The organism is Peribacillus sedimenti (genome assembly GCF_046237635.1).
GTDB classification, from domain to species: domain Bacteria; phylum Bacillota; class Bacilli; order Bacillales; family DSM-1321; genus Peribacillus; species Peribacillus sedimenti.
On record NZ_CP143547.1, the window covers coordinates 2,040,858 to 2,156,200 of the forward strand.

Genomic DNA, 115,343 nt, shown 5'->3' on the forward strand with positions numbered 1-115,343 from the left:
GCAGGACCACCAGGATACACAGACCGAAGATGATTATACAATCAGGCAGAAGCGCAGCAGCGTTGAAAGGCAGCTTCACAATGGAGAACTAGAAGACCAGCTGGTTACGATCGAAGTAGAGGAACAGCAGCCTTCGATGTTTGATATGCTGCAAGGCTCAGGCATGGAGCAAATGGGGATGAACATGCAAGATGCCCTGGGAAGCCTGATGCCTAAAAGAAAGAAAAAGCGAAAGCTTAAAGTCAGTGAAGCCAGGAAAGCTCTTGCAAACGAAGAAGCAAGCAAGCTGATTGATATGGATGAAGTAACCCAGGAAGCGGTTTACAGGGCAGAGCAGTCAGGCATTATATTTATCGATGAAATCGATAAGATTGCGAGCAAGTCGAACAGCGGTGCCTCTGCTGATGTATCTAGAGAAGGTGTCCAGCGGGATATCCTCCCTATTGTTGAGGGTTCAACAGTCGTAACGAAATATGGATCGGTAAAAACTGATCATGTCTTGTTTATAGCAGCGGGTGCCTTCCACATCGCTAAACCTTCCGACTTGATTCCTGAGCTTCAGGGACGTTTTCCGATCCGGGTGGAGCTGAAAAAGCTGACGGTTGACGATTTTGTAAGCATCCTGCATGAGCCGGATAATGCTTTGCTTAAACAATATATAGCATTATTGGAAACAGAAGGTATAGAAATTGAATTTTCTGACGATGCTATTCGTAAGATTGCCGAAGTAGCATTTGAGGTAAACCAGAATACGGATAATATAGGGGCAAGGCGCCTTCACACCATCATGGAAAGGCTATTAGAAGATTTATCGTTTGAAGCTCCCGAAATATCAATGGGTAAAATTTCTATTACTCCTCAATATGTGGAAGAAAAGCTGGGAACGATCTCAAGAAATAAAGATTTAAGTCAGTTTATTCTCTAATGGGCAGTTGAGTGTGACTTTCCATCGTTATTAAGTTTTACATCATTAAAATAATAAAATATGTAACTTTTTTGAATCAAGGATTGCATTAGGAGGACATCTTTAATGAATTTATTAGGAAAAACCAGAAGAATTAACAGCATGCTTCAAAATGCTGCAGGCAAACCTGTTAACTTTAAAGAAATGGCTGAAAGCCTAAGTGAAGTGATTGAAGCGAATGTATTTGTAGTATCTAGAAGAGGAAAGCTTCTGGGATTTGCGATCAACCAGCAAATTGAAAATGAGCGAATGATCAAAATGCTTGAAGACAGACAGTTTCCGGAAGAATACACAAAGAACTTATTCAACGTTTCAGAAACATCGTCAAATTTGGATATTGAGAGCGAATATACCGCGTTCCCAGTGGAAAATAAGGAACTGTTTGCAAGCGGCCTGACTACTGTAGTTCCCATCATTGGGGCTGGAGAACGCCTGGGAACATTGATTCTTGCCCGTCTTGAGGAAAAGTTCCACGATGACGACTTAATTCTTGCTGAATATGGCGCTACCGTTGTAGGCATGGAAATCCTTCGTGAAAAATCAGAAGAAATCGAAGAACAAGCAAGAAGCAAAGCAGTAGTACAAATGGCGATCAGCTCCCTTTCTTACAGCGAGCTTGAAGCTATAGAGCATATCTTTGAAGAATTGAAAGGAAATGAAGGGCTTCTAGTTGCTTCCAAGATAGCAGACCGTGTGGGCATTACAAGATCTGTTATCGTTAACGCCCTTCGTAAACTGGAAAGCGCAGGCGTAATCGAATCACGCTCTCTTGGAATGAAAGGAACGTACATCAAAGTCCTTAATGACAAATTCCTTGTGGAACTTGACAAATTAAAGAATAGCTAAAATGAATGAAGGCAGTCCCTCAATGGGGCTGCCTTTTTTTTTTGCATGTAGGTTAAGCTTTTTCTCTTCTCCTCTGCCTAAAGAATATAACTTAGACTCAATCAACAACGGCTGAGTTTAACTTTGGACAAATCTAAATGTCGACAAATTGCCACAAAATTCCTCTAAAGACTTGGGCTTTCTGTCTGTAATTCCAATAAAATAAATTATGAAGTTGATGCTGATTGTTACATACATTGACATACAGGTCAGCTTATAACAAGAGGATACACCTCTTTATGGAAGCTCGCGCCTTAAGTGTGACTATAGACCTATTCGAAGAGGAGGGAGAGATGCTTTCATTCCTATTTACGAATATTTGTTCCTGAATTTATCATACAAAATATTACATATATTGTAATATACCGGCTTTTGTCGACAAAAATAGGCCTATTGTCATGCAGTAATTTGTCGATACCTCATAGACATGGGAACCGGTATTCTTTACAATAGTTACTATATTATGTTTGTTTTGTTACAAGTACGCATTTTAGTAATTTTACTGGTAAATAAGGGGTGAAGAAAATTGGAGCTATTTTCTAATACCTTTTCGAACTTAGAGAATGCTTTAAATTATTCAAGCTTAAAACAGAAAGTGATCTCGCAAAATATTGCAAATGCAGATACGCCCAATTACAAGGCGAAGGATGTTGTAAGGAACGAGTCTTTTCAATCTGTTTTGCAATCATCGATATCATCTTATAAGACAGATAACAGACATTTCGATTTCAGCGGAAGCCGGACTTCTTCAGCCTCGATTGTCCAAAGAGATACGAAGTATAACAATAATGGAAACAGCGTGGATGTCGATAAGGAAATGAGCGATCTTGCAGCGAATCAAATTCTGTTCAATGCACTTACAGATCGAATCAGCGGAAAGTTTAAATCATTGGAAAATGTGATAAGGGGTGGCAAGTAATGAGCATGTTTCAAAGTTTGAATACAACAGCTTCGGCTCTTACCGGCCAGCGCCTTAGAATGGATATCATTTCTTCCAATATGGCCAATGCCGAATCTACTAGGGCTGAATTTGTAGATGGGAAATGGCAGCCATACAAAAGAAAAGTAGCTGTACTTCAAGCGGATGAAGGCAAATTCTCTAGCTTCCTGCATACTGCAATGGGGAAATCGGACGGAACCGGCCAAGGCCTTAATGTCACTGAGATTAGGGACGACAATTCTCCTGCTAAGCTGGTTTATGATCCTGAACACCCGGATGCAAGGGAAGATGGCTATGTTGAAATGCCAAATGTTGATCCGTTAAAGGAAATGGTAGATTTAATGAGCGCTACCCGGTCCTATGAAGCTAACGTTACAGTATTTAATGCTTCAAAAAGTATGCTGATGAAGGCCCTTGAGATCGGGAAATAGATAGGAGATTGATTGTATGCAAGGTATAAATATCAATGCTGTTAATTCATTCGGGAAATTAGATCTTAACCGAATCCAGACTCAGTCATATACACCATACGAAGCACAGAAGAGTTTTGCGTCCGTGTTGAAACAATCTATTGAAAAAGTGAATGAAGCCCAGGTGAATTCTGATTCATTCACCGGGAGATTAGCCAGGGGAGAAAATGTCGATTTGCATCAGGTGATGATCGCTTCACAGAAAGCAAGCGTAACGATGCAGACAGCGCTAGAGGTGCGAAATAAGGTCGTGGAAGCATATCAGGAAATGATGAGAATGAGCGTGTAAGATCTTTATAACCTCACAAAATCAAATGACCTTTTCCCTTCAATGATATGGAGGTATGAGGCCGCAATCATAAATGGTACCGGGGGATAAAGATGAATGAAAGACTCGTAAACTTTAAAAATAAAATATCCGGCTTTTGGGGTAGCAGGAGCAAAGCTCAAAAAATAATGCTTGCTTCAGGAGCCATTCTTTTAATTGCGATTATCGCAATTTCTTCCATTTTTGCGTCCAGGACAACAATGGTTCCATTGTACAGTAACCTTTCACCGGCTGAGACGGGATCAATTAAGGCCAATCTGGACGGCAGGGGAGTCCAATCCGAAATAACTGACAACGGAAAGACAATTATGGTCCCAGAGGAAATGGTGGACACTCTCAAAGTGGAGCTGGCAGCAGAGGGAATACCTGATTCAGGAAGCATTGACTATTCATTTTTTAGCCAGAATGCAGGCATAGGGATGACTGATAATGAATTCCAGGTACTGAAACTGGAATCCATGCAGACAGAACTCTCTAACTTGATTAAGGGCATTGAAGGAGTAAACGATGCGAATGTCATGATTTCGCTTCCAAAAGAGGGCGTTTTTTTAAATGACTCAAAGGAGGAAGCTTCTGCATCCATCGTTTTGAGTACAAAACCTGGGTATCAATTCGAAGATAGCCAAATTAGGGCCCTTTATCATCTTGTTTCAAAAAGTGTCCCAAATCTTCCTACTGATAATATCGTCATCATGAACCAGGATTTTGAGTATTTTGATCTGAAAAATGAAAATAAATCTGAACCCGGAGCTTCATTTGCAACGCAGAATGAAATCAAGAAAGAAATTGAACGGGATATCCAGAGACAGGTCCAGAATATGCTCGGTACACTTATGGGAAGAGATAAAGTTGTTGTCTCTGTATCAGCCGATATAGATTTTACCCAGGAAAACAGAGAGGAAAACCTCGTAACACCTGTAGATGAAGAAAATATGGCCGGCATTGCCATTTCCGCCCAAAGGATAAATGAAACGTATACTGGTGACGGAAAAGCAGCTGCGGGCATCCCGCAAAGCGGAGATCCTAATGATACAACCAATTACCCATCAGATGGAACGACGGGTAATGGAAATTACGAAAGAAAAGAAGAAACAATCAATAATGAAGTAAACCGGATTAAAAAAGAAATTGTGGAAAGTCCCTATAACGTAAGAGATTTGGGCATTCAGGTAATGGTAGAGCCTCCGAAACCCAATGACCCTAACTCACTGCCTCAGGCAAGGGTCGACGACATTACAAAAATGTTAAGCTCGATTATCCGGACCTCCATTGATAAGGGAACATTGCAGCAGCAATTGACTGATCAGGAAATTCAAAATAAAATTTCCGTTTCTGTTCAAGAATTTAATGGCAAGATGGCATTTGCTCCTCAAAGCAGCGAAGCCAAGATTCCTTTATGGGTTTATATAGTTGGCGGAGTACTGGTGCTTGCAATTATTATTCTCCTTATACTCTTCATTCGTTCCAGAAGAAAGGATCAATATGAAGAAGAGTTCATTATTGAGGAATCAATGCCTGTTGATGTACCTGATGTGAACAACGACCAGGATACAGAATCATCATTAAAGAGGAAGCAGCTGGAGAAGCTGGCAAAGGAAAAACCGGAAGAATTCGCAAAATTGCTAAGAAGCTGGATAGCGGAAGACTAGGGGGGAATGACGATGTCAGAGAGAAAGAAAAAAGGCGGACTTACAGGAAAGCAAAAAGCTGCGATCCTGCTCATCTCACTAGGCCCTGATGTCTCGGCTTCTGTTTATAAACATTTATCAGAGGAGGAGATTGAAAGACTCACTCTTGAAATTTCCGGGGTAAGGAAAGTAGACTCCTCTGAGAAGGAAGAAATTTTGGATGAATTTCATAATATAGCCCTAGCTCAGGACTATATCGCGCAGGGAGGCATCGGCTATGCCAAACAGGTTTTGGAGAAAGCTCTCGGATCTGATCAGGCTGCGGCGATCATCAACCGTTTGACCTCCTCCCTGCAGGTCCGGCCCTTTGATTTTGCAAGAAAGGCCGATCCTGCACAAATATTGAATTTTATCCAAAATGAACATCCACAGACCATTGCATTGATTCTTTCGTATCTTGATCCTGCGCAGGCGGGGCAGATATTGTCCGAACTTCCACAGGAAGTACAGGCTGATATTGCAAGAAGGATTGCGACAATGGATAGCACCTCGCCTGAGATCATAAATGAAGTGGAGCAAATTCTTGAGAGAAAGCTATCCACGACAGTTACCCAGGATTACACTCAAACAGGCGGGCTTGAAGCGGTAGTGGATGTTCTGAACGGTGTCGATCGCTCGACGGAAAGAACCATACTGGATGCTCTTGAAATACAGGATCCAGAGCTTGCAGAAGAAATTAAAAAGCGCATGTTCGTATTCGAAGATATTGTCACACTTGACGGCAGGGCAATCCAGCGGGTTATCAGAGATTCTGACAATGAAGACCTGAAATTGGCACTCAAGGTGGCAAGTGAAGAAGTCAAAGAAATTGTGTTTAAAAATATGTCCAAGCGAATGGTCGATACCTTCCAGGAAGAAATGGAGTACATGGGCCCTGTAAGGCTTCGTGATGTGGAGGAAGCCCAATCAAGAATCGTTGCCGTCATTCGCAGGCTTGAGGAGACAGGCGAGATTGTAATTGCAAGAGGCGGAGGAGATGACATCATTGTCTAGGATCATAAAATCCAGTTTAGCTAATGCGGACGACAATGAAAAAAAGACGATTAGAATCAGGCCCTTTTCCCAAATGCATAATGCGGATCTTGGGCACCTTCCCGCCATTCACCAGAATATTTTGGAGGAAGCAAGTGCAAAAGCTCAAGAAATCCTGGCACAAGCCCGAGAACAGGCTGAGCAAATCCTAAGCAATATTGCTATGGAAAAACAGCATTGGGAAGAGTCAGGCAGGCAGGAAATGTATGAACAAGCCAGGGAACAGGGCTTTGCTGAAGGATGGAACACAGGATCGCAAAAAGGATACGATGAGATGACTGCTCACATTTCTGAAGCCAGGGAAATTGTAGGAGCTGCAAAGGCTGATTATCAGAAGTATATTGAAGTATCGGAAAAAACGATATTGGAGCTTGGTATAAAAGTCTCACAACGAATTTTAGGAAAACAGCTGGAAGTATCAGAAGAAGCTTTCCTCTCTTTGGTAAGACAGGCTATAAGAGAAGCGAGAGATCATCGGGAAATCCAGCTTCATATCAGTCCGGTACATTATCGGTTCATTTTAGCACAGAAAGAAGAGCTGCTAAGTGTATTCCCTAAGGATACTGATTTTTATATCTATCCAGATGCTGACTTGTCTGAAGGAAGCTGTATTATCGAATCTTCACATGGCCGGATTGATGCAAGCGTCGATAGCCAGCTTGATCACATTAAGCAGAAATTACTCGAGCTTTTGGAAGGGGAATGAGGAATGAAAGCAGCAGACTTGCTTCCCCTAATTGAAGAACTGGAAACCTTGAAGCATTATGGTCGTGTGAAAAGGGTTGTAGGTTTGATGATAGAATCCCAGGGGCCTGAAAGCTCAGTGGGTGATGTATGTGTAATCCATACTGGGTCAAGAGGGATACGTAAATCAATAATGGCGGAGGTTGTCGGTTTCCGGGAAGAAATGGTGATCCTTATGCCTTACACTGCTGTGAGTGAGATATCGCCGGGAAGCCTGGTGGAAGCTACCTCGAAGTCCCTTGAAATAAAGGTTGGCCCTGCCTTGATTGGCAGTGTGATAGATTCACTGGGGAATCCCCTTGATGGCTCCCCCCTTCCTACAGGCCTAATGTCGGTATCGACAGAACAACACCCTCCAAATCCTATGGAACGGCCGCCGATTTCGGAACCTATCGATGTCGGTGTCAGGATGATCGATAGTCTTTTGACAGTAGGAAAAGGACAGAGAGTTGGGATATTCGCAGGGAGTGGCGTTGGAAAAAGTACCCTGCTTGGAATGGTAGCTAGAAATACGACAGCAGACTTAAATGTTATTGGGTTAATCGGTGAACGAGGGCGTGAGGTGCGTGAATTTATCGAAAAGGATCTTGGCCCGGAAGGCTTAGAACGCTCCATAGTCGTGGTCGCCACCTCCGATCAGCCTGCACTTATGAGAATTAAAGGTGCCCTTACCGCGACTGCAATCGCCGAGTATTTCCGCGATAAAGGCTTGAATGTCATGCTGATGATGGATTCTGTTACCCGTGTAGCGATGGCACAGCGTGAAATTGGGCTTGCTGTAGGGGAGCCTCCCACAACAAAAGGATACACACCTTCCGTTTTTTCGATTCTGCCGAGGCTGCTGGAGCGGACAGGCACGAATAAGCTTGGCACGATTACCGCATTTTATACCGTTCTGGTAGACGGCGATGATATGAATGAACCGATAGCCGATACAGTGCGCGGAATACTTGATGGGCATTTCGTATTGGACCGGTCACTGGCAAATAAGGGACAGTTCCCTGCCATCAATGTTCTCAAGAGTATAAGCCGTGTGATGAATAATATTGTGGAGGAGAGGCATAAATTTTCCGCAGAAAGATTGAGAGCATCCCTTTCTACCTATATAGAATCGGAGGACCTGATCAATATCGGGGCATACAAGCGCGGTTCTTCGAGGGAAATTGATGAATCGATTAGCAGACAGCCCAATATTATCTCGTTTCTGAAGCAAGGCACCCACGAGAAGATGTCAAAGGAAGAAAGTATTCATAACCTTATACAATTGATGGAAAAAGGTGAATGAGACAATGATTTATCAATATAAATTCGATAAAATTCTCACCATTAAAGAAAAAGAAAAAAATGATGCCTTTTCCCAATATAATGAGGCACTAAAGAAATTTGAAGAAGCGGCCGAGAAGCTCTATAAGCTGTTGAAAAAGAAAGAGGATCTCCAGAGATTTCAACAGGGGAAATTGGATAAAGGCTTATCGGTACAGGAAATTCGCCATAATCAGCTTTTTATGGATAACCTGGAAAAAATCATTGACCACTATCAGAAAGAAGTAATCGAAGCTCGCTACCGGATGTCCTTGCAACATGAGAATTTAATGGAGAAGAATATGGAAGTCAAAAAATACGAAAAAATAAAAGAAAAAGATTTTCATAAATTCCTGGAAGGACTGAAAGAAGCAGAAAGTAAAAACATGGATGAAATCTCTATACAGCAATACATGAGCAAGGGCTATTAGGTGATATCAATGGAAAATGAAGAAAAGCAATCCAAGCTTCAATGGTTTGTATTTGTCGTGTTGATCCCGATTATTTTTACACTGGTGATTTCCATAATCGTTCTTACAGTAGCCGGGGTGGATGTGTTGAAGGTGTCCAAGGATATAGGCAGCCACGTCCCATTTCTGTCCGGGATGCTTAAGGATGAAAGCGAGCCAGAAAAAACACCAACATCAGCTAGCACAAATAAGAAATTAAACGAATTGGAAAGTACGATAGAAACACAGAAAACCGAAATGGAAAAAATGGAGAGCATTATTGACTCCCGCGATCAGCAAATCCAGCGAAACGAGGCAGAAAAGCAGCAGCTGGAAAAGGAACTGGAGGATATAAGAACTGCTCAGACAAAAACTGAAACAGAGTTAAAAGCGATCATCCAGACATATGAAACAATGTCGCCAAAAAAATCTGCTCCCATTCTTACCCAGCTTGCCGAGGATGAGTCTATAAAAATATTATCGAATATGAAGGCAGATACCCTCGCTTCCATATTTGAACAGATGGCACCAGAAGATGCTGCCCGTTTGACCAAACGGCTCAGTGACGTTTCTGAGACAAACTAATAATCAAGCACTTGAAAGGAGGTGAAATTTTGAACGCAGGTTCGATTTTTAGTGCACAGCCGGCAGTCAATGTCCCGGCATCAAAAGAAGCGGTGGCCCAAACTGCAGGCAATATGTATGAATTTGGAACAGTACTGCAGCAAATCTCTGCGGGTGACTTTAAAACACTGGACTCAGGAGGCCAAAAACTCACTAAGGAACAGACGGCGATTTTGGAAGAAATCCTTCAGTTTCTGGGCCTGCAGGGATTAAGTGATGTAGAGGGCGGACAGGCCTTTGGAAGGGATATAATCCTTGGCAATCAGCAAGTTGAGACTCATCCCTTTGTGCAGCAGTTCCTTGGTGAAACAGGGACGAATGGATCACCCATTGAAAGTCTCAGTTCTTTCCTAAAGGAAGCTGGAGCACTTCCTGAAGACGATTCAATAGACGGAAATGACCAATCGTTTTTACTGGGATCCGTTGACTTACTGGCAATCGTAAAAGCAATTGGCCGCCTTGACGAACAGCAGCTGAAAGATGCAGATCTTAAGGATATGTCCAATGTTCTGAAATTAGCGAAGATTATAGAATTGGTAGGAGCGTATAAGGACCGGGATTCCAACGGATCCATGATTTTAAAGGATTTTAAAGACGCGTTTACAAAAGTATCGGAAAAAATCCAAAAGCTCCTTGAAGCAAACACTTCTGCACCAGGTACAGGATTTAGCAAAACTTCTCAACCAAACAAAATGGATATAAGCAATGGAGTCTTTACCCGTATTGCTGGCGAGTTAAACCAAAATACAACAAATTCAGAAAAAAAACTTCAGGGAACCAATACACCTCCCATTAATGGAAATGGTCACGTGCATTTCCAAATGAGCAAGCTTGAACAGCTGGTGCTAACTTTAGAGAAGAACGGCCAGCCAGTAAATCAGGAGCAATTCATTCAAGCTTTTGAAAAAATTTTAAGTAAAGCGCAGTTTTCCAATTCAAACGGAATACAGAAACTATTTCTGAAACTGGCTCCTGAACATCTCGGATCACTCCGAATTGAGATCATACAAAAGGATTCACTTTTGACGGCTAAAATAGTTGCCGTAAGTGCCCAGGCAAAAGAAATGCTCGAAAGCAATCTACAAGGTTTGAAGCATGCGTTTTCCGGCCAGCATATCCACATTGAAAAAATAGAGATTTCTCAGGCTATGAACTCATTTTCACAGGAAAGATTCCTGGATAAAGAGTCAGGAGGTAACCAGCAGCAAAATCAAAGGCGTGAACAGCCGGACAAACAGGATAACGAAGACCTAGAGTTTAATGAGAGCTTTCAAGAAGCGCTTTTAAATACGGAAGTGTAGGTGAGTTATATGAACACAATTAATCCTTCCTTGCTTTTATCTCAATATCAAAAGGATAAACAACGTAACACTGGAAGCGATGCAATGGGGAAAGATGCTTTCTTGAGGATATTGATGACACAGCTGCAGAATCAGGATCCATTAAATCCAATGCAGGATAAGGATTTCGTCGCACAAATGGCTACTTTTTCGACGCTTGAACAGATTACCAATATGGGGAAAAGCATCGACAACTTTGTGTCAATGGGAAAACAAAACCAGTTGATCTCCTATAACCAGTTTATGGGGAAACAGGTGTCATGGCATAAGGTAAGCCCTTCCGACGACAGTACTGCAGAACCGACAATAGAACAGGGCCAGGGAACCATTTCATCATTGGAATTCAAGGATGACAGCGTGTATTTCATTCTTGAAGACGGAACAAAATTGGAACCGGGCAATATCTCTCAAGTCAATCAGCCTACTGCCGGTAATAACCTTTTCTCTGCAAGTGAACTGATAGGCAAAAAAGTAACATGGCTAAACGGGGACAATAAAGAAATTGAAGCCATTGTCAAATCCGTGCAAATGAAGGATGGCAAAACGGAGTTCCTTTTGGATGACGAGGATTCTACGAAACTTGCATCAAGCAAGATTATAAAAATTGCAGCTTCATAGGAGTGTAGATATGGAAAAATCAGTTTTCAGGCCGATTTCCACTCACCCGATCCCATTGCCTTCCAAGAAGGTATCTGCCAATCAGCAAACTAGCAAACAGGGTTTTGCTCAGCATCTGCGGACCGCCGTCGATGAAAAAGCCAGCAAGCTTGTGATCAGTAAACATGCGCAACTGAGATTGTCACAACGCAATATAGAAATTAATGATAATACCTGGTCACGGATTGAGAAGAAGGTATCAGAAGCAAAGAAAATGGGCGTGAAAGATTCGCTTGTAATCCTTCACGATGCAGCTCTGGTTGTGAGTGCGAAAAATCATACAGTAATCACTGCCATGGACAGAAACGAGGCAGCATCACAGATTTTCACCAATATTAACGGAACCATAATATTAGACTAAAGGCTGGACCTATATAAGGAGGCCAGGCTGCGGACTGACAGAAGCAGCCACATAGAAGGGAGAATAAATTCATGCTACGTTCAATGTACTCTGGAATAAGCGGAATGAAGAACTTTCAAACTAAATTAGATGTAATCGGAAATAACATCGCAAATGTAAATACGTATGGGTTTAAAAAGGGCCGTGTTTCCTTCAAAGAAACAATGAACCAGACGATTTCCGGGGCTACGGCTGCACAGGTCAACCGCGGAGGTAAAAACTCCATGCAGGTTGGGCTTGGATCGGCACTTGCAACTATCGACACGGTGCAAACAGGTGCGAGCTTGCAGACAACAGGGCGATCACTGGACCTTGGGATAGATGGAGATGGTTTTTTCATTGTGAAACAGGGTGACCAGCAAATGTATTCACGTGGTGGGAATTTTTATTTAGATGATAATGGTACATTAGTTAACGGAGATGGACTAAAAGTTCAGTCTTTTCAGAATGGAGTTCTAAGTGATATCGTGGTTAACGTAAATTCTACCTTACCGTCAGTCGCAACAAAGAGTATGGAAATAAGAGGGGCATTACCAGATTCAAGTGCTTTGGTTTCTAACAGTGAAGGAAAGGTAGAGCAAATGAAAGTAGTCGATAATGCTGGTATGGAACATGTTTTAGATTATCAGTTTGTTCCAGTTGGCGGAAATTGGGTAATTAATATATCCAATCCCAATTCCAAAGCAGAGCCCAAGCCGATTACTAGTATAACTCTGGATTCTGATGGTCAAAATAATACTTTTACAGCTGGCCAGGATACTATAGATTTAAGCTCTTTAGATATAACGGATGGCTATACTGAGGTCAAATTGAATATGTCCCAACTTACTAGTAAAGGAGATTCAATTACTGCTTTCGTAAATCCAGATGGCAACCTAAGCGGTGGACTAGAAAGCTTCAACATTGGTGCTCTGGGTGAACTGAATGGAGTTTACTCGAACGGCCAAATCAGGCAGCTAGGTCAGATTGCTCTAGCAAAATTCAGTAATCCGTCCGGTCTTAGCAAGGCGGGAAACAACCTGTTCCAGGAAACAGTGAACTCCGGAACAGCCAATGTCAGCATCCCTGGTGATGGAAGAGGGTCATTGCAGTCAGGCGCCCTAGAAATGTCAAACGTTGACCTTTCAGAGGAGTTTACCGAAATGATCACAGCCCAGCGTGGTTTCCAGGCCAATACGAGAATCATCACAACCTCAGACGAAATCCTGCAGGAGCTTGTTAACCTTAAACGATAGGTAAAGGGAGGGAAGGGAGCTGAAGGTGACTTGCCTCCGGCTCCTGAATACCATTGATTAAAGTAACTAGATTGAATGGAAAGAGTTTTACTGTGAATGCCTTATATGTGGAAACAGTCGAATCGTTTCCGGACACGACCATCACGTTTACGACAGGCAGGAAAATCGTTGTAGCTGAGACAGAGGATGCAATTATCGAATCTATTACTAAATTTTATCGTAGTATAAATGTTCTCGGGCTGCGTGATGAAACAGGGGGGAATGAAGAATGAAAAATAAACTGGTCGCGATCATGGTGACCCTGCTGGTAGCCATTACTCTTGTCGGCGTGATTGCCATTGTAGTCATTACAAAATTCACGGGCGAGACAGAGGCGAAAGCTGAGCCTTCTGCTGATGAAATTGTAGAGTCATCCGTCGAGATTCCTGAGATTACTACCAATCTGGCAACTGGTGATTTCATAAGGATCTCTTTTATGATACAAACCGATAGCAAGGATGGAAAAGAAGAACTCGAAAAAAGGAATTTTCAGGCCAAAAACATCATTATTACCGAGCTTTCAGAACTTAAAGCAGATCAGTTAAAAGGAAAAGCCGGCAAAGAACAGCTTCAAGAAAATTTAAAAGGCCAAATTAACGGGTTGATGCAGGAAGGAAAAGTAGAAAAGGTATATATAACCTCCTCCATCCTTCAATAGATGAAGCATCCGGATATATATGGAGGTGAGAACTTTTGGCGGGAGACGTATTATCCCAGAGTGAAATAGATGCATTGCTTTCAGCTTTGTCCACCGGCGAGATGGATGCGGATGAACTAAAAAAAGAAGAAACAGAGAAAAAAGTAAAAGCCTACGACTTTAAGAGGGCGCTTCGTTTTTCAAAAGACCAAATCCGAAGCTTAACCAGGATACATGAAAATTTCGCAAGGCTTCTAACCACTTACTTCTCTGCACAGCTCCGAACATTCATTCAAATTTCTGTTGCATCGGCAGACCAGATCCCGTATGAGGAATTCATCAGGTCCATCCCGAAAATGACAATTTTGAATGTATTTGAAGTTCCGCCTTTGGAAGGCCGGATTCTAATGGAAGTCAATCCGAACATTGCTTATGCCATGATGGACAGGGTTCTTGGAGGAAGAGGCGTCAGTGTAAACAAGGTAGAAACCTTGACAGAAATTGAAACAAAGATCATGTCGAGCCTTTTTGAAAAGGGGATAGAAAATCTGCGTGAAGCGTGGGCAAACATAGCCGATATAGACCCATTACTCACTGATTTTGAAGTGAATCCGCAGTTTCTGCAGATGGTGTCACCTAACGAAACAGTTGTTGTAATTTCCTTGAATACGCAAATAGGCGACACGACGGGGATGATTAATATATGCATTCCGCATGTCGTGCTGGAACCTATCATTCCAAAGCTTTCCGTCCATTACTGGATGCAGACCTCCAAAAAGGAACCGATTGCTGAAGAAATAGAAATGATAGAAAGCAGAATAAGAGATGCTGATTTGCCGGTTATAACCGAACTGGGTTCAACGGATATCTCTATTCAGGACTTTTTATTGCTTGATGTAGGAGATGTGATTGAGTTGAACCAATCCATAGAGCTTCCATTGACGATAAAGGTCGGAGATGTTCCAAAGTTTACGGGACAGCCTGGCCAGATTGGCAAAAAATTAGCTGTCCAGATTTTAGAATCTTTGAAGGGGGGAGACGAAGATGGTAAGTGATGAAATGCTTTCCCAGGATGAAATAGATGCCCTGTTAAGGGGGACAGACCCAACTCAGGACGAGGCATCATCTCCCCAAATTGAAGATCATTTATCTTCAATGGAGGCTGATGCTCTTGGTGAAATTGGGAATATTTCGTTCGGCAGTTCAGCAACAGCTTTGTCAACTTTATTAAGCCAGAAAGTGGATATTACCACACCAACCGTATCAATCATTGAAAAAAGCAAATTACAGGAGGAATTTCCTCATCCATATGTAGCAATTAAGGTGGATTACACCGAAGGCTTTGATGGATTGAATATGCTCGTGATCAAGCAGAGCGACGCAGCCATCATTGCAGACCTAATGCTGGGCGGGGACGGCTTGAATCCAGCAGACCTGCTGGGAGAAATTCAGCTTAGTGCCGTCCAGGAAGCCATGAATCAAATGATGGGCTCTGCGGCAACTTCAATGTCTACCATATTCAAAAAGCGGGTCGATATCTCGCCGCCAAGCATTGATATTTTAAACATTGAAGAAGGGAAAGGCCAGGAATCAATCCCCAATGAGGACTTGCTCGCCAAGATTTCATTCAGGCTGCGAGTGGGTGAGTTAATAGATTCAAGCATCATGCAGCTCTTGCCGCTGCCATTTGCCAAAAGCCTGGTGGATGAATTAATGAATCCGCAATCGGCGGAGCCTGTGAATGATCATCAGCAGCCTTCGGTTCATATGGAGGAGGCGAACCAACGCTCGGGCCAGCCTGTAAGCCAGCAAAATGCTGAACCAGCTCATACCCAGCCTCAAAATGGGCAGCAGCAAACTCAGCCTTATTCAGGCCAAATGCCTCACGAACAGCAGCCATACCCGGGACAAATGCCGTATGGGCAGCAGCCGTACAATGGACAGCAAAACTATTGGCCACAGCAGGACGCTGGCCACACTATGCCGCAGCAGGCAGCTTTTTCGTACCAGCAGGGGAACCCGCAGCATTTTGGTTCAGCTTTTATACCGCCGGGCCAGCAGGTGAATGTTCAGCCTGTAAGCTTTTCCAGTTTTGAACCATACCAGCTTCAGGATGCTGAAGCGAAAAACCTGAACATGTTAATGGATATTCCACTGCAGGTAACAGTTGAGCTGGGCAGGACAAAGCGCTCTGTAAAAGAAATCCTTGAGCTATCATCCGGCTCGATTATCGAACTGGACAAACTAGCCGGAGAGCCTGTTGATATTTTGGTGAATAATCGGCTAATTGCCAAAGGAGAGGTAGTCGTAATCGACGAGAACTTCGGAGTCCGTGTGACCGATATTGTCAGCCAGAAAGATAGATTGAATAAACTTAGATAAATTTGGGGGGTAAAACAAGATGGCACATAAAATACTTATCGTAGATGACGCAGCGTTTATGCGAATGATGATCAAGGATATTCTTTCAAAAAATGGATTCGAAGTGGTAGGGGAAGCAGAAAACGGAGCGCAGGCCGTGGAAAAATTTAAGGAAACCTCACCCGACCTTGTAACAATGGATATTACCATGCCTGAGATGGATGGCATAACTGCTTTAAAAGAAATCAAGAAAATCAATCCCAATGCAAAGGTCATTATGTGCTCAGCCATGGGTCAGCAGGCGATGGTCATTGATGCCATCCAGGCAGGAGCCAGGGACTTTATAGTAAAGCCTTTCCAGGCAGACCGGGTATTAGAAGCAATTAACAAAACTTTAAGCTAATAAATTAAGAGGGTGTCAGCAACTTGCATTCTATAAAAAAATCATTTCGGGTGCTGTTACTATTCTTGTTGGTCTTTCAGGCAACAAGCACTCTGGCGAATTCCGAGGGGCTGGACGGAAGCGTAAAGGATCATTTTAATAATACTGAAAAAAAGGAAAATAAAACGACGGATGACACCACATCCAAAGAAACAGTATCTGATTCAGGGAGTGCAGGACTAGGCTTCCTGGACTTCCTGCGCATGATCCTTGCTACATTATTTGTAGTTGGTCTTCTGTACTTTTTGCTGAGATTTATCAATAAAAAAAACAGGTCTTATCAAAAGGCAAATTTCATTGAAAATATAGGCGGAACCAGCCTTGGGTCTAACCGGTCAGTGCAGATGATCAAGGTAGGGAAGCGCATCTTGATTGTTGGGGTAGGGGAAAATATCGAGCTGTTGAAAGAAATCGATGATGAATCTGAGTATCAGGATATTTTAAGCGATTTTAACAACAGGCTAGATGGTATGCTACAGCCTTCAGATATCTTTACAAGAATTCAGACAAAATTAGTGAAACCTGATGGTGACAAAACTCATTTCTCCTCTCAATTCAAAAAACAGCTTGAGGAATTTTCAGAGAAACGGAAACGAATGATTGATGAGCTTGAAAAGAAGGGGAGTCACGGAGAATGAATCAACTAATGGAAATATTCAGCACGAGTGATCCTTCCAATGTCTCGACCTCCGTCAAGCTTTTATTGATGCTGACAGTATTATCGTTGGCACCCAGTATCCTGATTTTAATGACCTGCTTCACAAGGGTTGTAATCGTTCTGGGATTTGTCCGAACCTCGCTCGGGACACAGCAGATGCCTCCGAACCAGGTTATTATCGGACTTTCACTTTTCATAACATTCTTTGTTATGGCACCAACTTTTCAGGAAGTAAATAAAACGGCATTACAGCCATTATTTGAAGAAAAAATTGATTTAGAAACAGCGTATGAACGGGCTGCCGGACCTTTCAAAGAATTTATGAGTGCCCAGACACGGCAAAAAGATCTCGCATTGTTTCTGGAATATTCCAAAGCCGAGGAACCTGAAACGATTGAGGATATTCCGCTTACAGCACTTGTACCGGCCTTTGCCATAAGTGAAATCAAAACGGCATTTCAAATTGGCTTTATGATATTCATCCCGTTTCTGGTAATTGACATGGTTGTCGCAAGTGTCCTAATGTCCATGGGGATGATGATGCTGCCGCCAGTCATGATCTCTCTGCCGTTTAAGATCCTCCTGTTTGTATTGGTGGATGGCTGGTATCTCGTGGTGAAATCTTTATTACAGAGCTTTTAAGCAGGTGAAAGAATATGAATCCTGATTTCGTCATTCAGGTTGCCGAAAGAGGCATATATACAACATTGATAATTTGCGGCCCACTGCTGATCATTGCTCTTGCGGTGGGATTGATCATAAGCATTTTCCAGGCCACTACCCAAATCCAGGAACAGACCCTTGCGTTCGTACCGAAAATCGTGGCAGTCCTTCTCGGGATAATCCTGTTGGGCCCCTGGATGTTAAGCCATATGCTATCTTACGCATCGGAAATTTTTAATAATTTAAATAGGTTTGTAGGTTAAAAGATGCAGGATTTACTCCCGCATTTTCCGGCTTTTTTATTGATTCTGGTAAGGGTGGCTTCCTTCTTTGTGACAATGCCGGTATTCTCATACAGGACAATCCCCGCGTCCCATAGGATAGGCATCAGCTTTTTTCTCGCGTGGATCATGTATTACACCATTGATGCTCCAATCCTGCAAATTGACGCGGCTTATTTTTTATTAATTATAAAGGAAGCTTTGGTAGGCATTTTGGTAGGTTTTGCTGCATTCATGATCTTATCTGCCGTGCAGATTGCCGGAAGCTTTATCGATTTTCAAATGGGCTTTGCGATTGCAAATGTCATTGACCCGCAAACAGGTGTCCAAAGCCCTCTGATGGGCCAGTACTTATACACCATTGCGCTGTTATTTTTGCTTGCGGTAAATGGACACCACATGCTTTTAGATGGCATTTTTTATAGCTATCAATTTATCCCGATTGATAAGGCATGGATCCCTTTTGGAAATGAAAATCTTCTCGAGTTCGTAGTAAAGGCCTTTAACCAAACCTTCGTGATTGCATTTCAAATGTCCATACCAGTAGTAGGGAGTCTGTTTCTGGTCGATGTGGGCCTTGGAATCGTGGCCAGAACCGTACCGCAAATCAACATCTTTGTTGTAGGAATGCCTGTCAAGGTTGGCGTCAGCTTTATTGTCCTGATCATTGTCATGGGAATGATGATGGTCTCTGTCCAGCATTTATTTGAGTATTTAATTGTAACGATGCGTGGATTGATGAAGCTCTCCGGAGGGGCGTAATATGAAATGGATACAACTTGATCTGCAGCACTTTGCAGGAGAAAAAACAGAAAAAGCGACCCCGAAGAAAAGGCAGGACGCAAAGAAAAAGGGACAGGTTGCAAAAAGCCAGGATGTAAATACAGCCATAGTCTTATTGGCGGTTTTTATGCTGCTGTCTCTTATAGGTCCTTACATGAAAGACGCCATACTTGGTATGTTCATAGAGTCTTTCCAGGGACAAATGCTTACAACCTTGACCGAAGACACAACACAGACCTTGTTTTTAGACGTGTTTAAAAAAACCGGCCTGTTATTGGCTCCTGTAATGGGAGTGGCACTAGTAGCAGGTGTCGCGGCAAATTTCATGCAAATAGGCTTTATGTTCTCAACAGAGGCAATCCAGTTCAAGCTTGAAAAAATTGACCCGATAAAAGGATTCAAACGGATATTTTCCATGCGTGCAATCGTGGAGCTGTTGAAATCCATTCTTAAAATATCTTTAGTTGGCCTTGTGACCTTTTTGGTAATTTGGCAGCGGATGGATGAAATCATGACGCTTTCACAAAAATCTGTTGCAGCAGCACTCGCGATTCTGGCAGATATCACTGTAAAAGTGGGGCTATATGCTTCGGCGGTTTTATTGTTTCTATCATTGTTGGACTTTCTATACCAGAAATATGACTTTGAAAAAAGCATCCGAATGTCCAAACAGGATATTAAAGATGAATATAAAAACATAGAAGGCGACCCGCTGATCAAATCGAAGATCAAGCAAAAGCAAAGAGAAATGGCGATGCAGAGAATGATGCAGGAAGTCCCGAAGGCAGACGTGGTAATCACGAACCCTACCCACTTTGCAATTGCTTTGAAGTACGAAGACGGAAAACTGGATGCACCATATGTAGTTGCCAAAGGCGTGGATTATGTCGCTCAAAAAATCAAATATGTTGCTAAAGAAAACGATGTCGTCATGGTTGAGAACAGGCCTCTGGCCAGAGCTCTCTATGACCAGACGGAGATTGGACAGGCCATTCCAGAAGAGTTCTTTAAAGCAGTTGCTGAGATTCTTGCATTTGTTTATAAGACAAAAGGCAAGATTTAACCAGATTGTTTCATCAAGTTAGGAGAGAATAAAATGTCAGCAAGAGATTTAACCGTTTTAATAAGTGTCATCATGATCGTGGCGATGTTAATCATCCCGCTGCCAACCTGGCTGATCAGTATATTGATTTTACTGAATATATCTCTTGCGCTAATGGTGCTCCTAACCTCCATGAACATGAAGGAGCCTTTGGAATTTTCCATTTTTCCTTCACTTTTATTGCTATTGACACTATTCAGGCTAGGCCTTAATGTTTCGACCACGCGTTCGATTTTATCCACCGGCGATGCAGGCGGTGTAGTGCATACGTTTGGAACGTTTGTTGTCGGCGGGAACATTATCGTCGGGATGGTAGTCTTCTTAATTCTGATCATCATTCAATTTATTGTTATTACCAAAGGTGCGGAACGGGTATCTGAGGTAGCGGCCCGATTCACGCTTGATGCAATGCCGGGTAAACAAATGAGTATCGATGCCGACCTGAATGCAGGGATGATTTCAGAGGCGGAGGCCCGTGAAAGAAGGGAAAAGGTTGGCCGGGAAGCGGACTTCTATGGCTCGATGGACGGTGCCAGTAAATTCGTAAAAGGTGACGCAATAGCCGGCATTATCATTGTACTGATTAACTTGATTGTTGGTATGGTAATCGGAGTCATGCAGCAGGATTTAAGCTTTGCTGAAGCCGCTTCACACTTTTCGCTGTTAACTGTAGGTGATGGGATTGTGAGCCAGGTGCCCGCCCTTTTGATTTCTACTGCAACAGGAATTGTGGTAACAAGAGCCGCATCACAGGGGAATCTGGGATCTGATATCACAAGCCAGCTGTTCAGATTCCCGGTTATGCTGTATGTAACCGCAGGGACGATTTTCTTTTTAGGGCTATTTACCCCCATAAATGACGGACTGACGATCCCTATTGCCGGATTGCTGGCAGCAGGGGGATACATGATCGGCAGAACACCTCCGGCTGAAACTGCAGAGATACAGGAGCTGGAGGAAGAAACAGAGACAGAAGAGATGAAGAGCCCGGAAAGTGTTGTCAATTTATTGAGCGTTGATCCAATAGAATTTGAATTTGGCTACGGACTTATCCCGCTTGCGGATGCAAATCAAGGCGGGGACCTTCTTGACAGGGTCGTAATGATCAGAAGGCAGCTGGCCATTGAGATGGGGCTCGTCATTCCGGTCGTAAGGATCAGGGACAATATCCAGCTTAATCCAAATGAATACCGCCTGAAGATAAAGGGAAATGAAATGGCAAGGGGAGAGCTTTTGCTGGACCATTATCTTGCGATGAGCCCAGGTATTGACGATGATTCTATTGAAGGCATTGATACTGTCGAGCCATCGTTTGGCCTGCCAGCCAAATGGATTGCAGAAGACATGAAGGAACAAGCTGAGATGATGGGATATACGGTTGTGGATCCTCCGAGTGTGGTATCTACCCACATCACAGAGGTGATTAAGGCCAATGCCCACGAATTGTTGGGCAGACAGGAAACAAAGCAGCTTATCGATCACCTCAGGGAGTCCTCTCCTATTTTAGTGGAAGAGGTTACACCTAGTCCATTGACGGTAGGTGAAGTGCAAAAGGTACTTGCAAAGCTATTGAAGGAAAAAGTTTCAATCAGGAACCTGCCGGTCATCTTTGAAACTCTTGCTGATTATGGCAGGCTTTCAACTGACACTGATTTGCTAACGGAATATGTCCGGCAAAATCTTGCCCGTCAAATTACAAACCAGCTGGTTGTGGGTAATGATAGCTTAAAGGTGATTACGCTATCAGGCAAGGTCGAAAAGCTGATTGCGGATAGTGTTCAGCAAACAGAGCATGGGAACTATCTATCATTGGACCCGAATGATTCACAGACAATACTGGAATCGATAGCCGCCAAGCTCGAGGAACTTGCACTCATGGAACAAACACCAATCGTTCTCTGTTCCCCTGCGGTACGCATGTACGTGAGACAGCTTACGGAGAGGTATTTTCCGCAAGTTCCGATAATTTCCTATAATGAGCTGGAATCAAATGTAGAAGTCCAAAGTGTTGGGGTGGTGAACATAGAATGAAAGTGAAAAAATATGCAGCGTCTTCCATGACCGAAGCGATGAAGCAAATACGGGCGGAGCTCGGCAACGAAGCGGTAATCCTTAGTTCCAAGCCGATTTTTTCTGGCGGTTTTCTGGGCTTTTTCAGGAAAAGGAGTATAGAGGTCGTCGCTGCAGTAGATCCCCAGTCGGCATCCGGGCCAGTTCCAGTCAGAAAAGAAAAGCAAAGGAGACAGCCTGCAGCAATGGCTCAGACGAAAAATGAGACGGTTCGTGTTAATGCTGACGACAATGCTAACCAAGCGGCACAGATCAGTAAAGACGATCAGGCAGGGAAGTCTTCCGAGGATATATTAAAACAGATTGCTGACGTAAAGGACATGATAAAAGGGCTAAATGCCAATGCAGGGATACAGACAACATATCCGGCTCCTTTACAGGAAATCTATAAATTGCTGGTTACTCAGGAATTTGAGCCGCAGCTTGTCCAGGAAATGATGGCAAACCTTCTTGAAAAATGGTTTGCAGACAAAGGTCAGCCTGCCGATTCTACGCTTAGGGAGTGGCTTAAAGATGAAATAGCCGCCATCTTAACCAGGAGTTCAATACAGGAAACGAAGTTTGAAAAAAAATACGTCAGCTTTGTAGGGCCTACTGGGGTGGGAAAAACCACGACATTGGCAAAAATTGCTGCTGATAGTATGCTCAAGCAACATAAAAAAGTTGCTTTTATCACTACTGACACCTACCGAATCGCAGCCATCGACCAACTGCAAACTTACGCAAAAATATTAAATGTTCCAATCGAAGTTGCATATAACCTGGAAGATTTCAAGAAAGCGGCTGATAGATTTGCTCATTATGACTTGGTATTCATCGATACAGCAGGCCGTAATTTCAGGGATCAAAAATATGTTGCCGAGCTGCAGAAAATCATCGACTTTGATAAGGATTTGGAAACCTATCTAGTCTTATCCTTAACAAGCAAACAAAAGGACATGAATGAAATATATTCTCAATTTTCGGGTGTTCGTATCAAGCAGCTTATCTTTACAAAGGCTGACGAGACTTCAACATATGGAGCCATCGTCAACCTGATCAACTCCTACAAGATAGGTGCTGCTTTTATAACGGATGGCCAAAATGTGCCGGATGATTTAAAACAGATCGAGCCACGTATTATCGCAAATATGATCGTGGAGGGCTTGCAATGATGGACCAGGCACAAAATTTGCGAATCAGGCTGCAGCAGCTGGGGAAGCCTGCTGCAAAAACGCTCGCTGTAGTAAGCGGCAAGGGCGGTGTCGGGAAATCGAATTTTTCATTGAACTTCTCGATTGCATTATCCAAACAGGGGCATAGTGTCTTGTTATTTGACATGGATATAGGGATGGGCAATATTGATATTTTAATGGGAAGATCTTCTCGATATAGTATCGTAGATTTTTTTGAAAATAGAATGGACCTCGGTGATATCGTTTCGGAAGGGCCCGAGGGGATTTCAGTTATAGCAGGAGGCTCAGGGTTAGCCACACTATTTGAGATGGAAGAATCCAGGTTTAGCTCCTTCCTCGATCAGTTGGATACTTTCATACATCAATATGAATATATCATTTTTGATATGGGGGCAGGCATAACCCGTGAATCCTCCCAATTCATTCTTTGCGTGGATGAATTGATCGTGATTACAACTCCTGAGCCCCCAGCCATCATGGATGCTTATTCGGTTATGAAATATTTGACTTCTGTGAAAAAGGATATGCCCTTCTCGCTTGTATGCAACAGGGTACAGTCTGAAAAGGAAGGTAAGGAGACGATACAGCGCTTAAGCAATGCATTGCAAAAATTTCTTCAAAAAGAAATTTTTCCGCTGGGGTTCCTTCCTGACGACAGGTCCGTAACCGCTGCAGTAACACGGCAAATTCCTTTTTCAGTATACAAGCCCGAATCAGCCATTTCGAAGGCAATTAATGAAGTGGCATTACGTTTTGAAAAGGGGCAGAAAGAGCAGAACCTTACTTTTTCCAAGAGCAATTTTCTTGGAAGGTTGAAAAGTTATATTCTTGGAAGGTAGGTCTTTTATGGGGAAGACAGCAAAAGTTCTGATTGTTGACGACTCTGCTTTTATGAGAAAACTCATCGTGGAGTTTTTATCAGAGGATAACAGAATTGAAGTAGTAGGTACAGCTAGAAATGGAGAAGAGGCAATTAAGAAAATTCCCCAATTAAAGCCGGATGTAGTGACACTGGATGTTGAAATGCCAGTCATGGACGGGCTGCAGGCGCTGCAAATTATTATGGATCAAACACCGGTCCCTGTCATCATGCTGTCAAGCACAACAAGGCAGGGAGCAGAAAATACTTTGGACGCAATGAGCAAGGGAGCATTTGACTTTATTGCCAAACCTTCAGGCTCCATCTCGCTGGACCTCCATAAGATTAAATCTGAATTGGTTGAAAAGGTCCTGCTTGCAACCCAGGCTGATATCCGAATACTTCAGAAAAGTCGAAAGATTGTCGAAAAATGTATTGGAGAGGCAGCAGCTTATTGTAAAATAGAACCAGAGATAACCATTGAGGGCAAAGATTGGCATTCAGGGAATAAGAAAATCGTATTGATTGGAACTTCCACTGGTGGGCCCCGCGCATTGCAAACTGTTCTCAGCAGCATTCCTGCCGATATTCCGGCACCCATACTGGTCGTTCAGCATATGCCGCCTGGTTTTACCAAATCGCTCGCCAGCCGGCTCGATTCCCTCTGCAAGATCAGGGTGAAAGAAGCAGAAAACGGCGAAATTATTCAGAAGGGTACAGCCTATATCGCTCCAGGAGGTTATCATCTGAAAATTAAAAAAGCCGGGCTTTCACTGGCCATATCACTGGAACAATCCGAGCCCCGCAACGGCCACAGGCCATCTGTGGACGTAATGCTTGAATCAGCTGTCCAGCTGCCAGATTATTCGAAAGTTGCCGTAATCATGACAGGGATGGGCAGCGATGGAGCCAAGGGTTTGACAGAACTTAAGAAGAGCGGTTACACAAGAGCCATTGCCGAATCAGCAAACACCAGTATTGTATTTGGGATGCCAAAGGCGGCTATTGCCACCAGTTTGGTAGATTCGGTGGCAGATGTAGATCAAATAGCTAGTACCATAATGAAATATTCTTAAATCACCGGGGGTGAGCTTCCTATGGATATGAATCAATATCTGGAGGTTTTTATTGATGAGAGTAAAGAGCACCTTCAAACCTGTAGCGAACAGCTATTGGAATTGGAGAAAAATCCGCACGATTTAGCGATTGTAAATGAAATTTTCAGGTCTGCGCATACATTAAAGGGAATGTCAGCAACCATGGGTTATGAGGATTTGGCGAATCTTACACATAAGATGGAAAATGTACTTGATGCTATCCGGAATGGGAAAATTGCTTTAAATTCCGAGATATTTGATGTCATCTTTCAGGCGGTAGATGACCTGGAAGCAATGGTTTTCTCTATTGCTGATGGAGGCGACGGGAAACGCGATGTAACTCTGGTTGTAAATAAGCTGGAAATGATAGAAAAAGGGGAGTCTCCATCCGGGGCAGCTGCCGCGGATGAAACCTCCGTTGCATTGGCTATCGAGTTCATGCCAGAAGCGATCAAATATGATGAATTTGAATTGACAGTATTGCAGCAATCGAAGGAACAAGGCTTTGAAAGCTATGAGATTTCCATCTATTTAAGGGAAGACTGCCTGTTGAAGGCTGCACGCGTTTTTATGGTTTTTGAGGTTCTCGAGAAGCTTGGCGAGGTAATAAAGTCGACCCCTTCTGCAGAGATGCTGGAGGAGGAGAAGTTTGATCAGCATTTTACTGTCACATTTATTACCAAAGAACCTGTTATAGACTTACAGAAGATGATTATGAAAGTTTCTGAGGTGGAAAAAGTAGAGATCCAGCCTATCGAAACCGATAAGTTCAAACATCAGGAAAACAATGTAGGGCCAATTGCTCCCGTGCCGAATAAAGAAGAAAAAAGCCCGGGAATACAGTCAAACGAGGAACATGAGCCAGAAAGTAAAAAAAGCAGCGGGTCAAGGAATACAAGCAGTAAAACTATACGGGTAAACATTGAACGTCTGGATATCCTGATGAATTTATTTGAGGAATTAGTCATTGACAGGGGAAGGCTGGAGCAAATTTCTAGGGAACTCAATAATCAGGAGTTACATGAAACTGTAGAAAGGATGTCCAGGGTTTCAGGCGATCTGCAGAATATTATTCTGAATATGCGAATGGTGCCTGTGGAGACAGTGTTTAACCGGTTCCCGAAAATGGTTAGGACTCTGGCAAGGGATTTAAACAAGAAAATAAATCTTGAGATAATAGGTGCCGAAACGGAGCTGGACCGTACAGTAATCGATGAAATCGGCGACCCGCTAGTCCATCTTCTAAGAAACGCTATGGATCATGGCATTGAAACACCAGAAATAAGGCTGGCCAATGGAAAGCCGGAAGAAGGCACGGTTGTTTTGAAGGCCTACCATAGCGGCAACCATGTTTTCATTGAAATTAGCGATGATGGCGCGGGTATTAGCAGAGATCGTGTACTGAAAAAAGCAATCGGGAATGGGATTATATCCGAGGAGAATGGCGCGGCTCTTTCAGATAAACAGGTTTATGAGCTTATCTTTGCTTCTGGATTTTCTACCGCAGAAGTCATCTCGGATATTTCTGGACGTGGTGTAGGTCTTGATGTAGTAAAGAATACGATAGAATCACTTGGAGGATCTGTCTCTATTGATTCAAAACCAGGGGCAGGATCGACCTTCCTTATACAGCTGCCTCTTACTCTATCGATTATTTCGGTAATGCTTGTAGAAATTCAGCGTGAAAAATTCGCTGTACCTCTTTCATCGATTATTGAGACGGCAATCATTAAAAAGGAAGATATCTTGAATGCCCATAATCAGCAAGTTATAGATTTCCGGGGCAAGGTTTTGCCGCTTCTATTCCTTAAGGATATTTTTGAGGTGCCTCTCCATACGGAAGATGATGACTTCTATTCGGTTGTCATTGTAAGAAAAGGGGACAAAATGGCGGGATTGGTAGTTGATACGTTTATAGGCCAGCAGGAAATTGTTCTAAAATCGCTTGGGAATTACCTGAATAATGTGTTTGCGATTTCTGGAGCGACCATTTTGGGTGATGGCCAGGTTGCACTGATTGTAGATTGCAACGCATTAATCAAGTAGTGCAGGAGGTACGGCCTATATCGCCTGAATGCCTGTAATTATATGAGTTACCGCACCCAGGCGGTATCTCAATCGTTTATAAAAAGGGGGATGATGGAATGTCAATCCTGGCAGATTCAGATACAGTGAAAGTTATAGTTTTTCAGATCAAAGAAAAAGAGTATGCCATACCCGTCCATCAGGTCCGGGCCATTGAGAAAGTCCTTTATATTACCCGTGTACCCGGAACGGTGCCATTTGTAAAAGGAGTTATTAATTTACGGGGTGTGGTTACACCAATCATTGATTTGCGCTCCCGATTTGACATAGAAGATGCGGAATATACCGAAAGCACTCGCATCATTATCGTTTCACTTCTTGATATGGAAGTTGGTTTAATCGTGGATGCTGCAAATGATGTCATTGACATACCTGTCCAAAGCATTGAACCCCAGCCGGAAGTAGTCGGAACCATTGAGGCGGAGTATATAAACGGTGTAGCAAAAATAGATAAGCGTTTGTTGATCCTGGTAAATTTGGAAAAGGTCCTTAATCCTAAAGAGTTGACAATAACTCCAAGAATTGAAGGCGTATAGTATGTCTTTTATAGAAAAAATTTCTTCTTTGCATCTTGATATGTTAAAAGAGATAGGGAATGTAGGGGCAGGGAATGCTGCTACATCCCTATCCACTCTGTTCGACAGAAAAATTGACATGAGTGTGCCATCGGTCAGGATCCTCTCTTTTGATGAAATGATGGGATTGGCCGGCGGGCCTGATAATATTGTGGCCAGCGTTTTTTTAAGAATAGGAGGGGATGCACCGGGCAACATGTTTTTTCTGCTGCCCCTGCCCCAGGCTGCTTATTACATCAGGCAAATGACAGGAGAAGAAAGCTTTAGTTTTGAAGTTACTCCTTATTCTGAATTATCCGTATCAGCACTTCAGGAATTGGGTAATATTCTTTCCGGTTCCTATTTATCGGCCTTATCTGATTTCACAAAGCTTAATTTATATCCCTCTGTACCATCATTGAGCATCGATATGGCAGGAGCAGCCCTGAGCTTTGGCTTATTTGAGCTATCCCAGGTTAGTGATTATGCAATCGTGATTGATACGGCGTTAAATGAGGAAAATTCACAGATTGGGAGCATTAAAGGACATTTCTTTCTTCTTCCGGATCCTGAATCCTTTGAAATTATATTCTCATCTTTAGGAGCCGCAATCGATGAATGAGTTTTCAGAGGTTATCAAAGTTGGTATTGCCGATATGAATATAGCCCGTGCTCCACAGACTATCAGGACATCCGGCCTTGGTTCATGTGTGGGTGTCGTACTTTACGATTCTCTAAATGAAATAGCGGGGCTGGCACATGTGATGCTCCCGGATTCTGCCCTGTCAAAGGGAGGGGCAATCAATATTGCTAAATATGCTGACACAGCTATACCAGAGTTGGCATTAAGACTCCACAAAACGGGAGCAATAGCATTAAAGGCAAAAATGGCAGGCGGCGCTCAAATGTTTCAGTTTTCTGCCGGAAATGACATGATGCGGATTGGACCGAGAAATGTGGATGCCGTCCGCAAAGAGCTTGCGGCTCTTAACATCAGGATCGTTTCCGAGGATGTGGGCGGAAACAATGGAAGAACGATTGAATTTGACCCTAAAACAAGTTTGCTAAATATAAGGACGGTAAACAAGGGAACGGTGGATATTTAATATATTTTTTATTATCAAGGAAACTGGCATGTGAAAAAACAAAGGGATCGGAAGTATGCTCTCTGGCTGTTTCTTTGCCAATAATTTAACCAACGGTTTCTTCATAAATGGATCATGCATCGGAGCATACCTGTAAGCTTCCCGATTTTGCTAGATCCGTATTTTATTTTATTAATCTTACTTAACATGAGGAGGGGGTCCTATGTCTTATATGAATACTGAAGAAGAGCAGCTGCACTGGAAAAATTGGATAGACTGTCGGGATCCTCAGGCCGGTGACATTTTAGCCAAAAAGTATTTACCGCTTGTTTCCTATCATGTTCAAAGAATTTCAGTCAACCTGCCTAAAAATGTAAGCCGTGATGATATCAAAAGTCTGGGAATGATGGGATTGTTCAACGCGTTGGAGCGTTTCGAGCCAAGTCGCGATTTGAAATTTGATACATATGCATCTTTCAGGATCCGGGGCGCCATACTAGATGGACTTCGTAAGGAAGATTGGCTTCCGAGAAGTTCAAGGGAAAAAGCAAAGAGAATTGAAGCAGTAACTGAAGAACTGGAACAAAAATATATGAGGAATATTTCACCGAAGGAAGTAGCAGATACAATGGGGATTACAGAAGAGGAAGTGTATTCGGCCCTGAATGAAAATTTCTTTGCCAATATCCTTTCTATGGACGAACATCCACAGGATCAGGAAGACAAAGAAGGGAACTTCCATATAAAAGACGATAAGGCAATGCTTCCTGAGGAAGAGCTTGTCAGGGAAGAACTATATAATGATCTGGCACGGGTCATTGAAACACTTAATGAAAAAGAACAGCTTGTGTTGCAGCTTTTCTATAAGGAAGAACTAACCCTCACAGAAATTGGGCAGGTTATGAATCTATCGACTTCAAGAATTTCACAAATACATTCGAGGGCAATTCACAAATTAAGGAACTTGCTGCAAGCCGCCTTTAACTAAATTATTTGCACTTTTGTGCTAAACTGTTTAACAGATTCATGCAAAAGCTTCTAACGATGTTAAATAGGCCGGCTTTCGGTAGAAACGGTGCTCAGCTTTTCTACGGGTAGCCGGCCATTCTCATGATTATCATGTAAGCATTAATTGTTGAAATCGAGGCATGTTTGCGATCTTTTATTATTCAATAGACATTTTAAAGTTAAAATGCAGATATAGAATCATCTAAAATCAGTGGTTTCCAAGGACGAAATATCTCGGAAAACGGCGGGCGCCTGCAGTTATGTGGAATCAAACAATTGGCGGTTATTTAGCCGCAGGCAAGCAAAAGGCAGGCTGCCAGAAGGCGCTACTGGACCGCTCCTGCAGATTGGCATACTCCCTTTGCAACCTGCAGTGAGACCCGGAATCATTTCTTAAACTTCGCTGATGGGTCTCACCGGGCACATTTTTTTAGACAGGATTCTGATTAGCATCCTGGATTATATGCAACCGTAAAAGGAAGGGTGTACAATGAGCCTTAAAGCGATAGAAATGCAAATTGCCATTCCGAGGACCCAGGAGGCAGGCAAAATACAGGAGCAGTTCGAGCAAAGAAGCCAGCTTCAGGTTCATCAAGCAGAAAATGAAGTGTTAAGTGATGTGGAACGAAAGAGATCCACCGTGATGAGCCAAGAGCGAAAGGAGAAGGCTGCATTTGACAGCAAGCAGGGCAGAAACGGCCATACTAAAGAACACGGTGGAAAACAGAATCAAAAAAGAAAAGAAGAAAATGTCCAGATATATCATCATCCTTATAAGGGAAAAGCCATAGATTTTTCCGGTTGAGAGGGGCACTATGTCAGCTATTATTATTTTTCTATTATTCATACTGAATTTACTTACGATATTAGGTGTAATTGTCTTGTTTTTACGGCAAAATCGTCTATTGGCCGCCGAACAAAATCAGAAAAAAATCATGGGAGAAATTGAAGAAGTAATGAACGGCTTTATGCTGGAAATGAATGAGCAGAATGAACTGCTGCTTGAACGATTCTCTTCATTGAATGGGATCAGCAAAAAAACTGGGGCGAATAGTGAGGTCCATGATGCTGTAAAGCAAACGGAGAGAGCATCTCTGCATTCCCTGCCCGATAATCAAAATCCATCCACGGAAGAGGGGACACCTGACGCAGCGTCAGTCACCTTCCATGGCATTTCATCTCCAATAAAGGAACAAAGGAGAAAAGCAGCGGAGGCGTACCAAACAAAAAATCACGGCCGCAATGACGAGCCTATACCTGCCCTATCTTCACTCAGCGAAGAAGTTGCCGACAAAGTGGAAATTTCGGCTTCCCCAGAGACGACTGACAGTGATGGAATCATGGAACAGGACAAAGAAGAGAACACACCCAGGTCCTTCAAAGAACTCTTAGATCATGAAGTAAGTTCCGGGCATAAACCTCTTCCAGAACTTGCATTAGAAATGCATGACCAAGGCATGTCCGTTGAGGAAATCGCCAAACAATTGAACAAGGGAAAAACAGAAATAGAGCTATTATTAAAATTCCGTACTTAATTGCGAGGAAATGCTTGATTGTGGATCTTGATTATGCTATATTATGTCATGGTGTTAATACACACGTTTCGTGATTCATGCAGTTGGTGCTGTATCTTACAGTTTCTGTATGGAAATGATCGGGGCGGAGGACAAACAAAACCATTTAGGAGGAAATTTAAATGTCAGTAATTTCTATGAAGCAATTGCTTGAAGCTGGTGTACACTTTGGACACCAAACTCGCCGTTGGAACCCAAAAATGAAGAAATATATCTTCACTGAGCGTAACGGTATCTACATCATCGACCTTCAAAAAACTGTTAAAAAGGTTGAAGAAGCTTACAACTTCGTAAAAGAATTAGCTGCTAACGGCGGAACAGTTCTTTTCGTTGGTACTAAGAAGCAAGCACAGGAATCTGTTAAAGAAGAAGCAATCCGTTCTGGAATGTACTATGTTAACCAGCGCTGGTTGGGTGGTACTTTGACTAACTTCGAAACAATCCAAAAGCGTATCGCTCGTCTTAAAGAGATTGAAAAGATGGAAGAAAACGGTACTTTCGATGTGCTTCCTAAGAAAGAAGTAATCCAACTTAAAAAAGAATTAGAACGCCTTGAAAAATTCTTGGGCGGAATTAAAGATATGAAGACTCTTCCGGATGCAATTTTCGTAATCGACCCTCGTAAAGAGCGCATTGCGGTTGCAGAAGCACATAAGTTGAACATCCCGCTTGTGGGTATTGTTGACACTAACTGTGATCCAGATGAAATCGATGTTGTTATCCCTGCAAACGACGATGCAATCCGTGCAGTTAAATTGCTTACTGGCAAAATGGCGGATGCTATCCTTGAAGCTAAGCAAGGCGAAGAAACAGCAACTGCTGAAACAACAACTGCTTAATTAAGCAAAAGGTGATAAGAGGATAAGGCCTTTTATCACCTTTTTTTGAGAATAAACTCACTTAATTGGCTTATATCTCTGAAAAATGGTAAAAAATTATACAAGTACATAAAAACGAGGAGGATTCCTAAATGGCTATTAGTGCACAAATGGTTAAAGAATTACGTGAAAAAACTGGTGCGGGCATGATGGACTGCAAAAAAGCACTTACTGAAACAAATGGTGATATGGAGGCAGCGATCGATTTCCTTCGTGAAAAAGGGATCGCTAAAGCGGCAAAGAAATCTGACCGCATTGCTGCAGAAGGTACAACTTACATCCTTACTGAAGGCAATGAAGCCGTTATTATTGAAGTAAACTCAGAAACAGATTTCGTTGCTAAAAACGAAGGCTTCCAGATTCTTGTAAAAGAATTAGCTGCCCATCTTTTAGCAAACAAGCCTGCTTCCGTTGAAGAAGCAGCTGGACAAACTATGGATAATGGTGCAACAGTAGAATCTCATATTAATGCAGCTGTTGCTAAAATCGGAGAAAAAATTTCTCTTCGCCGTTTTGAAATCCTTACTAAGGGCGACAATGATGCATTTGGTGCATACCTTCACATGGGCGGAAGAATTGGCGTTTTGACACTTGTGGAAGGAAGCACTGATGCAGATGCAGCGAAAGACGTTTCTATGCATATCGCTGCTTTGGCTCCAAAATATGTTTCCCGCGACCAGGTTTCTGCTGAAGAAATCGAGCGTGAGCGTGAAGTTCTTACTCAACAGGCTCTTAACGAAGGAAAGCCTGAAAACATCGTTGCTAAAATGGTGGAAGGCCGTATCGGCAAGTTCTATGAGGATATTTGCGTAGTTGACCAGTCTTTCGTTAAGAATCCTGATGTGAAAGTTGGACAATTCGTAGAATCTAAAGGCGGAAAAATCAAGTCATTCGTACGCTACGAGGTAGGAGAAGGTATCGAGAAGCGTGTTGATAACTTTGCTGAAGAAGTTATGAACCAGGTTAACAAAGGCTAATCGATCCCATTGACCAAAAATCGCAAAAATAGGGAACACTTACGTGTTCCCTATTTTTGAACGTATTTCTTAACACAATCTTTTCCTTAAGATCAATCAACCAGACGCACACCTGGAAAAAGAAAAAAGAATACATATGTGGAGGTTCTCATGAGTAGCGCGAAATATAAACGTGTAGTATTAAAACTGAGCGGAGAGGCTCTAGCGGGTGATGAAGGATTTGGCATCAACCCATCGATCATAAAATCCATTGCAGAGCAGGTGAAAGAAGTCGCCGAACTCGGGGTGGAAGTTGCTGTGGTAGTAGGCGGCGGAAATATATGGCGGGGCAAGATTGGCAGTGAAATGGGGATGGATCGTGCAAATGCTGATTACATGGGCATGCTCGCAACTGTCATGAATTCCCTGGCACTTCAGGATAGCCTGGAGCAGCTCGGTATTGAAACACGCGTTCAAACTTCAATTGAAATGAGACAAGTGGCAGAACCTTATATCAGGCGCAGGGCCATCCGCCATCTTGAAAAGAAGCGGGTTGTAATTTTTGCGGCTGGTACAGGAAACCCATACTTCTCCACTGATACAACTGCAGCCCTCCGTGCTGCGGAAATCGAAGCAGAAGTAATCCTGATGGCAAAAAATAATGTAGATGGTGTATACAGTGCTGATCCGTACAAAGATAAAAACGCCAAGAAATATGACGAACTCTCATATTTGGATGTGCTTAAAGAAGGGCTGGAAGTCATGGATTCTACTGCTTCATCCCTATGTATGGATAACAATATACCATTGATCGTTTTCTCGCTGATGGAAAAAGGAAATATTAAACGTGCAGTTCTGGGTGAAACGCTTGGAACAATCGTAAGGGGGAAATAATAATGCCGAAAACTGTTATATCAGACGCTAAAGCAAGAATGGAAAAAGCAATCAATGCTTATACAAGGGAGCTAGCCAGCATTCGTGCGGGCCGTGCAAGCGCATCGCTGCTGGATAAAATAACAGTGGACTACTATGGGGCTCCTACTCCAATCAATCAGGTTGCGGGTGTTTCTGTACCTGAAGCCCGTATGCTGGTTATTCAGCCATACGATAAAACAATTTTAGGTGATATTGAAAAGGCGATCTTAAAATCAGATTTAGGCCTAAACCCTTCGAACGACGGTTCGATTATCCGCATTGTCATTCCTGCCCTGACTGAGGAACGCCGGAGAGAGCTGGCTAAAGTAGTGAAAAAAGAATCAGAAGAGGCAAAAGTGGCAATCAGGAATATACGCCGCGATGCCAATGATGACTTGAAAAAGCTTGAGAAGAACGGTGAAATTACTGAGGACGACCTCCGTGGGTATTCTGATGATATTCAGAAAATCACGGACAGTCACATCAGCAAGATTGAGGATATCACAAAAGATAAAGAGAAAGAAATCATGGAAGTATAATCAATTTGATGAAGCAGAACTAAGAGGCCACTGGGGGCAGGATATCGGGTCAATGTAAATGGCAGAAATGCATTGAGATCATGTTTGATCTTTATGTGTTTCTATACGCTTTGGCCGGATTCTTCTTTCCGGGTGCCTCTTTTTTATTGCTGTGCTCACACCAACGGCAAGACTTGAAAATGTCTTCTATAAACCGCTGCTTTTTCATAATAATAATAGGAGCGGGCCGATTTTTTTGGTATCATTATATAAGTTCTATGCTTATCCTCATACATAACAGTTAAGTATATGAGCACATATATAGAGAACAACCTATTGGGGGACAAACGTATGTATTCAATATGGAAGCGTTGGTACAAGAAAAATGCTTCTTCTAATGCGGACTACGACAGGATTCAGAAAATAAAACAATCTGAAGTTCCGCAGCATATCGCCATAATTATGGATGGAAACGGGCGCTGGGCCAAAAAAAGAGCACTGCCTCGTGTCGCTGGCCATCATGAAGGCATGAAAGCGGTACGCAGAATAACAAGGCTGGCAAACCAGCTAGAAGTATCAATCTTGACTGTTTATGCGTTTTCAACAGAGAATTGGAAGCGTCCAAAGAGTGAAGTCGATTATATAATGAATCTGCCCCAGGAGTTTTTAGGCACCTTTTTGCCTGAGCTGGTAGCCGAAAATGTACAGGTGAAAATGATTGGGGAGCCGGAAGGTTTGCCTGTCCATACACTTGGAGCAATTAAACGTGCAATGGAAGAAACAAAAGAAAATACCGGTCTTATACTTAATTTTGCACTTAATTATGGGAGCAGGGCGGAAATACTATCTGCTGTAAACAAGCTAGTTGCAGATTCTAAAGATGGTGTAATTGGAGAAATCACAGATGATATTTTTTCAAAGTATTTAATGACTAGTGAATTACCAGATCCAGATTTGCTAATCAGGACAAGCGGTGAAATAAGGCTGAGCAATTTCATGCTCTGGCAGGCTGCATATTCAGAGTTTTGGTTTACTGACGTCTTATGGCCGGATTTTAGTGAAGAACATCTGATGGAGGCTATCGAAGTATACCAGAATCGCTCCAGAAGATATGGCGGTGTCTAGTTGAGAAGGCGAGGAAAAAGGATACATGAAACAACGAATTATCACGGGAGTCGTGGCGGCGGCAATATTTCTGCCGTTGGTTATATTAGGGGAACTTCCCTTTTTGGTCCTTGTGTATTTACTAGGGACCATGGGATTATATGAACTATTAAGAATGAAGCATCAAAAGCCGGGTTCATTTCCTGCGATTATATCATTTATTTTATTATGGCTGTTGATGGTCCCGCAATCATCAAATAATGGTTGGCTGCAGTTTGCATTTGATAAAACGGAAGTAGTGCTGTGGGGTGTATTGCTGTTATTACTCTGCACGGTTCTTTCGAAAAACCGCTTCAACTTTGATGATGCCGGATTTTTAATTATATCGGTATTATATGTGAGTATGGGATTCTTTTTTCTGTATGAAACCCGGGCTGCAGGCCTAGTGTATGTTTTCTTTGTTTTATTCACGATATGGGCCACTGATTCGGGTGCGTACTTTTTTGGGAAGGCTTTTGGGAAAAGGAAGCTATGGCCTGAGATAAGCCCCAATAAAACGATCGAAGGCTCCATTGGCGGCATTATAAGCGGTATAATTGTTGGATTACTCTTCTTCTTTCTGGCAGAATGGGATTATTCATTATCCGAAATTATTTTGATTAGTATCCTGATCTCCATCTTCGGTCAGCTGGGTGACCTTGTCCAGTCTGCCTATAAAAGGCATTACGGTGTAAAGGATTCAGGGACATTGCTGCCTGGACACGGAGGGATCCTGGACAGGCTAGACAGTTTGATTTTTATTTTGCCGATCTTGCATCTGCTGAACTTGATTGGCGGTTAAAATCTTTCGGATAAATGATGTCAGTCGAAGGAACAAGAATCTTGATAAAAACCAGGAGTTGAATTATCTTGAAGTATATCAGCCTTTTAGGGGCGACCGGTTCTATAGGCCGGCAAACGGCAGAAGTGGTAAGGGAGCATCCCGACCAATTCCGGATTGTTGCATTATCGGCAGGAAAGAATATTGGGCTGATCACGGAATATATCGAAGAGTTTAATCCCGAATTAGTTTCTGTCCAAAATAAGGAAGATTATGAAGCGTTGCAAAGCCAATTTGCTGGGCGAAATATAAAGTTTCATTGGGGAGAAGAGGGATTAGTTGAAGCGGCTGTTTATGACAAGGCCCAGGTCCTTGTTAATGCCGTAATCGGAAGCGTGGGATTATACCCAACGCTTCAGGCTATTTCCGCTAAAAAAGATATCGCGATCGCAAATAAGGAAACATTAGTTACCGCAGGGCATCTTGTTATGTCGGAAGCGAAAAAAGCGGGTGTAAAACTCCTGCCTGTCGATAGCGAGCATTCAGCCATTTTTCAGGCTCTGCAGGGAGAACAGCATAAGAATATAGAACGCCTGATTATTACCGCCTCGGGTGGGAGCTTTCGCGACAGGACAAGAGAAGATCTTAAAAATGTCACTGTTGAAGAAGCACTGAACCATCCAAACTGGTCAATGGGAGCAAAGATAACAATTGATTCTGCTTCCATGATGAACAAAGGCCTGGAGGTAATAGAGGCTCACTGGCTTTTTGACCTGCCTTATGAGAAAATTGATGTTCTTCTGCATAAGGAAAGCATCATTCACTCCATGGTAGAATTCCATGATTCCAGTGTGATGGCTCAGCTGGGGACACCGGATATGAGGGTGCCTATCCAATATGCACTTACCTATCCGGATAGATTGCCATTGTCGTCTTCTTCAAGATTAAATTTAGCACAGTTAGGCCGCCTTCATTTCAGCGAGATGGATTTTGGCCGGTATCCAGCTTTGAAGCTGGCTTATGAGGCGGGGAAAATGGGCGGAACGATGCCGACGGTGTTGAATGCAGCCAATGAAGAGGCCGTCGCTGGCTTCCTTTCCGGGATGATTTCTTTTCTTGACATAGAGGCATTGATAGAAGATGCACTGTCAAATCATGATGCAATAATCGATCCAGAGCTTTCGGTCATTCAGGAGATTGATTTGGAAACACGTAAATATATCAAAACATTATTGAAACAGAGGTGATTGGCACGTGCAAAGCTTGCAGACAGTGTTTGCGTTTATTATTATTTTCGGGGCACTTGTCTTTTTCCATGAATTAGGCCATTTATACTTTGCCAAACGAGCAGGAATCCTGTGCAGGGAATTTGCGATTGGAATGGGACCCAAGGTTTTTACCTTCAAAAGAAATGAAACTGTCTATACGATTAGGCTGCTACCCATTGGGGGTTATGTACGAATGGCCGGAGAGGACGCAGATTCTGTTGAGATAAAACCTGGCCACAGGGTAGGATTGCTTTTCAATAGTGAGGGCCTCGTATCCAAAATCATTCTGAATAATAAAGACAAGTATTCTGATATTCGGATAGTGGAAGTAGAGCATGCCGACCTGGAGCATAAGCTTGTAATTACAGGCTTTGAAGAAGGGGAAGATGAAGCTGTAAAAAGCTTTTCGGTGCATGAAAAGGCTGTAATTGTAGAAGATGGCACTGAAAACCAGATAGCCCCATACAACCGCCAATTTGTATCGAAATCCCTTGGACACAGGGCCATAACGATTTTTGCAGGGCCGATGATGAATTTTATTTTAGCATTTATCATCTTCCTCATAATCGGTTTGTTCCAAGGTGTTGTTGTTGACGAAGCAAGACTTGGACAGTTGACAAAGGATGGTGCAGCCATTGCCGCAGGTCTAAAAAAAGGCGACGTTGTTCAATCAATTGACGGCAATGAAGTTTCTTCCTGGATGGATGTACAGGAAAGCATCCAGCAGAATCCTGCAAAAGAAATTGAATTTGTAGTAGAACGTGATGGAAAGACTCTTGCTATACCTGTCACCCCAAAAGAAGTGGAGAGAGAAGGCAATAAAATTGGGATCATTGGGGTTTATGCGCCGGTTGAAAAATCCCCGATCAAAGCTATTTCATATGGTTTCACAGAAACCTATAATTGGACAAAGCAAATTTTTGTCATGCTGGGGCAGCTGGTAACAGGGCAATTTTCTATCGATGCACTATCCGGTCCTGTAGGAATATACAAATCCACGGAAGAAGTAGCGAAAAATGGATTTTTCACACTGATGAAGTGGGCTGCAGTTTTAAGCATTAACCTGGGAATTATGAATCTGCTGCCAATCCCAGCTTTGGATGGCGGAAGATTATTATTCTTTGCTGTTGAAGCATTAAGAGGAAAACCAATTGACAGGCAAAAGGAAGGGCTTGTCCACTTTATCGGATTTGCTTTACTTATGCTCCTGATGATTGTCGTCACCTGGAATGACATCCAGCGTTTCTTTTTGAATCAATAGTAAAAACGCGGCAGCCGGAGGACAGGTCTTCACTGCCGCGTTTTTGAAAGCTTGTACTGTAAAGGACTCTTAGGTATAATTTGAAATAACTCGGCATGTTTAACAGGCGCCTAACTGAGCGCTTTTATTTGTTTACATAGAGAGAGTAATATGAAGAGGTGCAATAATGAGACAAAGTATGACATTGATTCCTACGCTTAGGGAAGTACCGGCAGATGCGGAAATAAAGAGCCATCAGCTCTTGCTGAGAGCCGGATTTATAAGGCAAAATTCAAGCGGGGTATACAGCTTTCTTCCTCTTGGAAAAAAGGTGCTTCAAAAAATCGAAGCAATTGTCCGTGAAGAAATGGACGAGGCTGGCGCTGTAGAATTATTGATGCCTGCATTGCAGCAGGCGGAATTCTGGCAGGAATCAGGCAGATGGTACACTTATGGACCTGAATTAATGAGGCTTAGGGATCGTAATGAACGCGAATTTGCTTTAGGGGCTACACATGAAGAAGTGATTACAAGCCTAATCCGGGATGAAGTGAAATCATATAAGCGGCTGCCGCTGACATTATATCAAATCCAGACGAAATTCCGCGATGAGAAGCGACCTCGTTTCGGGCTGCTGCGAGGCCGTGAGTTCATTATGAAGGATGCTTATTCCTTTCATTCAAACCAAGAAAGCCTTGATGAAGTATACCAGCAGTTATTTACAGCATATTCAAATATATTCCGCCGCTGCGGCTTAGATTTCCGTGCGGTTATAGCCGATTCAGGAGCAATGGGCGGAAAGGATACACATGAGTTTATGGTGCTTTCAGACGTTGGGGAAGATACGATCGCATATTCAGATACCTCTGATTATGCAGCCAACATTGAAATGGCTCCAGTAAATGCAACATATGAAAAGAAACAGGAAGCGGAACGCGAGCTTGAAAAAGTTCAGACCGCAGGCCAGAAGACAATTGATGAAGTGTCATCCTTCCTTAATGTGGAAGCAGCGGATTGCATTAAATCCCTGCTATTCAAAGTGGACGAAAAATATGTACTGGTTCTTGTACGTGGAGACCACGAAGTGAATGATATCAAGTTAAAGAATTTATACGGGGCCGCAGTGGTAGAATTGGCCGAAGCAGCGGAAACGAAAGAAGTTCTCCAATGTTCAGTTGGTTCACTCGGACCGATTGGCACTCCGGAAAATGTTGAAATTGTGGCCGACCATGCTGTCAAATATATCGTGAACGGGATTGCAGGAGCCAACGAAGAGGATTACCATTACGTAAATGTGAACCCTGAACGTGATTTCCAGGTATCCCAATTTGCTGACCTTCGTTTCATTCTTGAGGGAGATGCATCGCCAGACGGACAAGGCCATATCCGGTTTGCAAAAGGAATAGAAGTTGGACATGTATTCAAACTGGGAACCCGATACAGTGAGGCGATGAATGCAGTATATCTAGATGAAAACGGCAGGACTCAGCCTATGATAATGGGCTGCTATGGAATTGGTGTGTCTAGAACCCTGGCTGCTGTGGCGGAACAGTTCAATGATGAAAAAGGGCTTGTATGGCCGGCGGATCTTGCTCCTTATCAGATTCATTTGATCCCAGTCAATGTAAAAGATGAAGAACAGTCAGCCCTCGCTGAGAAGCTATACTCCGGTCTTCGACAACAAGGATATGAAGTTCTGCTAGATGACAGACAGGAACGTCCAGGAGTGAAATTCGCAGATTCCGACTTGATCGGTATACCTGTCAGGATTACTGTGGGCAAGAAGGCTGGCGAAGGCATCGTCGAATTAAAGCTGCGCACTACAGGCGAAGTGCTGGAAGTCAAGGAAGACTCTTTGCCAGAGCAATTACGCAGCATATTTTCATAAAGTAAGTAAAGGCATCAGGCTTTTGATGCCTTTTTTTTTGGCAATTAGAAAATGGCAATCCGAGCCCCATTTGTTCATAATTACTTGTCCACTTCGGACCCTGCCATATTGTCTGCGCTGCAGCCAATGCTGGTTCATCTGAAACTATTGATTAGGTATATATTTGTGTCTGTCGATTCGAAGGCGGTTATGATATACTAAACATTGAAATTAAGACTAACTGACTCGGCGAGCATAATAGCATTCACATGTTTCAACTATTGCTTTTTGCTAACGAGCGCCGATCGACCCGCATATCATAGGAAGAAAGAGAGGGGCCTGACAATTACATTAGTCAGGCCCCGTGCGGTGTCGTTTGACCGCATAATATTTCTGTCGAAGTGTGTCAGTTACATTATATATTTTAATAACATCAACATACGCAACACTTTTTTTAGATGGGAGAGAGCGGAATTGAGCGGAAATCCGAATAGTGGAAAAGAGAGATTCCAACTCTTGCTCCAGCAGCTTGGTCTAACAGACGATGCTTTTGTAAAATATGTTTACGGTGGAGAAATTGGAAAGCTATCGATAGAAAGAGAGTCTAAAAGCTGGCATTTTATATTCAATCTGCCTCAGCTGGTGCCCTGCAGTGTGCATACCAGGCTGGCAACCCAGCTGCAGGCTACGTTTGCCCATATTGCAAAAATATCCTTCAGTTTGCACGTTTTAAATCCCCAGGTCACAGAAGAGATGATCAGGGATTATTGGAAAAATTGCATTGGTCAATTAGAAGGGATTTCACCGGCACTTTTGTCGCTATTACATGAGCAGGACCCGAAAATTACCGGGCATAAAATCATTGTCCAGGCACGGAATGATGCTGAAGCCGGACAACTTAAGCGCAAGTATTCAGGAATTATCTCAAATATATATCAGAACTTCGGTTTCCCGCCTCTCAGCCTTGATGCGGAAGTTTCACAAACCAATACTTCCCATGGTGAGGAGTACCAGCAATTCCTGGCGCAAAAACAGCAAGAAGACGAGGCCAGGGCGCTTGCTGCCATTACGGAAATGCAGAAACAGGAAAGCCAGAAATCTGCGGAAGATGAACATGATGGCCCTGTAAAGATTGGATATACCATTAAAGATGATGCGGATTTCAGAAGGCTTGAAGAAATTGTCGATGAAGAACGCAGGATTGCTATTGAAGGATATGTCTTTGATGCAGAAATCAAGGAGCTTCGAAGCGGGCGGACACTGCTCACCTTCAAGATTACAGATTATACAAGCTCCTTACTAGTCAAGGTATTTTCCCGCGATAAAGAGGATGCTTCAATATTGGCACGAGTTAAAAAAGGGATGTGGCTTCGTGCTCAGGGAAGCATTCAAAATGACACCTTTGTCCGCGATCTGGTCATGATGGCAAATGATATTAATGAAATATCCAAGGCGGGAAGAATCGACAAAGCTCCCGAAGGAGAAAAACGCGTGGAGCTGCACCTTCATACTCCGATGAGCCAGATGGACGCAGTAACGCCTGTTTCAACACTAGTAGCCCAAGCGAAGAAATGGGGCCACAAAGCAATCGCGATTACTGACCATGCCGGGGTCCAGTCCTTTCCAGAAGCATTTTCAGCAGGGAAAAAGAATGATATAAAGGTAATTTATGGCGTGGAGGTTAATCTGGTGGATGATGGGGTGCCAATTGTCTACAATGATAGCCATCGTCTGCTTGAAGAAGACACATATGTTGTATTTGACGTAGAAACGACCGGTCTTTCTGCAGTATATGATACTGTAATTGAGCTGGCTGCAGTGAAAATGAGGGGCGGCGAAATTATCGATCGGTTTGAATCTTTTGCTGATCCGCATCATCCTCTTTCAGCTACAACAATTGAATTGACCGGAATTACTGATGATATGGTATCAGGTGCACCGGAAGTGGATGAAGTTATGGAAAAGTTCAGGCAATGGGCTGGAGATGCCGTGCTTGTGGCCCATAATGCCAGCTTTGATATGGGCTTTTTGAACGTCGGCTATAAAAAGATCGGCCATCCTAAGGCGGATAACCCAGTTATCGATACGTTGGAGCTTGCTAGATTCCTTTATCCCGACATGAAGAATCACCGGCTTAACACACTCGCCAAGAAATTTGATGTAGAGCTGACACAGCACCACAGGGCCATATATGACGCCGAAGCAACGGGATATTTGCTACTCAAAATGCTTAAGGATGCAAATGAAAAGGGGATCATGTACCACGACCAGTTCAATGAACATATGGGTCAGGGTAATGCATACCAGCGTTCAAGGCCATACCATTGCACTTTGCTTGCTCAAACTGACGTTGGCCTAAAAAACCTTTTCAAGCTGGTCTCCATATCAGCGATAAATTACTTTTACCGTGTTCCAAGAATCCCTCGTTCACTGCTCCAAAAGCACCGGGAGGGAATCCTTGTCGGCTCGGGCTGCGATAAGGGAGAAGTATTTGAGGGAATGATGCAAAAACCATTTGAAGAAGTCATTGAGATAGCAGAATTCTATGACTATTTGGAAGTACACCCGAAAGATGTATACCAGCATATGATTGAAATGGAATATGTTCGGGACGAGCGCTCTCTTGAAGGTATAATCTCCAATATCATCAAGCTTGGAGAAAAATTGGATAAGCCAGTTGTAGCTACAGGTAACGTCCACTACTTGGACCCCAATGATAAAATTTACAGGAAGATACTGGTTAACTCGCAGGGCGGGGCCAACCCGCTTAACCGGCATAAACTCCCTGATGTACACTTCCGCACTACAGATGAGATGCTGAAGGAATTCGAGTTCCTGGGACCAGAGAAAGCGAAAGAAGTCGTAGTAATCAACTCAAACAAGATTGCTGACATGATAGATAGCATTAAACCCATTAAGGATGATCTGTACACACCAAAAATCGAAGGTGCCGACGAAGAGATGCGGGAAATGAGTTATGCCATGGCAAGGAAGATCTATGGTGAAGAGCTTCCTGAAATCGTTGAGGCCAGGCTTGAAAAGGAATTAAAAAGTATTATTGGCCATGGATTTGCGGTTATCTACCTGATTTCACACAAACTGGTGAAAAAGTCGCTTGATGACGGTTATCTGGTAGGCTCCCGTGGTTCTGTCGGATCTTCTTTTGTTGCAACTATGACGGAGATTACGGAAGTGAACCCTCTGCCGCCGCATTATGTATGCCCAAGCTGCAAGCATTCCGAATTTTTTAATGACGGTTCTGTCGGCTCCGGTTTTGATTTGCCTGATAAGGATTGTCCGGAATGTGGCACTAAGTATAAAAAAGATGGTCATGACATCCCATTCGAAACCTTCCTTGGCTTCAAGGGGGATAAGGTGCCGGATATCGATTTGAACTTCTCGGGAGAATACCAGCCAGTGGCGCATAACTACACTAAGGTACTGTTTGGCGAGGAATATGTATACCGTGCTGGGACGATAGGAACTGTAGCGGAAAAGACGGCATATGGCTATGTGAAGGGCTATGCCTCGGACAACAACCTTCACCTCAGGGGAGCGGAAGTAGATAGGCTTGTTGCCGGCTGTACCGGAGTGAAGCGTACTACTGGACAGCATCCAGGCGGAATTATCGTTGTGCCGGATTACATGGATATTTATGATTTCTCGCCAATCCAGTTCCCGGCAGATGACAAGACATCAGAGTGGAAGACCACTCACTTTGATTTCCATTCCATTCACGATAACCTGCTGAAGCTGGATATTCTAGGGCACGATGATCCTACCGTAATCAGGATGCTGCAGGATTTGAGCGGAATCGATCCAAAGACAATCCCGACAGATGACCCTGAAGTCATGAAGATCTTCAGCGGTACGGAATCACTTGGCGTCACTGAGGAGCAGATCATGTGCAAGACGGGTACGCTTGGCATTCCTGAATTTGGGACACGCTTTGTACGGCAGATGCTTGAAGATACAAAGCCGACGACGTTTTCGGAACTTGTCCAAATTTCAGGCTTATCCCATGGGACAGATGTATGGCTGAGCAATGCCCAGGAATTAATTTATAATAAGATCTGTACTCTCAGCGAGGTTATTGGCTGCCGTGATGACATTATGGTTTACCTGATCTATCAGGGACTTGAGCCGTCACTTGCTTTCAAGATCATGGAGTCTGTCCGTAAAGGGAAGGGGCTTTCAGAGGAATTTGAAGCTGAGATGAGAAAAAATGAAGTCCCTGAATGGTATATTGATTCGTGTAAAAAAATAAAATACATGTTCCCGAAGGCTCACGCTGCTGCATATGTTCTAATGGCGGTGCGTATTGCTTATTTTAAAGTTCATTTACCATTGCTGTACTATGCAGCATATTTCACCGTCCGTGCCGAAGATTTTGAATTGGAAGCGATGGTAAGGGGTTCACAGGCAATAAAGGCGAAAATAGAAGAAATCAATTCAAAAGGCCTGGATGCCTCAACGAAAGAGAAGAATACCCTGACCGTACTGGAACTCGCCCTTGAAATGTGCGAAAGAGGCTTTTCATTTAATAAGGTAGACTTATATAAATCGAGTGCCTCAGAGTTTATCATTGAAGATAACACATTAATACCGCCATTTAATGCGATACCTGGCCTTGGTACAAACGCCGCCCTAAATATTGTCCGGGCAAGGGAGGGTGGAGAATTCTTATCCAAGGAAGACCTTCAGCAACGTGGGAAAGTTTCCAAGACCATCATGGAATATCTGGATAAGCAGGGCTGTCTTGAATCTTTGCCCGACCAAAACCAGCTATCTCTGTTTTGATGGAGCCTTTCATGATATTTGCATAAAATTTAGGATTATGGTATATTTTTATTGGAAATACTAAGATAACCAATGGCAAGAGTGGGGAAACCCACTCTTTCGTGTTGTTATTGGCTAATTTTATGAATCTGCACGATATGTGATCCTACCTGAATTCAGCCATCAGTTCAGGGCGTGAATGGAGCTGGCTCGCGTATCTCTTTATTTGTCCTGAAGGAAGCCAGGCACAAGAGGAATGAAACGCGGCCGGTTTACTGTTGCGCAGGAAATGGCCTATATGCAAGAAGGGCAGCAAATAAAAACGTACACACCATGTATGGAGGAAGCATATGAGCAAAAAGGTGACTGAAACTGTAGAAGAGCTTGTTTCACCGATTTTAGAGGATATGTCCCTGGAATTAGTGGAAGTGGAATACGTAAAAGAAGGGAAAAGCTGGTTTTTACGAGTATTTATTGATAAGGAAGGCGGCGTCGATATAGAGGACTGCGGCCAGGTTAGCGAAAAACTTAGTGAAAAGCTGGACGAAGTGGACCCTATTCCTCAAAACTACTTTCTCGAAGTATCTTCACCGGGGGCTGAACGCCCGTTAAAAAAAGACCAGGACTATGAAAAGGCCATCGGGAAAAATGTTTACATAAAGACATATGAACCTATTTCCGGTGAAAAAGAATTCGAAGGAATCCTTACCGGGTTCGACGGCAATGAAGTAACGCTGGAAATAACGATAAAAACAAGAAAAAAAACTGTGTCCATTCCGTTTGAAAAAGTAGCAAAAGCGAGGCTTGCCGTCACTTTTTCTTAAACGTTCCAGATAATATCAAAAAGGGGGATCAATATGAGCAGTGAGTTAATGGATGCTCTAAATATTTTGGAAACAGAGAAAGGGATTTCTCGCGACATTTTAATTGAAGCAATTGAAGCGGCATTGATTTCCGCTTACCGCCGCAATTTCAATCAAGCGCAAAATGTGCGGATTGATATGAATCTTGAAAAGGGTACAATGCGGGTTTTTGCAAGAAAAGATGTCGTCGACGAGGTGTTTGACCCTCGGCTTGAAATTTCTCTTGAAGAAGCTAAAAGAATCAATCCGAACTATCAGATAGAAGATGTAGTCGAGCTTGAAGTGACCCCAAAGGATTTTGGGCGCATTGCAGCCCAGACTGCAAAGCAGGTAGTGACACAGCGTGTAAGGGAAGCTGAAAGAGGAATCATCTATTCTGAATTCATCGATCGAGAAGAAGATATCATGACGGGCATTGTCCAGCGCCAGGATTCCCGTTTCATCTATGTAAGCCTTGGCAAGATTGAAGCATTGCTTCCTGTAAATGAGCAAATGCCAAATGAGCAGTACAAGCCTCATGACAGGATTAAGGTGTTCCTGACCAAAGTCGAAAAGACTTCCAAGGGACCGCAAATCTTCGTTTCACGCACTCATCCGGGCTTATTGAAGCGCCTATTCGAAATAGAAGTGCCTGAAATCTTCGATGGCACGGTGGAAATTAAGTCTGTTGCTCGTGAAGCTGGTGACAGGTCGAAAATATCTGTCCATTCCGATAATGAGGAAGTCGATCCAGTCGGGTCTTGTGTTGGTCAAAAGGGCCAGCGTGTGCAGGCGATCGTCAATGAACTTAAGGGTGAGAAGATCGATATTGTAAAATGGTCTGAAGACCCTGTAGTGTTTGTGGCGAACGCCTTAAGTCCTTCAAAGGTCTTGGAAGTTATCGTGAATGAGGATGACAAAGCTACAACTGTCATTGTTCCTGATTATCAACTTTCCCTGGCAATAGGCAAAAGGGGACAAAATGCCCGCCTTGCAGCCAAGTTAACAGGATGGAAGATTGATATTAAGAGTGAAACGGAGGCCCGTGATGCGGGAATCTATCCTGTAGAGGAACAGGAGTTTCTTTTAAGCAGGGACAGCTATGATACTGACGATGACTACAATGAAGATAATGAGTAATACAAGAGGTGATCGATTATGAAGAAGATTCCAATGCGCAAATGTGTGGCTACGGGAGAAATGAAGCCTAAGAAAGAACTGATCCGTATCGTCCGGAACAAAGAAGGAGAAGTCGGCATTGATCCTACGGGAAAGAAATCAGGGCGCGGGGCTTATCTATCACTGGACCGCGATGCCATAATGCTTGCAAAAAAGAAAAATATACTTTCGGGCCAGCTTGGAGCGACTATCGATCCCTCACTATATGAACAGTTACTAGAATTAGTGGATAAGGAGAAACATTCTACTCCATGAACGGGCAAAAATGGATGTCTTTATTAGGTTTGGCAAATCGAGCGCGCAAGATCATTTCCGGAGAAGAATTAGTGGTAAAGGAAGTAAGAAGCGGACGGGCAAAATTAGTTATTCTCGCAGCAGATGCTTCCTCCAATACGGAAAAAAAAATCTCTGATAAATGCAGTTATTATAAAGTGCCTTTAACAAAAGTAGAAAATCGTTCACTGCTTGGCCAGGCGATAGGTAAAGAAGCCAGGGTCACAGTAGCAGTTCTGGATGAAGGCTTTGCCCGAAAACTACAGACGTTGCTCGATTAAATTTTACGGGGGTGAACGTATGACCAAATTGCGTGTTTATGAATATGCAAAACAACATAATGTATCCAGCAAGGATGTTATTACAAAACTTAAAGAAATGAATATAGAGGTATCAAACCATATGGCAACTTTAGAAGACTCTACTGTAAATAAATTAAATGAATCATTCCAACCAAAAGAAGAGAAAAAGGAGGAAGCAAAAAAAACTGCGGCCGCCATTTCCTCACAGCCACGCCCATCTTCCACCCTGGAATCCTACGAGGCTGAGGCCGATGACAATACAGGTGTTGTGAAAACAACAGAAAAGATCCAAAAGAAACCAATTCCGAAGCCTGTTTCTGGAAAGAAAACAGTCCAGGAAAACCAGAAAAAAGAATCCAAGGTTTTCAAAGGAAAAAATAACAATAACAACAACCGCAATAGAAACAACAAACAAAGGCCTCAACAGCAGCAGGCACCTGTTCAAAAGAGAAAAGAAAGGGAACTTCCTGCGAAGATCACGTTTACAGAATCATTGACGGTTGCCGAATTGGCTAAAAAGCTATACAGGGAGCCATCCGAAATTATTAAAAAGCTCTTTATGCTTGGCGTGATGGCAACAATAAACCAAACTCTTGATAAGGATGCCATCGAGCTTATTGCCAGCGAATACGGCGTTGAAGTGGAAGAACAAATTCTTGTTGATATAACTGACCTTGAAGCATTGGTAACTGATGATAATGCAGAAGATTTGGTTGAGCGCCCATCTGTTGTTACGATTATGGGTCACGTCGACCATGGTAAAACAACCTTGCTTGACTCCATTCGGAACACAAAGGTTACGGAGGGTGAAGCTGGCGGGATTACACAGCATATCGGCGCTTACCAGGTTGTCGTAAACGACAAAAAAATAACCTTCCTGGATACTCCAGGCCACGCAGCCTTCACGACAATGCGTGCACGCGGAGCGAAGGTAACAGATATTACCATCCTTGTAGTGGCTGCCGATGATGGTGTTATGCCACAAACAGTTGAAGCCATCAACCATGCGAAAGCCGCAGAAGTGCCAATCATCGTTGCAGTCAACAAGATGGATAAACCAGCTGCCAATCCTGACCGCGTTATGCAGGAACTGACTGAACACGGACTGGTTCCGGAAGCGTGGGGAGGAGATACTATCTTCGTTCCAATCTCTGCTAAAACGGGAGAGGGAATTGATAGCCTTCTTGAAATGATCCTTCTTGTCGGGGAAGTGGAAGAGTACAAGGCGAACCCTAATAGAAACGCAATTGGTACGGTTATTGAAGCACAGCTGGATAAAGGCCGGGGTGTAGTAGCTACCCTCCTCGTCCAGACAGGAACTTTGAAGATTGGGGATCCAATCGTTGTAGGAAATTCATTCGGACGTGTCAGAGCCATGGTTAACGATCTTGGCCGCCGCGTGAAAGATGCAGGTCCTTCTACACCGGTTGAAATTACTGGTTTAAATGAAGTGCCTCAGGCAGGGGATAGATTCATCGTCTTCGCTGATGAAAAAACTGCCCGCCAGGTGGGAGAAGCAAGAGCCCAGAAACAGCTGGCTTCTCAGCGCAACGAAAAATCCCGGGTGACGCTTGATACTTTGTTTGAACAAATGAAACAAGGGGAAATGAAAGAACTAAACATCATTCTTAAAGCTGATGTTCAGGGTTCTGCGGAAGCGCTGGCTGCTTCACTGCAGAAAATTGAAGTAGAAGGTGCTAACATCAAAATTATCCACGCTGGTGTTGGGGCCATAACCGAATCCGATATTATTCTTGCGACTGCATCCAATGCGATCGTCATCGGGTTCAATGTACGTCCTGATGCGAATGCAAAACGTGCCGCAGAATCAGAAAATGTGGATATACGTTTACACCGGATCATCTATAAAGTTATAGAAGAAATTGAAGCAGCCATGAAGGGTATGCTTGATCCTGAGTTCCAGGAGAAAGTGATTGGCCAGGCAGAAGTGCGTACTACATTTAAAGTATCCAAAGTAGGCACCATTGCTGGTTCTTATGTAACTGATGGGAAAATTACCCGCGATAGCGGAGTCCGCTTGATCCGTCAGGGCGTTGTAATCTTCGAAGGTGAAATTGATGCTTTGAAACGCTTTAAAGATGATGTGAAAGAAGTTGCTCAAAACTATGAGTGCGGAATCACAATCAAAAACTTCAATGATGTCAAAGAAGGAGATATCATCGAAGCTTATGTAATGGAAGAAATAGAACGTAAATGATTATATGTTCTGCGAAGTGTGAGTGCATTATTTATGATGCCCATTCCCTGAAAGAAAAACGTGCGGTTCTTCAAAGAATTATGTCTCGCCTCAAGCAGAAATATAATGTCTCGGTAGCGGAGGTCGGCCATCAGGATGTTTGGCAGCGTACGGAAATTGCCATGGTGACGGTCACCTCCTCCCGGATGGCTACTGAGAGAGAATTGCAGAATGCCCTGCAATTTCTAGATTCTTTTCCGGAGATAGAGCGTACAATAACAGATATAGAATGGCTATAAAGGTAGCGAGGTGATTTTATGAGCCTTCGTGCGAATCGTGTTGGCGAACAGATGAAGAAAGAACTTGGAGAAATAATTGGCCGTAAAATTAAGGACCCCCGTATCGGTTTCGTAACTGTTACAGATGTACAGGTTACTGGGGATCTTCAGCAGGCTACCGTTTACATCTCCGTTTTGGGGAACGAGGAGCAGCGAGAAAATACCTTGAAGGGCCTTGCAAAGGCAAAGGGTTTTATCAGGTCTGAAATCGGACAAAGAATCCGCTTGCGCAAGACTCCTGAAATCGCATTTGAATTTGATGAATCCATTGACTATGGAAACAGAATTGAAACGTTAATCCATCAAATACATGCGGATCAAAAGCCATCAAACAAAGATGGCGAGTAAGATCGGTTAGTAAATCCTTGAATATGAAATAATATATTTTGCAGCATGCCTGCTAGAAAAAGGGATAGACAGTTTGTCTATCTTTTTTTCTGCAGACTGCTGTACATAATCACATTTTTACGTTATTGGCCTTTTGTGGGCTCAAGTTGAGGTGAATTTTATGGATGGAATTTTGCCATTAGTAAAACCAAAGGGAATGACTTCCCATGATTGCGTGTTTAAACTTCGCAAGATTTTAAAGACGAAAAAAGTAGGTCATACAGGGACACTCGACCCGGATGTTACCGGTGTTCTTCCTATTTGCATAGGAAGGGCAACTAAAATTGCTGAATATATAACGGAAGCAGGCAAGGCCTATGAAGGGGAAGTAACGCTTGGATTCTCGACGACAACCGAAGATGCCAGCGGAGAAAAGGTTGCAGAAGTAAGCATACAAGAAACCATCCGCAGGGAAAAAATACTGCAAGTAGTGGATTCTCTGACGGGTGAGATCCAACAAATACCCCCAATGTATTCGGCCGTTAAAGTGAATGGGAAAAAGTTATATGAATATGCCCGTGCCGGCATCGAGGTAGTGAGACCGGTAAGGAATGTGACCATATATGAGTTTCAGCTGCTGGATGAGCGTACGGAATTTACAGGCGAAACGATATCGTTCAGATTCCGGGTGGCTTGCAGCAAAGGAACCTATATTCGCACCCTTGCTGTTATGATTGGTGAGAAGCTGGGTTATCCGGCTCATATGTCAGACCTTGTAAGAATCCAGGCGGCTGGATTTACCCTGGAGGACTGCAAGACATTTGAACAAATCGAGAGCCTAATGAAAGAGGGCAGGACTTCAGAATTTCTTCTGCCGTTGGAACAGGGCCTGAATAATTTGCCGAAATATGAGATAAATGATACAGTAGCAGGGAAAGTCAAAAATGGAGCTGTCCTTGAACAGCCAGCCGATTTGTCAGTGGAAAAAGGCGAGCCATTTGTAATGATCCATAAGGGAAAAGCGCTGGCCATTTATCAAATCCATCCTGCTAAAGAAAATAAGATTAAACCTGTAAAAGTGTTATTTCAGGATTAAGACAGAGCTTTTCCGGAAAGAGGAGATTGTCACGTGAAAGTTATAGGAATAGAACATCCGCATCAATTTAACCCGGATGATTATCCCAAGCTTGTTATGGCGCTAGGCTTTTTTGACGGGGTACATAAAGGGCATCAAAAAGTCATTCAAACTGCGATTGATGTAGCGGAAAAAGACGGAATGAAATCGGCAGTCATGACTTTTGATCCACATCCTTCCGCTGTTCTTGGAAAAAATGATAAACATATTCGGTATATCACCCCAATCCAGGACAAGATTCAACTGATAAAAGACATGGGAGTGGATTATCTGTTTGTCGTCCATTTTACGACGAAGTTTGCGTCCTTGCTTCCACAGGATTTTATCGATCAATATATCGTGAATCTAAATGTCCAGCATGTAGTCGCCGGATTTGATTACTCATACGGTAAATACGGTGAAGGCAAGATGGACACGATGCATTCATATACCCAGGGCCGTTTTTCATACACTATTGTTGAAAAACAGACAATGGAAGATAGCAAAGTAAGTTCAACGCGAATCAGGTCAATCCTTGAAACAGGCAATTTTACTGAATTCAAGCGGTTAACCGGCAGATTCTACCTGACGCGGGGCACAGTGGGCCATGGTGAAAAAAGGGGAAGGCAGTTAGGATTTCCGACGGCAAACGTAGAAGTTAGTGACAATTATATTTTTCCCGCCACCGGAGTGTATGCCGTACGGCTGCATGTTATGGGCCAATGGTACGACGGGGTCTGCAATGTAGGCTATAAACCAACCTTTCACGACGTTAAGCCGGAAACTCCATCTGTCGAGGTTCATATCCTTGGTTTTTCCGGTGATATATACGGAGAATCTGTTAAAGTGGAATGGCATAAACGTCTTAGAAGCGAGAAAAAATTCAATGGACTCGAAGAGCTTAAAACACAGATTGATCAAGACAGACAGGAAGCTGAATCTTATTTCGGCAGATTGTAGTTTTATACTTGCAATTCTCTTTTAAAAGAGGTATGCTATGTATTGTATGAAAATAACCGTTGCTTGGCTAGTCGAGTCACCGACGCTAGCGAGGTAATAGGGGATTTTAATGAAATTTAGGAGGTGAAAAGGATGGCTATTACACAAGAGCGTAAAAATGAAATTATCAACGAGTTCAGAACTCATGACACTGACACTGGTTCACCAGAAGTTCAGATCGCTGTCCTAACAGAAGAAATCAATAACTTGAACGACCATTTGCGCACACATAAGAAAGATCACCACTCACGTCGCGGTCTTTTGAAAATGGTTGGTAGACGTCGTAATTTATTAACTTACCTACGTAATAAAGACGTTACTCGTTACCGTGAACTTATCAACAAACTAGGTTTGCGTCGATAATTTTTTCAAAAAAGCGGGATTTATCCCGCTTTTTTGTTAGCTTTTAATTTTGAATATGTCTGGACTAACTTCGAAAGGCAGCCAAAATAGATCTTTTTGAAACACTACCAAGCTCATTGGAATAGTAAAAAAGGATTTGTCAGCATGACTCGAATTGGTCCTTCTACATAGATAGCATGAAGGAATGTATGAAAATAGCAGAGAATTTACATAATTAACCCTTAATTACTGTTATCGCTTGTTCTTTTCGTGCATAATAAAAGTAACTGCATCCAAATTTAGAGTTCAACATTTTTTGACATATACATGATTTTTGATTGACAAGGTTCAGGTGAAATACCAGGCCTCTATAGTGAAGAAACAGAGAGGGGTTTTTTTAAAAATGTCACAGGATAAGAAAACTTATTCATTCGACTGGGCCGGAAGGCAGCTGATTGTCGAAGCAGGGCAATTGGCTAAGCAGGCTAACGGGGCAGTCCTTATAAGATATGGAGACACAGCTGTTTTAAGTACGGCAACAGCTTCCAAGGAACCTAAAAATGTAGATTTTTTCCCGCTGACAGTCAATTATGAGGAAAGATTATATGCGGTAGGGAAAATCCCTGGAGGGTTTATTAAGCGTGAAGGAAGACCAAGTGAAAAAGCCATCTTGGCGAGCCGCCTGATTGACCGTCCGATCCGCCCTTTGTTTGCGGACGGATTCAGAAACGATGTACAGGTAATCAGCATTGTGATGAGCGTTGATCAAAATTGCTCATCTGAGATGGCTGCGATGTTTGGTTCCTCACTAGCTTTAAGCATTTCCGACATCCCATTTGAAGGACCCATTGCAGGTGTCGTGGTAGGTCGTATAGACAATGAATTCATTATTAATCCTACTGCAGAGCAATTGGAAAACAGCGACATAAATTTAACCGTCGCTGGCACAAAGGATGCCATCAACATGGTTGAAGCAGGCGCTAATGAAGTTCCTGAGGAAGTGATGCTTGAAGCCATTATGTATGGACATGAACATATTAAGCAGCTGATAGAATTCCAGGAGCAGATTGCTTCGGAAATTGGCAAAGAGAAGTTGGAAATAAAACTATATGAGATTGACGCAGAATTAACAGCCGAAATTAAGGCTGCCTGTGAACAAGACATTAACACCGCGGTCCAGGTGCAGGAAAAGCATGCCCGGGAATCAGCAATTAAAGAAGTAAAAGACCGTATCATAGCCGAATATGAGGAAAAAGAGGCCGATGAACAACAGCTTAAGCAAGTCAAGGAAATATTGAATAAATTAGTCAAAAATGAAGTGCGCCGCCTAATAACAGAAGAAAAAGTACGTCCTGATGGCCGTAACCCTGATGAAATCAGGCCGCTTTCTTCGGAAGTAGGGCTTCTGTCGCGTACTCATGGGTCCGGCTTATTCACAAGAGGACAAACACAGGCCCTATCAATTTGTACATTAGGGGCACTGGGAGATGTCCAGATTTTGGATGGTCTGGGGACGGAAGAATCAAAAAGATTTATGCACCATTACAACTTCCCTCAATTTTCTGTAGGAGAAACAGGTCCAATCAGGGGGCCGGGACGCAGAGAAATTGGGCATGGTGCATTGGGTGAGCGTGCACTTGAGCCAGTCATACCTGCTGAAAAGGATTTTCCTTATACTATGCGATTAGTTTCTGAAGTTCTGGAATCCAACGGTTCTACTTCACAGGCTAGTATTTGCGCAAGTACATTGGCATTAATGGATGCTGGTGTACCGATTAAGGCTCCTGTCGCAGGTATTGCAATGGGTCTTGTAAAATCAGGAGAACACTACACAATTCTTACTGATATTCAAGGTATGGAAGACCATCTGGGAGATATGGATTTTAAAGTTGCCGGTACTTCCAAGGGAGTAACCGCACTCCAGATGGACATTAAAATTGAGGGGCTATCCAGAGAGATTCTTGAAGAAGCATTACTTCAGGCTAAAAAAGGCCGTATGCATATCCTGGATTCCATGCTTTCCACTATTGAGCAGCCGCGTGGAGAATTGAGCCGTTATGCACCAAAAATACTAACTATGACCATAAATCCGGATAAAATCCGTGACGTCATTGGACCAAGCGGTAAACAGATCAACAAAATCATTGAAGAGACCGGCGTAAAGATTGATATTGAGCAGGACGGAACAGTATTTATTTCATCTGTGGATGAAGAAATGAATCAGAAGGCCAAGAAGATCATTGAAGATATTGTTCGCGAGGTAGAGGTTGGCCAAATGTATCTAGGCAAAGTTAAGCGTATAGAGAAATTTGGGGCCTTTGTAGAAATCTTCAATGGCAAGGATGGTCTAGTCCACATTTCTGAACTTGCAGAAGAGCGAGTCGGCAAGGTCGAAGATGTCGTCTCCATAGGAGATGAAATTCTCGTAAAGGTTACAGAAATTGACAAACAGGGAAGAGTAAATCTCTCCAGAAAAGCAGTACTCAAAGAGCAAAAAGAATCGGCCAATAACCCGGAAAGTTAATTGGAACCTGCTGGAGCATGCGGTATCTTATACGGATCCGCATGCTTTTTTATCGGTAAATAAATGTGAAAGGCATAAACTTTATCGTTCATACAAATACATAGTAAAAGGCACCCGTTGTGCGGCTGACCACCTGCTGTTCTACCTTGTCCGAAACCTTCATACATATAGTATGAAGGAGGCAAGAGCCATGAATAATAATTGGAAGAAGATTGTTGTGATTTGTACCATTTCCGGTATATCATGGATATTGGTTCAAAATCCTTATACCGATAAATATCTGGCCGGTTTAAGATCAGAGGCTGTTCTTACCGTAAAACAGAAAGATCCTCTTCTTGCTGAAATTGAAGCAAAAGCAGGCAATTATGAATATCCGCCCCAGGATGCAAGGATTGATTCAATATGGAAAGCCGTTCCAGGGTACAATGGTATAAAGGTAGATATCAAAGCTTCATACAAGATTATGAAAAAGTCATCAAAATTTGATGAAAAGAAACTGATTTTTATCCAGCTTCCGCCCTCCAGGCATTTGGAGGACCTGCCATCAGCGCCTATTTACCGGGCTCACCCTGATAAGCCGGTAGTTTCGTTTATTGTAAACGTAGCCTGGGGAAATGAATATTTGACGAAAATGCTGGCGACTCTCAAGGAGCACGGAGTAAAAGCTACCTTTTTTCTGGAGGGAAGATGGGCAAAAAATAATCCAGAACTTGTGAAAATGATTGAGGAGGGTGGCCATGAGATTGGCAATCATTCCTACTCCCACCCTGATATGAAAACTTTGTCTTCGGAGGCTTCAAAAAATGAGATTCAAAAAACGAACGAAGTGATTCATGCTGTTACAAACGGCGTTAAAAGCAAATGGTTCGCACCTCCTAGCGGCAGTTATCGGGAAGAAACTGTAAACATAGCTGCATCTCTCGGAATGGGAACCATAATGTGGAGTGTGGATACGATAGATTGGCAAAAGCCTAGTCCTGACATCCTCATCAACCGGGTTGTATCCAAAGTGCATCCTGGAGCATTTGTGCTCATGCATCCAACTGACTCTACAGCCAGGTCGCTGGATACATTAATTAAAGAAATAAAGAAAAAGAATTTACATATCATGACTGTTTCGGACGCACTGAGTGAAAAGAGAATAATCCGTTAAAGCCGGGACTATAGCAGATTGTTCGACAATAAGGACATATAATGAAATAATAAGGGAAATAAACCAAAATTTATTACAACAATGATTGATTTCCGTAAACTTTGCGGAATAGGGAGGAATGTTAATTGATCAAAAGATATACATGCCAAAATGGAGCCAGAATTGTCCTTGAAAATATTCCAACTGTCCGCTCTGTGGCAATTGGGGTCTGGATTAAAACAGGATCACGTCACGAAAATCCGGAACTGAATGGAATTTCTCATTTCCTTGAACATATGTTTTTTAAGGGAACCAGTACAAGAAGTGCAAGGGAAATTGCTGAATCCTTTGACAGTATTGGCGGCCAGGTGAATGCCTTTACTTCAAAAGAATATACTTGCTATTACGCAAAGGTGCTTGATAACCATGCAAGCTATGCCTTAGAAATTTTATCTGATATGTTCTTTAATTCCGTCTTTGATGAGGAAGAGTTAAAGAAGGAAAAGAACGTTGTATTAGAAGAAATAAAAATGTACGAAGATACACCAGATGATATAGTCCATGACTTGCTAAGCCAGGCGGTATATGAAAACCATCCCCTTGGCTACCCGATATTAGGGACTGAGGAAACACTTGAAACATTTAACAGTGATACAATGAAGAAGTATGTACATGACATGTATACTCCGGATAAAGTGGTCATCTCCATTGCCGGGAATGTCGATGATGCTTTCATCAAGGAAGTGGAAGATTATTTTGGAAAGTACGAAGGTGGTTCAGGCCACGGACATTTAGAAAAACCAAGCTTTCACCAGAATATATTGACACGTAAAAAGGAAACAGAGCAAGCCCATCTTTGTCTCGGTTTTCCTGGCCTTCAAATAGGCCATAAGGATGTTTACAGCCTGATTGTTCTTAACAACATCCTTGGAGGCAGCATGTCAAGCAGGCTATTTCAAGAGGTAAGGGAGCAGCGCGGGCTGGCTTATTCCGTGTATTCCTATCATTCCGGATACCAGGACAGCGGAATGGTCACAATTTATGGCGGAACAGGGGCCAATCAGCTTGACAGCTTATACGAAACCATCCAAGAAACATTAAGTACACTTAAGCGGGATGGCATTTCCGAGAAAGAATTAAGAAACAGCAAAGAACAACTAAAAGGCAGCCTGATGCTAAGTTTGGAAAGCACGAACAGCCGCATGAGCAGAAATGGGAAAAATGAACTTCTGTTGGAAAATCACAAATCGCTGGATGAAATTATTGAGCTGATAGATGAAGTAACGGAAGAAACAGTAAATGCAATGGGCAACAAGATTTTTACCGAGCAGTATTCAGTATCTTTAATCAGTCCGCTTGATGAGTGGAAAATCAATAGGTAAATAAGCTTTTGGCAAAAAGCAGGATCAGGTGTCCTGTTTTTTGCCTTTTTGTGTCTTGTTCGTGTATCGGTGCAAAACTGTGATACAGTACCTCCCCTACAGGAAAAATTGTCTTCTAATTAATTGTCGTATGCTATATAGATAAGTAACGGGACAAAGAGGGAGGCAGGCTTTATGCGATTAAGCGAATTAAGCGGAAAGGAAATAGTTGACCTTAAACGTGCCGAACGTTTGGGCATACTGGGACAGACAGACTTGGAAATTAATGAGAATGGGCAGATCACCGCCTTGATCATTCCTTCCGTTAAGTGGTTTGGCCTGAAAAAGAACGGAGCAGAGGTCAGGGTACCATGGAGGCACATTAAAAAAATTGGTACTGATATGATCATCATCGATATACCTGACGAAGTCGATGTTCATCCGCTTGCATTGCCGGGAAAAGTAAAACTACCGGATTGAATAGTTACACGAAAGCCGCCCTTAGGGCGGTTTTTTTTGTTCTTGCGGCTTGGGAGATTTTTTAAACAAACTATGCAAATGCCTATAGGGACGAGTCACCTCTTGAATTCATCATTCATAATATGGAAGGGTAAAATCGGAAATTAAGACAGAAAAGATTATTTGCAGTTTTTATGGCTGCCCAATACAGCAACAAGATGCAAGTGGTACCGCTCATCGTCGGATGAACCTTATATCAAGCCAGTTTGTTAGATTTATATTAACAAGTCGTTTTCATTGAACAGGGTCTTTATTCCCGCAAACTTGCCAGGTAGGCAATGCCTTTTAGTACGGATACAGAGCTCTATGTAAACGGCTAACCCGGTACTTGAAGCATCATTAGGAGCGTTTCATTTTGTAAACATACTTTTCGAATTTCAGGGTTGCTTATTTCGAAAAAAAGAAGGTGAAATAATTATGCTCACAGGCATGCAAATAGCAGTTATAGGCGGTGATGCAAGACAGCTTGAAGTGGTCAGGAAGCTTACCGAACTAGATGCGAAGCTATTCCTGGTAGGTTTCGAGCAGCTGGACCATTCATTTACGGGAGCAGTTAAGGAAAGTCTGGGGAGCCTCGAACTATCAGAAATAGATACCATTATTCTGCCCGTGCCAGGCACAGGTTCTGACGGCAAGGTGGAAACTATTTTTTCCAGCGAAGATGTCATCATTACCGAAGAGATTATCTCCAAAACACCGCCTCATTGTACGATCTATTCAGGAATCAGCAATGATTATCTAAATGGAATCATCAAAAAGGCGAAAAGGCGGCTAGTCAAGCTGTTTGAGAGGGATGATGTGGCCATATATAACTCAATACCAACTGTGGAAGGCACGATCATGATGGCGATCCAGCACACAGATTTCACCATACATGGATCCAATGTAGTAGTCCTTGGCTTTGGCCGGACAGGAATGAGCGTGTCGCGTACATTTCAGGCCTTGGGGGCAAAGGTGAAAGTAGGAGCAAGAAAAAGTGAGGACCTCGCCAGAATAACTGAAATGGCAATGACACCATTCCATTTGAGTAATCTAGCAGAGAATGTCAGGGATGTAGATATCTGCATAAATACGATTCCTTTTCCTATTGTTACTGCTTCGATACTAGCCAATATGCCGGTTCATACTCTGTTGATTGATCTCGCCTCTAAACCGGGAGGCACAGATTTTCGATACGCGGAAAAGCGGGGAATTAAGGCGTTATTGGCTCCTGGTCTTCCAGGTATTGTAGCTCCCAAGACCGCCGGCCAGATTCTTGCAAATGTTCTTTCACAACTTATTGAGGAAGATATGCACATTAGAAAGGGGAAAAGCCAATGAGCTTGAAAGGGAAAAGAATCGGATTTGGTTTAACGGGATCGCATTGCACGTATGACATCGTATTTCCGGAAATTGAAAAACTCGTGGACGAAGGGGCCGAAGTAATTCCCATTGTCACATTTACTGTAAAGAACACAGAGACACGCTTCGGAAAAGGGGAAGATTGGATAGAACGCATTGAAAAATTAACAGGACATCATGTGGTCGATACCATCGTCAAGGCAGAGCCTTTGGGCCCAAAGCTTCCTTTGGACTGTATGGTCATCGCGCCAATGACCGGAAACTCCATGAGTAAAATGGCCAATGCACTTACGGATTCCCCTGTGTTGATGGCTGCGAAAGCAACGATGAGAAATCATAGGCCGGTAGTGCTTGCAATCTCCACCAACGATGCTCTTGGCTTGAACGGGGTTAATCTTATGCGGCTGATGGCTGCGAAGGATATTTATTTTGTACCGTATGGACAGGATGCTCCCGAAAAGAAACCAAACTCCATGGTAGCAAGGATGTCCATGATCAGAGATACCATAGTGGCCGCCATAAACGGGCAGCAAATTCAGCCTGTGATCGTAGAAAGATTCAGAGACCCTGAAACTATTTAAGTTACCTGCATGCAGATAAAGAACCATTAAGTAAAAAAGTTGTTTCATTGTTACGTTAATATGATAAAATTAATGATATTCTTGAATATAAAAAATAGCAGAAGCAATTATTTTCGCTTACACCTGCATGCAAAATTTGAAAAGGGGTATAACTGAATGACAGAACAACGCGGATTAAATGTGGCTGTAGTTGGTGCAACTGGTGCAGTTGGCCAGCAAATGTTAGCAACTTTAGAAAATAGAGATTTTCCAATTAACAAACTATTGTTATTATCTTCAGCCCGTTCAGCCGGAAAAAAGGTAGCTTTTAAAGGCGAAGAGTTTGTTGTGCAGGAAGCTACACCTGACAGCTTTGAGGGAATCGACATCGCTCTATTCAGTGCAGGAGGCAGCGTCTCCAAGGAATTGGCTCCTGAAGCAGTCAAGCGCGGAGCAATCGTAGTGGACAATACAAGTGCGTTCCGTATGGCAGAAGATGTCCCATTGGTTGTGCCGGAAGTGAACGAAGAAGATTTGAGGCTTCACAAAGGAATTATTGCCAACCCTAACTGCTCTACCATACAAATGGTTGCTGCTTTGGAACCTGTCAGAAAAGCTTTCGGGTTAACCAAGGTGGTAGTATCGACATATCAAGCAGTTTCCGGCGCGGGTGCTGCTGCGATCAACGAACTTTTGGACCAGTCACAGCAGATTTTGAATGGGGAAAGCATCAATCCGTCCGTCCTGCCTGTAAAAGCTGGCAACAAGCATCATCAAATTGCATTTAATGTAATTCCGCAAATTGATAAATTTGAAGAAAATGGATTTACCTACGAAGAAATGAAGATGATCAATGAAACCAAAAAAATCATGCATATGCCACAATTGTCTGTGGCTGCTACATGTGTCCGCCTTCCTGTAGTGACCGGACATTCTGAATCTGTTTATATCGAAGTAGAGAGCAATGATGCAAGTGCAGAACAGATTAAAGAATTGTTAAGAAACGCTCCGGGGATTATCCTAGAAGATGAGCCTGAAAATCAGCTATACCCAATGCCTGCCAATGCAGTCGGCAAAAATGAAGTGTTTGTTGGGCGAATCCGTAAAGATCTTGACCAGCCAAATGGCTTTCATTTGTGGATCGTTTCAGATAATCTATTAAAAGGGGCAGCTTGGAATTCTGTCCAAATTGCTGAAAGTTTATTAAAGCTTGGCTTAGTAAACCTCAAGTAATTTGATGGATGATAATCCTCTACGAAGTATCCAATTATATATACTGATCATACAGACAACAGTCAGTCAGCTTTTCCAATGGAAAAGCTGGCTTATATTTGAGGTGTAGATATTATGAAAATCATCGTCCAGAAATTCGGTGGAACTTCTGTACGTGACGAAGACAGCAGAAAACACGCCATGAGGCACATCCAAAATGCTATACATGACGGCTATAAGGTGGTAGTCGTGGTTTCCGCAATGGGCCGTAAGGGAGAACCCTATGCCACTGATACACTCTTATCCTTGGTGGATGGTCCTGAGTCGAAGATTTCAAAACGAGAGCAGGACTTGTTGCTTTCAGTAGGAGAAACGATTTCATCCGTTGTGTTTACTAACATGCTTTTATCCAGTGGTATAAAGGCAGCTGCCTATACGGGTGCACAGGCTGGTTTCAGAACAAACAGCGACTTTACAAACGCCAAAATAATAGACATGAAATGTGAGCGGATTAAAAAAGATCTTGAAGAATATGACGCCATTGTAGTCGCAGGCTTCCAGGGTGCGGCGAAGAACGGGGACGTAACGACTTTAGGCAGGGGTGGCAGCGATACTTCTGCTTCTGCATTGGGAGCAGCCCTTAATGCAGAATGGGTGGATATTTTCACCGATGTTGATGGAATCATGACTGCAGATCCGCGAATTGCTGAAAACGCACGGCCGTTATCTTTTGTTACGTATAATGAAGTTTGCAATATGGCGTACCAGGGTGCAAAGGTCATTCACCCTCGTGCAGTGGAAATCGCCATGCAGGCAAAAGTGCCGATCAGAATCAGGTCCACTTATTCAGATGGCATTGGTACGATTGTAACAACGATTCATAAGGGCGGCCAGGGAAGTGATATACGTGAGAGGCTGGTCACAGGCATTGCTCATGTACCGAGAATCACCCAGATCAAGGTCAATGCGAAAGAAGGGCAGTATAATTTACAGGCTGAGGTTTTTAAAGCAATGGCTAATGCCACCATTTCTGTTGATTTTATAAACATCTATCCAAATGGAGTGGTTTACACCGTTGCAGAAGAAGCTACAGAGCGTGCAATAGCCATCCTGAGGGAATTGGGGCATGAACCTGCAGTCCAGGAAGGCTGTGCCAAGGTATCGGTTGTGGGAGCGGGAATTAATGGTGTTCCTGGCGTTGCAGCCAAAATCGTAACAGCTCTTTCTGAAAAAGGCATTGGCATATTGCAATCAGCTGACAGCCACACAACCATTTGGGTGCTTGTAAAAGAAGAAGACCTTGTGGAGGCAGTCAACGCCCTTCATGATGCTTTTGAGCTCCATAAAGATATGGCGGAATATAAAAAAACAGAGATATAAGCAAATACCTTATTTTGAAAACTTGAACAGGAACAAATATAAGAGGTGTATGTTATGGTGAATTTCGGCAAGGTGTCCACTGCAATGGTGACTCCATTCGATAAAAAAGGAAATATCGATTTTACAAAAACCACACAATTAGTCAATTACTTAATTGAAAATGGGACAGATTCAATTGTCCTGGCGGGTACCACAGGTGAGTCACCTACATTATCTTCCGAAGAAAAAATTGCCCTTCTTCGTCATGTGGCGAAAATAGTTGACAAACGAATCCCCATTATTATGGGGACTGGCAGCAATAATACGTACGCTTCGATCGAGTTAACCAAAAAGGCCGAAAAAAATGGCGCTGATGCGATCATGCTTGTAGGCCCGTATTACAACAAGCCGAACCAGGAAGGGCTATACCAGCATTTCAAAACGATTGCGGAGAGTACTTCGCTCCCTGTCATGGTGTACAATATTCCTGGAAGGTCCGTGGTAAACATTGCTCCGGAAACGGTCATAAGGCTGTCTAAAATCGATAATATCGTAGCGGTCAAAGAGGCAAGCGGCGACCTTCTGGCAATGACGGAAATCATTGCAGGTACAGATCCGGATTTTAAGCTGTACAGCGGCGATGATAGCATCACACTCCCTGTACTATCCATTGGTGGAGCTGGAGTGATATCGGTTGCGTCCCATATTATCGGAAATGAGCTGCAGCAAATGGTTGCTGCCTATGAAAATGGCAGCGTTAAAGAGGCTGCGCAAATGCACCAGAAGTTGCTTCCGATTATGAGAGGATTATTTAATGCGCCAAGTCCTGCACCGGTAAAAACTGCTCTGCAAATGAGGGGAATGGACGTCGGCTCAGTAAGGCTGCCGCTGGTGCCATTATCGGAGAAAGAGCGTAGTAGTTTAAGCCAGCTCCTACATCAATTATAATTTTTTGCCAAATCCTAGAGATTTGGCTTTTTTATATAATAATAATATTGACGGGTCAGCTATAACGGCTGGCCAACGTTTTATTTGAAAAGAACCACTTTTTACCCTTTTTACTCTACATATGTGTTAATAATCACATGGCGATTATCTTAATCTAAAGAAATATATAATTTCTTATCTGAAAAGCGTAAAGAACCTATTTTTTTGATCTGAATGGAGTGATTGCAGCCATTGCATCATCAACTCCAGAAAATTCTATGTCGGCAATGGTGTCGGTGTATATACGTTTCGCGGAAAAGGGTTTGCTTCGGCTGTTTTAGAAAAGTTGACTGGAGATGTATTAACAGAGGAAAGGAAAGGATACTATGTTTTTTTATGAAGTTCTGCTGCGGGCAGAATTTATAATAGAGCAGGTTTTCATACTATTGGAATGTGGAAGATGTATGTGAAGTAGAATTTTAATGCTAGTTAAGCAATTTATTTTGTAACAGATTAAAATGATAAACATACTTCTCATAAAAAATTTCCCATATAAACTAGTATGTGTTGTCATGTTTTTTTTTCATCAGGTATAATAGATTCAATTGGATTTCGTACGGCTTTTCTAAGGAGGATACACGTTGGCTAAAGACATGAATCAAGGCGTAAGAATTATATCCCTTGGGGGACAAGGGGAACTTGGCAAAAATATGTATGTGGTGGAAGTGGACGAGGATATGTTCCTGCTTGACGCAGGCTTGATGTTTCCTGAAGAGGAAATGCTGGGGATAGATGCAGTGATTCCGGATATTACATATATAATGGAAAACAAGCATAGACTGCAGGGAATCTTTCTCAGCCATGGGCATGAAGATCATATGGGCGCACTGGCTTATTTGCTGAAATATTTACAAGTGCCTGTATATGGGACAAGGCTTACGATCGAACTTGCAAAGGCAAAAATGAAGGAGGATTCCTTCAAAGGGAAAGCGGAGTTTATTGAAATTCATTCAGATTCCAGACTTTCCTTCAATTCTGCTGAAATCTCATTTTTCAAAACAACTCATAGTATACCAGACTCCGTGGGTATAGTAGTGCATACTACTGAAGGGGCTATTGTGTATACGGGAGACTTTAAGTTTGATCAGGCTGCTGCAGAATTATACCGGCCGGAAATAGGCAAAATGGCCGCCCTTGGGGAAAAAGGAGTGCTTTGTCTTTTATCGGATAGCACCGGTGCTGAAAATCCTGGTTATACTCCGTCCGAGGCAATAGTCGCGAGAGATATGAATGACGCCTTCTATAATGCAACGGGACGAATTATCGTTGCCTGCTTTGCATCCAATATCAACAGGATACAGCACGTATTCAATGCGGCAGCTAACAGCAACAGAAAAGTAGCTGTAGTGGGCAGAAGTCTCCAGCGTGTGTTTGAAACCGCGTTAACTCTGGGATACCTTCAGGTTCAGGATGATATCATCATTCCAGTATCCGCCATTAATTCCTATTCGGATGATGAACTTGTGATTTTGTCCACCGGACATCAAGGTGAACCCATTGCTGCCCTTCAGAAGATGGCCAGGCATAACCATAAACATGTGAATATTAAAGCTGGAGATACCGTTTTGATAGCAGCCTCACCGCTGAAGGGCGGAGAACTAATACTTTATAAAACGGTAGATTTATTATACCGTGCCGGTGCCAATGTTGTTTCAGGACGTTATAAAGTCCATGTTTCCGGACACGGCAGCCAGGAAGAGCTTAAAATGATGCTGAATCTCATGAGGCCAAAGTATTTAATTCCAGTACATGGTGAATATCGACAGCTGCATGCCCACACAAAAGTAGGTATACAGTACGGCCTTGCGAGGGAAAACATCGTGGTAGCCGAAAAAGGGGATGTAATTGAAGTATCCAAGGACAAAATCAGGCTTTCCGGAAAGGTACAGTCGGGCAATACACTTATAGACGGAAGCGGTGTTGGTGACGTTGGAAATATTGTTTTGCGCGACCGCCGTTTATTATCCCAGGATGGCATTCTTACAGTAGTAGTCACATTAAAGCGATCAGATAAATCAATTGCTGCAGGTCCCGAAATTCTTTCCCGGGGATTCGTCTATGTAAGGGAATCCGAAAAGCTGCTTGAAGAATCTTCGTCCCTTGTTGCGGAAATTGTTAAAAAAGCAGGATCACGGCAGGCATTTGACTGGTCTACTCTTAAGCAGGATATTAGGGATTCGCTTAATCAGTACTTGTATGAAAAAACAAAGCGCAGACCGATGATTCTTCCCATCATCATGGAAATATAAAGCAACACCAGCCCGGGCAGCCAAAGGCAGCCGGGCTTTTTTTTAGCCGGGGATTGCCGCCTTTTCGCATTGTGGTTTCCTTCTGCGGAGCAAATGGATACTACTTGTTTCATAGTTGTGTATATATAGGACAAGCAGATCGACGGGGCTTTCTTTCAAGAGCAGGACTGCTCCCATTTCTTTAGTGATAGCTTTAGCCTCGTTGGGAATCTAATATCGCAAACGAAAATCTTATGTCAGTTTAAACAACCTTTAATTTCCATGGAATGAATCATTTGGTTTGGGAGCATAATAAACACATACGGTTTTTCGAGAAAGGGGAGGCAAAGTGGAAAAACAACCTTTACCAAACGAATCAGAGGAGCGCCAGGCTGGCAAAAACTCTACTCTAATTGAAAAAATTACCCAACTGGGCCAAACAAATGTACCGCAAATGTCTCAGGATTCAAAAATCCACTGCTTGTCAATCGTAGGTCAGGTCGAGGGACATATTCAACTCCCGCCTCAAAATAAAACTACGAAGTATGAGCATATTATTCCACAGATTGTTGCTATTGAACAAAATGCTAATATTGAAGGCCTCTTGGTGATCCTCAATACCGTAGGAGGCGACGTAGAGGCAGGGCTTGCGATATCTGAAATGCTTGCTTCAATGTCTAAGCCTACCGTTTCGATTGTATTAGGCGGTGGCCATTCCATTGGTGTGCCTATTGCTGTTTCATGCAGTTATTCTTTTATAGCTGAAACAGCAACGATGACGATACATCCCATTCGGTTGACCGGCCTTGTTATTGGCGTACCGCAAACATTTGAATACCTGGATAAGATGCAGGATAGGGTCATTAATTTTGTGACTAAGCACTCAAAAATCTCCGAGGACCATTTCAAAGAGCTCATGTTTGCTACGGGTAATTTAACAAGGGATATCGGTACGAATGTTATCGGCACCGATGCTGTCGAATACGGATTGATTGATGAGGTCGGCGGAGTTGGAAGGGCAATGCAGAAATTAAATGAATTGATTGAACAATCAAAGGCCCAAAAGAGTGATGAGGGCATGCTGCAATGATCTTGTACACCATGATGCCCCATGAACAAATGTTTCCGGCTGAAACGGAAGTGTATACAAATACTGTATGCCTTAAATATAATGGAATTGAACTAATGGCAACCAGGGACGAGAACAATGGATATAAAGTCGAAAGAATAATCAGTACCGACCCGGCACACTTTCTAAATTCCTCTGTCCAGCCTGGTTCCTTTATCGATTATTACTAGCCGTATTACTAGAAAAATCGTCCAAGACATCAGAAATATGGTATACTTAAAGTAATTCGATAAAAGCAGCCGGCAGGCTGCTTTATTCTCTTTTATGGCTTTGTCTGGGGATGCTTTATGCGAAACTTTCAATGGACGAAGGCAATAGGATACATAAACAAAACAGGTGATAAAAAATGGCAAAGCGAAAACGCAGAAAATCGAAAAATACGGAGCAAATAAAAACTACATTGAAATATGAGTTAATTGGATTAATCATTTTAGGACTGGCATTAATTGCAATAGCAAAGCTGGGTGCAGTCGGAAAATCCATCATGTACATGGGACGATTTTTCATGGGTGAATGGTATATCGTACTTTTAATAGGCTTGGTGGTTCTGAGCTTTTATATGATGATAAAAAGGAGTCTTCCTTTTTTTATGAAACGCCAGCTGGTGGGAGTCTACTTTATTGTCTGCAGCATACTGCTTTTAAGCCATGTAACTCTATTCAATTTACTGGCTGAGGGAGGTCCTTTCAAGAAGCCGAGCGTAATATCCAATACATGGGAGCTTTTTTGGATGGACGTGAAACAGACGACAAGTACCAGCGATTTGGGCGGGGGGATGATTGGTGCGATCCTTTTTGCCGCATCTTATTATCTCTTTGATGAAATCGGTTCAAAGATAGTAGCAATTATTTTCATTATCGCGGGATTTGTTCTTCTGACCGGAAAAACAGTTGGTGAAACATTAGGCAGATTTATGATCGCATCGGGAAACTTTTTCTCAGGCCAGTGGAAAGCATTCCGCGAGGATGTGAACACCTGGAAAGAAGAAAAAAAGGAGAAAAAGAAGGAGCAGCTGGCAAAGGAACCGCAACAAAATGTGGATGACGTGGAGCATGCTGTTCCAGTTCAGGAAGAAAAGACGGTTCTGCTGCCCGAGAAACCAATTATATCAAATTTTGCGGACACGGCATATGGTCCTGATGAGGACCATATGGAGGATATGCTGCTTGAACCAAAGCCCGCAAAAAAGAAAACCCGGCAGTTGGATGAAGAGGGTATTGAGGACATGTCTCCTCCAATGACATTTACTGAAGTGGAAAATAAAGAATATACCATGCCTCCGCTTTCGATTCTGGCACAGCCTAAAAAAACCGACCAAAGCGGGGAGTATCGGCTTATTAATGAAAATGCAGCAAAATTGGAGAGAACATTTCAGAGCTTTGGGGTTAAGGCCAGGGTTACCCAGGTCCACCTGGGTCCTGCGGTAACAAAATATGAGGTGAATCCGGATGTAGGAGTCAAGGTCAGCAAAATTGTCAGCCTTGCTGATGATTTAGCTCTCGCATTAGCGGCAAAGGATATCCGTATTGAAGCACCGATACCTGGTAAATCAGCCATTGGAATTGAAGTGCCTAACTCCGACATTGCTATGGTTTCGTTAAGGGAGGTGCTGGAATCCAAGGAGCATGTTAAACCGGAGGCAAAACTGCAAATTGGACTTGGAAGAAATATCTCTGGGGAAGCAGTGCTTGCTGAACTGAATAAAATGCCCCATTTGCTTGTAGCTGGTGCAACTGGAAGCGGTAAATCCGTATGTATCAACGGCATTATCACAAGTATTCTTATGAGAGCCAAACCTCATGAAGTCAAAATGATGATGATCGACCCTAAAATGGTGGAGCTAAACGTATATAATGGGATTCCGCATTTATTGGCCCCCGTTGTTACAGATCCGAAAAAGGCTTCTCAGGCACTTAAAAAAGTAGTAAGCGAAATGGAAAGGCGCTATGAGCTTTTTTCTCATACCGGGACCCGCAATATTGAAGGCTATAATGACCATGTGGTTAAGCATAATATAGAAGAAGATGATAAGCAGCCGTTGCTTCCATACATTGTTGTTATTGTCGATGAGCTTGCCGACCTTATGATGGTCGCATCTTCTGATGTGGAAGATGCGATTACAAGACTGGCCCAGATGGCCCGTGCCGCAGGAATCCATTTAATCATTGCCACCCAGCGACCATCAGTAGATGTTATTACAGGAATCATTAAGGCTAACATACCATCCAGGATTGCTTTCAGTGTTTCTTCGATGACAGATTCTCGGACAATCCTGGATATGGGTGGTGCCGAAAAGCTGCTTGGAAGGGGAGATATGCTCTTCTTGCCTGTAGGCGCTTCAAAACCGGTAAGGGTACAGGGGGCATTTTTATCAGACAGTGAAGTCGAAGAGGTCGTTAATTATGTAATTTCACAGCAAAAAGCGCAATACAATGAAGAAATGATACCAGATGAAGTAAATGAAGCGGTTGGGGAAGTGGATGACGAACTATACGATGAAGCAGTGCAGCTTATTGTGGAAATGCAGACTGCATCTGTCTCCATGCTTCAGCGCCGTTTTCGGATTGGTTATACCCGTGCAGCACGTCTGATTGATGAGATGGAGGCAAGGGGAGTAGTAGGGCCATATGAAGGCAGCAAGCCCAGAACGGTCCTAGTATCTAAAGACTCAAGCGGGAATGAGGCCCATACTTCATAAACATACACGATTATTACCAACAGCAAAGAACCGGCTGGCTCACATAAGCCAGCCGGTTCTTTGCTGTTATAAGCTTTAATACAGCTTAACTATTCGCTTTCTGCATACTGTAAATGCTCGCTGCAGAAATTCTGTATCAGTTTTTCTTCATCTTCCTCAAGTTCGAAATCAAGGATTTCATTAGCGCCTTTTTCGATAATATCATACGTAATGATTCCCGACCGATTTTCCTCTACCATGTATAACACTCGTATGGATAATCCATTCTCTGAGTATAATTCATCATCCTCCGGAACCTCGATATCGAGAAAGAACTCATACCGTTCTCCTGATAATATTCCAAAAGGGTCCTTTATCAATTCTACACTATAACCAGTTATTTCAAGCATGGCAATCATCCTTCCAAACATACATTTACGGTTTATTATACCTAAAATGGAAGCAAAATAGCCAGAGGTCCAAATCAGGCGTGAAAAAACTGTAAAGCAAAACGAAATTAGTAGGTAATATCGACTATGAAAATGTGTTATACCATTCGATATGTTCCTTTACCTTCATGTAAAAAATGTAATATTATTCTATTATTTTTATAATTATTTAGTGGGGGATTTTGTTTGCTTAAATGCGGAAAAGTACAGTAAAATCAAGCGTTTTTTTTGTGTTTTCGCTTTTTTTTGACAAAATCTAATTCTCTATTTATTTATAGGGAAAAAAGTGTTATAGTATTTTCGATTAGTAGGAATGATTACACATCAGAGGTCTGATGTCTTAGAAAATGGTTGGAGGAAGCAGCATGTCTATTAAGTCAGATAATCGGCACCTGTATCTGCAAGTCATCGATCGCCTTAAGCAGGACATCGAAGATGGGATATATAAAGAAAGAGAAAAGCTGCCTTCAGAGTTTGACCTGGCCAAGCATTTAGGTGTTTCAAGAGCAACATTGCGGGAAGCGTTACGGATTCTGGAAGAAGAGCATGTAATCGTGCGCAGGCATGGAGTCGGGACATTTGTCAATTCAAAACCGATGTTCACTTCCGGCATTGAACAGCTAAACAGTGTGACCAATATGATTGAGCAGGCAGGCTTAAAACCAGGAACCATTTTTTTAAGTTCATCGACTCAGAAACCCACAGAAGAAGACATAAGACGTTTTAACCGCTCCTTTGAAGAAGGAATAGTTTTGCTTGAAAGGGTAAGGACTGCCAACGGGAAACCGGTGGTGTATTGTGTGGACAAAATTCCGGAAAGTATACTCCCGGACGCAATCTCTCATTCGGATGAATCCATTTTTGATATCCTTGAGAAGGAAGCCAATAGGCATATTGCCTATGCGGTTGCTGAAATTATACCTTTAGGGTATGACGAAAAGGTTTCTCCCGTCCTCGAATGTGAACCGGAATCTGGTTTGCTTGTCCTGAAGCAAATGCACTTCGATGAAAAAGACGAGCCCGTCCTTTACTCGGTCAATTATTTTAAAGCTGATGCATTCAGCTTCCATGTTTTCAGAAAAAGAATCTAATTTTTAAGGTTTGTTGGGAACTTGATCATTCTATTTTTTCGGAACATTTCTACTAAATCAACTATTATTTATTCTTAGGGGGTACAAACCTTGAAAAAGCGTAAATTCGGTTTGGCGCTGTCATTGGTTCTTGCTGCTGGAACAATTCTTGGAGCATGCGGCAAAGATGCAGATACTACGAGTGGCAGTGGTACGGATGCTAAGAAAGACGACTTCACTGTCGCAATGGTTACAGATATCGGCGGTGTGGATGACAAATCCTTTAACCAATCTGCATGGGAAGGTCTTCAGGAGTTTGGAAAGAAGAATAACCTTGAAAAAGGAAAGAGCGGTTTTGATTATCTTCAATCAAAATCAGACGCTGATTACTCTACAAACCTGAATCGTTTGGCCCGTGAAGATTTTGACTTAATTTTTGGAATTGGATACCTCTTGGCTGAGCCTGTAAAAGAAATCGCAGCCCAAAGAACAAATACAGAGTTTGGAATCGTTGACTCTGTTGTAGAAGCAGACAATGTGGCAAGCATCACCTTCAAAGAGCACCAAGGTTCTTTCCTGACTGGAGTCGTTGCCGGTCTAACTACAAAAACTAATAAAATTGGCTTTATCGGCGGCATGGACGGAGAATTGATCAATAAGTTCGAAGTTGGATTTATTGCCGGTGTTAAATCAGTAAACCCAAAAGCTGAAGTTTTCGTGGAGTATGCAGAATCATTTGGAGATGCTGCAAAAGGTAAAGCGATTGCCAGCAAAATGTACGGCACACAAAACGTAGATATTATTTACCATGCTGCCGGCGGAACTGGTAATGGGGTATTTGCAGAAGCCAAGGAAATTAAGGCAAAGGATCCTAAAAAAGAAATCTGGGTTATTGGTGTAGATAAAGACCAGGCTCAAGAAGGCTTTATCCAGGATCTTAACAAGAGCATTACTTTGACTTCCATGGTTAAGCGAGTGGATTTGGCAGTAGCGGATATTGCGCAAAAAGCAAAAGATGGTAAATTCCCTGGCGGAGAAGTAATTGAGTATGGTTTAGAAGAAAATGGGGTATCCATTGCTCCTACTAAGGATAATGTTTCGGAAGAAGCCCTTAAAGCCGTTGACGAGTGGACAGCTAAGATTAAGAACGGTGAAATCGAAGTTCCTAAGACACGTGACGAGTTGAAAAACTTCAAGTTTTAATTACCAGAAAACTTCAAGATATAGTGATAAGGCCGGCTAGGGCTGGCCTTATTCATTGAAATGGCAAAGTTCCTAAAACATTAACGGAAACATTAACGATCAGGATGTATTTGATGTTTGCGTTAGGGTTTTATTAGAAAGCATTTGCCTTCTTTTTTGCCCTTGTAAGAGGTCTGACTTCTTACCGTTTTTTTACAGACCCATAACCTTTACATAAAGGAGTGAATCCACGCGTGGAACATGTAATAGAAATGCTGAATATCCGAAAAGAATTCCCAGGCATTGTTGCAAATGACAATATAACTCTCCAGCTCAAAAAGGGAGAAATCCATGCTCTTCTTGGCGAAAATGGAGCGGGCAAGTCTACGCTGATGAATGTACTGTTCGGCCTCTACCAGCCTGAACAAGGAGAAATTCGGGTAAATGGGAAAAAAGTAAACATTACTAGCCCAAATGTAGCCAATGACCTGGGCATAGGTATGGTCCATCAGCACTTTATGCTAGTTGATACATTTACAGTTACCGAAAATATCATTCTAGGAAAAGAAACAACGAAAGCCGGAAGAATTGATATTAAACGTGCTGAAAAAGAAGTTCGTGAAATTTCCGAACGTTATGGTTTATCCGTAGATCCGCAGGCGAAGATCTCCGAAATCTCAGTTGGGATGCAGCAGCGGGTAGAAATACTGAAAACGCTGTATCGCGGGGCTGAAATCCTCATATTTGATGAACCGACAGCCGTACTGACGCCTCAGGAAATAAAAGAACTCATTCAAATTATGAAAACATTAATTAAAGAAGGAAAATCTATTATTCTGATTACGCATAAGTTGAAAGAAATCATGGAGGTATGTGACAGGGTAACAGTGATTCGTAAAGGGGTAGGGATTGGAACTGTCAATGTCAGTGAAACAAATCCGGTGGAACTTGCCAGTCTGATGGTTGGCCGGGATGTCGTTTTTACCACTGAAAAAGGGGAGCCTTCTCCTAAACAGCAAGTCCTGGAAATCTCCGGTGTTACAGTCAAAGATTCAAGGGGAATCAATGTGGTTAATGACCTAAGCCTGAGTTTGCGTGCCGGTGAAATAGTCGGCATAGCAGGAGTCGATGGCAACGGTCAATCTGAATTAATAGAAGCAATAACCGGATTAAGCAAAGTGGACAGCGGTTCAATCAAGCTGAATGGAAAGGAAATTCAAAACCTCCCGCCGCGGAAGATCACCGAACAAGGGATTGGGCATATCCCCCAAGACCGGCACAAACATGGTCTTGTCCTTGATTTTCCAATAGGTGAAAATATGGTTTTGCAAACCTATTACCAGAAGCCATATTCTAAAAATGGTATTTTAAATTATAAACAAATTTATGAGAAAGCACGTAAGCTTATCTCAGAATTTGATGTAAGGACACCAAGCGAGACAACACCGGCGAGGGCTTTATCAGGCGGTAACCAGCAGAAAGCAATCATCGGCAGGGAAATGGACAGGGACCCTGACCTGCTTATAGCTGCACAGCCAACACGCGGATTGGATGTTGGAGCGATTGAATTTATTCATAAGCGCCTGATTGACCAGCGCGACAACGGGAAGGCAGTTCTTCTGATTTCATTCGAGCTGGATGAGATTCTGAATGTGAGTGACAGAATTGCTGTTATTTACGAAGGGAAAATAGTGGCAATTGTAAATCCAAAAGAAACGGATGAGCAGGAACTCGGCCTATTAATGGCAGGCAGCAAACGAAAGGAAGCAGGTGGAGAGGTCCATGGCTAATCGAATTCAAGGTTTATTAATACCTGTCATATCCGTATTGCTTGGGCTTATTGCCGGTGCAATCATCATGCTTGCAAGCGGTTATGATCCGGTGGCAGGCTATTCAGCCCTGTGGGATGGCATTTTTGGTGAGATTTTTTATGTGGGAGAAACGGTGCGACAGGCTACGCCGTATATATTCGCAGGGCTGGCAGTCGCATTCGCATTCCGTACAGGATTATTTAATATCGGTGTGGAAGGGCAATTGATTGTTGGATGGGTAGCGGCAGTCTGGGTAGGTGTAGCATTCGAACTGCCCAAATTCATACATTTGCCTCTGGCAATTTTGGCCGGTGCCGCTGCGGGAGCTCTTTGGGGATTTGTTCCAGGGTTCTTAAAGGCTAAGTTCAGGGTGCATGAAGTAATCGTTTCGATTATGATGAACTATATTGCTCTGCATACCACGAATTATTTAATTCGTAATGTGATTGCTGAAAAAGGGGATTCGACTGAAAAGGTATTTCCTTCAGCCTCATTAAGATTTTCAAACACACTCGCTGAGTTAACCGATTTCTCCCGAATGCATTGGGGGATTTTGATTGCTATTGCTGCAGCGGTGATTATGTGGTTCATCCTTGAGAAAACCTCTAAAGGATATGAACTTCGGGCAGTAGGATTTAACCATCATGCTTCCCAGTATGCTGGAATGAATGTAAACAGAAATATTATATTATCAATGGTTATTTCCGGCGCTTTCGCTGGTCTAGGTGGAGCGATGGAAGGTTTGGGCACATTTGAATATGCTTCCATAAAGGCGGCATTTACAGGTGTCGGTTTCGATGGAATCGCTGTTGCTCTTCTGGGTGCCAACACTGCTCTGGGGGTGGTTTTGGCAGCATTCTTATTCGGTGGCCTAAAAATGGGGGCACTGAATATGCCAAGCGCTGACGTACCTAATGAATTGGTAGATATCGTCATTGCGTTAATAATTTTCTTTGTAGCTTCAAGCTATATGATTCAATGGGTTTACAGACGCTTTAAGAAAGGAGTGAAATAAGTGGATTTGATGCAGGTGCTCGAGATTCTTATTTCCTCTGCGATTTTCATGGCCGCTCCGCTTATTTTCACAGCAATTGGCGGTGTGTTTTCAGAAAGATCGGGAGTTGTCAACATCGGTCTGGAAGGTTTGATGGTTATTGGTGCGTTTGTAAGTATTGTTTTTAACCTGACTTTTGCCGATACTTTCGGGGGAGCGACGCCTTGGGTGGCGTTGGTAGCTGCCATGGTGGTTGCCGCCATTCTTTCCCTCATTCACGCAGTCGCTTCTATCTCCCTGCGTGCGGACCAAACAGTCAGCGGGGTGGCATTTAACCTGCTGGCACTGGGGCTTGCTTTGTTCCTGGTTAAGAAGTTTTATGGGAAGGGCCAGACGGATATGATCCAGGAGCGTTTCCTAAGGACGGATGTTCCGGTATTAAGTGATATACCGCTCATTGGCCCGCTTTTTTTCTCGAATGTATATTATACTTCTTTTATCGCATTTGGCGTAGCAATTTTAGCTTGGTTCATTATATATAAAACTCCTTTTGGACTGCGGCTTCGTTCGGTCGGTGAACATCCAATGGCAGCGGACACGATGGGAGTGAATGTTACAGGCATGAGATACGTGGCTGTTATGATAAGCGGTCTGCTTGGCGGACTGGGCGGGGCAGTATATGCCCAGACGGTAACCCTGGATTTCAGCCATGCCACGATTACCGGGCAGGGATTCATGGCCCTGGCAGCCATGATCTTTGGAAAATGGCATCCGCTTGGGGCATTGGGAGCAGCGTTATTCTTTGGTTTTGCACAAAGTCTAAGTATTGTTGGAACTAGCATTCCGTTATTAAAGGATGTACCTAGTGTATTCCTTATCATAGCACCTTATGTATTGACCATTCTCGCATTAACTGGTTTCATCGGACGTGCAGATGCCCCTAAAGCATCGGGGATTCCGTATATCAAAGGAAGCCGTTAATTCCGCTTATTTTTATCATAACCCGGACCATTTTTGGTCCGGGCTTTATTTTTTGTTTCCTCATTTTCTAAATACCCTTATGTCGGTTCAGATATGGAAATGGTTATCTATTAATTTGAAATACCATATGTTCGCAAAAAATCGGCAGACCGCTCTCCATCCAGGATTACTCCATATTGCTTGCATGAATTTTCCAAATCCTAGTATATTTAATGGGAAGGAATAATTAATTAATAATTTGTATGTCTTTACTATTCTGCGGGTTTATTTTATGTTTAAAAGATATGGCATCTACAAACAATGTAACTATCTGTTAAAAATCTGTTTTAAACCGAGGAGGATTTCGATGGCAATTGCTTCTGATATCGCACACGCCAAGGAAGGATATAGGCTCCATCTAGTTAATACCGATAAATATAAAACAAATTCACTTGTTTTTAAAATGAAGGCCCCGCTGTCTCAAGAAACGGTTACAATCCGTTCGCTGCTGCCTTATGTTCTTCAAAGTACAACGGGGAAGTTTCCATCCTCGACACAGCTTCGCTCCTATCTGGATGACCTCTATGGTGCTAACCTGTATGTCGATGTCACCAAGAAAGGTGAGTACCATATAATCACCTTTACGATGGAAATTGCAAATGAAAAATTCCTGTCCGATCCTGCTCCGCTTCTAGAGAAAGGTTTTGAGCTGCTGTCAGAGGTTATTTTTCATCCTAACATCAGTGATAATTCATTTGATACAAATACAGTTAACAAGGAAAAACGCTCGCTGGCACAAAGGATCCAGTCAATCTATGATGATAAAATGAGATATTCCGCAACCAGGCTCGTGGAGGTCATGTGCGAGAATGAGCCTTATGCCATAGACGCTTCGGGAAGGCTGGAGGATTTAGATAACATTACGCCAGAATCTCTTTATTCATATTATAAAAAAGCCTTAGCGGAGGATGAGATTGATCTATACATAATAGGGGATTTCCAAAATGAAGAGGTTGAACAGCATGCAGACCGTTTTATAAAGCTAGCCAATCGCATAGCTCAAAGGATCCAGCCCATACAACATAAATTGGGCGAGGAAAAACAAGTGGTAGAACGGCAGGATGTAAAGCAGGGGAAATTGAATATCGGATACCGCACCGGGATCGTATATGGTGATGATGATTATTTTGCACTGCAATTGTTTAATGGACTTTTTGGAGGCTTCTCCCATTCTAAACTCTTCATGAATGTCAGGGAAAAAGAAAGCCTTGCCTACTATGTATCTTCCCGTCTTGAAAGCCATAAGGGCTTAATGATGGTCATGTCTGGCATAGAGAACGAAAATTTTGAAAAAGCGGTAAATATTATCAAGGAACAGCTTGCTGAAATGAAAAAGGGCAATTTTACTGATGACGATGTTGAACAGACAAAAGCTGTTGTCAAGAATCAGATTTTAGAAACGATCGATGTACCAAGAGGCTTAGTGGAAATATTATATCATCAAGTGATATCAGGAAAAGGGATTCCGCTGGACGAGTGGATTGAAAGGACAGAACGTACAACACGGGAAGAAATAATAAGCGCGGCACAAAAAGTAAATTTGGATACGATTTATTTCTTAACCGGAATGGAGGGACAGGGTTGATGGAACGCATATCATTTAAGCAATTACATGAAGAGTTATATCATGAAAAGCTGGATAACGGGCTGAATGTGTATATTCTGCCAAAACAAGGCTTTAATAAATCATTTGCGACCTTCACAACAAGGTACGGGTCGATTGACAACCACTTCAAACCGTTGAACAAAGATGAATTTGTAAAGGTTCCTGATGGAATTGCCCATTTTCTAGAGCATAAGCTTTTTGAAAAGGAACATGGTGATGTCTTCCAGCAATTCAGCAAGCAAGGTGCGTCAGCAAATGCCTTTACCTCCTTCACGAGAACAGCATACCTTTTTTCCAGTACATTTGATTTTGAGAAGAACCTGACTACGCTTATGGACTTTGTCCAGGAGCCGTATTTTACTGAAAAGACGGTAGAAAAAGAAAAGGGCATTATCGGTCAGGAAATTAATATGTACGATGATAATGCAGACTGGAGATTGTATTTCGGGGCTATTGAAAATATGTACCACAATCATCCTGTCAAAATAGATATTGCAGGTACGATTCCATCCATTGATAAAATAACGAAGGATATGTTGTATGAATGCTATGAAACATTTTATCATCCAAGCAACATGCTTCTGTTTATTGTGGGACCTGTTGATGCAGAGGCAACCATGGCATTGATCCGTACAAACCAGAATCAAAAAGAGTATCGTGACCAGCCGGATATTCAACGAATTTTCGATGAAGAACCATCGAGTGTAGCTGCCAAAAAGCAGGTTTTAAAAATGAATGTTCAGACTCCAAAAGTAATGCTCGGAATCAAAGCGCACCATCCTGACATGAGCGGCACGGATATGCTGAAAAATGAGTTAACTGTAAATGTTTTGTTGGAGGTACTGTTTGGTAAAAGCTCAGAATTCTATGAGGAGTTGTATTCCGAGGGATTTATTGACACTTCCTTTTCATTCGATTTTACCCAGGAACAAGGCTTCGGATTTGCATTAATAGGCGGTGACAGCCAAAAGCCTGATGAACTGGAAAGCAGGCTTACACAAATATTGCTAAAAGCGAAAAATGGAGAAGGAATCGAAGAAGACAGTGTCAAAAGGACCATCAAGAAAAAAATCGGAGGATTTCTTCGTTCTTTGAATTCACCAGAATATATAGCGAATCAATTTACAAGGTATGCATTCAATGAGACCAACCTTTTTGAAGTGGTGCCTGTCCTAGAAAAAATAACGGAAGATGATGTTAAGCGTGCAGCACAAACCCTGATTGATCAGGAAAGGATCACAGTTTGTATGGTAGTGCCAAAATGATGGAGGAAGGCCCTGTCTTATTAGGCAGGGTTTTTGCACGCTATCAGACAATCCTTATAATATAATTAAGCAAGTAGAGAAACAGGAGGGGAAACATAGGTGGCAAAACCTTATGCGCTTATTACCGGGGCAAGCGGCGGAATAGGACAGGCGATAGCAAAGAAATTGGCAAGTGTGGGATATTCATTATACCTCCATTATAATAACAATGATACAGCAATTAACCATTTAGTGAGTGAACTTGAACAAACTGGTACGGAGCTGATCCCGATTCAGGCGGATTTATCTGAAAAAAAAGGTGTAGATAAATTGACACAAAATATCTTTTCATTAGATTCCATCGTATTGAACAGCGGGAATAGCTATTATGGACTTATTACTGATATGGATAATGATACTGTGGAAAAGATGATACAGCTTCATGTTACATCTCCATTTCTACTTTCCAAGGTGCTTCTCCCAAAGATCATGTACAAGGACCGTTCATCGATAGTTGCGGTCACATCGATTTGGGGGGAGACCGGAGCTTCATGCGAGGTTCTTTATTCTATGGTAAAGGGCGGGCAAAACGCATTTGTAAAGGCTCTGAGCAAGGAACTGGCCATGAGTGGCGTTAGAGTCAATGCTGTAGCCCCAGGAGCCATATCCACAGCCATGCTTGAGTCATTTAGTGCACAGGAGGTAGATATACTAAAAGCTGACATTCCCATGGGAAGAGTTGGCCAGGCGGAGGAAGTGGCTGAAGCTGTCGCCTTTCTTCTTTCAGAAAAAGCTTCTTACATTACCGGGCAGGTACTTGGCGTAAACGGGGGCTGGTATACATAAAGAACTCATTTTTTTGCATAAAAATCATCCTTCCTCCACACACTAACGGTGTACTATTTGGAGGAAAGGATGATTGAAAATGTCGGTTTTAGATAACTGGGATCAATGGAAGAATTTTTTGGGCGACAGGCTTGATCAGGGGCAAAACCAAGGTTTGGGCGGAGCTGCAGTAAACGATCTTGCTACAGAAATCGGAGACTACCTCGCCAAGAATGTAGATCCGCAAAATGAACAAGAGCGTGTGCTGGCTGATTTATGGTCGGTAGCTTCAAATGATGAAAAACATGCTATTGCAAGCGTGATGGTAAAACTCGTCCAAAATAATGGAACAAAATAATGGATTTTCCCGAACCCTGTCTGAAAAGACAGGGTTATTTTTATTATGTTTATTAATAATTGAAAATAGAAGAGTGATCGTGTTCATGCATCTGACTCTTTCCAACAAACTCACGTACCAAAAATCCTTGAAAAAAGCGGATTTGTTTAGATGGTTTTTCCTTTTATCTTAAACAGAAATACTATATTATAGAAGCTAGACAAGAATAATGCTGTTTTCTTTTTATTGGGCGGCTGGACAATCGGATATTCATTTTCAGGCGGCAGGAGGAATTTTGTAGAATCCTGCGCTTAGGGAGATAAGGTATAATGGATCAAAGAGAATGGTATTTTGAATACGAAATACAAAAGAACCGGCCTGGTTTGCTGGGAGACATTTCTTCTTTGCTGGGGATGCTTTCCATTAACATTGTAACAATCAATGGAGTGGATGAGGGGCGTCGTGGTATGCTGCTCAAAACCAAAGATGGAAGAAACATCCAAAGATTTGAATCAATCCTACATACGATGGATACTATAAAAGTGATTAAACTGCGTGAACCCAAGCTTCGCGATCGACTCGCAGTACGTCATGGTCGTTACATCCAGCGTGATGCTGACGACAAAAAGACTTTCCGCTTCGTTAGGTCTGAGCTTGGGCTATTGGTTGATTTTATGGCAGAACTGTTTAAGCAGGAGGGGCATAAGCTCATCGGGATAAGAGGTATGCCGCGTGTAGGAAAGACTGAGTCGGTGGTTGCGTCAAGTGTATGTGCCAATAAAAGGTGGCTTTTCGTATCATCCACTTTGCTTAAGCAAACAATTCGAAGCCAGCTTATTGAAGATGAATATAACAGTGAAAATTTATTCATTCTTGACGGAATCGTCTCGACCCGCCGTGCAAATGAGCGCCACTGGCAGCTAGTACGGGAAATAATGCGTCTGAACGCCGTAAAGGTAGTGGAGCATCCCGATGTATTTATACAGAATACCGAGTACACTCTTGATGATTTTGATTATATTATCGAGTTGAGAAACAACCCCGAGGAAGAAATTACATACGAAGTTGTCGAGCAGAACAATGAGTTTGAGGGGTCAAACTTTGGTTCTTTTGATTTTTAAATTGGTAGGTGTTTTATTTGACGGAACTAGGAAATAGACTAAGAGAAGAAAGGGAAGCCAAAGGCCTGAGCCTGGAGGATCTGCAGGAGGCAACAAAGATCCAAAAGCGTTATCTGATTGGAATAGAAGAAGGGAACTATGACATGATGCCTGGCAAGTTCTATGTGCGGGCTTTCATAAAACAATATTGTGAAGCAGTAGGATTGGACTCTGAAGAAATCTTTGACCAATACAAAAATGATATACCTGTTGTGTATACGGAAGAGTTACCTGAAAAACTGTCGAGGGTAAAGACCAGACAAACTGTATCCTCCGGAAATTCCAGGTTTGCAGATTTGTTTCCGAAAATTCTTGTTGGTGTGTTTGTAATCGGAGCTGCGGTGTTAATTTATATTTTAATAGCGATGTACGTCAACAATTCAAAAGACGATGAAAAACAGGTGGAACCAAATGAAAATGTTGGCTATCAGGAAAGTGATACTCTAAAGAAAAAGGAACAAGAGAAAAAAGAAGAAGCCCCGGCTGATAACGGAAAAGATACAGAACAGCCGGAGGAGAAAGAAGAGACGCCTGCTGAAGAGCCTAAGCAAGAACTTGCTTCTGTGAGCACAAGCGGGAAAAGCAGTACCTATCAATTGAAAAACACTGATAAATTTAGTTTGAAGATTGCCTCCAAAGGGGAAACATGGGTAAATATAAAGAATCAGAACGGTAAATCCCTTTTTCAGGGTCTCTTAAAAAATGGACAAAGCCGTGACCTGGATTTTACAAATGAATCGGGGGCGCTCCTTGTAATTGGCAATGCAGCCGATACAGATATATTTGTCAATGATCAGAAGCTGGAATATGCCATTCCCCCTACCAAGACGGTTACCCAAAACGTTACTATTCAATTTGTCAAACCCGAATAGTCATCTTTATGGTGGCTATTTTTTCTCTGCTATATTGTTTACGCTGCAAAGCGAAATCTGGAGGTTATTGTTGTGAATTTACCTAATAAAATTACCATATCGAGAATTTTGATGATCCCGGTTTTTGTCATCCTTATGCTTGTTCCATTTCCATGGGAAGAATGGAGACTGGGAGATGAGTCCATCGCTGTATCACATGTGATTGGAACCCTTGTTTTTATCATTGCATCAGCAACAGATTGGATAGACGGCTATTATGCAAGAAAGTTCAACCTAGTCACTAATATGGGTAAATTCCTGGACCCATTGGCTGATAAATTGTTAGTTGCTGCCGCTCTAGTCGTCCTTGTTGATTTGGATTTGATGTACGGCCAGTCATGGATTGCGATCGTTATTATCAGCAGGGAATTTGCCGTCACCGGCCTGCGGCTTCTTCTTGCCGATACAGGAGAGGTAGTCGCTGCAAATATGCTGGGGAAAATTAAAACCTGGACACAGATTGTCGCAATCTCAGCATTGCTGTTAAACAATCTTCCGTTCTCGCTTATACATTTTCCTTTTGCCAATATTGCTCTTTGGGTTTCCCTTATTTTCACTGTCTGGTCCGGTTGGGACTATTTTGCCAAGAATAAGGCTATATTTAAAAACTCTAAATAAAGAATGGATGTGTAAGGATGGATGCAGAAATAATAGCGGTTGGCTCTGAGTTATTGCTTGGACAAATCGCAAATACGAATGCACAATATTTATCCGTACAATTTGCCGAAATGGGGATTAATGTCTTTTATCATACTGTGGTCGGCGATAATCACAAGAGGCTTGAATCTGCTCTCGAAATCGCAGAATCCCGGTCCAATCTTATTGTTTTTACAGGCGGTCTGGGTCCGACGAAGGACGACTTAACAAAAGAAACAATCGCCCGCCACCTTGGGAAAAAACTCGTCTATGACGAACCGGCGCTTCATTCAATAGAAGAATATTTCAGGAAGACTGGCCGTGAAATGACAGAGAACAATAGAAAACAGGCACTCATCATTGATGGGTCGGAAGTGCTCCCAAATGATCATGGAATGGCACCAGGAATGGTTATAAAAGAAAAAGGCATTACGTATATGCTCCTTCCTGGACCGCCGAAAGAAATGCAGCCGATGTTTACTGCCTATGGTTTTGAAAACCTCATGAAAAAAATGGACAAGCACGAAAGAATCGAATCAAAGGTGCTTCGCTTCTTTGGCATTGGAGAATCATTGCTTGAGACGAAAATCGAAGACCTTCTTGACAAGCAGACAAATCCCACGATTGCTCCGCTTGCGGCTGATGGGGAAGTTACACTTCGGATTAGTGCAAAGCATTCCTCACGTGAAAAATGTGAAGAAATGATTTCTGAATCTGAAAAAGAAATTCTTCGCCGCGTTGGAGAGTTTTATTACGGAGCAGACCAGACTTCCTTGATCAAGGAGCTAGTAAAAGAATTAACAGTCCGCAAGCTGTCCATTTCTGCTGCAGAGAGTCTTACAGGAGGAATGTTCCAGGAACAGCTGACGAGCATTCCTGGAGCCGGGAAAGTATTTAAAGGCGGAATTGTAAGTTATACCAATGAAGTCAAAGCAGAAGTACTTGGTGTCAGCGAAGATACAATCAAGAAATTTGGCGTAGTGAGCGAGGAATGTGCTCTGGAGATGGCACAAAATGTGCGTAAGCAGCTTGGTGCTGATGTTGGGATCAGCTTTACAGGTGTAGCAGGGCCGGATGAACAGGAAGGGAAACCTGTGGGCACAGTGTTTGTCGGCATTGTTCTTCCAGATGGCCAGTCGGTGGCAAAACAGCTGAATTTATCTGGAAGCAGGGCACAGAACCGTATTCGCAGTGTAAAATATGGATGCCACTACTTGCTGCATCAACTAAAAAATACACAGTAAACAGAGCAGGTATCTTTCTGCTCTGTTCTTTTTTTCATGGCAATCGAATACACAGAATTTGCAGGAAAATAGTTTTTTGATTAAAAATGGATTGTTATATTACCATTTTCCCCTCAAGATACTCTATTTTTTAAAGCTAGTTATCGATTAAAAAAATCGAATGAATGTTCGATTTTTTGCTTGTTAATTTAGAAAAAAAAGTATATAGTAGAGATAGGTTTTGAGATGAGACAATTTGTTTGAAACCTATTAAAATGAATCGTTACATAACCGGATTTTCCGGTTAGTTGAATATAGAGGAGGAACTTTAGTGAGCGATCGTCAAGCGGCGTTAGAAATGGCATTAAAGCAAATAGAAAAACAATTTGGTAAAGGTTCAATTATGAAGCTTGGGGAACAATCTGACCGAAGAGTTTCCACCGTGCCGAGCGGTTCCCTGGCACTGGATGTGGCACTTGGAGTAGGCGGATATCCTCGAGGCAGGATTATCGAGATTTACGGCCCTGAAAGCTCAGGTAAAACAACCGTTTCATTGCATGCGATTGCAGAAGTCCAGGCTGCTGGCGGACAAGCTGCATTCATAGATGTTGAGCATGCATTGGATCCCTCGTATGCACAAAAATTGGGAGTGAATATTGATGAATTGCTTCTTTCCCAGCCAGATACAGGAGAACAGGCTCTGGAAATTGCCGAAGCTCTTGTTCGCAGTGGAGCTATTGACATCATCGTCATCGACTCTGTTGCCGCGTTAGTGCCAAAAGCAGAAATTGAAGGTGAAATGGGAGATTCCCATGTTGGTTTGCAGGCCCGTCTGATGTCCCAGGCACTTCGTAAGCTTTCAGGTGCGATTAATAAATCAAATACAATCGCCATTTTCATCAACCAGATTCGTGAGAAAATTGGCGTCATGTTTGGAAACCCGGAAACAACTCCAGGAGGACGCGCATTAAAATTCTATTCTTCAGTGCGTCTTGAGGTACGCCGTGCAGAACAATTAAAGCAGGGCAATGATGTGGTCGGAAACAAAACTAAGATTAAAATCGTGAAGAACAAGGTAGCGCCTCCTTTCCGTACTGCAGAGGTAGATATCATGTATGGAGAAGGGATTTCACGCGAAGGTGAAATTATCGACATGGGATCTGAATTAGACATTGTTCAAAAGAGCGGTTCCTGGTATTCATATAATGATGACCGCCTTGGCCAAGGACGTGAAAATGCAAAGCTATTCCTGAAGGAGAACCCGGCTCTTCGTTTAGAAATCTCTAAAAAGATTCGAGACCATTACAATCTTGATAGCGAGCACACTGCCCCTGAAGATACAGACGATCAAGAAGAATTTGAACTGCTGGATTAAACCAATTTTAACGGGCTTAGCATATATGCTAAGCCCTTTTTCTGACGTTTGCCTCGCAGATGAGTATTCCGGTTTACCGAACCGCTTTATACATTTGAGAAAGAATTCCTATCCTTCTGAATATTCATCAAACCTTGCCGGGACAAACCCTTGACAATAAAAATCCACAACTATACAATTAATATGTATATTTTACATTTTTTCAAACTTGAAATTTTGAAAAGCCTATTGCTGTATATTGAAGTTATGTACGATGTACATGCCGACAATCCTACATTAGCAATTAACAAGTTCATAGCAAGGGGAGGTGAAACGATGGAACCCATTACGATTATCATCTCCATTTTGCTTGGCCTAATCGTCGGTGCAGTTGTTGGCTATTTTGTGAGCAACACAGTTATACAAAACAAAATAGCAGGGGCCAAAACCTCAGCTGAACATATCCTTCAGGATGCAAACCGTTCTGCAGAGGCTCTTAAAAAGGAAGCCCTATTGGAAGCAAAGGATGAGATTTATAAGCTTCGTTCCGACGCTGAGCGTGAAATTCGTGAACGAAGGACTGAATTGCAAAAACAAGAAAATCGATTATTGCAAAAAGAAGAGAACCTTGACCGTAAGGATGAAACGTTAGATAAACGTGAAGCACTTTTGGAGAAAAAGGAGGATTCTCTTAACCAAAGACAACAGCATATTGAAGAGATGGAAAGCAAAGTGGACGAGATGGTTCGCAAGCAGCAAACTGAACTCGAACGCATTTCCAGTTTAACTCGTGAAGAAGCGAAAGCAATTATCATTGATCGTACTGAGAATGAGTTGGCTCAGGATGTCGCAATATTGATAAGAGAAAGTGAAACTCGTGCCAAAGAAGAAGCTGATAAAAAGGCAAAAGAAGTACTTTCCCTTGCAATCCAGCGATGTGCGGCAGACCATGTGGCAGAAACAACAGTTTCTGTAGTAAATCTTCCGAACGATGAAATGAAAGGACGAATTATTGGACGGGAAGGCCGAAACATCCGCACTTTAGAGACTCTTACAGGTATTGACCTAATTATCGATGATACACCTGAGGCGGTTATTCTTTCCGGGTTTGATCCAATAAGGCGTGAGACTGCGCGTTTAGCACTTGAAAAGCTGGTACAGGACGGTCGAATTCACCCTGCGCGAATCGAAGAAATGGTTGACAAAGCTAGAAGAGAAGTGGATGAGCACATCCGTGAAATTGGAGAGCAGACTACCTTTGAGGTTGGCGTCCACGGGCTCCATCCGGATCTTATTAAAATTTTGGGCCGCTTGAAGTTTAGAACAAGCTACGGCCAAAATGTATTGAAGCATTCAATGGAGGTTGCTCAATTATCCGGTTTATTGGCAGCCGAACTTGGCGAGGACGAGACACTTGCTCGCCGTGCGGGCTTGCTGCACGATATCGGTAAAGCGATTGACCATGAAGTAGAGGGAAGCCACGTTGAAATTGGCGTGGAGTTAGCTACTAAATATAAAGAGCATCCAGTGGTCGTCAACAGCATAGCCTCACACCATGGAGATGTGGAGCCAACTTCCATTATCGCAGTATTGGTTGCAGCTGCAGATGCATTATCGGCTGCTAGACCTGGGGCTCGAAGTGAAACGCTAGAAAATTACATCCGACGGCTTGAAAAGCTGGAGGAGATTTCGGAGTCCTATGATGGAGTAGAGAAATCCTTTGCAATTCAAGCTGGCCGTGAAGTAAGGATCATGGTAAAACCTGAGCAAATCGATGACCTCGAGGCACATCGCCTTGCAAGGGATATTAGAAAGCGGATTGAAGAAGAATTGGATTATCCTGGCCATATAAAAGTAACGGTTATCCGTGAAACAAGGGCCGTTGAGTACGCGAAGTAAAGTGGTGTTACACCACTTTACTTTTTTTATTGCCAAACCTTTTGTATCTGTCTTAATAATCGCAAAGCTGAAGGAATGGAAATCTTTCTCCTTGTGATACAATAAGGAAGAAAGAGCCGAATCACGGCAAAGTACATATAGCGTAATCAGCTAATTGACACGATTTGTAAAAAGAAAGGAATATAACATATATGAAATTACTTTTTATTGGAGATGTAGTGGGCTCACCGGGGAGGGATATGTTAAAGGAATATTTGCCTAGATTGAAGGAGAAATATCGCCCTCACATCACAGTGGTAAATGGTGAAAATTCAGCAGGAGGACGCGGCATTACAGAAAAAATTTATAAGGAGTTCCTGGAGTGGGGGGCTCAGGCAGTCACTTTGGGAAATCATGCCTGGGATAATAGGGATATATTTGAGTTTATCGACCAGGCGAAGTATCTTATCCGTCCTGCCAATTTTCCTGATTCTGTACCCGGAGAAGGCATGAAGTTCATAAAATATAATCAAATAGAGATAGCGATTATCAATCTTCAGGGGCGCACCTTTATGGCTGCCAATATAGATGATCCGTTCCAGAAGGCTGCTGAACTGGTAGATGAGGCAAGGAAAAGAACTCCTATTATTTTTGTGGACTTTCATGCGGAAGTAACAAGCGAAAAACAAGCGATGGGCTGGTATTTAGATGGCAAGGTTTCGGCGGTGATTGGGACACATACCCATGTTCAGACGTCTGATAATAGAATTTTGCCGAATGGAACTGCCTATCTTTCTGATGTAGGGATGACCGGTCCATATGATGGCATTTTAGGTATAGAAAAGGATCCTATCATTTATCGCTTCTTGACAGGGCTTCCTGTACGGCATGAAGTTCCCAAATCCGGTCGGAATTTGTTAAGTGCTGTAATAATGGATATTGATGAAAAGACCGGTATTGCAAAGAAAATCGACCGTATCTTAATAAATGAAGATCATCCTTTCTTCAGTTAATTATTCTGAAATGAACAATTCTATTCATATGAGATATTTTCCAGTAACAGTCATACTGAGTTTTCTTCCTGAATATAGTAGCAATGGAAAGAGTCATACCTATTGAAAGTTAGCAATAGGTAAGGGAAAACAAGGAGGACTAGGGATGGAAATATTAAAGGTTTCAGCAAAATCTAATCCTAATTCTGTAGCAGGCGCACTTGCGGGCGTTTTAAGAGAAAGAGGCGCCGCGGAAATTCAGGCAATCGGTGCCGGTGCGTTAAATCAAGCCGTCAAGGCAGTAGCAATTGCAAGAGGATTTGTAGCACCTAGTGGAGTAGACTTGATTTGTATTCCTGCCTTTACTGATATTTTAATTGATGGTGAAGAGAGGACAGCGATAAAGTTAATTGTGGAACCGCGATAAGGGCTCAAACCTTTTGGAGGAGCTAAATTTCATAACATCATAAGAATCCTGTTTGCCAAAAAGCAAACAGGTTTTCTTTTGATATGTATTAATTCTGTCTTCAAATAACAGGAAAAAGAAAGAGTTCTATCGAAATAGAAAATAGAACACCATTATGAAAAGCCAACAGGGAGAGAAAGAATATGAAAATATTTGATGCCCACTGTGATGTATTAATGAAGATGTATCTGGATTCAAGCATAGATTTTTATGATGAATCACTGCAGATCAACTATCCTGCACTGGTAACCAATCACAGCAAGGTTCAATGTTTTGCTATATATATTCCTGAAAGTGTGCCAATGACTGCTAAATTTAATGCAGCTTTATCTATGTCAGATATTTTTCTAAAAAAGATTGTCACTGTCCCCAATATGAAACATGTTAAAACAAAACAGGATATCATTGCATTAAAGGAAGGTGAAATCGGTGCCATTCTTACACTTGAGGGATGTGACTGCATATACAATGAAATGAATAAATTGGAGGTACTATTAAATAAGGGGGTAACCTCTGTCGGACTAACATGGAATTATGCCAATTTTACAGCCGATGGAGCCCTGGAAAAGCGGGGTGCCGGCCTTACGGAATTTGGGGAGCAAGTGGTTAAGGAATTAAATTCCCATGCAGTTTGGTGTGACGTGTCACATCTTTCGGAAAAGGCCTTTTGGGATGTTTTCGAATTAGCAGAATATCCAATTGCGTCTCATTCAAATGCGTATGGTTTGTGTGCAAACCCAAGAAATTTAAAGGATGACCAGATAAAAGAACTGATAAGAAAAGAAGGTGTGATTGGAGTTACGTTTGTTCCTCAATTCTTAACGGAAAGGGGACAGGCTGAAATTCATCATGTCCTTTCCCATTTAGATTATATATGCAGCCTGGGTGGACAAAGGAATGTTGGATTTGGATCGGACTTCGACGGGATCACTCACACAGTTCCGGGTTTATCTTCGTACAGCCAATATGACAATCTGGTGAATGAATTATATAAGCGGTATTCAGCAAGCCAAGTAGAAGGATTCTTATATGGTAATTTTATGGACCATCTTCCTGATAATAGGACCAAGTAAGTCAACTAAGATGTAATATGATTAGACAGAAAATTCAGTGATTCACTCGGAAAAGGGTTGCCTTTTCATAGGTTACCGTCTAGAATTGAATCATTTAGTATATCCTTCTTACAATATAATATTCGTTTACAGCCAGATAAACTTGAAGAACTAAACGTTGCATGCAATGATATTCAGTCAAAGTAACTGTGTTTTTCTAGTACATACGGATTTTTAATAGGAATGAAGGGTATTTTCGCAGTTATATATATCAAAATTCTACAGCGTATTTGAAAAAGGGGTGTAATTGATGATTAAACAACTTTCCTGGAAAGTTGGCGGACAGCAAGGGGAAGGCATTGAGAGTACGGGAGAAATATTTTGTATTGCCCTTAACCGCTTAGGCTACTACCTGTATGGCTATCGTCATTTTTCTTCAAGAATCAAAGGAGGCCATACCAATAACAAGATCCGTGTAAGTACGACGCAAATAAGGTCCATTTCGGATGACCTCGATATTCTTGTTGCATTTGACCAAGAAACTATTGATGTGAACTATCATGAGCTGCACGAGAGAGGCATCATTATTGCGGATGCCAAATTCAAACCTGAGCGTCCTGAAGATACGAAGGCAGTAATGTATGTAGTGCCGTTCACTGAGATCGCCACAGAATTGGGTACATCCTTAATGAAGAACATGGTTGCTGTGGGAGCATCCTGTGCTGTTCTTGGGCTGGATATTAATGTTTTTAACGAGGTTGTACGTGAGATTTTTGGACGTAAGGGAGAACAGATTGTTGAAAAAAACATGGCTGCTATCCAGGCCGGCCATGATTATCTGCTTCAAATGCTCGGAGACCAGTCAGGAGCAATGGAGCTTGAAAAAGCGGACGGCCAGAAACGTCTGTTCATGATTGGAAATGATGCCATTGCATTAGGTGCCCTGGCAGCAGGTTGCCGTTTTATGGCAGCATATCCGATTACACCTGCCTCGGAAATCATGGAGTACTTAATTAAAAAGCTTCCTCCACTGGGGGGAACTGTGATTCAGACGGAGGACGAAATAGCAGCAGCCACAATGGCGATTGGGGCGAACTATGGCGGGGTACGTGCCATGACAGCTTCTGCAGGCCCAGGACTGTCTCTAAAAATGGAATCGATCGGTCTTTCCGGAATTACTGAAACCCCTCTGGTAATAGTCGATACCCAAAGAGGGGGGCCGTCTACAGGACTGCCGACAAAACAAGAACAGTCTGATCTTATGCAGATGATTTACGGTACGCATGGTGAAATTCCTAAAATAGTGATTGCGCCGAGTACGGTTGAGGAAGCATTTTATGATACAGCTGAGGCATTCAACCTGGCTGAAGAATTCCAATGTCCGGTTATCGTTCTATCAGACCTGCAGCTTTCATTAGGTAAACAAACTGTCCAGCCCCTCGACTATAGTAAAGTTGAAATTCGGAGGGGGAAACTTCAATCCGGTGAGTTAGCAGAAACAGTTGATTATTTTAAACGTTATGAAGTGACTGAGGATGGTATTTCGCCTCGCGTTATTCCCGGCATGAAGCATGGTATCCACCATGTTACAGGGGTGGAGCATGACGAGACAGGGAAACCATCGGAATCTGCAGGCAACCGTAAAGTACAGATGGAAAAAAGGATGAGAAAGATTAAAGGCCTTGCTTTTAAGACACCTGTCTATAAGGATGCCAAACATGCCAATGCGGATTTGCTCATTGTCGGCTTTAATTCGACAAGGGGTGTCATTGAGGAGGCTATGGGCCGTCTGGAAGCAGATGGATTGAAAGTGAACCATGCACACGTGCGCCTGATCCATCCATTCCCTGCTGCAGAAATTTTACCGCTAGTGCAATCTGCTAAAAGCGTAATGGTAATAGAACATAATGCAACAGGGCAGTTAGCCAATATTTTAAAAATGAATGTTGGACATGTTGATAAAATTAAAAGTCTCTTAAAATATGACGGTAATCCTTTCTTGCCGCATGAAATCCATACTCAATGCAAGGAGTTGTTCTCATATGGCCACATTTAAAGATTTTCGAAATAATGTAAAACCAAACTGGTGCCCTGGGTGCGGTGATTTCTCTGTACAGGCTGCAATTCAGCGGGCAGCTGCCAATGTGGGACTAGAGCCTGAGAATCTCGCAGTAGTTTCTGGAATTGGCTGTTCGGGGCGTATTTCAGGATATATCAAGTCTTATGGATTTCATGGCATTCATGGACGCTGTTTACCAATTGCCCAGGGAGTCAAGATGGCAAACCGTGAGTTGACTGTGATTGCATCAGGCGGTGATGGTGACGGGTTTGCAATTGGAATGGGGCATACCATTCATGCAATCCGCAGAAATATTGATATAACTTACATAGTTATGGACAATCAGATTTATGGATTAACAAAAGGCCAGACCTCACCACGGTCTGCAGCGGGATTTAAGACGAAATCAACTCCGCAAGGGTCGATTGAACAAGCTGTTGCACCAATGGAGCTCGCCTTGTCAGCAGGCGCAACTTTTGTTGCACAGAGCTTCTCCACTGATTTAAAGGAATTAACAGCCATTATAGAGGCCGGCATCCAGCATAAGGGATTTTCTTTAATTAATGTGTTCAGTCCATGCGTAACCTATAATAAAATCAATACGTATGACTGGTTCAAAGAAAACCTTACTAAATTGAGCACAATTGAAGGATACGATTCAACCGACAGGGAAATGGCTATGCAGACTATCATGCAGCATGATGGACTGGTTACAGGAATCATCTATCAGAATACAGAGCGACCGTCATACCAGGAATTAGTCCCTGGATACGCAGAAGAAGCTTTAACAAAAGCAGATTTAACTTTAAGCCAGGAAAGCTTCGATCAATTGGTTGCAGAGTTTATGTAAAAAGCCCAGGGTTCGCTCTTTAAAAGCGAACCCGTTTTTCATGACAGCAGCACATGTATGCATTGCTTAAAAACACCTGGTGATACTACTAACCATTTACCAGAACCAGTTCCAGCCTCTCCTGCGGCGATTTCCCCTGTTTTCTTCATTATTTTCGTAATTTCTCTCATATTCGTTCTCTCCGTTATTCCGTTCGTTGCCATAATTGTTGTCACCATATCCTCTATTGCCATATCCTCTTCTTTGATTTCGTCCGTAGTTTCCATAATCTTCTTCCTCGTAATCATCTGAATAATTGTGATCATATTCGTTGCCATGGCTGCAGTTCTCGTGGTGCTTTCCATTCCCAAATCCACAGATGGAGCAATAACGTCCCTTGTTTGAACGTTTTCTTTTCTTTCCGCACTCATGACTATCTTCGTATTCGTCGTGACCGTAGTGATCTTTTTCGTAATCATCACAGCAGCAGCAATCCCTATATCCCATAGTTTCCCCTCCACTTAATAATTATTTTCTTTATATCATATGGATGGAGTGGACAAAGGTTATGGGAGTTTATCCAATGTTGTCAAAATGTGCAAAAGCATAGTTGCATGGAAAACGGTTTTTATTGATTTACAGGCCAAATGGTCAATGCAGCTGAATAAATCGGCTAATCCTTTCATTTTATGAGGACTGCAAACTAAGAAAAAACGAAAGGGACTTTCATCTCCCGACAACACTCCGCGTCTTTACCGCACGTGACGAAGTTTGCCGAAGATTCTTGCCTTTACTATGAATTACATCAAAATTTACATATAAGAATGCAAAAAAATAAAAAAATTTTCCATATCGGACCATTTGTCCATATCAGGTGGACATTCATCTAGACATGCAATTTTTTCAGATGGTAATATACTAATATCAGAACATTTATTAGCCGTTTCCTAAAAGGGAGTGTACATGTTGAAAGGAAAAATGAAAGCGCTTCTAAAGCATCGCAGAGGATTTGGTGCTGAATTGAGTATGGTTGATATTCCACAGATCAATGACGATGAAGTATTGATAAAGGTTAAAGCTACATCCATTTGTGGAACTGATGTACACATTTATACATGGGATGAATGGTCACAGGCCCGTGTGAACCCGCCTTATGTCTTTGGACATGAATTCTGTGGCGAAGTCGTTGAAATTGGTTCAAAGGTATCAAGTGTTAAAGTTGGCGACTTTGTTTCAGCTGAAACTCATTTGGTCTGTGAAAATTGCCCCCAGTGCTTGACCGGCCAGTATCATATCTGTAAAAATACTCGGATTATCGGTGTTGATACACAGGGATGCTTTGCCGAATATGTGGCCCTGCCTGCAAAAAATTTGTGGAAAAATCCTTCAAACATGCCTTTTGATGTCGCCTCGATACAGGAGCCGATGGGAAATGCAGTTCATACAGTGCTTGCTGGTGATATCTTAGGGAAAACAGTAGCTGTGATTGGTTGTGGCCCTATTGGCATCATGGCTGCAGGAATTGCAAAAGCGGCCGGCGCAGCCCAGGTGATCGCCTTTGACCTAAATGATTATCGGCTGAACCTGGCAAAGCAAATGGGTGCAACTGCCATTGTGAATTCCGGAAACCAAGACCCCTTAACTGTTGTAAGAAAATTAACAGGGGGCAGTGGAGTGGATGTTGTGTGTGAAATGAGCGGACATCCTGCAGCTATCAACCAGGGTTTTAAAATGGTCACAAACGGAGGAAGAGTTTCAATCCTTAGTCTGCCTGTGAAACCTGTAGAAATTAATATTACAGATGATATCGTCTTCAAAGGTATAACGGTGCAAGGAATAACGGGAAGGCTGATGTTTAAAACTTGGCAGCAGGTTTCGAGTCTTTTGGCGTCAGGGCAGGTTGACGTTACGCCTCTCATAACCCATCATCTGCCTATAGAAGAGTTTGAAAAGGGATTTGAGCTAATGATTAAAGGACAGTGCGGAAAAGTCGTGCTCCAACCGTAGAAAAAGAAGAATCGCAGTTTGAGGGATGGCGGATTATTCAGTAAAATAATAAATACCTATAGTTGTAATTTTGAAGGAGGAGTGTGTTATGAAAGGGTTCGAGTATTTGCAGGAAGAATTAAACCAAATGAGGCAGGCTGGGACCTTCCGCAGGCTTGTTCCGTTGGAGTCAGAACAGGGGTCTAAAGTAGTGATTGACGGCAAAGAAGTGATTCAGCTTTCCTCCAACAATTATCTGGGCCTAACCTCACATCCGCGCCTTCGGCAGGCGGCTCTTGATGCAGTTGAAAAATTCGGTGCAGGCACGGGTTCGGTAAGGACGATTGCAGGTACATTTTCTATGCATGAGCAGCTCGAAGAAAAGCTCGCAAAGTTTAAGCATACAGAAGCCGCCCTGGTTTTTCAATCCGGTTTTACAACCAATCAAGGGGTACTGTCAGCAATCTTGACGCCTGAAGATGTAGTTATTTCAGATGAATTGAACCATGCTTCCATCATTGATGGGATCCGGCTGACCAAAGCTGAGCGGAGAGTATATAAGCATGTGGATATGGCTTCGCTTGAGGAAGCTTTAAAAGGCACACAGAATTCTCGAAAGCGTCTTATTGTAACGGATGGTGTATTTTCCATGGATGGCAATATTGCACCACTCCCAGAGATAGTTGAGCTTGCCGAAAAATACGATGCACTAGTTATGGTAGATGATGCGCATGCTTCTGGGGTACTTGGCAAAAATGGGCGCGGAACAGTAAATCACTTCGGGCTGGATGGAAGGGTTCACATACAGGTTGGTACTTTGAGTAAAGCGATTGGCGTTCTTGGCGGTTATGTAGCAAGCACCAGGACATTAATCGATTATCTCATCCATAAAGGACGTCCATTTCTGTTCAGCACTTCCCACCCGCCGGCAGTGACTATGGCTTGCATAGAAGCATTAGATGTGCTTCAGGAAGAGCCTGAACTGATTGATCGCCTGTGGGAAAACACCACATTCTTTAAGGATGGCCTGAAAGAACTTGGCTTTAACACCGGTCATAGTGAAACACCCATTACCCCGGTCATTGTTGGAGATGAAGCACTCTCACATCAATTTTCCGATAAGCTGCTTCAATATGGCGTTTTTGCGCAGGGAATTGCCTTTCCGACTGTAGCGAAGGGCCTTGCCCGAATCCGTACGATTGTAACTGCCCAGCATTCCAATGAAGAGCTCCAGATGGCATTGGATGCATTTGTAAAAGCAGGCAAAGAGCTAAAAATCATCAATTAGCTAGCATGAAGCGCTGTAGTCTTGGACTATCGCGCTTTTTTGATAATGAAGCCATGCCATTTAGCATCTCTGCCATATTGCACAGGTGACTAAAATACATTAGGCCTTAGTATCTTTCTAGTAAGCGGCTGTCAAAACAGTTAGTAATGCAGGCCATAGATAATAGATTAACCTAAGCCGTATATTAGGTCAAAAGGTGCTCTTTCTAAAAATAGCAAGCTATTGTGTCTAAAATTGTACTTATTCGACTAAGTTATTGTTGTTTTCAAGGTAAATGTTTATAATATTGAATTGTATGTTCGTATAATAATTCAATTTATTCTTTTCAAATACTGAAAAGAAAGGGGTATAAATAATGAACGAAAAACAACGGCTGGAAGGCCAGCAAGTTCAAGTTGCTAATCCAGCGGACAAAAAATCCGAAAAGGATTACAGCAAGTACTTCCAGGCTGTATACATGCCGCCTTCCTTAAAAGAAGCAAAAAAACGCGGCAAAGAACAAGTTAAATATGACGAATTTGGGATACCAGAAGAGTTCCGCAGTATGGGTGCAGGACGAAAATTTTACATCCGCACTTATGGCTGCCAGATGAACGAACATGATACAGAGGTAATGGCAGGGATCTTCATGGCACTTGGTTATGAGCCATCCGAAACTGTAGAGGATGCGAATGTCATCCTCCTGAATACTTGTGCAATTCGTGAAAATGCGGAGAATAAGGTATTTGGAGAGCTCGGACATCTGAAATCGCTAAAAATGGAAAAGCCTGATTTGCTGCTTGGAGTGTGCGGTTGCATGTCCCAGGAAGAGTCGGTTGTAAACAGAATTCTTTCCAAGCATCCGTTTGTTGATATGATTTTTGGTACCCACAATATTCACAGGCTTCCACACATCCTTAATGATGCATATATGTCCAAGGAGATGGTCATTGAGGTTTGGTCAAAGGAAGGCGATGTAATTGAAAACCTTCCAAAGGTTCGCAAAGGACAGACAAAAGCCTGGGTAAATATCATGTACGGCTGTGATAAATTCTGTACCTACTGCATTGTTCCATATACAAGGGGTAAGGAAAGAAGCCGTCGCCCGGAGGATATCATTCAGGAGGTCCGCCATCTGGCTGCTCAGGGCTATAAGGAAATCACGCTGCTAGGGCAGAATGTAAACGCATATGGCAAGGACCTTGAGGATATTAACTATGGACTCGGTGATTTAATGGATGAAATCCGTAAGGTCGATATTCCTAGGATTCGCTTTACAACAAGCCATCCGCGCGACTTTGATGACCATTTGATTGAGGTGCTTGCAAAGGGCGGCAATCTGGTTGAGCACATCCATCTTCCTGTCCAATCCGGAAGCACAGATGTTCTGAAGATCATGGCACGTAAATACTCACGGGAACAGTATCTCGAGTTGGTAAGGAAAATCAAAGCGGCAATGCCGGATGTAGCACTGACAACGGATATCATTGTTGGATACCCAAATGAAACCGAGGAGCAATTCGAAGAAACTCTTTCCCTCTATAAAGAGGTAGGATTTGATGCTGCTTATACATTTATCTATTCTCCAAGGGAAGGCACTCCTGCAGCCAAGATGGTCGATAATGTCCCTATGGAAGTGAAGAAAGAACGGCTTCAGCGCTTGAATGCCGTTGTCAATGAATTCTCCGCTAAGAAAATGAAGGAGATGGAAGGGCAGATTGTTGAGGTTCTCGTTGAAGGGGAAAGCAAGAATAATCCAGATGTATTAGCAGGGTATACCAGAAAGAATAAGCTGGTTAATTTTATTGGACCAAAGCCTGCGATTGGGCAGCTGGTAAAGGTAAAAATCACTAAAGCAAAAACATGGTCTTTAAATGGGGAAATGGTGGAAGAAGCTAAACCGGTAGAGGTGGAATGAACATGGGGAAATATTCGAAAGACGATATTCTGGCTAGAGCGGAAGAATTGGCCAAAATGATTTCCGAAACAGAAGAAGTCGATTTTTTCAAGCGTGCGGAAGCACATATCAATGAGAACCAAAAGGTCAGGGAGATGATTGCTTCCATCAAGAGCCTTCAAAAGCAAGCGGTCAATTTCCAGCATTATGGAAAAGAGAAGGCGTATAACCAGGTGCAGCAAAAAATAGAAGCACTAGAGCAGGAAATTGATGAGATTCCTATCGTGCAGGAATTTAAACAATCTCAAGTAGATGTAAATGAATTGCTGCAGATGGTAGCTTCACAAATTTCAAATACAGTAACTGATCTGATCATTCAAACCACAGATGGCGATCTTCTTCGCGGTGAAACAGGGTCAAAGGTACGGAACGGAAGCGGAAGCAGCTGTTCTTGAGGTCCCTTTACGAATCCCCTCCATTTAACGGAGGGGATTTTTTGTGTACAAGGACCCTAAACAGCAGTGCCTATTGACCGACGCCGTGATACGTACATGAGCCCCTCCTTAAAACTGGAATTTAGCACATCACTCATTTCCACGGCATAGACTAGTGTAGATAACGATATTACATTCAGTTTCTATTGTTAAAATAATTCGCACACTAGACTAATAACCCGCATAGGATGAATTGAAACTGTATGAGGAGGGTTCGCTAGCATGTCACAATCACACTATAGAGAGATTTTAGCAAAAGCGGTGGTGGCAAAGGGACGTAAATATACAAAGTCCTCACACACCATTACCCCAGCTCATCATCCTTCCAGCATTCTCGGCTGTTGGATCATCAACCATAAGTACGAGGCAAGAAAAATCGGCAAAAAAGTGGAAATCCGCGGCACTTTTGAGATTAACACCTGGTATTCAACTCAGCACAATACCAAGACAGAGCTTGCGTGTGAAAAGGTGCAATATTCAGATGTAATCTCATTAAAATACCGGGATCCAGATGTCCAAGATGATGAAGAGGTCATCGCAAAAGCGGTTCAGCAGCCAAACTGCATCGAAGCCAGCATTTCTCCTGATGGGCAGCAGATCTTGGTGAATGTGGAAAGAGAATTTTTTGTTGAAGTAATCGGGGAGACAATGATATGTGTCGCTGTTAATCCGGATGGCTGCAATGATGATGATGATTGGGGCTCCGATCTGGAAGATGAGTTTGAAGATTTACGTCCTGATTTCATGGTAGACTTTGAGGACGAATAGAATCTCCTTTGCCAAATGATATGGTTAATTTTGCCGTCATTCATCCTGATAAAAACTCAATGGGAATTAGATTGCCGTGAAAGGCAGTTCCATCCCCGCGTAACGGACTGCATCTAAGGGGCAAGGGAGTAACCGGATGAATGACATTCATCCGGCTTTATTTTTATCTCAGAGCAAAAATTGGATACTGGATTCCTGTCGAATAGTGCAAGCGAGTACCGCTACAAAGAGGCTGATATGATATAATGAGTCTATATGAGCTCTGGCCGCAGGACATTAAGCAATCTCCCGGATAAAAAATACGGGGGCAGCTTACTGAAAAATAGCAGCTGCGGGGCTTGCAATAATCGTAAACTATGAACAGCAATAATATGTGTTTAGTAAATAATGACCATTATTATTTGTATGAAAGGTTTGGAAGTCAATGACCGGTTACACTCCAATGATTCAGCAATATCTTAAAATTAAGGCAGAGTATCAGGATGCCTTTTTATTTTTCCGTCTAGGGGATTTTTATGAAATGTTTTTTGATGATGCCCTAAAAGCATCTCAGGAGCTAGAAATCACACTTACAAGCAGGGAAGGCGGTACAGCGGAAAGGATCCCGATGTGCGGCGTGCCCTACCATTCTGCTTCCAACTACATAGATGTGTTAGTGGAAAAAGGGTATAAAGTGGCTATCTGCGAACAAACAGAGGATCCAAAACAAGCCAAAGGAGTCGTAAGAAGAGAGGTAGTCCAGCTAATTACACCGGGTACTAAGATGGATGGCAAAGGCCTGGATGAAAAGGAAAATAATTACCTTGCCTCTATTACAGACTATTCTGATGGGACATACGGGCTTGCCTATACGGATTTGACGACGGGCGAGAGTGGCGCAACCATACTTGAAGGCAGCTTTGATGAGGTCTTTAATGAACTTGCCCTGTTAAACGCCAAAGAAATCGTACTGGCAGATGACTTCAATCCCGAGTGGCAAAAAAGTTTCAGGGAGCGAGGGCTGGCGGCGTTATCTTACGAGAATGAGAGTGTGGTCACCGATTCCTTCGCACGGTTAATGAAGCAACTTAATGGCCAAAAGCAGATGATGGCGGCGTCACGGCTTCTTCATTATCTTTACCGGACTCAAAAGCGCAGCCTGGACCATCTACAACCGGTAAAATCATATGAAACTAATCATTACATGAAAATAGATTACTATTCAAAAAGGAATTTAGAGCTTACCGAAACAATCCGCTCAAAAGGCAAGAAAGGCTCGCTATTATGGCTTCTGGATGAAACGAAGACAGCCATGGGAGGAAGGCTGTTAAAACACTGGATTGACCGGCCGTTGATCGATAAGAAAAAGATTGAAATGCGCCAGGCTTATGTAGAAACCCTGTTAAATCATTATTTTGAGAGACAGGACATCCGTGAACGGCTTACCGAAGTGTATGACCTGGAACGATTGGCTGGAAGGGTCGCATTTGGGAATGTAAATGCACGAGACCTCATCCAGCTTAAACGTTCTCTTCAGCAGCTGCCTTATATCAAACAAGTAGTTGCCGGAATGGCTGATGCCGCTCTGTTGAAACTCGCTGAAAACCTCGACCCTTGTGAAGAGGTGACAGATCTTTTGGAAAGGTCACTGGTGGACAACCCTCCCCTGTCAGTTAAAGAGGGAAATATCATCAGGGATGGCTTCAATCAAGAGCTTGATACGTACAGGGATGCCAGCCGGAACGGAAAGTCGTGGATCGCTCAATTGGAACGGCAGGAACGGGAACGGACCGGCATTAAGTCCTTAAAAATAGGCTATAACCGCGTGTTCGGTTATTATATAGAAGTAACAAGGGCGAATCTGCAATTGTTGGAGGAAGGCAGATATGAAAGGAAACAGACACTTACAAACGCAGAACGCTTTATTACTCCGGAACTAAAAGAAAAGGAAGCGTTGATCCTTCAAGCAGAGGAAAAGATAGTAGGGCTTGAATATGATTTATTCCTTGATATACGCGAACAGGTGAAGGAGTACATCCCGCGCCTGCAGAAGCTGGCGCTTGCCGTTAGTGAACTGGATGTGCTGCAATGCTTTGCGACTGTAAGTGAACAGCGCCACTACGTGAAACCTTTATTTTCGACTGACAGGAAGGTCATGATTAAAGCTGGCCGACACCCAGTAGTGGAAAAGGTCCTCCAATCCCAGGAGTATGTCCCAAATGATTGCCATATGAATTCCGAACGGGAAATCCTGCTGATTACCGGGCCAAATATGTCCGGTAAAAGCACTTATATGAGGCAAGTTGCCCTGACAGCAATCCTTGCCCAAATTGGCTGCTTTGTGTCAGCAGAGGAAGCTGTCATGCCAATCTTCGATAAAGTATTTACCAGGATTGGGGCTGCAGACGACCTGATTTCCGGACAAAGTACCTTTATGGTCGAAATGCTGGAAGCCAAAAACGCTATCGTCAATGCAACGCAAAATAGCCTTATTTTATTTGATGAAATAGGGAGAGGAACATCCACATATGATGGAATGGCACTGGCACAGGCCATCATTGAATATATACACGAAAATATCGGGGCGAAAACATTATTCTCGACCCATTACCATGAGCTTACTGCCTTGTCCAATGACTTAAAACAATTGAGCAATGTCCATGTAAGTGCCATTGAGCAAAACGGAAATGTAGTATTTCTCCATAAAATAAAAGAAGGCGCCGCAGATAAAAGTTATGGAATCCATGTAGCCCAGCTTGCGGAGCTGCCAAAGACGCTTATTATACGCGCAAAAAAGATTCTGGAGGATCTGGAGAATGGCAATGGGCAAGATATTCCAGCAACGAAGCATGATACCGCGCCAATTCCTGTGCTTATTGGTTCAAATAATGCTGAAGGCAGCGCTCAAGCAGGAGGGGAAGCGCCTGTTTTTGGAGGCCAGCTTTCTTTCTTTGCGGACTCGGCTGTTGCTGAAAAACCTGGAACTTCCAAAGAACGAAAAGTTACAGAGGAGCTAAAGAACCTTAACATCCTGGAGATGACTCCTCTCGAAGCGATGAACGTTTTATATAAATTGCAGAAAAAGCTGAAATAATTGATTGAAAGAGTGAGGCGAACGCAAATGGGCAAAATTGTAGAGCTTGATGAGGCATTGTCCAACAAAATAGCAGCTGGCGAAGTTGTGGAAAGACCGGCTTCTGTTGTCAAGGAACTCGTCGAAAATGCAATTGACGCCAACAGCAGCATTATAGAGATTGAATTGGAAGAGGCAGGGCTGTCGAAGATCCGGATTGTGGATAATGGAGATGGCATCCTGCCGGAGGATGTAAAAACTGCTTTTAAACGACATGCAACAAGTAAAATCAAAGATGAAAACGACCTGTTCAGGATTCGGACACTTGGATTCCGCGGTGAGGCTCTTCCCAGCATTGCCTCTGTATCCAGGTTTGAATTGAAAACAAGTACAGGTGAGACAGCGGGCACAAGGATCCTGCTTGAAGGCGGTAATATTAAGGAGTTAGAAGCGGCATCCAGCCGGAAAGGAACGGATATCACAGTTTCAGACTTGTTTTATAATACACCTGCCAGGCTTAAATATATGAAGACCATCCACACTGAGCTTGGAAATATCACTGATGTAGTGAACCGTCTTGCCCTCTCCCATCCTGAGGTGTCATTCCGGCTTACCCATAATGACAGAAAGCTGCTTCATACAACTGGGAAAGGCAATGTACTCCAGGTTCTTTCGGCAATTTATGGAATCAATATTGCAAAGAAGATGGTGCCGGTAAAAGGAAGCTCTTTGGATTTCAATGTGTCCGGTTTTATTGCACTCCCGGAAATTACAAGGGCATCCCGCAATTATATCTCGACCATGATCAATGGAAGGTTTATAAAAAATTATCCATTGGCAAATTCCATCCTGGAAGGCTATCACACCTTGCTCCCGATCGGACGTTATCCAATTGTACTGCTGTCCATCACGATGGACCCCATCCTTGTCGATGTGAATGTCCATCCGTCGAAGATGGAGGTCCGGCTAAGCAAAGAAACAGAACTGAACCAGCTTGTAGCAGAATCGATCAAACAAGCATTTAAGACCATGGAGTTAATCCCGAGCGGCCCTGGTTTTGTGAAAAAGGAGACTGTCCGTACAGATCAGCCTTCCTTTGAGTTGGACCATATTGCTCCGTCCAATAAAAGTTTCACTCCTGAGCCAGTAAAGGATTCATTCTTCGGCAAGGAAGACAATACCGATAATGAACATAGAGACGAGAATTTCCTATATCAGACAGTACAAGCGGAACAGCCGCTTCCATTCAGGGAGTCAGGGGAAGAATATAAATCTGAAATAGTGATGGAGACGAAAGCTCCTCAAAACCAGAGTTTACAGGAGCAAACCGTGTCTTCAATTCTTTCAGTACCGCCAGAGGAAATTCAGGAGCCGGTGCAAAAAGAGCTTTCAGCAGGTCGAAGGCAAACCGAGCGGCCGGCCCCAGCAGCAGAATTACCGTCCAGAGTTCCACCGATGTATCCGATTGGGCAAATGCATGGAACCTATATCTTTGCCCAAAACGAGAGAGGGCTATATTTAATAGACCAGCATGCTGCACAGGAAAGAATCAAGTATGAGTATTATTCGGAAAAGCTTGGATATGTGGAAAGTGAGCTTCAGGAGATGCTTATTCCGATTACGCTTGAATACTCAACTGATGAGTGCATAAGAATCAATGAATATAAGCACGAGCTGGAGAAGGTAGGGGTCTTCCTGGAGGAATTCGGCATGAATTCCTATATTGTCCGTTCGCATCCACAATGGTTCCCAAAGGGAATCGAACAGGAAATCATGGAAGAAATGATCGAACAGCTCCTTTCCATGAAAAAGGTCGATATTAAAAAACTAAGGGAAGAAGCTGCCATCCTTATGAGCTGTAAAGCCTCCATAAAAGCAAACCATCACTTAAGAAATGATGAAATACAGGCACTGCTGGATAAACTAAGACAGACGACTGATCCATTTACCTGTCCGCATGGACGTCCTATCATCATCCACTATTCCATTTATGAAATGGAGAAAATGTTTAAAAGGGTTATGTAAAAATATAGATATAGAAACCCTGTGATTGAATTTCAAAATTGCAATAAACAGCCAGGTTGTCTACCAGCTCTTTTCGCACTGAATGAACGTACTGCGTTTGTTCAGTGCTTTTGTGTTTTGTGATAGCAATCTATGTACATCTACGAAATAAAGAGAATAGCCTTTTTAGTAAAGGTAATAAAAAAATTACAAATTTTTCCGATATATAGTTTAATTATATTAGGAGGAAGCTTATGAAAAAACATATATTTCTTGCGAACATCCTAGTTCTCTTATCGTTTTTGTCTACCCCCGCCATAAATGCAGCTATAAAAGTGAATTACGGAAAGAAAGTAGATTGGGTCAATATAACTGCCGACAATAATTGGGCCATTAACAGCGGGATACTTTTGTTTAGCAGTAAAAAGAAAGATACTCCATTATTACAAGGACTAGATAAGCGTGTTAAGTATATCGGCATAGATTATAGGGACAACTCTAAGCAAAAATTACATCCAGTAGCTTCCGAGGTATCAACAGAAGAGGGGATTGGCAGCAGTATAGAATTTTCAGCAAAGCAAAATACACAAACAATATACGCAATCATTGTTTTTTATGATAAAAACAAAAAACCAATCGCCTATCAGGACAAAACCCTAAACGTGCAAAAACTAGTCATCAATCAAAATAAACAAATAAAAAAGCTGAACAATGATCGGTTTTTCGAGATTGATAAGGCAACGAAAACAATAAATGTCGATTTGTCAAAATTAGAAGGCAAATTTAGTTATTGGACATTTCATTATGATTTAAAACCGGTATCGTTGGCAGCAGCCATAAAAGAAGGCTTGGCTGGAACAAGAAACGACGGGAGTCATGGATCCGTGGAACCAATTACATTCCAACTATCGGAAGCAGCCTTTAAGTAGGGTTTATACCATGATCATTCTGTATGACAAAAAATTTAAACCTATATATTACATACCTTACTATTTCAAAGACTCAGATTTTACATGATTCTCGATTGTTAATTCTGCAGAATAAGTTGTTAGAGATTCAAGCCGATGGAGGATTCTAAAGTATTGATAGAGTCCCTTTTTTTACACATATTAAGCAGTTGAAAATGGTATTTGTTTGATATACCTTATTTCCGCTAAAAATAAAACATGAACTATGAATCTCAGTGTACACTTTATATCAGATTTGATTGATGACCTAGGGTGTAAGGATATTTTTTTTATGCAAAGGGCTTAATCTCTCCAGTTTGTAGGTTTGTCTAATTTTAAACAAGTACGTCTGTGGTAAGGCAATAAATGAGTTCATAAACTCCTCTACGTACTTCCTGTGTTTTTTTATATATTTACTATATTATAATTATGTTAACTATATACTGGTCGCTTAATGCTTTTTTATTACCATAGCCCATGACCAGAGGATATCCTTAAACAAGTTGAAGTATTGCAATAATAGAGGAGCGGTTTGTTTGAGGGTAAATTTATAAATATAGTAACATGATCGAGTTGAATAAGTGGTTAAGTTCCCGTATTGAGACAAATATTAACCAAGTTTGTTCAACACTTTTTATGTATCTTGAATAAAACCTTTGAATTTCTAATTAGTTGGAAATTGATTTAGACAGTCTTCCCAAAATGGTTGGTCACAGGTTTTATAGCATTACAAAAATAGCTCTAAAGAGAATGGTTAGCGCTATTTAGTCTTATATTTTTTATGGCACTTAGATGGCTAATCAAAATATAATTCCTTTCCTAAATAGCTCTGCAACTGCTTGCACTCTATTTTGCGCACCTAATTTTTTAATAGCTGATTTGACGTATTGGTTTACTGTAACTTCACTGATATACATTGCTTCAGCCATATTTTTGGTGCTCTCTCCCCAGGATATCCTCTTCATGACTTCGAGTTCCCTTTTGCTTAGTATTTGAGTAGCAGCCGTTCCGTTTGTTTTCTCCAGGATTCTTCCTGCTTGGCGGCCATATTGGGTAAAGGAAGAAAGTAATTGATCGGTTATAAGAAAATCTTTTTTGAATTCATTCGTGCATATATAACCGATTGCAACCGAACTAAAGCAGATTGGGACAACTAAGAGGGAATTCACATTAGATGAGGTTATGTATTTGCTGTTTACTAGCCTGAAAAAATCCATTCCGGAACAGTACTTCGCTTTTCTTTCATATAAAGCGGAATAAATGATCGGTATAGAACGAATATCATCCCGGATATCTCTGATATGCCCCAAGCCTAGGGTATTGAGTGATATGATGCCTTCTCCGAGATAACCCAAATGGGAGTATCTGAACAAAAAGGAGTTTCTTACGGGGAAAATCTTAATATAAGTTTCGAGTATTTTATACAGTTTGTCTTCATGGCTGCCAGCATCTTCTATTTCTCGGATACTTTTCAATAAGGTATAATCCAAAGACATATTTTCACCTTCTTTATAGGGATACAGTATATAGAAAATTGGGAATATTCAAATTATATAAAAATTATTACACTTTAGATAGACTTTCTTATGGTTTTTCTTCGAGCAATTTCCCCAAATACGGAGGGAGAAAGGCGGTGAAATGATCCATACTGTACTGTACAAAAATCATCCGACATATGTTACCAATAAAATGAAAACGCTTACAAATTATTTGTTGATATTTCCTTTTTCTCGACAGATCTAATTTTATCTGAAAATTTCTAAATTCCAAGTAAATCTAAAATCTATAAAAAGATGAGGAGGCAGGAGATGACATCAAATCAACCGAAATTAGATGCTGTCATTGTCGGCGCCGGTTTTTCGGGGCTTTACATGCTTCACTGTCTGAGGAAGGCAGGCTTTTCCACACGGGTTTTTGAAGCAGGTGATAATGTCGGTGGTACATGGTATTGGAATCGTTATCCGGGAGCACGCTGCGATGTTGAAAGCATCTATTATAACTACACTTTTTCAGAGGAGCTACTTGAGGAATGGACCTGGTCTTCCAAATATGCTGAACAGCCAGAAATTTTAAGCTATATTAATTTTGTTGCAGATAGGTTGGATCTAAGGCGAGACATCCAGTTCAGTACACGTGTTTCTTCGGCAAAATATGATGAAGATAAGAAGTTCTGGATAGTGGAATTAAATGACGGTCAAACAGTGTCGGCAAGGTACTTTATCACAGCAGTAGGATGCTTGTCCGCTTCCAATATACCTAAAATTAAAGGGTTGGAAAACTTTAAGGGCGAGTGGTATCACACTGGTCAATGGCCTCATGAAAAAGTAGAATTCATTGGCAAAAAGGTTGGAATAATTGGAACGGGCTCGAGCGGTATCCAGGCCATTCCTGTAATAGCAGAAGAAGCGGAACACCTTACAGTTTTCCAGCGGACCCCTCAGTATAGCACTCCAGCAAGAAACCATCCACTTGATCCGGACCTCATACAACAAGTACGAGAGAATTACAGTGAAATTAAGACGAACATTCGTCATTCCTTAACTGGCATGCCAGTGATGCCCCGTGACCGCTCTGTTTTTGATGATACACCCGAAGAAAGGCAGCGGTCATTTGAAGCGGCATGGGAAAAAGGCGGCCTTATGCATCTAAACTACACTTATAACGATCTAAGTATAACCCCTGAAGCCAACGAAATGGTGGCAGAATTTATCCGCTCAAAGATCAGGCAGGTTGTAAAAAATCCTGAAACCGCGGAAAAACTGATGCCAAACTTCTTTTATGGAACGAAGCGCCCAATCATAGACACAAATTATTTCGAGACCTATAACCGTGAGAACGTATCCCTGGTGGATGTGAAAAAGGCACCAATCGAAGAAATCACTCCAACTGGCCTAAGGAACGCAGAATCTGAATATGAACTAGATATGATTGTATTTGCAACAGGATTTGATGCTATGACCGGACCTTTATTCAAGATGGATATCCGCGGGAAAGGTGGGGTGTCATTAAAAGAAAAATGGGCTGATGGAGCACATACTAGAACATATCTGGGCATTGCAACAGCAGGATTCCCTAACATGTTCATGCTTACGGGGCCAGAAAGCCCTTCTGTATTGAGTAATATGATGGTTTCAATTGAACAGCATGTGGAATGGGTAAGCGATTGTATCAACTATATGCGTGATAACGGTAAGGTTGTCATCGAAGCAAATGAGGATGCTGAAAACACATGGAGCAAGACCTGCCGTGAAATAGCCGATGCTACCCTTTTCACAAAGACAGAATCTTGGTATATGGGTGCAAATATTGAAGGGAAAGCCCGCGGCTTCCAGATTTACCTCGGAGGGGTAGGGCCGTACAGACAGATTTGTGACGATGTTGCCGGAAATGGGTATGAAGGATTTACATTAATTGCCTCTGAAGAACCTGTATTAGAAGGATGAACAAAAGGGAAATGTTCGATTAATATTTGATTAAAAAAGGAGGAATAATTATGGCTTTAGATCCGCAAGCAAAATTTATACTGGAGCAGATGGAGGCTGCTGGAGCTCCGCCGATGAGCACATTATCACCCGAAGAAGCAAGGCTTACAACTGATTTTAGTGCTTTGGCAGGCGAACCAGAAGAGGTAGGGAAGGTAGAAAACAGGAACATTCCCGGCCCTGCTGGAGAAATACCGGTGCGTATTTATACACCAAAAGGAGAGGGGCCGTTTCCTGCATTGGTTTTTTATCATGGAGGAGGCTGGGTGATTGGCGATCTGGATACAGTAGATGTACCTTGTCGGCTTTTAGTCAATAGAGCAAACTGTGTGGTGGTTTCTGTTGATTATAGGCTGGCACCTGAGCATAAGTTCCCGGCAGCTGCAGAAGATTCATATGCCGCAGCCAAGTGGGTGGTAGAGAATGCTGCATCCATTCAGGTTCTTCCAGATCAAGTGGCTGTTGGCGGAGACAGTGCAGGAGGGAACCTTGCAGCTGTCACCGCATTGATGGCAAGAGACAAGGGAGAAATATCTTTGGCCTATCAAATGCTTATTTATCCCGTGACTAACCACTCATATGCAACAGAGTCTTACACAGAAAACGCTGACGGATATTTATTGACAAAAGATAGTATGGTCTGGTTTTGGAACCATTATTTAAATGACGAGGAAGACGGCAAAAATCCTTACGCCTCCCCTCTGCAGGCAAAGGACTTAAGCGGACTTCCCCCAGCATTGGTACTTACAGCAGGATATGACCCGCTTCGTGATGAAGGCGAAGCCTATGCGGAACGGCTTAAAGAAGCTGGTGTTCCGGTGGAAACTGCCCGTTATGACGGCATGATCCACGGATTCTTCTGGATGCCAGGTGTGCTCGACCAGGGTAGGATATCCATAGAACAGGCTGCAAGTGCCTTAAAGAAGGTATTCGAGAGCAGTGTAGCGCCTATTAAGTAAAGCTGTCCTAAATAACCGGACACTTCAGCTAATGAAGTGTCCCTTTTAATGTTTATAAAAATACATAAGATGTTTGTTCATTAATTCGCAAAGTTGCTTCCGCTGTCAATTGATCCGTTGTCAGTAAAAAAATAGAGCAGCTCCGATAACAGCCCTTACAGGTAGTCCAACATTTGCATCTAATAGATAGAGGTGATGAATATGGAAAATTTGCTGCAATCTCTTTTGAACCGTTCCGTAAATAAAATGGGACCGGTGAATCCTATTGTCAAAGAATCTGCACTGGAAGTTGTCAGACGTGCATATGATGAGGGAATCTGTATGCAGATTGTATCTGGATTTCGTACTAAGGAGCAGCAGGACGCTTTGTACCGTCAAGGCAGGACAGCACCTGGTTATATAATGACCAATGTAAAAGGAGGCCAATCTTACCATAATTATGGACTCGCAGTTGATTATGCATTAGTGTCTCCCGGCGGACGCGAAGTTAGCTGGACAGTAAACAGGGAGTGGCTGAGAGTTGCGGAAATTGCGAAGTCAATTGGGTTTACATGGGGTGGTGACAGACCAAAATTTAAGGACTATGGCCATTTGGAAATGAATGGAGGATTATCAATCGCTGAATTGCAAAAGGGGAAACTGCCATCACTAATTTCCATTCATACCAAAGAGAGCTGAGTGTTCGCCATTCAGTGGACAAGTACCCTTGTTAGAAGATTATACTGTGAAGGGTCGAGAAGTGGGGAGTTTACTTATAGTTCTGTATGACCGAGGTGATTTTCACCTCTTTCATTTTTCAAATTTCCCATGAATGAAAAAGAATAATAGGTAAAAGGTGCAAGGAACATGGTTGCAATCAATAAAAATGGGGTATTGATTTTTGTGCGTTTATTTGATTAATTCGTCCCATTCTTGTTCATACTGGTTAGATGTGTTACTGCTGCAACAAAAATTATGGTAAAATAGGAAAAAACTAAGTAAGGCAGTGAATGGAATTGGAACGTATAAAGCCAAAGCTTCTTGTTATAATCGGACCAACTGCAGTAGGCAAGACGAAATTAAGTGTAGAACTTGCAAAACGGTTTAACGGTGAAATCATAAGCGGTGATTCGATGCAGGTATATAAAGGGATGGATATCGGAACTGCCAAAATAACAGAAGCTGAAAAAGAAGGAATACCCCACTATCTTATTGATATTAAAGATCCCGATGAGCCATTCAATGTACAAGAATTTCAAGAAAGAGCCAATGAAGCAATCATTGATATACATAGCAGAGGGAAGTTACCCATTATAGCAGGAGGCACGGGGCTTTACATCCAGTCTGTTATTTATGATTATCAGTTTTCAGAAGCCCCAACTGATCCCGCTTACCGAAAACACCTGGAAAACCGGATAAATGCAGGAGAAATTGATTCTGTCATGGATGAACTAAGAAACATTGATCCGGAATCGGCTGAAAGGATACATCCCAATAATGTCCGGCGGGTCATTCGGGCTCTTGAAATCTATCATTGCACAGGCAAGACCATGACCGACCAGCTCCTAGACCAGCCAAAAGAAATGAAGTATGATACGTTGCTTATCGGGCTGACCATGGAAAGGGAAAAATTATACCAGCGCATCGACCAGCGGGTAGACCTGATGGTAGAACAAGGGCTCGTACAGGAAGTAAGGGAATTCTATCAGCAGGGATTAAGGGACTGCCAGTCTATCCAGGCAATCGGATACAAAGAATTATATGATTACTTTGACCACAAAACCAGTTTGAATGAAGCATTAGATGCCCTTAAACAGAACTCCCGCCGATATGCCAAGCGGCAGCTTACCTGGTTCCGAAATAAGATGGATGTCGTTTGGTATGATATGACAGATACCGAAGGCTTTGCAAAAAAAACTGAGGAAATATCCGCTTTTATTGCAGGAAAGCTCTTAATAAAAGCGAATAAATAACAAATAGAGAGAATAGAGGAGGATTTACAATGAAACAATCCGTTAACATTCAAGATCAATTTTTAAATCAATTACGAAAAGATGGAACTTATGTGACCGTTTTTTTACTAAACGGTTTCCAGATAAGGGGACAAATAAAAGGGTTTGATAATTTCACTGTATTGTTCGAATCAGAAGGAAAACAGCAGCTGGTATTCAAACACGCAATCTCTACATTTGCACCTCAGCGAAACGTACCAATCGATTTCGAAGCAAAGGAATAAACAACACAAAAACAGGCGCCTGTGGCGCCTGTTTTCAATTTAACGTAAATTAGTATCTAAGATCCTCATCGCGCTCTATTACACTCATTGACAAGCAGGATATCGGGGGAATGAACCGAAACACTCCACCTAGAATCCAGAGACTTATATTTCTTCATTAGCACCCAATTAAAGATACTGAGTTACCATCATTCTGAATATATATAGGAGAAGGAAATATTTCGTGGTAAGGAAATATTTCTCGGGAAAGCGCAGGAAATGACAAGATTCATAGCATATGAAAGAGATTTAGCAAAAAATGTAGCCAAGTAAAAGACTGTGTCTATTTTTGTCATTCAGAAGGCTCGTTTGTGGGCATTCGCCACACATTTTCCAAAATGCCAGCATATACTGTTTGTAATATAGAGAGGTGAATGCTTTGGACCAACCTATCCGTATGAAAGACAATGGACAAATAAATATCGTTCTAAACGGACAAAAGAGGAGAACAGTGAAAAAAGATCCTCCTTTACGGAATATTTCCGAGCGAGAGCTGCCTATCCAGCATCTGGCTCTTAAGGAAATTGAAGAAGAAATGAACGCCCTTGTCGGAATGGAAGAAATGAAGCGCATGATTAAGGAGATATATGCCTGGATCTATGTGAATAAAAAAAGGGAAGAAAAAGGACTTAAAACAGGTCGACAGGCGCTGCACATGATGTTTAAGGGAAACCCTGGTACGGGTAAAACAACTGTAGCCAGATTGATAGGAAAGCTGTTTCAAAAGATGAATGTGCTTTCAAAGGGCCATTTGATAGAGGCGGAACGGGCAGACCTTGTTGGGGAATATATCGGGCATACAGCCCAGAAGACAAGGGATTTAATCAAAAAAGCAATTGGCGGCATACTTTTCATCGATGAAGCCTATTCACTGGGGAGAGGTGGAGAAAAGGACTTCGGAAAAGAGGCGATCGATACTCTGGTTAAACACATGGAAGACCGCCAGCATGAATTCATCTTGATACTGGCTGGATATTCCAGGGAGATGGAGGAATTTTTGACCTTGAATCCAGGCTTGCATTCGAGGTTTCCGCTTGTAATTGACTTTCCGGATTATTCAATTGACCAATTGATGGAAATAGGGGATAGAATGCTTAATGAAAGAGAATACGGACTTAGCAGGGATGCAGAGAGGAAGCTAAGAATGCATCTTATGTATCTTAAAGCTATGGGTCCAATTACTTTCTCAAATGGGCGCTATATAAGGAATATAATCGAAAAATCCATAAGGACACAGGCCATGAGGCTGCTCATAGATGATACGTATGATAGGAACGATTTGTTCACAATACGAAGCCAGGACCTTTACTTTGAAGAAGACGCTGAAGAGGATCTTATTTAATAATCCAATCCAAAAAGGAGGATACAATCTCGATGCAGAATTCCATTATATTATATTCTACAAATACGTGTCCATATTGTGTACAGGCAAAAAACTTCCTGGAGGAACAAGGATTGGAATATACGGAAGTGAATGTTCAGGAAAATTATCAGGCTGCTGAAAGACTTGTCCAGGAAACTGGGCAATTGGGTGTTCCGCAAATTCAGATAAACAGTAATTGGGTATTAGGTTTTGATCCTCAGGCAATTCTGACTTTCGCCAGACAGCAAATATGAAAAAGATGGCCTTAGGGCCTTTTTTTATTACAGATTTATATTATATATTGGAACCGGTATAGACGGTGTAAGGTTTTCCAAAGGACTAAACAGTAAGGGCTCTATAATAAAAAGAGGGATGCTGCTTGTCCGATAAGATTGAGTGCAGCGCAATAAAATATTAAATACAAGGGATTCACAATATGTGTCAAAGAATAAATAGGTTCTATGAAACAATCTTGTATAGAAGAAGCAACGATAACGATTCTAATAATAAAAGCCATGTATTTTTCAAGGGAGGGGCAAATCATTTCCCAAATACAGTTTTGCCACGGACCAATCAGAATAAAAAGAGTAAATTAGGCATTTGTTTTGTAAAGCTTCATTTTCTGTTATGATGAAGAGTGGAGACCCTAAACAAGGAGGGTGAATTTTATGGAAATAGAAAAAGACAGAGAAAAAGCTATATTGGTGGGCTGCCAGACAGGCGAGGACGATTCCCGTTTTGAATATTCCCTGCAAGAACTGGCCTCTCTGACACATACTGCCAACGGTGAAGTATTGATTACGGTCACACAGAAGCGTGACAGGATCCATCCTTCTACATATATAGGAAAAGGAAAAGTAGAAGAACTGATCAATCTGGAAGAAGAGCTCGAACCGGATTTGCTTATATTTAATGATGAATTGACTCCTGGCCAGATCAGGAATTTATCTGAGC

The 115,343-nt window shown here is 42.5% G+C and carries 108 protein-coding genes (2 of these 108 cut by a window edge); 105 read left to right on the plus strand and 3 right to left on the minus strand.

Annotated elements, in window-relative coordinates; all coding sequences use genetic code 11:
• From hslU to V1500_RS10360, 69 genes are all read left to right on the plus strand, one after another.
• Nucleotides 1-925, plus strand: the 3' portion of a protein-coding gene (hslU, locus tag V1500_RS10020; protein WP_409305415.1) for an HslU--HslV peptidase ATPase subunit. The gene continues 485 nt to the left of window position 1, outside the view; 925 of the gene's 1,410 nt are visible here — the last part of the coding sequence; its start codon lies beyond the left edge, outside the window; its stop codon occupies nt 923-925.
• A 105-nt stretch (nt 926-1,030) separates the two neighbouring features.
• Entirely contained in the window at nt 1,031-1,810 is a 780-nt protein-coding gene (gene codY / locus V1500_RS10025) for a GTP-sensing pleiotropic transcriptional regulator CodY (RefSeq protein ID WP_409305416.1), read from the plus strand.
• 565 nt (nt 1,811-2,375) lie between these two features.
• Nucleotides 2,376-2,768 (plus strand): flagellar basal body rod protein FlgB, encoded by a 393-nt coding sequence (gene flgB / locus V1500_RS10030; RefSeq protein ID WP_409305417.1) that lies wholly within the window; start codon nt 2,376-2,378, stop codon nt 2,766-2,768.
• Nucleotides 2,768-3,220, plus strand: coding sequence for a flagellar basal body rod protein FlgC (gene flgC, locus V1500_RS10035; protein WP_409305418.1), 453 nt, complete (start codon nt 2,768-2,770; stop codon nt 3,218-3,220). The genes flgB and flgC overlap by 1 nt, the downstream gene beginning before the upstream one ends.
• A 16-nt stretch (nt 3,221-3,236) precedes the next feature.
• Nucleotides 3,237-3,548 carry a flagellar hook-basal body complex protein FliE gene (gene fliE / locus V1500_RS10040; protein ID WP_409305419.1) on the plus strand — a complete coding sequence of 104 codons (312 nt, stop codon included), beginning with the start codon at nt 3,237-3,239 and terminating at the stop codon, nt 3,546-3,548.
• A gap of 92 nt (nt 3,549-3,640) precedes the next feature.
• Entirely contained in the window at nt 3,641-5,236 is a 1,596-nt protein-coding gene (gene fliF, locus V1500_RS10045) for a flagellar basal-body MS-ring/collar protein FliF (protein WP_409305420.1), read from the plus strand.
• 12 nt (nt 5,237-5,248) lie between these two features.
• Nucleotides 5,249-6,268 (plus strand): flagellar motor switch protein FliG, encoded by a 1,020-nt coding sequence (gene fliG / locus V1500_RS10050; RefSeq protein ID WP_409305421.1) that lies wholly within the window; start codon nt 5,249-5,251, stop codon nt 6,266-6,268.
• A complete protein-coding gene (fliH, locus tag V1500_RS10055; RefSeq protein ID WP_409305422.1) occupies nt 6,261-7,013 on the plus strand; it encodes a flagellar assembly protein FliH in 753 nt (250 codons plus the stop codon). Before fliG ends, fliH begins: the two co-directional genes overlap by 8 nt.
• A gap of 3 nt (nt 7,014-7,016) precedes the next feature.
• Nucleotides 7,017-8,336 (plus strand): flagellar protein export ATPase FliI, encoded by a 1,320-nt coding sequence (fliI, locus tag V1500_RS10060; RefSeq protein WP_409305423.1) that lies wholly within the window; start codon nt 7,017-7,019, stop codon nt 8,334-8,336.
• 4 nt (nt 8,337-8,340) lie between these two features.
• Nucleotides 8,341-8,784 carry a flagellar export protein FliJ gene (gene fliJ / locus V1500_RS10065; RefSeq protein ID WP_409305424.1) on the plus strand — a complete coding sequence of 148 codons (444 nt, stop codon included), beginning with the start codon at nt 8,341-8,343 and terminating at the stop codon, nt 8,782-8,784.
• 9 nt (nt 8,785-8,793) lie between these two features.
• The gene (locus V1500_RS10070) at nt 8,794-9,387 is read left to right on the plus strand and encodes a MotE family protein (RefSeq protein ID WP_409305425.1); all 594 of its coding nucleotides are present in this window, start codon (nt 8,794-8,796) and stop codon (nt 9,385-9,387) included.
• Between the two features lie 29 nt (nt 9,388-9,416).
• A complete protein-coding gene (locus tag V1500_RS10075) occupies nt 9,417-10,727 on the plus strand; it encodes a flagellar hook-length control protein FliK (RefSeq protein ID WP_409305426.1) in 1,311 nt (436 codons plus the stop codon).
• Nucleotides 10,728-10,736: 9 nt separating this feature from the next.
• Nucleotides 10,737-11,384: a flagellar hook assembly protein FlgD gene (flgD, locus tag V1500_RS10080; protein ID WP_409305427.1), complete on the plus strand. Its 648-nt coding sequence runs from the start codon at nt 10,737-10,739 to the stop codon at nt 11,382-11,384.
• A gap of 10 nt (nt 11,385-11,394) precedes the next feature.
• Complete coding sequence (locus V1500_RS10085) at nt 11,395-11,784, plus strand: TIGR02530 family flagellar biosynthesis protein (protein WP_409305428.1); 390 nt, start codon at nt 11,395-11,397, stop codon at nt 11,782-11,784.
• A 71-nt stretch (nt 11,785-11,855) separates the two neighbouring features.
• Nucleotides 11,856-13,058, plus strand: a complete 1,203-nt coding sequence (locus tag V1500_RS10090) for a flagellar hook protein FlgE (RefSeq protein WP_409305429.1) — start codon at nt 11,856-11,858, stop codon at nt 13,056-13,058.
• Between the two features lie 53 nt (nt 13,059-13,111).
• Nucleotides 13,112-13,330 carry a flagellar FlbD family protein gene (locus tag V1500_RS10095; protein ID WP_409305430.1) on the plus strand — a complete coding sequence of 73 codons (219 nt, stop codon included), beginning with the start codon at nt 13,112-13,114 and terminating at the stop codon, nt 13,328-13,330.
• Complete coding sequence (gene fliL, locus V1500_RS10100; RefSeq protein WP_409305431.1) at nt 13,327-13,755, plus strand: flagellar basal body-associated protein FliL; 429 nt, start codon at nt 13,327-13,329, stop codon at nt 13,753-13,755. Before V1500_RS10095 ends, fliL begins: the two co-directional genes overlap by 4 nt.
• Before the next feature lie 35 nt (nt 13,756-13,790).
• Nucleotides 13,791-14,789, plus strand: coding sequence for a flagellar motor switch protein FliM (fliM, locus tag V1500_RS10105; protein ID WP_409305432.1), 999 nt, complete (start codon nt 13,791-13,793; stop codon nt 14,787-14,789).
• Nucleotides 14,779-16,116, plus strand: coding sequence for a flagellar motor switch phosphatase FliY (gene fliY / locus V1500_RS10110; RefSeq protein ID WP_409305433.1), 1,338 nt, complete (start codon nt 14,779-14,781; stop codon nt 16,114-16,116). Before fliM ends, fliY begins: the two co-directional genes overlap by 11 nt.
• A 19-nt stretch (nt 16,117-16,135) precedes the next feature.
• On the plus strand, nt 16,136-16,498 hold the full coding sequence (locus V1500_RS10115; RefSeq protein WP_409305434.1) for a response regulator: 363 nt from the start codon (nt 16,136-16,138) through the stop codon (nt 16,496-16,498).
• Between the two features lie 23 nt (nt 16,499-16,521).
• Nucleotides 16,522-17,175 carry a flagellar biosynthetic protein FliO gene (locus V1500_RS10120; protein ID WP_409305435.1) on the plus strand — a complete coding sequence of 218 codons (654 nt, stop codon included), beginning with the start codon at nt 16,522-16,524 and terminating at the stop codon, nt 17,173-17,175.
• Complete coding sequence (gene fliP, locus V1500_RS10125) at nt 17,172-17,837, plus strand: flagellar type III secretion system pore protein FliP (protein ID WP_409305436.1); 666 nt, start codon at nt 17,172-17,174, stop codon at nt 17,835-17,837. Before V1500_RS10120 ends, fliP begins: the two co-directional genes overlap by 4 nt.
• A 14-nt stretch (nt 17,838-17,851) precedes the next feature.
• Nucleotides 17,852-18,121, plus strand: coding sequence for a flagellar biosynthesis protein FliQ (fliQ, locus tag V1500_RS10130; RefSeq protein WP_409305437.1), 270 nt, complete (start codon nt 17,852-17,854; stop codon nt 18,119-18,121).
• Between the two features lie 3 nt (nt 18,122-18,124).
• A complete protein-coding gene (gene fliR, locus V1500_RS10135; RefSeq protein WP_409305438.1) occupies nt 18,125-18,901 on the plus strand; it encodes a flagellar biosynthetic protein FliR in 777 nt (258 codons plus the stop codon).
• Between the two features lies 1 nt (nt 18,902).
• Nucleotides 18,903-19,985, plus strand: a complete 1,083-nt coding sequence (gene flhB / locus V1500_RS10140) for a flagellar biosynthesis protein FlhB (RefSeq protein WP_409305439.1) — start codon at nt 18,903-18,905, stop codon at nt 19,983-19,985.
• Between the two features lie 33 nt (nt 19,986-20,018).
• A complete protein-coding gene (gene flhA, locus V1500_RS10145; protein WP_409305440.1) occupies nt 20,019-22,055 on the plus strand; it encodes a flagellar biosynthesis protein FlhA in 2,037 nt (678 codons plus the stop codon).
• Nucleotides 22,052-23,248 carry a flagellar biosynthesis protein FlhF gene (flhF, locus tag V1500_RS10150; RefSeq protein WP_409305441.1) on the plus strand — a complete coding sequence of 399 codons (1,197 nt, stop codon included), beginning with the start codon at nt 22,052-22,054 and terminating at the stop codon, nt 23,246-23,248. Before flhA ends, flhF begins: the two co-directional genes overlap by 4 nt.
• Entirely contained in the window at nt 23,245-24,108 is an 864-nt protein-coding gene (locus tag V1500_RS10155) for a MinD/ParA family protein (RefSeq protein WP_409305442.1), read from the plus strand. Before flhF ends, V1500_RS10155 begins: the two co-directional genes overlap by 4 nt.
• A gap of 7 nt (nt 24,109-24,115) precedes the next feature.
• A complete protein-coding gene (locus tag V1500_RS10160; protein WP_409305443.1) occupies nt 24,116-25,204 on the plus strand; it encodes a chemotaxis response regulator protein-glutamate methylesterase in 1,089 nt (362 codons plus the stop codon).
• A gap of 21 nt (nt 25,205-25,225) precedes the next feature.
• Nucleotides 25,226-27,271: a chemotaxis protein CheA gene (locus V1500_RS10165; RefSeq protein ID WP_409305444.1), complete on the plus strand. Its 2,046-nt coding sequence runs from the start codon at nt 25,226-25,228 to the stop codon at nt 27,269-27,271.
• Nucleotides 27,272-27,369: 98 nt separating this feature from the next.
• The gene (locus tag V1500_RS10170) at nt 27,370-27,846 is read left to right on the plus strand and encodes a chemotaxis protein CheW (RefSeq protein ID WP_409305445.1); all 477 of its coding nucleotides are present in this window, start codon (nt 27,370-27,372) and stop codon (nt 27,844-27,846) included.
• 1 nt (nt 27,847) lies between these two features.
• On the plus strand, nt 27,848-28,486 hold the full coding sequence (locus V1500_RS10175) for a chemotaxis protein CheC (protein ID WP_409305446.1): 639 nt from the start codon (nt 27,848-27,850) through the stop codon (nt 28,484-28,486).
• The gene (locus V1500_RS10180) at nt 28,479-28,970 is read left to right on the plus strand and encodes a chemotaxis protein CheD (RefSeq protein WP_409305447.1); all 492 of its coding nucleotides are present in this window, start codon (nt 28,479-28,481) and stop codon (nt 28,968-28,970) included. Before V1500_RS10175 ends, V1500_RS10180 begins: the two co-directional genes overlap by 8 nt.
• A 202-nt stretch (nt 28,971-29,172) precedes the next feature.
• Nucleotides 29,173-29,937, plus strand: a complete 765-nt coding sequence (locus tag V1500_RS10185; protein WP_409305448.1) for a FliA/WhiG family RNA polymerase sigma factor — start codon at nt 29,173-29,175, stop codon at nt 29,935-29,937.
• A gap of 510 nt (nt 29,938-30,447) precedes the next feature.
• Nucleotides 30,448-30,762 carry a hypothetical protein gene (locus V1500_RS10190; protein ID WP_409305449.1) on the plus strand — a complete coding sequence of 105 codons (315 nt, stop codon included), beginning with the start codon at nt 30,448-30,450 and terminating at the stop codon, nt 30,760-30,762.
• 10 nt (nt 30,763-30,772) lie between these two features.
• Nucleotides 30,773-31,492, plus strand: coding sequence for a hypothetical protein (locus V1500_RS10195; RefSeq protein WP_409305450.1), 720 nt, complete (start codon nt 30,773-30,775; stop codon nt 31,490-31,492).
• Nucleotides 31,493-31,653: 161 nt separating this feature from the next.
• On the plus strand, nt 31,654-32,370 hold the full coding sequence (rpsB, locus tag V1500_RS10200; protein WP_409305451.1) for a 30S ribosomal protein S2: 717 nt from the start codon (nt 31,654-31,656) through the stop codon (nt 32,368-32,370).
• 131 nt (nt 32,371-32,501) lie between these two features.
• A complete protein-coding gene (tsf, locus tag V1500_RS10205) occupies nt 32,502-33,386 on the plus strand; it encodes a translation elongation factor Ts (RefSeq protein ID WP_409305452.1) in 885 nt (294 codons plus the stop codon).
• Nucleotides 33,387-33,536: 150 nt separating this feature from the next.
• Nucleotides 33,537-34,259 (plus strand): UMP kinase, encoded by a 723-nt coding sequence (gene pyrH, locus V1500_RS10210; RefSeq protein WP_409305453.1) that lies wholly within the window; start codon nt 33,537-33,539, stop codon nt 34,257-34,259.
• Nucleotides 34,260-34,261: 2 nt separating this feature from the next.
• Nucleotides 34,262-34,819: a ribosome recycling factor gene (gene frr / locus V1500_RS10215; protein WP_409305454.1), complete on the plus strand. Its 558-nt coding sequence runs from the start codon at nt 34,262-34,264 to the stop codon at nt 34,817-34,819.
• 330 nt (nt 34,820-35,149) lie between these two features.
• Nucleotides 35,150-35,923, plus strand: a complete 774-nt coding sequence (locus tag V1500_RS10220) for an isoprenyl transferase (RefSeq protein WP_409305455.1) — start codon at nt 35,150-35,152, stop codon at nt 35,921-35,923.
• Between the two features lie 25 nt (nt 35,924-35,948).
• Nucleotides 35,949-36,743, plus strand: a complete 795-nt coding sequence (locus V1500_RS10225; RefSeq protein ID WP_409305456.1) for a phosphatidate cytidylyltransferase — start codon at nt 35,949-35,951, stop codon at nt 36,741-36,743.
• Between the two features lie 68 nt (nt 36,744-36,811).
• Nucleotides 36,812-37,969 carry a 1-deoxy-D-xylulose-5-phosphate reductoisomerase gene (locus V1500_RS10230; RefSeq protein WP_409305457.1) on the plus strand — a complete coding sequence of 386 codons (1,158 nt, stop codon included), beginning with the start codon at nt 36,812-36,814 and terminating at the stop codon, nt 37,967-37,969.
• A gap of 16 nt (nt 37,970-37,985) precedes the next feature.
• Nucleotides 37,986-39,251 (plus strand): RIP metalloprotease RseP, encoded by a 1,266-nt coding sequence (rseP, locus tag V1500_RS10235; protein ID WP_409305962.1) that lies wholly within the window; start codon nt 37,986-37,988, stop codon nt 39,249-39,251.
• Between the two features lie 166 nt (nt 39,252-39,417).
• Nucleotides 39,418-41,118, plus strand: a complete 1,701-nt coding sequence (locus V1500_RS10240) for a proline--tRNA ligase (RefSeq protein ID WP_409305458.1) — start codon at nt 39,418-39,420, stop codon at nt 41,116-41,118.
• A 453-nt stretch (nt 41,119-41,571) separates the two neighbouring features.
• The gene (locus tag V1500_RS10245; RefSeq protein ID WP_409305459.1) at nt 41,572-45,897 is read left to right on the plus strand and encodes a PolC-type DNA polymerase III; all 4,326 of its coding nucleotides are present in this window, start codon (nt 41,572-41,574) and stop codon (nt 45,895-45,897) included.
• A 329-nt stretch (nt 45,898-46,226) separates the two neighbouring features.
• Nucleotides 46,227-46,700 carry a ribosome maturation factor RimP gene (rimP, locus tag V1500_RS10250; protein WP_409305460.1) on the plus strand — a complete coding sequence of 158 codons (474 nt, stop codon included), beginning with the start codon at nt 46,227-46,229 and terminating at the stop codon, nt 46,698-46,700.
• Nucleotides 46,701-46,733: 33 nt separating this feature from the next.
• Nucleotides 46,734-47,858, plus strand: a complete 1,125-nt coding sequence (gene nusA, locus V1500_RS10255) for a transcription termination factor NusA (protein ID WP_409305461.1) — start codon at nt 46,734-46,736, stop codon at nt 47,856-47,858.
• An 18-nt stretch (nt 47,859-47,876) separates the two neighbouring features.
• Nucleotides 47,877-48,152, plus strand: a complete 276-nt coding sequence (gene rnpM / locus V1500_RS10260) for an RNase P modulator RnpM (protein WP_409305462.1) — start codon at nt 47,877-47,879, stop codon at nt 48,150-48,152.
• Nucleotides 48,149-48,451 carry a YlxQ family RNA-binding protein gene (locus V1500_RS10265; RefSeq protein WP_409305463.1) on the plus strand — a complete coding sequence of 101 codons (303 nt, stop codon included), beginning with the start codon at nt 48,149-48,151 and terminating at the stop codon, nt 48,449-48,451. The genes rnpM and V1500_RS10265 overlap by 4 nt, the downstream gene beginning before the upstream one ends.
• A 19-nt stretch (nt 48,452-48,470) precedes the next feature.
• Complete coding sequence (gene infB, locus V1500_RS10270; RefSeq protein WP_409305464.1) at nt 48,471-50,690, plus strand: translation initiation factor IF-2; 2,220 nt, start codon at nt 48,471-48,473, stop codon at nt 50,688-50,690.
• Complete coding sequence (locus V1500_RS10275; protein WP_409305465.1) at nt 50,687-50,968, plus strand: DUF503 domain-containing protein; 282 nt, start codon at nt 50,687-50,689, stop codon at nt 50,966-50,968. The genes infB and V1500_RS10275 overlap by 4 nt, the downstream gene beginning before the upstream one ends.
• An 18-nt stretch (nt 50,969-50,986) precedes the next feature.
• Nucleotides 50,987-51,355: a 30S ribosome-binding factor RbfA gene (gene rbfA / locus V1500_RS10280; protein ID WP_409305466.1), complete on the plus strand. Its 369-nt coding sequence runs from the start codon at nt 50,987-50,989 to the stop codon at nt 51,353-51,355.
• A 160-nt stretch (nt 51,356-51,515) separates the two neighbouring features.
• Complete coding sequence (gene truB / locus V1500_RS10285; protein WP_409305467.1) at nt 51,516-52,430, plus strand: tRNA pseudouridine(55) synthase TruB; 915 nt, start codon at nt 51,516-51,518, stop codon at nt 52,428-52,430.
• A 33-nt stretch (nt 52,431-52,463) separates the two neighbouring features.
• Entirely contained in the window at nt 52,464-53,408 is a 945-nt protein-coding gene (gene ribF, locus V1500_RS10290) for a bifunctional riboflavin kinase/FAD synthetase (RefSeq protein WP_409305468.1), read from the plus strand.
• Between the two features lie 132 nt (nt 53,409-53,540).
• Nucleotides 53,541-53,810 carry a 30S ribosomal protein S15 gene (gene rpsO, locus V1500_RS10295; protein ID WP_409305469.1) on the plus strand — a complete coding sequence of 90 codons (270 nt, stop codon included), beginning with the start codon at nt 53,541-53,543 and terminating at the stop codon, nt 53,808-53,810.
• Nucleotides 53,811-54,192: 382 nt separating this feature from the next.
• Complete coding sequence (gene pnp, locus V1500_RS10300; protein ID WP_409305470.1) at nt 54,193-56,313, plus strand: polyribonucleotide nucleotidyltransferase; 2,121 nt, start codon at nt 54,193-54,195, stop codon at nt 56,311-56,313.
• Between the two features lie 190 nt (nt 56,314-56,503).
• On the plus strand, nt 56,504-57,466 hold the full coding sequence (locus V1500_RS10305) for a polysaccharide deacetylase family protein (RefSeq protein ID WP_409305471.1): 963 nt from the start codon (nt 56,504-56,506) through the stop codon (nt 57,464-57,466).
• Between the two features lie 125 nt (nt 57,467-57,591).
• Nucleotides 57,592-58,827, plus strand: coding sequence for a M16 family metallopeptidase (locus V1500_RS10310; protein ID WP_409305472.1), 1,236 nt, complete (start codon nt 57,592-57,594; stop codon nt 58,825-58,827).
• Between the two features lie 174 nt (nt 58,828-59,001).
• Nucleotides 59,002-59,286 carry a YlmC/YmxH family sporulation protein gene (locus tag V1500_RS10315; protein WP_409305473.1) on the plus strand — a complete coding sequence of 95 codons (285 nt, stop codon included), beginning with the start codon at nt 59,002-59,004 and terminating at the stop codon, nt 59,284-59,286.
• Between the two features lie 456 nt (nt 59,287-59,742).
• On the plus strand, nt 59,743-60,645 hold the full coding sequence (gene dpaA / locus V1500_RS10320; RefSeq protein ID WP_409305474.1) for a dipicolinic acid synthetase subunit A: 903 nt from the start codon (nt 59,743-59,745) through the stop codon (nt 60,643-60,645).
• Entirely contained in the window at nt 60,642-61,247 is a 606-nt protein-coding gene (dpaB, locus tag V1500_RS10325; RefSeq protein ID WP_409305475.1) for a dipicolinate synthase subunit B, read from the plus strand. The genes dpaA and dpaB overlap by 4 nt, the downstream gene beginning before the upstream one ends.
• Before the next feature lie 156 nt (nt 61,248-61,403).
• Nucleotides 61,404-62,459: an aspartate-semialdehyde dehydrogenase gene (gene asd / locus V1500_RS10330; protein ID WP_409305476.1), complete on the plus strand. Its 1,056-nt coding sequence runs from the start codon at nt 61,404-61,406 to the stop codon at nt 62,457-62,459.
• A gap of 114 nt (nt 62,460-62,573) precedes the next feature.
• Nucleotides 62,574-63,818 (plus strand): aspartate kinase, encoded by a 1,245-nt coding sequence (gene dapG, locus V1500_RS10335; RefSeq protein WP_409305477.1) that lies wholly within the window; start codon nt 62,574-62,576, stop codon nt 63,816-63,818.
• A 54-nt stretch (nt 63,819-63,872) separates the two neighbouring features.
• A complete protein-coding gene (gene dapA, locus V1500_RS10340; protein ID WP_409305478.1) occupies nt 63,873-64,745 on the plus strand; it encodes a 4-hydroxy-tetrahydrodipicolinate synthase in 873 nt (290 codons plus the stop codon).
• A 632-nt stretch (nt 64,746-65,377) separates the two neighbouring features.
• Nucleotides 65,378-67,033 carry a ribonuclease J gene (locus tag V1500_RS10345; protein WP_409305963.1) on the plus strand — a complete coding sequence of 552 codons (1,656 nt, stop codon included), beginning with the start codon at nt 65,378-65,380 and terminating at the stop codon, nt 67,031-67,033.
• Nucleotides 67,034-67,361: 328 nt separating this feature from the next.
• Nucleotides 67,362-68,102, plus strand: a complete 741-nt coding sequence (locus V1500_RS10350; RefSeq protein ID WP_409305479.1) for a ClpP family protease — start codon at nt 67,362-67,364, stop codon at nt 68,100-68,102.
• Nucleotides 68,099-68,311: a YlzJ-like family protein gene (locus tag V1500_RS10355; protein WP_409305480.1), complete on the plus strand. Its 213-nt coding sequence runs from the start codon at nt 68,099-68,101 to the stop codon at nt 68,309-68,311. The genes V1500_RS10350 and V1500_RS10355 overlap by 4 nt, the downstream gene beginning before the upstream one ends.
• A 176-nt stretch (nt 68,312-68,487) precedes the next feature.
• Nucleotides 68,488-70,839 carry a DNA translocase FtsK gene (locus V1500_RS10360; protein WP_409305481.1) on the plus strand — a complete coding sequence of 784 codons (2,352 nt, stop codon included), beginning with the start codon at nt 68,488-68,490 and terminating at the stop codon, nt 70,837-70,839.
• 89 nt (nt 70,840-70,928) lie between these two features.
• Here V1500_RS10360 and V1500_RS10365 read toward each other — a convergent pair whose 3' ends face one another.
• The gene (locus V1500_RS10365; RefSeq protein ID WP_409305482.1) at nt 70,929-71,228 is read right to left on the minus strand and encodes a DUF6509 family protein; all 300 of its coding nucleotides are present in this window, start codon (nt 71,226-71,228) and stop codon (nt 70,929-70,931) included.
• Between the two features lie 404 nt (nt 71,229-71,632).
• On the opposite strand from V1500_RS10365, the gene V1500_RS10370 reads away from it, so the two are divergent.
• The 20 genes from V1500_RS10370 to V1500_RS10465 all read left to right on the plus strand — a co-directional run bounded on the left by V1500_RS10370 (nt 71,633) and on the right by V1500_RS10465 (nt 93,937).
• Entirely contained in the window at nt 71,633-72,358 is a 726-nt protein-coding gene (locus V1500_RS10370) for a GntR family transcriptional regulator (RefSeq protein ID WP_409305483.1), read from the plus strand.
• Nucleotides 72,359-72,448: 90 nt separating this feature from the next.
• Complete coding sequence (locus V1500_RS10375) at nt 72,449-73,540, plus strand: BMP family ABC transporter substrate-binding protein (RefSeq protein ID WP_409305484.1); 1,092 nt, start codon at nt 72,449-72,451, stop codon at nt 73,538-73,540.
• Nucleotides 73,541-73,773: 233 nt separating this feature from the next.
• Nucleotides 73,774-75,309: an ABC transporter ATP-binding protein gene (locus V1500_RS10380; protein ID WP_409305485.1), complete on the plus strand. Its 1,536-nt coding sequence runs from the start codon at nt 73,774-73,776 to the stop codon at nt 75,307-75,309.
• Complete coding sequence (locus tag V1500_RS10385) at nt 75,302-76,345, plus strand: ABC transporter permease (RefSeq protein ID WP_409305486.1); 1,044 nt, start codon at nt 75,302-75,304, stop codon at nt 76,343-76,345. Before V1500_RS10380 ends, V1500_RS10385 begins: the two co-directional genes overlap by 8 nt.
• Nucleotides 76,346-76,354: 9 nt before the next feature.
• Nucleotides 76,355-77,305: an ABC transporter permease gene (locus tag V1500_RS10390; RefSeq protein ID WP_409305964.1), complete on the plus strand. Its 951-nt coding sequence runs from the start codon at nt 76,355-76,357 to the stop codon at nt 77,303-77,305.
• 346 nt (nt 77,306-77,651) lie between these two features.
• Nucleotides 77,652-78,929, plus strand: coding sequence for an EF-P 5-aminopentanol modification-associated protein YfmF (yfmF, locus tag V1500_RS10395; protein WP_409305487.1), 1,278 nt, complete (start codon nt 77,652-77,654; stop codon nt 78,927-78,929).
• A complete protein-coding gene (gene yfmH, locus V1500_RS10400) occupies nt 78,929-80,215 on the plus strand; it encodes an EF-P 5-aminopentanol modification-associated protein YfmH (protein ID WP_409305965.1) in 1,287 nt (428 codons plus the stop codon). Before yfmF ends, yfmH begins: the two co-directional genes overlap by 1 nt.
• Before the next feature lie 99 nt (nt 80,216-80,314).
• On the plus strand, nt 80,315-81,040 hold the full coding sequence (gene ymfI / locus V1500_RS10405; RefSeq protein WP_409305488.1) for an elongation factor P 5-aminopentanone reductase: 726 nt from the start codon (nt 80,315-80,317) through the stop codon (nt 81,038-81,040).
• Nucleotides 81,041-81,119: 79 nt separating this feature from the next.
• Nucleotides 81,120-81,377 carry a DUF3243 domain-containing protein gene (locus V1500_RS10410; RefSeq protein ID WP_409305489.1) on the plus strand — a complete coding sequence of 86 codons (258 nt, stop codon included), beginning with the start codon at nt 81,120-81,122 and terminating at the stop codon, nt 81,375-81,377.
• Between the two features lie 308 nt (nt 81,378-81,685).
• On the plus strand, nt 81,686-82,477 hold the full coding sequence (locus V1500_RS10415; protein ID WP_409305490.1) for a DUF3388 domain-containing protein: 792 nt from the start codon (nt 81,686-81,688) through the stop codon (nt 82,475-82,477).
• Between the two features lie 8 nt (nt 82,478-82,485).
• Complete coding sequence (locus V1500_RS10420; protein WP_409305491.1) at nt 82,486-83,388, plus strand: helix-turn-helix domain-containing protein; 903 nt, start codon at nt 82,486-82,488, stop codon at nt 83,386-83,388.
• Between the two features lie 72 nt (nt 83,389-83,460).
• Nucleotides 83,461-84,045 (plus strand): CDP-diacylglycerol--glycerol-3-phosphate 3-phosphatidyltransferase, encoded by a 585-nt coding sequence (pgsA, locus tag V1500_RS10425; protein ID WP_409305492.1) that lies wholly within the window; start codon nt 83,461-83,463, stop codon nt 84,043-84,045.
• A 17-nt stretch (nt 84,046-84,062) separates the two neighbouring features.
• A complete protein-coding gene (locus V1500_RS10430) occupies nt 84,063-85,307 on the plus strand; it encodes a competence/damage-inducible protein A (protein ID WP_409305493.1) in 1,245 nt (414 codons plus the stop codon).
• Nucleotides 85,308-85,617: 310 nt separating this feature from the next.
• On the plus strand, nt 85,618-86,661 hold the full coding sequence (recA, locus tag V1500_RS10435) for a recombinase RecA (RefSeq protein WP_409305494.1): 1,044 nt from the start codon (nt 85,618-85,620) through the stop codon (nt 86,659-86,661).
• Between the two features lie 315 nt (nt 86,662-86,976).
• Nucleotides 86,977-88,539, plus strand: a complete 1,563-nt coding sequence (gene rny / locus V1500_RS10440; RefSeq protein ID WP_409305495.1) for a ribonuclease Y — start codon at nt 86,977-86,979, stop codon at nt 88,537-88,539.
• A gap of 191 nt (nt 88,540-88,730) precedes the next feature.
• Complete coding sequence (locus V1500_RS10445; protein WP_409305496.1) at nt 88,731-89,531, plus strand: TIGR00282 family metallophosphoesterase; 801 nt, start codon at nt 88,731-88,733, stop codon at nt 89,529-89,531.
• 145 nt (nt 89,532-89,676) lie between these two features.
• Nucleotides 89,677-89,937 carry a stage V sporulation protein SpoVS gene (spoVS, locus tag V1500_RS10450; RefSeq protein WP_003211281.1) on the plus strand — a complete coding sequence of 87 codons (261 nt, stop codon included), beginning with the start codon at nt 89,677-89,679 and terminating at the stop codon, nt 89,935-89,937.
• A 182-nt stretch (nt 89,938-90,119) separates the two neighbouring features.
• On the plus strand, nt 90,120-91,049 hold the full coding sequence (locus V1500_RS10455; protein ID WP_409305497.1) for a dipeptidase: 930 nt from the start codon (nt 90,120-90,122) through the stop codon (nt 91,047-91,049).
• A gap of 289 nt (nt 91,050-91,338) precedes the next feature.
• On the plus strand, nt 91,339-93,084 hold the full coding sequence (locus tag V1500_RS10460) for a 2-oxoacid:acceptor oxidoreductase subunit alpha (protein ID WP_409305498.1): 1,746 nt from the start codon (nt 91,339-91,341) through the stop codon (nt 93,082-93,084).
• Nucleotides 93,071-93,937: a 2-oxoacid:ferredoxin oxidoreductase subunit beta gene (locus V1500_RS10465; RefSeq protein ID WP_409305499.1), complete on the plus strand. Its 867-nt coding sequence runs from the start codon at nt 93,071-93,073 to the stop codon at nt 93,935-93,937. Before V1500_RS10460 ends, V1500_RS10465 begins: the two co-directional genes overlap by 14 nt.
• Before the next feature lie 38 nt (nt 93,938-93,975).
• Here V1500_RS10465 and V1500_RS10470 read toward each other — a convergent pair whose 3' ends face one another.
• Complete coding sequence (locus V1500_RS10470) at nt 93,976-94,437, minus strand: hypothetical protein (RefSeq protein ID WP_409305500.1); 462 nt, start codon at nt 94,435-94,437, stop codon at nt 93,976-93,978.
• A gap of 442 nt (nt 94,438-94,879) precedes the next feature.
• Between V1500_RS10470 and tdh the strand changes: the two genes are divergently transcribed.
• From tdh to V1500_RS10510, 8 genes are all read left to right on the plus strand, one after another.
• Nucleotides 94,880-95,923 (plus strand): L-threonine 3-dehydrogenase, encoded by a 1,044-nt coding sequence (gene tdh / locus V1500_RS10475; protein ID WP_409305501.1) that lies wholly within the window; start codon nt 94,880-94,882, stop codon nt 95,921-95,923.
• An 88-nt stretch (nt 95,924-96,011) separates the two neighbouring features.
• The gene (locus V1500_RS10480; protein ID WP_409305502.1) at nt 96,012-97,190 is read left to right on the plus strand and encodes a glycine C-acetyltransferase; all 1,179 of its coding nucleotides are present in this window, start codon (nt 96,012-96,014) and stop codon (nt 97,188-97,190) included.
• A gap of 355 nt (nt 97,191-97,545) precedes the next feature.
• Nucleotides 97,546-99,087, plus strand: a complete 1,542-nt coding sequence (gene miaB, locus V1500_RS10485) for a tRNA (N6-isopentenyl adenosine(37)-C2)-methylthiotransferase MiaB (RefSeq protein ID WP_409305503.1) — start codon at nt 97,546-97,548, stop codon at nt 99,085-99,087.
• A 2-nt stretch (nt 99,088-99,089) separates the two neighbouring features.
• Nucleotides 99,090-99,521 (plus strand): RicAFT regulatory complex protein RicA family protein, encoded by a 432-nt coding sequence (locus tag V1500_RS10490; RefSeq protein WP_409305504.1) that lies wholly within the window; start codon nt 99,090-99,092, stop codon nt 99,519-99,521.
• 261 nt (nt 99,522-99,782) lie between these two features.
• A complete protein-coding gene (locus tag V1500_RS10495; RefSeq protein WP_409305505.1) occupies nt 99,783-100,328 on the plus strand; it encodes an outer spore coat protein CotE in 546 nt (181 codons plus the stop codon).
• Nucleotides 100,329-100,752: 424 nt separating this feature from the next.
• Nucleotides 100,753-103,401, plus strand: a complete 2,649-nt coding sequence (gene mutS, locus V1500_RS10500) for a DNA mismatch repair protein MutS (RefSeq protein WP_409305506.1) — start codon at nt 100,753-100,755, stop codon at nt 103,399-103,401.
• Nucleotides 103,402-103,428: 27 nt separating this feature from the next.
• Complete coding sequence (mutL, locus tag V1500_RS10505; RefSeq protein ID WP_409305507.1) at nt 103,429-105,405, plus strand: DNA mismatch repair endonuclease MutL; 1,977 nt, start codon at nt 103,429-103,431, stop codon at nt 105,403-105,405.
• Between the two features lie 233 nt (nt 105,406-105,638).
• Nucleotides 105,639-106,313, plus strand: a complete 675-nt coding sequence (locus tag V1500_RS10510) for a hypothetical protein (protein WP_409305508.1) — start codon at nt 105,639-105,641, stop codon at nt 106,311-106,313.
• 818 nt (nt 106,314-107,131) lie between these two features.
• Here V1500_RS10510 and V1500_RS10515 read toward each other — a convergent pair.
• Nucleotides 107,132-107,827, minus strand: a complete 696-nt coding sequence (locus V1500_RS10515) for a response regulator transcription factor (protein WP_409305509.1) — start codon at nt 107,825-107,827, stop codon at nt 107,132-107,134.
• A 312-nt stretch (nt 107,828-108,139) separates the two neighbouring features.
• Between V1500_RS10515 and V1500_RS10520 the strand changes: the two genes are divergently transcribed.
• From V1500_RS10520 to hflX, 8 genes are all read left to right on the plus strand, one after another.
• Entirely contained in the window at nt 108,140-109,774 is a 1,635-nt protein-coding gene (locus V1500_RS10520) for a flavin-containing monooxygenase (protein ID WP_409305510.1), read from the plus strand.
• A gap of 50 nt (nt 109,775-109,824) precedes the next feature.
• Nucleotides 109,825-110,772, plus strand: coding sequence for an alpha/beta hydrolase (locus tag V1500_RS10525; RefSeq protein WP_409305511.1), 948 nt, complete (start codon nt 109,825-109,827; stop codon nt 110,770-110,772).
• Nucleotides 110,773-110,973: 201 nt separating this feature from the next.
• Nucleotides 110,974-111,450 (plus strand): M15 family metallopeptidase, encoded by a 477-nt coding sequence (locus V1500_RS10530; protein WP_409305512.1) that lies wholly within the window; start codon nt 110,974-110,976, stop codon nt 111,448-111,450.
• A 326-nt stretch (nt 111,451-111,776) separates the two neighbouring features.
• Entirely contained in the window at nt 111,777-112,724 is a 948-nt protein-coding gene (gene miaA / locus V1500_RS10535) for a tRNA (adenosine(37)-N6)-dimethylallyltransferase MiaA (protein ID WP_409305966.1), read from the plus strand.
• A gap of 29 nt (nt 112,725-112,753) precedes the next feature.
• Nucleotides 112,754-112,987 carry an RNA chaperone Hfq gene (gene hfq / locus V1500_RS10540; RefSeq protein WP_409305513.1) on the plus strand — a complete coding sequence of 78 codons (234 nt, stop codon included), beginning with the start codon at nt 112,754-112,756 and terminating at the stop codon, nt 112,985-112,987.
• Nucleotides 112,988-113,405: 418 nt separating this feature from the next.
• The gene (gene spoVK, locus V1500_RS10545; RefSeq protein ID WP_409305514.1) at nt 113,406-114,368 is read left to right on the plus strand and encodes a stage V sporulation protein K; all 963 of its coding nucleotides are present in this window, start codon (nt 113,406-113,408) and stop codon (nt 114,366-114,368) included.
• A gap of 32 nt (nt 114,369-114,400) precedes the next feature.
• Complete coding sequence (locus V1500_RS10550; protein WP_409305515.1) at nt 114,401-114,643, plus strand: glutaredoxin family protein; 243 nt, start codon at nt 114,401-114,403, stop codon at nt 114,641-114,643.
• Nucleotides 114,644-115,057: 414 nt separating this feature from the next.
• Nucleotides 115,058-115,343 carry the beginning of a GTPase HflX gene (gene hflX / locus V1500_RS10555; protein ID WP_409305516.1) on the plus strand. The gene runs 971 nt beyond the window's last position, so the window shows 286 of its 1,257 coding nt (coding positions 1-286); the start codon lies at nt 115,058-115,060; its stop codon lies off the right edge, out of view.

Excerpts from the sequence above, each read along its gene's own strand:
- codY (WP_409305416.1), top strand. The coding sequence starts at position 1,031 with ATGAATTTATTAGGAAAAACCAGAAGAATTAACAGCATGCTTCAAAAT.
- flgC (WP_409305418.1), top strand. The coding sequence starts at position 2,768 with ATGAGCATGTTTCAAAGTTTGAATACAACAGCTTCGGCTCTTACCGGC.
- fliE (WP_409305419.1), top strand. The coding sequence starts at position 3,237 with ATGCAAGGTATAAATATCAATGCTGTTAATTCATTCGGGAAATTAGAT.
- fliF (WP_409305420.1), top strand. The coding sequence starts at position 3,641 with ATGAATGAAAGACTCGTAAACTTTAAAAATAAAATATCCGGCTTTTGG.
- fliG (WP_409305421.1), top strand. The coding sequence starts at position 5,249 with ATGTCAGAGAGAAAGAAAAAAGGCGGACTTACAGGAAAGCAAAAAGCT.
- fliI (WP_409305423.1), top strand. The coding sequence starts at position 7,017 with ATGAAAGCAGCAGACTTGCTTCCCCTAATTGAAGAACTGGAAACCTTG.
- fliJ (WP_409305424.1), top strand. The coding sequence starts at position 8,341 with ATGATTTATCAATATAAATTCGATAAAATTCTCACCATTAAAGAAAAA.
- V1500_RS10070 (WP_409305425.1), top strand. The coding sequence starts at position 8,794 with ATGGAAAATGAAGAAAAGCAATCCAAGCTTCAATGGTTTGTATTTGTC.
- flgD (WP_409305427.1), top strand. The coding sequence starts at position 10,737 with ATGAACACAATTAATCCTTCCTTGCTTTTATCTCAATATCAAAAGGAT.
- V1500_RS10085 (WP_409305428.1), top strand. The coding sequence starts at position 11,395 with ATGGAAAAATCAGTTTTCAGGCCGATTTCCACTCACCCGATCCCATTG.
- V1500_RS10090 (WP_409305429.1), top strand. The coding sequence starts at position 11,856 with ATGCTACGTTCAATGTACTCTGGAATAAGCGGAATGAAGAACTTTCAA.
- fliL (WP_409305431.1), top strand. The coding sequence starts at position 13,327 with ATGAAAAATAAACTGGTCGCGATCATGGTGACCCTGCTGGTAGCCATT.
- fliY (WP_409305433.1), top strand. The coding sequence starts at position 14,779 with ATGGTAAGTGATGAAATGCTTTCCCAGGATGAAATAGATGCCCTGTTA.
- V1500_RS10115 (WP_409305434.1), top strand. The coding sequence starts at position 16,136 with ATGGCACATAAAATACTTATCGTAGATGACGCAGCGTTTATGCGAATG.
- fliP (WP_409305436.1), top strand. The coding sequence starts at position 17,172 with ATGAATCAACTAATGGAAATATTCAGCACGAGTGATCCTTCCAATGTC.
- fliQ (WP_409305437.1), top strand. The coding sequence starts at position 17,852 with ATGAATCCTGATTTCGTCATTCAGGTTGCCGAAAGAGGCATATATACA.
- fliR (WP_409305438.1), top strand. The coding sequence starts at position 18,125 with ATGCAGGATTTACTCCCGCATTTTCCGGCTTTTTTATTGATTCTGGTA.
- flhB (WP_409305439.1), top strand. The coding sequence starts at position 18,903 with ATGAAATGGATACAACTTGATCTGCAGCACTTTGCAGGAGAAAAAACA.
- flhA (WP_409305440.1), top strand. The coding sequence starts at position 20,019 with ATGTCAGCAAGAGATTTAACCGTTTTAATAAGTGTCATCATGATCGTG.
- flhF (WP_409305441.1), top strand. The coding sequence starts at position 22,052 with ATGAAAGTGAAAAAATATGCAGCGTCTTCCATGACCGAAGCGATGAAG.
- V1500_RS10155 (WP_409305442.1), top strand. The coding sequence starts at position 23,245 with ATGATGGACCAGGCACAAAATTTGCGAATCAGGCTGCAGCAGCTGGGG.
- V1500_RS10160 (WP_409305443.1), top strand. The coding sequence starts at position 24,116 with ATGGGGAAGACAGCAAAAGTTCTGATTGTTGACGACTCTGCTTTTATG.
- V1500_RS10165 (WP_409305444.1), top strand. The coding sequence starts at position 25,226 with ATGGATATGAATCAATATCTGGAGGTTTTTATTGATGAGAGTAAAGAG.
- V1500_RS10170 (WP_409305445.1), top strand. The coding sequence starts at position 27,370 with ATGTCAATCCTGGCAGATTCAGATACAGTGAAAGTTATAGTTTTTCAG.
- V1500_RS10175 (WP_409305446.1), top strand. The coding sequence starts at position 27,848 with ATGTCTTTTATAGAAAAAATTTCTTCTTTGCATCTTGATATGTTAAAA.
- V1500_RS10180 (WP_409305447.1), top strand. The coding sequence starts at position 28,479 with ATGAATGAGTTTTCAGAGGTTATCAAAGTTGGTATTGCCGATATGAAT.
- V1500_RS10185 (WP_409305448.1), top strand. The coding sequence starts at position 29,173 with ATGTCTTATATGAATACTGAAGAAGAGCAGCTGCACTGGAAAAATTGG.
- V1500_RS10190 (WP_409305449.1), top strand. The coding sequence starts at position 30,448 with ATGAGCCTTAAAGCGATAGAAATGCAAATTGCCATTCCGAGGACCCAG.
- V1500_RS10195 (WP_409305450.1), top strand. The coding sequence starts at position 30,773 with ATGTCAGCTATTATTATTTTTCTATTATTCATACTGAATTTACTTACG.
- rpsB (WP_409305451.1), top strand. The coding sequence starts at position 31,654 with ATGTCAGTAATTTCTATGAAGCAATTGCTTGAAGCTGGTGTACACTTT.
- tsf (WP_409305452.1), top strand. The coding sequence starts at position 32,502 with ATGGCTATTAGTGCACAAATGGTTAAAGAATTACGTGAAAAAACTGGT.
- pyrH (WP_409305453.1), top strand. The coding sequence starts at position 33,537 with ATGAGTAGCGCGAAATATAAACGTGTAGTATTAAAACTGAGCGGAGAG.
- frr (WP_409305454.1), top strand. The coding sequence starts at position 34,262 with ATGCCGAAAACTGTTATATCAGACGCTAAAGCAAGAATGGAAAAAGCA.
- V1500_RS10220 (WP_409305455.1), top strand. The coding sequence starts at position 35,150 with ATGTATTCAATATGGAAGCGTTGGTACAAGAAAAATGCTTCTTCTAAT.
- V1500_RS10225 (WP_409305456.1), top strand. The coding sequence starts at position 35,949 with ATGAAACAACGAATTATCACGGGAGTCGTGGCGGCGGCAATATTTCTG.
- V1500_RS10240 (WP_409305458.1), top strand. The coding sequence starts at position 39,418 with ATGAGACAAAGTATGACATTGATTCCTACGCTTAGGGAAGTACCGGCA.
- rimP (WP_409305460.1), top strand. The coding sequence starts at position 46,227 with ATGAGCAAAAAGGTGACTGAAACTGTAGAAGAGCTTGTTTCACCGATT.
- nusA (WP_409305461.1), top strand. The coding sequence starts at position 46,734 with ATGAGCAGTGAGTTAATGGATGCTCTAAATATTTTGGAAACAGAGAAA.
- rnpM (WP_409305462.1), top strand. The coding sequence starts at position 47,877 with ATGAAGAAGATTCCAATGCGCAAATGTGTGGCTACGGGAGAAATGAAG.
- V1500_RS10265 (WP_409305463.1), top strand. The coding sequence starts at position 48,149 with ATGAACGGGCAAAAATGGATGTCTTTATTAGGTTTGGCAAATCGAGCG.
- infB (WP_409305464.1), top strand. The coding sequence starts at position 48,471 with ATGACCAAATTGCGTGTTTATGAATATGCAAAACAACATAATGTATCC.
- V1500_RS10275 (WP_409305465.1), top strand. The coding sequence starts at position 50,687 with ATGATTATATGTTCTGCGAAGTGTGAGTGCATTATTTATGATGCCCAT.
- rbfA (WP_409305466.1), top strand. The coding sequence starts at position 50,987 with ATGAGCCTTCGTGCGAATCGTGTTGGCGAACAGATGAAGAAAGAACTT.
- truB (WP_409305467.1), top strand. The coding sequence starts at position 51,516 with ATGGATGGAATTTTGCCATTAGTAAAACCAAAGGGAATGACTTCCCAT.
- rpsO (WP_409305469.1), top strand. The coding sequence starts at position 53,541 with ATGGCTATTACACAAGAGCGTAAAAATGAAATTATCAACGAGTTCAGA.
- pnp (WP_409305470.1), top strand. The coding sequence starts at position 54,193 with ATGTCACAGGATAAGAAAACTTATTCATTCGACTGGGCCGGAAGGCAG.
- V1500_RS10305 (WP_409305471.1), top strand. The coding sequence starts at position 56,504 with ATGAATAATAATTGGAAGAAGATTGTTGTGATTTGTACCATTTCCGGT.
- V1500_RS10315 (WP_409305473.1), top strand. The coding sequence starts at position 59,002 with ATGCGATTAAGCGAATTAAGCGGAAAGGAAATAGTTGACCTTAAACGT.
- dpaA (WP_409305474.1), top strand. The coding sequence starts at position 59,743 with ATGCTCACAGGCATGCAAATAGCAGTTATAGGCGGTGATGCAAGACAG.
- dpaB (WP_409305475.1), top strand. The coding sequence starts at position 60,642 with ATGAGCTTGAAAGGGAAAAGAATCGGATTTGGTTTAACGGGATCGCAT.
- asd (WP_409305476.1), top strand. The coding sequence starts at position 61,404 with ATGACAGAACAACGCGGATTAAATGTGGCTGTAGTTGGTGCAACTGGT.
- dapG (WP_409305477.1), top strand. The coding sequence starts at position 62,574 with ATGAAAATCATCGTCCAGAAATTCGGTGGAACTTCTGTACGTGACGAA.
- dapA (WP_409305478.1), top strand. The coding sequence starts at position 63,873 with ATGGTGAATTTCGGCAAGGTGTCCACTGCAATGGTGACTCCATTCGAT.
- V1500_RS10345 (WP_409305963.1), top strand. The coding sequence starts at position 65,378 with ATGAATCAAGGCGTAAGAATTATATCCCTTGGGGGACAAGGGGAACTT.
- V1500_RS10355 (WP_409305480.1), top strand. The coding sequence starts at position 68,099 with ATGATCTTGTACACCATGATGCCCCATGAACAAATGTTTCCGGCTGAA.
- V1500_RS10360 (WP_409305481.1), top strand. The coding sequence starts at position 68,488 with ATGGCAAAGCGAAAACGCAGAAAATCGAAAAATACGGAGCAAATAAAA.
- V1500_RS10365 (WP_409305482.1), bottom strand. The coding sequence starts at position 71,228 with ATGCTTGAAATAACTGGTTATAGTGTAGAATTGATAAAGGACCCTTTT.
- V1500_RS10370 (WP_409305483.1), top strand. The coding sequence starts at position 71,633 with ATGTCTATTAAGTCAGATAATCGGCACCTGTATCTGCAAGTCATCGAT.
- V1500_RS10385 (WP_409305486.1), top strand. The coding sequence starts at position 75,302 with ATGGCTAATCGAATTCAAGGTTTATTAATACCTGTCATATCCGTATTG.
- V1500_RS10390 (WP_409305964.1), top strand. The coding sequence starts at position 76,355 with ATGCAGGTGCTCGAGATTCTTATTTCCTCTGCGATTTTCATGGCCGCT.
- yfmF (WP_409305487.1), top strand. The coding sequence starts at position 77,652 with ATGGCAATTGCTTCTGATATCGCACACGCCAAGGAAGGATATAGGCTC.
- yfmH (WP_409305965.1), top strand. The coding sequence starts at position 78,929 with ATGGAACGCATATCATTTAAGCAATTACATGAAGAGTTATATCATGAA.
- V1500_RS10410 (WP_409305489.1), top strand. The coding sequence starts at position 81,120 with ATGTCGGTTTTAGATAACTGGGATCAATGGAAGAATTTTTTGGGCGAC.
- V1500_RS10415 (WP_409305490.1), top strand. The coding sequence starts at position 81,686 with ATGGATCAAAGAGAATGGTATTTTGAATACGAAATACAAAAGAACCGG.
- V1500_RS10430 (WP_409305493.1), top strand. The coding sequence starts at position 84,063 with ATGGATGCAGAAATAATAGCGGTTGGCTCTGAGTTATTGCTTGGACAA.
- rny (WP_409305495.1), top strand. The coding sequence starts at position 86,977 with ATGGAACCCATTACGATTATCATCTCCATTTTGCTTGGCCTAATCGTC.
- V1500_RS10445 (WP_409305496.1), top strand. The coding sequence starts at position 88,731 with ATGAAATTACTTTTTATTGGAGATGTAGTGGGCTCACCGGGGAGGGAT.
- spoVS (WP_003211281.1), top strand. The coding sequence starts at position 89,677 with ATGGAAATATTAAAGGTTTCAGCAAAATCTAATCCTAATTCTGTAGCA.
- V1500_RS10455 (WP_409305497.1), top strand. The coding sequence starts at position 90,120 with ATGAAAATATTTGATGCCCACTGTGATGTATTAATGAAGATGTATCTG.
- V1500_RS10460 (WP_409305498.1), top strand. The coding sequence starts at position 91,339 with ATGATTAAACAACTTTCCTGGAAAGTTGGCGGACAGCAAGGGGAAGGC.
- V1500_RS10465 (WP_409305499.1), top strand. The coding sequence starts at position 93,071 with ATGGCCACATTTAAAGATTTTCGAAATAATGTAAAACCAAACTGGTGC.
- tdh (WP_409305501.1), top strand. The coding sequence starts at position 94,880 with ATGTTGAAAGGAAAAATGAAAGCGCTTCTAAAGCATCGCAGAGGATTT.
- V1500_RS10480 (WP_409305502.1), top strand. The coding sequence starts at position 96,012 with ATGAAAGGGTTCGAGTATTTGCAGGAAGAATTAAACCAAATGAGGCAG.
- miaB (WP_409305503.1), top strand. The coding sequence starts at position 97,546 with ATGAACGAAAAACAACGGCTGGAAGGCCAGCAAGTTCAAGTTGCTAAT.
- V1500_RS10490 (WP_409305504.1), top strand. The coding sequence starts at position 99,090 with ATGGGGAAATATTCGAAAGACGATATTCTGGCTAGAGCGGAAGAATTG.
- V1500_RS10495 (WP_409305505.1), top strand. The coding sequence starts at position 99,783 with ATGTCACAATCACACTATAGAGAGATTTTAGCAAAAGCGGTGGTGGCA.
- mutS (WP_409305506.1), top strand. The coding sequence starts at position 100,753 with ATGACCGGTTACACTCCAATGATTCAGCAATATCTTAAAATTAAGGCA.
- mutL (WP_409305507.1), top strand. The coding sequence starts at position 103,429 with ATGGGCAAAATTGTAGAGCTTGATGAGGCATTGTCCAACAAAATAGCA.
- V1500_RS10510 (WP_409305508.1), top strand. The coding sequence starts at position 105,639 with ATGAAAAAACATATATTTCTTGCGAACATCCTAGTTCTCTTATCGTTT.
- V1500_RS10515 (WP_409305509.1), bottom strand. The coding sequence starts at position 107,827 with ATGTCTTTGGATTATACCTTATTGAAAAGTATCCGAGAAATAGAAGAT.
- V1500_RS10520 (WP_409305510.1), top strand. The coding sequence starts at position 108,140 with ATGACATCAAATCAACCGAAATTAGATGCTGTCATTGTCGGCGCCGGT.
- V1500_RS10525 (WP_409305511.1), top strand. The coding sequence starts at position 109,825 with ATGGCTTTAGATCCGCAAGCAAAATTTATACTGGAGCAGATGGAGGCT.
- V1500_RS10530 (WP_409305512.1), top strand. The coding sequence starts at position 110,974 with ATGGAAAATTTGCTGCAATCTCTTTTGAACCGTTCCGTAAATAAAATG.
- hfq (WP_409305513.1), top strand. The coding sequence starts at position 112,754 with ATGAAACAATCCGTTAACATTCAAGATCAATTTTTAAATCAATTACGA.
- V1500_RS10550 (WP_409305515.1), top strand. The coding sequence starts at position 114,401 with ATGCAGAATTCCATTATATTATATTCTACAAATACGTGTCCATATTGT.